We start from the raw sequence: 113,097 nt of genomic DNA, 5'->3' as shown, positions 1-113,097 counted from the left end.
CGGTAATAGCCGTAGACCGGATGGCCGAGGCAGAGGGTCATGTAGCGGTCGAGCCCGATCGGACCCGAGGCCAGGATCTCGTCGCGAATCGCGGCGAAGAGCGGACTCGTCACGCCGCGTCGGCCTTCGCCGGATTGGCGGCGCTGGCGGTGCTCGCGGGGGGCAGGTCCTCCACCGCGACACGCGGGCGGGTGGTGCCGCGCAGCGCCATCACGATGGCGGCGAGCCCGACGAGCGCCATGGGGACACACAGCACCATCCCCATGGTGATACCGCCCGTGGACCAGTTCTCGGTGCCGAACAGGTAGCCGAGCTGGCGGTCCGGCTCGCGGAAGAACTCGCAGAAGGTCCGGGCCAGGGCATAGCCGAGGACGAAGATGCCGCCCATCAGGCCGGGCTTGCGGAAGCCGTAGGCGCGCACCGCCAGCGCCATCACGACGAACATCAGGGCGCCCTCGGTGGCGGCCTCGTAGAGCTGGCTCGGATGCCGGGGCAGGGGGCCGCCGGAGGGAAACACCACCGCGTAGGCGAAGTCCGGGGCGATGCGCCCCCACAATTCGCCGTTCACGAAATTGGCGATGCGGCCGAAGAACAGCCCGATCGGCACCACCACGCCGGCGATGTCGAGGAAGGTGAAGGGCTGGAGCTTGCGGGCGCGGGCGAACAGCAGCATCGCCAGCACGGCGCCCAGGAAACCGCCGTGGAAGGACATGCCGCCGTTGCGGATGGCCAGGATCTCGATGGGGTCGGAGAGGTAGAGCGGCAGGTTGTAGAACAGTACGTAGCCGATGCGCCCGCCGAGCACGACGCCGAGCGCCACCCAGACGATGAGATCGTCGATGTCGGTGAGGGTCGGGCGCCGCACCACGCCCCAGTAGCGGTCCGCCGCCACCAGCCGACGGGCGTAGTACCAGCCGCCGAGCAGGCCCACGATGTAGGCCAGCGCGTACCACTTGATGGTGATCGGCCCGATCGCCACCGCTACGGGATCGATGGCGGGGAAGGGCAGGGCGAGGAGCGGCGGCATGGCGAGGCGTCCCGGTTGACCCGGGGCATTGGAGCCAAGCCCGCCGGGGGGTCAAGGCCGCTGAGGACATGGCTGACGAAGCAGGGCAGGCGAGCACAGCCGGCCCTGGTCGCGTGGGGTCGGGCGCGCGCCTCAGGCGGCCCGCACGGTGGCGAGGAAGGTGCCGACCTCGGTGCGCAGGTGCTCGGACTGGCGCGACAGGTCCGCCGAGGCGCGCTGGACCTGGGCCGCCGTGGCGCCGGCCTCCGCCGCCGCATGCGCCACCGCCTCGATGTCCTGGCTCATCGCCCCGGTGCCGGCCGAGGCCTGGCCCATGTTGCGGACGATCTCCTGGGTGGTGACACCCTGCTCCTCGACCGCCGCAGCGATGCTGCTGGTGACGACGCTCATGCTCTCGATGCGGGTGACGATGCTGCGGATCGCCCCGGTGGCGCCGGTGGTGGCGGAACGGATCGCCTCGACCTGCTCGGCGATCTCGGTGGTGGCGCGGCTGGTCTGCTCGGCGAGGTTCTTCACCTCCGAGGCGACCACGGCGAAGCCGCGCCCGGCCTCGCCGGCCCGGGCCGCCTCGATGGTGGCGTTGAGCGCCAGGAGGTTGGTCTGGCTGGCGATCTGCGAGACGAGGCCGACCACGTCGCCGATCCGGGTCGCGGCCTCGGACAGGGTCTGCATGGTGGCGGCGGTGCGGCCCGCCTCCTCGACGGCCTGACCCGACATGGCGGAGGCCTGCTCCACCTGCCGGCCGATCTCACCGACCGTGGCGCCGAGTTCCTCGGCCGCCACCGCCACCGCGTTGACGTTGCCGGCGGTCTCCTGCGCGGTCGCCGCGACCGAGCTGGAGCGACGGGCGGTGCCGGCCACCGCCTCGGTCATGCCCGAGGCCGCGCCCTGGAGGTCGGACGAAGCTTGTGAAACGGTGCCGACGATGCCGCCGACGGAGTGCTCGAACCGGTCGGCGAGGTCGCGCAGCAGGGCGCGGCGCTCGGTCTCCTGGCGCAGGCGTGCCGCCTCGGTGGTCTGGAGCTGCTGGGCGGCTTCTTCCAGGGAGATGTCCCGGATGGTGACGACCGCGCGGGCGATGTCGCCGATCTCGTCGGCGCGGCGGCTGCCCGGCACCTCGGCCAGGGTCTCGCGGCGGGCAAGCGCCTGCAGGGCGCGGGTCAGGGCGCCGAGGGGACCGACGATGGTGCGGGCGAACAGCAGGCCGAGAATCGCCGTGACAGCCAGCACCGCCAGGGCCGTGAAGGCCAGCGCCCGGGTCAGGGTTCCGACCGCCGCCAGCGTCTCGTCCTCGGACTGCTCGGCCAGGATGGTCCACGGTGCGCCGAGCACCGAGACCTTGGCGGTGGCGACCATGCGGCGCCCGGCGCCGTCCTGGTAGGTGAAGGGGCGCCCGCTCGCCAGGGCATCCTTGTCGAGGCCCAGAGCCGTCACGGGTGTGCCGGCGGTCACGGGCTTGCCGGAGTTGGCCGTGAGCGGCGGGTCGCTGCGCAGGGCGCCGTCGCCGCCCACCGCCATGACCTGACCGGTCTCGCCGAGGCCGCCGCGATCCGCGAGGTTGCGGTCGAACAGGGCCGGCGTCAGGCGCATCACGACGAAGCCGATCCGGGCCGAGTCCTGGCCGGTCCCCATGGCGACGTTGGCGCGGCGCGCGATGGCGCGGCCGATGAAGGCCGACGGCACGGCATCGGCCGGGTAGGCGCCGTAATCCTCGTAGAGGGTCGCGTCGGAACCGGAAGCCTTCAGGCGCTCCACCAGACGGACGAGGCCGGTGCCGGCCAGATCGGGTTCGGCCAGGGCGCGTCCGAAATCCTTGCCCTTGGTCGTGGTGTAGACGATGCGGCCGTCCTCGGAGACGAAGACGAGGTCGGCATAGCCCGGCCGCTCCAGGATCTTGCGGGCGACCTCCTGGACCTTGGCGTGGCGACGTCCGTACATCGTGCCGGCCGCCTCGGCGCCGAGGCGGGCTTCCAGCGTCGCGCCCTCGGTGTAGGTGCGGACGAGACCGGCGAAATCGGCCTTGGCCGGATCGAGGGCTTCGACGAGGTCGCCGAAATTGCCGCCCACCTGCGGGTTGCCCGCGATGGTGACGAGGTCGCCGCCGACCCGCTCGGCCACCAGCTCGATTCCCGCCTTGCGGGCCGAGGCGGCGAATTGCAGGCGCTCCTGGGCAGCATCCACCAGCCCGGCGCGGGCGCTGTACCAGCTCAGCCCGCCCATCACGGTGGCGCTGACGAGGGCGAGCCCGACCGTGATTGCGGGAAGGCGGAAGTTCAGACTGGAGAGACGAGGCATCGAAGGGCACCGATCGGGAAATGCGAAGCCCGATCATGCAACCAAATACTGAAGAATTAGGTTTCAGCCCGCCCGTCGCTCGGCAGCCCAGGCAGTGACTGCCGGTTACGCTCCGCCGACGCGGCATCAATTGCTGCGTTTCGGCCAGCGACGCGGCGGAGACTCTGGTCGACCACACGCCAACTCAAACCGGATGGCCGAAACCCATCCGGCTCAGGCAGCTTCCCGGCCGGATGCTCCGCCGTCGTCGAGAAACATCCGGTAGGCCGGGTTGTCGGTCTCGTCGATGCACGGATAGTCCAGCTTCGCGATGGCGGCATCGAAGCGGGCGCGGTCCGCCGGCGGCACACCGATGCCGGCGAGCACGCGACCGTAATCGGCTCCGTGATTGCGGTAGTGGAACAGGCTGATGTCGAAGTCGTCGCCGAGCGCGTCGAGGAACTTCATCAGCGCGCCCGGGCGCTCCGGGAACTGGAAGCGGTAGAGCCGTTCGTGGGCGAGCCCGGTGGTCCGGCCGCCGACCATGTAGCGGATATGGACCTTGGCCATCTCGTTGTCGCTCATGTCGACGGTCCGGTAGCCGGCGGCGCGCAGCGATTCGATCAGGCCGTGCTTCTCCCGCGCGCCGCCGGCGAGATTGATGCCGACGAAGATCTGCGCATCGGTGCCGGTCGCGTAGCGGTAGTTGAACTCGGTGATCGCCCGCGGCCCGAGGGTCTGGATGAAGGCGCGGTACGCGCCCTGGCGCTCGGGGATGGTGACGCCGAGCAGGACCTCGCGCTCCTCGCCGATCTCGGCCCGCTCGGCGATGTGACGCAGGCGGTCGAAGTTGAGGTTGGCGCCGCTGGAGATCGCCACCAGCGTGCCGGTCCCCGCCCCGGCGCCGTCCCCCTGGCGCGCGGCGTAGGCCTTGGCGCCGGCGAGCGCCAGGGCGCCCGAGGGCTCCGAGATGGCGCGGGTGTCGTCGAAGATGTCCTTGACCGCCGCGCACATCGCATCGGTGTCGACGGTGATGACCTCGTCGAGGAACTCGGCGCAGAGCCGGAAGGTCTCGGCTCCGGCCTCGCGCACGGCGACGCCGTCGGCGAACAGGCCGACGGTGGGCAGCACCACCCGTTTCCCGGCCGCCAGGGCGGCCGCCATGCAGGCGGCATCGTCCGGCTCGACGCCGACGACCTTGGTCTCGGGCCGCAGGTATTTCACGAAGGTGGCGATGCCCGCGGCGAGGCCGCCGCCGCCGACGGGCACGAAGATCGCCTCGATCGGCCCGGAATGCTGGGTCAGGATCTCCATCCCGATGGTGCCCTGGCCGGCGATCACGTCGGGATCGTCGAAGGGGTGCAGGAAGGTCAGCCCATCGCGCGCCTCCAATTCGCGGGCATGGCCCAGCGCCTCGTCGAAGGCATCGCCGAACAGGATGACCTCGGCGCCGCGCGCCCGGCAGGCATCGACCTTGATCGCCGGAGTCGTGCGCGGCATCACGATGACGGCGCGGACGTTGAGCCGTGCGGCGGCGAGCGCCACGCCCTGCGCATGGTTGCCGGCCGAGGCGCAGACGACGCCCTTGGCCAGCAGCTCGGGCGACAGGCCCGACATCTTGTTGTAGGCGCCGCGCAGCTTGAACGAGAAGACCGGCTGCAGGTCCTCGCGCTTCAGGAGCACCGGGCGGCCCAGGCGCGCCGACATGCGCGGCATCGGGTCGAGCGGACTCTCGATGGCGACGTCGTAGACGCGGGCGGTGAGGATCTTGCGGATGTAGTCGGTCAAGGAGACACGGGCTCCGGCGAGGCGGCGATGCGGAAGACGGATGCCCGCACATAGGCGCTCGGCGCGCCAGAAGCGAGCGAGGTCCTGTCGCGGGCGAGGTCCTGTCGCGGGCGAGGTCCTGTCGCGGGCGAGGTCCTGTCGCGGGCGAGGTCCTGTCGCGGGCGAGGTTCTGTCGCGGGCGAGGTTCTGTCCTGGGCGAGGTTCTGTCTTGGGCGAGGTTCTGTCGCGGGAGCCGCCGCGCGATGGCGACGACGCCGTCCGTCGCGGGTTCGGGGCGAGGGCGTCGCCTTGTGATGCGGCGTCAGGGGTGGTCTGACAGGCGCTCGACCAGGGCGGCGATCCAGATCAGCGCGGCGATGCCCTGGGCCGAGAAGGTCCCGGCCGAGGCGAGATCCTTGACGATGCCGATCTTGGGATGGTGCCCGGGATGGAGGTGGTCGCAGAGCTTCTCGATCGCGGTGTTGAGGAACTCGGCGGCCAGCATCAGCAGCAGGCTCGCCAGCAGGGCGACCCGGACCCAGAGCGTGGAGCCGAGCAGCAGCCCCAGCGGCACCCCGAGGACCAGCAGCACGAGTTCGAGGCGCACGGCTCGCTCGGTGCGGGCGCCGTGCACGAGGCCGCGCCAGGAATTGAGGAAGGCGAGATAGAGGGCGTGCATCTCAGCGGGCCGCCGGAGCGCTGCGGGTGATCCACTTGGCCACGACCGGTCCGGTGACCAGCACCACGAACAGCCGCAGGGTCTGGACTGCGAGCACGAAGGACACGTCGACCTTCGAGCCGACCGCGATGATCGCCACCGAATCGAGCCCGCCGGGACTGGTGGCGAGGTAGGCGGTGAGAAAGTCGATGGGCAGCAGGAAGGTCAGACCGTAGGCCCAGCCGCCGCACAGGGCGATCACCCCCAGGGTGGCGATCATGATGCCCGGCAGGGCGCTCACCGTTTCGCGCAGGGTCTCGCGCCGGAAACGCAGGCCGACATACCAGCCGATGGTGGCGTAGGCGAGGTCGAGGACCGGCATGGGCAGTGCCATCGACACGAGGCCGGAGGCGTGGAGCGCCGCGCCGAGCAGCATCGGCCCGATCAGCGCGAAGGCCGGCAGGCGCAGGACCTTCGCCAGAACGGCGCCGGCGGCCGCCACCGCCAGGGTCGCCAGGATCGAGAGCGGCGCCACGCTGAAGGGGTCGGATGCCGGCACCACGTCGGTGACATCGGTGAGCAGGCGGGCCATGACGGAGGCCGACAGCACCACGGCGACCACCCGCACGTATTGCATGAAGGCCACGAGGCGGGGATCGGCGCCGTACTCCTCCGACATCGCCACCATGGCGGCGGCGCCTCCGGGGGACGAGCCCCAGGCCGCGGTGGAGCCCGGCAGGATGCGCAGGCGGGTGAGCGCCCAGCCCACCGCGCCGCCGACCAGCACCGTGACCAGCACCACCGCCAGGATCAGGGCGCCGTCCTCCGACACCGTGCGGACGATCTCGCCGGTCACCGTATGGGCGACGAGGCAACCGATCATCGCCTGGGCCGCCTGGAAGCCGAATTTCGGCACCGACAGGTTCGCGCCGCCGACGCCGAAGGCGATCGCCGCCACCATCGGCCCGAGCAGGAGCGCCGCCGGAAAATGCGCGTGGTCGAGGCCATAGGCCAGGAGGCCGGAGGCGCCGAGGAGAGCCGCCCAACGGCCGAGAAAGCGCAGTGAGAGCACGGAGAGGCCGGAAGGATGCGGAGAGACGCGAAGGCCGGGCCGTACGGCCCGTCGTGCCGGGCGCTACACCGGATCGGCCACGCTGTCACGGCGCGGGATGCGCGGGCGGGGCATGCCGTCGTCGCGGCAGGCGGTGGTGCCGGACGGGGCATGGGCGCGGAAGAAGGCTGCGAGATGGGCGAGGCCGTCGCTGCGCGGATCGCTGGTGCGCCAGGCCAGGGCGATCGTACGGCCGGGGCCGTCGACGTCGAAGCTGCGGGTCACCGTGAGGCCGCTCGGGTCGGGTCCGGTGGGAACCGCCAGCGTGGGCAGCAGGGTGTATCCGGCCCCCGCCGCCACCATCGAGCGCAGGGTCTCCAGGCTGGTGGCGTGGCGCCCGGCGGCGGAGCCGGCGCCGCAGGCCGCCACGGTCTGGTCGCGCAGGCAGTTGCCCTCGTCGAGGAGGAGGAGGTCCGGCCCAGCGATGTCGGTGGCGCGGAGCGCACCGCCCCGGGCGAGGGGGTGCTCGGCCGGGCAGGCGAGTTGGAACGGCTCGACGAAGAGCGGCGACACGGTGAGCCCGGAGGCCGGCACCGGCAGCGAGATCAGGGCCGCGTCGATGCGGCCGTTGCGCAATCCTTCGAGAATCTCGGCGGTGCGGGCCTCGCTCAGGGCCAGGGCCAGCAGCGGAAACTCCTGGCGCAGGGTCCGCAACACCAGGGGGAACAGGTAGGGCCCGAGCGTCTGGATGGCCGCCAGGACGAGGCGGCCGGTGAGCGGGGCGCCGCGCCCCTCGCTGGCCAGGACCAGGAGGCGCTGGGCCTCCGCCATGACGATGCGGGCCTGGCGCACGATGGTCTGGCCGGCCGGGGTCAGCATCACCCGGCGATTGCCGCGCTCGAACAAAGCCAGGCCGAGCAGGTCTTCCAGCTTGCGGACCTGGACACTCAGGGTGGGCTGGCTGACATTGCAGCGCTCGGCGGCCCGGCCGAAATGCATCTCCTCGGCGACGGCGACGACATATTCGAGATCGCGCAGGGACAGGCCCGACATATTCATAGGCTTTGCCTATCATCCCTTTCGCCACGATGCATTAGCCAAATCGCCGGCGCGGGTCCATAAGACCGGCTCGGAATGATTCCAAGATTCGGATGCGGCGGTCGCCGCGACGATCTTATCTGAGCGAGAGAGCACCGCATGAGCGATCAGCGCCCGATCCTGACCACCCGACAGGGCCACCCGGTTCGCGACAACCAGAGCACCCGTACGGTTGGCGAGCGCGGCCCCGCGACCCTCGAGAACTACCAGTTCATCGAGAAGATCACGCATTTCGATCGCGAGCGTATCCCGGAGCGCGTCGTCCACGCCCGCGGCGCCGGCGCTCACGGCTACTTCGAGGCCTATGGCAAGATCGGCAACGAGCCGGCCTCCAAGTACACCCGCGCCCGCGTTCTCAACGAGACCGGCGTCAAGACGCCGATGTTCGTGCGCTTCTCCACCGTGGCCGGCGCCAAGGAGAGCCCCGAGACCGAGCGCGACCCGCGCGGCTTCGCGGTGAAGTTCAAGACCGTCGACGGCAACTGGGATCTGGTCGGCAACAACCTCAAGGTCTTCTTCATCCGCGACGCGATCAAGTTCCCCGACATGATCCACGCGTTCAAGCCCGATCCGGTGACCAACCGGCAGGAGGCGTGGCGCTTCTTCGACTTCGTGGCGCAGCATCCCGAAGCCATCCACATGGTGACCCACCTCAAGTCGCCCTGGGGCATCCCCGCCAACTATCGCGAGATGGAGGGCTCGGGCGTCAACACCTACAAGCTGGTCAATGACCAGGGCGAAGCCGTGCTGTGCAAGTTCCATTGGGAGCCCAAGCAGGGCGTCCGCAACCTGACCTCGGCCCAGGCGTCCGAGATCCAGGCCAAGGATGTCGGCCACGCCACGCGCGACCTCTACGACAACATCAAGGCCGGCAACTTCCCCGAGTGGGAATTCTGCGTGCAGATCATGCCCGACGGTCCGAACGACCACCTGTCGTTCGATCCCCTCGACGACACCAAGCTCTGGCCGGTCGAGGACTTCCCGCTGCTGCCCGTCGGCCGCATGGTGCTCGATCGCGTGCCGGACAACTTCTTCGCCGAGGTCGAGCAGTCGGCCTTCGGCACGGGCGTGCTCGTGGACGGCATCGACTTCTCGGACGACAAGATGCTCCAGGGCCGGACGTTGTCCTACTCGGACACGCAGCGCTACCGCGTCGGCGCCAACTACCTCCAGCTGCCGATCAACGCGCCGCAGCCAGGCGTGAAGGTCTATTCGAATCAGCGCGACGGCCAGATGACCTACGGCGTCGACGGCACCGGCCCGAATGCCCACATCAACTACGAGCCCTCGACCCTGGCCGAGGGTCTGCGCGAGGCGCCGAAGCCGGCCAAGGACTATCACCAGCCGGTGCAGGGCCAGCTCGGCCGCTACCAGACCTCGCGCACCGAGGACGACTACACCCAGGCCGGCGTGCGCTACCGTTCGTTCCAGGATTGGGAGCGTGACGACCTCATCGCCAACCTCGTCGGCGATATGAAGCAGTGCCCGGAGCCGATCCAGCTGCGCATGGTCTGGCACTTCTGGCACGCCGACGAAGATTACGGCCGTCGCGTCGCCGAGGGTGCGGGGATCGATCTGGAGAAGGCCAAGGCTCTGCCGCCGCTTCCGGGCCGCGCCGCGCCGGGCAAGCGGCTCCAGGCCGAGACTTATACCGACGGCAGCCAGGCTCACAGCATCGCCGCCGAGTAAACTCACCGTCTCATCGTGAAGGCTGATCGAGTCCCGCCGGGTCCTAGGACCCGGCGGGACTTTTTCGTTGCTCGATCCTCTGCGCGCCGCAGGCAAAGGTCGGATCGGGAACGACGAGCGACGAGGGGTTCGACGCAATGACATCCATCGAGCGGTGACGGACATCCGTCGTTCGACAGGCACGGACGTTGCGGTGTGATGTGCTGTAAATTTGAAATCTTATGTTGTTGAAGACAAGTTCTTGTTTTTGATGATTCCCCCTATAGGCTGCGTTATTCGAAGGACGCACGATATATTTACCGATTGGTCTGTCAGATAGCCGGCGTGGCAGAATGCCAGGGTGTTCGAGCGCGGGACGAGAGATCAGCCTTGATCAGGAACGAGCTCAGCTCCGTCGAGGCGATCATCGAGCGCGATCGGGCGCGCGAGGTCCTGCGGGGCATGCGCCCGACGCTAATTGCGAACGTGTTCGTCTCGGTGTCCCTCGGCGGGATGATGTGGGAGCTGGTTCCTCGCGCGCTGATCCTCGCCTTCGTCGGCGTCAACGCCCTGCTCAACTTCTCCCGTGCCCTGATTGCCGCCCGATGGCTGAGGCTGAGCCACGCGGACCGGTACCCCGACCGGGTCCTGGCCTTCGCGTGGATCGGCGCCCTGCTCTCGGGCCTGTGCTGGGCCGGTGCCCTGATCGGCCTCGCGCAGAACGGACACACCCAGTCGGTGGCGGTCGCCCTGGCCTTCTGCAGCCTGAATGCCGGGGTCATCCAGAGCAAGGTGTCCCGGGCTCCCGCCATCGCCTTCATGCTTCCGAGCCTCTCGGTCCTCACGGTGCTGTTCCTCGTCGAGGGATCACTCAGCGCGCAGATCATCGCCGTGAACCTGATCATCCTCGCGGTGCTGATGATTCGCGGCGCGACTGACCAGGAGGCGCATTACCTGGAATCGAGCCGCCTCAAGCTGGAAGCCACCGCGCTGGCCGAATCGTTGAAGGCCGCCAATCTCGCCGCCGAGCAGGCCCTGCGCCGCCTCGAATATTCGGCGTCCCACGATCACCTGACCGGCCTGTTCAACCGGGCGGCCTATCAAGCCGCCTTCGAGGCACGCCTGGGGAATGGGGCGGCGGATCGGGAGGAGTTCTGGATCCTGCTGATCGACCTCGATCGCTTCAAGGGCATCAACGACACCTTCGGGCATGCGGTCGGCGACGCGGTCCTGGTCGAATCCGGTGCGCGCCTGAGACGGATTCTCGGCGCGGAGGCCGTGGTCGCGCGTCTCGGAGGCGACGAGTTCGCCGCCCTGGTCCCCGGTCCGCCCGGCCGGGACGACGGGCCGAGGCTGGCGCGGGAGATCGTGGCGCAGCTTGCCGTGCTCGTCACGGCGTCCGGCCAGACCGTCCAGGCGGGGGCCAGCGTCGGCATCGCCCGCTACCCGGGTGACGCCGACACCCTCGTAGACCTGCAATGCCATGCCGACCTGGCCCTCTATGTCGCGAAATCGAAGGGCCGTGGCGCTTGGTGCCGGTACGAGGAGGCCATGTACCGGGTGGCGCGGATCAAGCGGGAGATCGAGCGCGACCTCGCCGGCGCCCTGGAGAGCCGGGCGATCCGGGCCTGGTTCCAGCCCCAGGTCGAGAGTCGGACCGGCGCGGTGGTCGGGGTCGAGGCGCTGCTGCGCTGGAACCATCCGAAGCTGGGGTGGGTGTCGCCCCCGGACGTGATCGCGGCTGCCCTGGCGACGCGCCAGTCGCGCGCCGTGATGCAGGTCATCCTGCGCGACGGCTGTCGTATGGCGCAGCAGCTCGATGCCGCCGGCCATTCCCACGTCCGTGTCTCGATCAACATGTCGCCGAGTGAATTCGGCAGCTATCCCCTCGCCGCGATGGTCGCCGCCGAACTGGCGGCCCACCAGGTCGCGCCGGCGCGCCTCGCGATCGAGATCACCGAGGAGGCGGTCTATTCGAGCGAGCGGGGCGGGGCGGACGTCGAGGCGCTGATCGGGATGGGAGTCGGCATCATCGTCGATGATTTCGGCGTCGCGTACTCGTCGATCGGAGCCCTGCGCAACCTGCGCTTCGACTGCCTGAAGATCGATCGGAGCTTCATCAAGAACCTCGTCGACGAGGAACGGGACCGCCTGCTGATGAAGGCCATCCTGGCCTTCGCCCGGACCCTCGGGGTGACGGTGGTGGCCGAAGGCGTCGAGACCCGCGCCCAGTTCGACATCCTGAAGCAGCTCGGATGCCCGATCCTTCAGGGCTTCCACTTCGCCGGCGCCATGCCGGAGCCTGCCGCGCTGGACTGGGTCGCCCACAACGCCGCCCTGCGATTCGGATTATCCCGGGACGAGGGCTGGTTCGTCACGGGCCGCCGACGCCTCGCCGTGCAGGCCTGATCACCGATCGTCCGGTCGGTGGCGCGGATTCTGCTCCGAAAACGACGGAAGGCCCGCGCGATATCCCGCGCAGGCCTTCTCGTATCCGGCTGACGCGCGCGCGATGCGCCCGTCAGATGTTCATCGGATCCTGCTGCGATCTTACTCGGCAGCGTTCTTGGCCGCGCTCTTGGCGGCCTTCTCGGCCTTGCGGGCGTCCTTGTTCGCCTTCGAGGCATCGGCCTTGGCGGCCTTCTCGGCGGGGCGATCGGCGCGCTCGACGATACGGGCGGACTTACCGCGACGGTCGCGCAGGTAGTACAGCTTGGCGCGACGCACCTTGCCGCGACGGACGACGGCGATCGAATCGATCAGCGGCGAGTAGAGCGGGAACACGCGCTCGACGCCTTCGCCGTAGGAGATCTTGCGGACGGTGAAGCTCTCGTTGAGGCCGCCACCGGAGCGCGCGATGCAGACGCCCTCATAGGCCTGCACGCGGGTGCGCTCGCCTTCCTTCACCTTCACGTTCACCGTCACGGTGTCACCGGGCTGGAAGTCGGGAATGGTCTTGCCGAGCGAAGCGATCTGCTCCTGCTCGAGCTGCTGGATGATGTTCATCGATGATATCCTGCCGGTGCGCGCCCGTGATCCCCGGATGGGACCGCGTGCGTCAGGATTTCGGCATCCTGTTTTGAATTGAGGCGGGCCATACACGAGGTGCGGCCTCTTGTCCAACCCGGTCCCGGCGGTTTCGGGGCGGGCTCTGCGCAGCCCGCACGGTTGAGAAAATCGCCGCTCCGGTCCACATGGAGAGGGCGGCGGAGCCTTCCGGCGTCATTCCCGGCCGGCCTTGAACCGGCGCAGCGGACGAGGATCTTTCTGAGCCATGTTCATCCAGACCGAAGCCACTCCGAATCCCGCCACCCTGAAGTTCCTGCCCGGCCGCGTGGTCCTGACCGAGGGCACCTTCGAGGCGCGCGACGCCGAGGCCGCGGCCCGCTCGCCCCTGGCGACCCGCCTGTTCGACGTGCCCGGCGTCTCGGGCGTCTATCTCGGGCACGATTTCATCTCGGTCACCAAGGCCGAGGACGACAATCTCTGGCCGCAGGTGAAGCCGGCCGTGCTCGGCGCGATCATGGAGCATTTCCAGTCCGGTGCGCCGACCCTGGCCGAGGGCCACGTCGTCGGCAGCGAGGATGCCGAGGAGTTCTTCGATCCGGCCGACCTCGAGACGGTCGAGACGATCAAGGACCTGCTGGAGACCCGCGTTCGTCCGGCCGTGGCCGGCGACGGCGGCGACATCACCTTCCGGGGCTACAAGGAAGGCGTGGTCTACCTCGAGATGAAGGGCGCCTGCTCGGGCTGCCCGTCCTCCACCGCCACCCTGCGCAACGGCGTGCAGAACCTGTTCCGGCACTTCCTGCCGGAAATCCGCGAGGTGCAAGCGATCTAAGGTCGGCGATCCCAAATCGGCGATCCGAGGTCGAGAAACCGCCCGTTCGGCGCAAAGCCGCAACAGGTTTGCGCGAATGTGTCCCTGACGGCCGCTCCGCTCTGCCGGAGCGGCCGTTTTTGTCTTAACGTCAGGCCGTCCCGGGACGCAGGCGCGCTCCGGGGCCGCGGCACGATCGGGAGTGAGTTTGCGTATCCTCGCCATCGACACGGCGCTCGACGCCTGTTCCGTCTGCATCGCCTCGGATGCCACCGACGATCTCCTCGCCCACGAGTCGATGGTCCTAGGTCGCGGCCATGCCGAGGCCCTGCTGCCGATGATCGAGCGCGTGGTCGCCCGGGTCGAGGGCGGTTTCGAGGCGCTGGACCGCGTCGCCGTGACGGTCGGGCCGGGCAGCTACACCGGCCTGCGGGTGGGGCTTTCGGCCGCCCGCGCCATCGGTCTCGCCACCGGCATTCCGGTGGTCGGCGTCACCACCCTGTCGGCCCTGCTGGCGCCGCTGCTGGCGCTCAACGGCGAGGGCCTGATCGTCGCCGCCATCGACGCGCGTCACGGCTCGGTCTACCTCCAGGCGATGAGCATGACGGACGGCATCGTGGTGCCGCCGAGCCACGTTCCGGTCGCGGAGGCGGCGGCGATGCTCGATGGCGTCGTGACGCTGGTTGGCTCCGGTGCGCCCCTGATCGCCGCCGCCGCCAAGGCCCGCGGATTCGCCGTCGAGGTCGCCGGCACCGGGGCCGCCGAGATCGGCTGGATCGCCTCGCTCGGCATGCTCGCCGATCCGGCCCAGGCCCTGGCCCGGCCGCTCTACCTGCGTGGCCCCGACGCCCAGCCGCAGGATCATGCGAGGCTTGCGCGCCGATGACCCGACCCCTGACTCCCTTCTGGCCCTTCGAGGTCTGGTCCGCCTGGTGGGAAGCCTGGGGCACGGCGCCCTACGTGACCGTTCTGCGTGATTCCGGTCAGGCCCGGGCGCTGGCCCGCATCCACGCCACCGCCTTCGCCCGCCCCTGGGACGCGCACGAGTTCGAGCGCATGCTGTGCGAGCGTTCCACCGAGGCGCATGCCCTGTGGAAGAACGGTGCGATCCAGGGCTTCGTCCTGTCGCGCCGCGCCGCAGACGAGGCCGAGATCCTCACGGTGGTGCTGGCGCCGGGCGTGCGCGGCGGCGGCCTCTCGCATAAGCTGGTGAGCGCGCATCTCCAACACCTGGCCCAGACCGGCATCCGCACCGTCCATCTGGAGGTCGACGAGGGCAACGCCCCGGCGCTGAAGCTCTACGCCCGCCACGGCTTCCGGCAGGTCGGCGAGCGGACGGGCTACTACACCCGCGCCGACGGCCAGCGCGCGACCGCGCTGACCATGACGGCGGTGCTGGCGTGATCCGGCGTCACGGCGCCTGAGCGCGCGATGACCCGCGTCGGCACGGCGATCCGGCTCCTCCTCTGCGCGCTCCTCTTCGGCGCGATCGTTGGCCCCCACCTTCTCAGCCTGCGCTTCGGGCGCGGACGGATCGCGGCCTGGATGCCGGTGCTGTTCCACCGCGCCTTCCGGATGCTGTTCGACCTGCGGGTGACCCAGAGCGGCACCCCGCCCAAGCCGGGCGAGCCGGCCCTGGTGCTCGCCAACCACGTGTCCTGGCTCGACATCCTCGTCCTCGGCTCCCTGCGGCCGCTCTCCTTCGTGGCCAAATCCGAGATCGCCGGCTGGCCGGTGGTCGGCACCCTGGCGCGGCTCCAGCGCACGGTCTTCATCGACCGGACCCGCCGCGCCGACACCGCCAGCGTCAACGCCACGGTGGCGCGCCGTCTGGCGGGGGGCGATCTCATCGTGCTGTTCGCCGAGGGCACCACGGGCGACGGGACCCGGCTGCTGCCGTTCCGCTCCTCGCTCGTGGGCGCCGCCCGCGCGGCCGTCGCCGGAGAGGGCCCGGCCCGCATCCGCCTGCAGCCGCTGGCGCTCACCTATCCGCGCCGGAACGGCCTGCCGGTGGTGCGTGCCGAGCGCCCCGAGATCGCCTGGTACGGCGACATGGACCTCGCGCCCCACCTCGCCAGCTTCCTGGCCGGCGGTCCCCTCGACATCCACGTCACCTGGGGCGCGCCGATCGCCTTCGAAGCCGGCACCGACCGCAAGCGCGCCACCGCCCTGGCGGAAGCCTCCGTGCGCGAGGCGGTCCAGCGCGGCACGACCGGACGCCCGCCCCTCGGGCCGGTCTGGTGTGGGCGCCGCCCCGCCGGAACGCGCTCCAGCACGAGCCTGCCGGGGAGGGAGTTGCCGATCCACCAGGGCATCGCGACGGCGGCGCCGATCCGTGCTATGGGCGGCCGCACATCCTCATCCTCGGAATCGGACTGTTGAAGAAAGCCTACGTCAAATCCTACGGCTGCCAGATGAACGCCTACGACGCCGCCCGCATGGCGGACGTGCTGGGCGCCGAGGGCTATGCGGCCACCGACGTGGTGGAGGACGCGGATGTCGTCATCCTCAACACCTGCCACATCCGCGAGAAGGCCGCCGACAAAGTCTATTCGGAGCTTGGGCGCCTGCGTGTGCTGAAGGGTGAGCGGGCGCAGGCCGGACGCGACACCAAGATCGTGGTGGCGGGCTGCGTCGCCCAGGCCGAGGGGGCCGAGATCCTGGCCCGCGCCGCGACCGTCGACGTGGTGGTGGGGCCGCAGAACTACCATCGCCTGCCGGATCTGCTGGCGCGCTCCGCCACCGGGCGCGTGGTCGACACCGAGTTTCCGGTCGAGGACAAGTTCGACCATCTGCCGGCCCGCCGGACCCACGGCGTCACCGCCTTCCTCACGGTGCAGGAGGGCTGCGACAAGTTCTGCGCCTTCTGCGTGGTGCCCTATACCCGCGGCGCCGAGGTCTCGCGTTCCGTGGCAGCGATCCTGGCGGAGGCCGAGAAGCTGGTGCGCGGCGGGGTGCGCGAGATCACGCTGATCGGTCAGAACGTCAACGCCTATCACGGCCTCGGGCCGGACGGCGAAAGCGCGACCCTGCCGGTTCTGCTGCGGGCGCTGGAGCGTCTGCCCGGCCTCCTGCGCCTGCGCTACACCACGAGCCACCCCAACGACATGGACGACGATCTGATCGCCGCCCACGGGACGATCCCGGCGCTGATGCCGTACCTGCACCTGCCGGTGCAGTCCGGCTCCGACCGGGTGCTACGGGCGATGAACCGCAAGCACAGCGGCGACGCCTATCGGCGGATCATCGAGCGGGTGCGAGCGGCCCGGCCCGACATCGCCCTGTCGTCGGACTTCATCGTCGGCTTTCCCGGCGAGACCGATGCGGAGTTCGAGGAGACGATGCGGCTGGTGCGCGATATCGGCTTCGCCAGCGCCTTCTCGTTCAAGTACAGCCCGCGTCCCGGCACCCCGGCCGCCGACAGCGTCGATGCGGTGCCGGAGGCGGTGAAGTCCGAGCGTCTGGCCGCGCTCCAGGCTTTGCTCGACGCGCAGCGGCACGCCTTCAACGCCTCGGCCGTCGGCCATGTGGTCGAGGTCCTGGTCGAGAAGGTCGGGCGCCACCCTGGCCAGGTCGCCGGCAAGACGCCCCATCTGCTGCCGGTGCAATTCGATGCGCCGGCGTCGACCATCGGCACGGTGGTGCCGGTGCGGGTGGTGCGGGCCGGCTCCAACAGCCTGTTCGGCGAGACGGTCGGCGACACGGCGGCGGCCGCTTGAGCGCTCGGAGCGCAGCGGCGACGCGTCCGGTCTCCGGTCGGGCGATACGCCGCGCCGGGGAAGCGCTGGACGTGGCGCAACGAATTCCGATGTCAGGGGCTTCTCCGGACACGCGGTGCGAAACGGCTTCGCAGCCTGCGATCCGTCCCGGACGGCAATGAAGGACAACGGCGTGCCAGGAACTGAAGGGTCGGGCGGACGTGGCGGCGCCCTGCGGGGGCGCGGCCCGGCGGCGCGGATCGGGGGGCCGGTCGAAACCGAGGAGGTCGCGCTGACCTTCGACGACAACCGCCTCGCGAGCCTTGTCTTCGGCCAGTACGACCAGAACGTCGCCCATATCGAGCGCCGTCTCGGCGTCACCGCCACGGCGCTCGGCAATCATCTCGTGCTGAAGGGCAGCGTCGAGGCGGCCGAGAAGGGCCGCAAGGTGTTCGAGCGGCTCTATGCCCGGGTCAAGACCAACGGGCTGCCGCTGACCCTCGGCGACGTCGATGGGGCGATCCAGGAAACGACGCAGCAGGGCAACCTCTTTCCCGCCGCCGAGGTCAGCGCCGAGCCCGACCGGGCCGTGTTCGACCAGATCGCCACGCGCAAGCGCGGTGCCGTGCGCGCCCGCAACCGCGCGCAGGACGCCTACATCAAGGCCCTGCGCAGCCACGAACTCGTCTTCGCCGAGGGACCGGCCGGGACGGGCAAGACCTGGCTCGCCGTGGGCCATGCGGTCTCCCTGCTGGAGCAGGGCCATGTCGAGCGCCTGATCCTGTCGCGCCCCGCCGTCGAGGCCGGCGAGCGCCTGGGCTTCCTGCCGGGCGACATGCGCGACAAGGTCGATCCCTACCTGCGGCCGATCTACGACGCGCTCTACGATTTCATGGAGGCGCGCCACGTCGATCGCGGTCTGCAGACCGGCATCATCGAGATCGCGCCGCTGGCTTTCATGCGCGGACGCACCCTGACCAACGCCGTGGTGCTCCTCGACGAGGCGCAGAACACCACCTCGATGCAGATGAAGATGTTTCTGACCCGGCTCGGTGAGAATTCCCGCATGATCATCACCGGCGATCCGAGCCAGATCGATTTGCCGCCGGGCCAGAAATCCGGCCTGGTCGAGGCCGTGCGCGTGCTCGACGGCGTCGAGGGCATCGGCCGCATCACCTTCCGCGACGTCGACGTGGTGCGCCACGACCTCGTCCGCCGCATCGTCACCGCCTACGAGGCGGCGTCGCACGGGGAGGGCGATGCCGACCGGGCGCCCCTGTCGCGCCGGAGGCCCCTGTCGTGAGCGCTGCCGTTTCGGCCGAGATCGACGTCGCGGTCGAGGACGCGCGCTGGACGAGCGTGGCGCCGGATCTCGAAGCGTTCGTGATCCGGGCCGTGGAAGCCGGGCTCGCCGCCGCCCCCGAGGCGCCGGAGGGCGAGTTCGAGATCAGCGTGCTGCTCACCAACGATGCGGCGGTGCAGGACCTGAACCGGACTTGGCGCGGCAAGGACAAGCCGACCAACGTGCTGTCTTTCCCGGCTGCGCCCCAGCCCACTCATCCGGGCGTGCCGCGTCCGCTCGGCGACGTCGTTCTTGCGTATGACACGATGCTGCGCGAGAGTGCCGAGCAGTCGAAGCCGCTCAGCGACCATCTGGCCCATCTCCTCGTCCATGGCACCCTTCACCTCCTCGGTCAGGACCACGAGACCGGCGAGGCGGATGCCGAGGCGATGGAAGCCCTCGAGGTGGCGGCGCTTCGGACCCTTGGCGTGCCCGACCCCTATGCTGCAGAGACCTGCACGGAGTGAGCGGCGATCCCGCCCGACATCCCAGATCAGAGAGACATGACGAACGATCGAAGTCGCGGCGCGGCCCAGGCCGCGCCCAGTTCCGGCGATGGTGAGAACCAGGCCCGCGAGCCCTGGTACGACCGCCTCCTCCACGTGTTCCATCTTCGCCCGCGCGATTCGCTGCGCGACGACATCGAGGGCGCGCTGGCCGAGCCCGACACTGGCGAGAATGCGTTCTCGCCCCTCGAACGCGCCATGCTGAAGAACGTGCTCGGCCTGCACAAGGTGCGGGTCGACGACGTCATGATTCCCCGGGCCGACATCGTCGCGGTCTCGATGGACACCAGCCTCGGCGACCTGCTGAAGCTGTTCCGCACGGCCGGGCATTCCCGGCTTCCGGTCTACGGGGAAACCCTCGACGACCCGCGCGGCATGGTCCACATCCGCGACTTCGTCGACCACATCGCTGCCCGGGCCGAGGCCGGCAGCCGCCGTGCGGCGCCGACGCAGCCGGAGGGCGAGGCCGCCCCGGTCCTGCCGCCGCGGGCCCGCCGGGGCGCCCGCGCTCTGCGCAGCCTCAACCTCGCCCAGGTCGACCTCTCGGCGACGCTGGCGGCGACCCGTATCCAGCGCCCGGTGCTGTTCGTGCCGCCCTCGATGCCGGCCATCGATCTGCTGGTCCGGATGCAGGCGACGCGCACCCACATGGCCCTCGTGATCGACGAGTATGGCGGCACCGACGGCCTGATCTCGATCGAGGATCTGGTCGAGATGGTGGTGGGCGACATCGAGGACGAGCACGATGTCGCCGAGGGACACCTGATCCAGCGCGTCGATGGGGAGAGCGACGTGTTCGTCGCCGATGCCCGGGCGGGCCTCGCCGAGGTCTCCGCCGCGAGCGGCGTCGACCTCGTGGCGGCGGTCGGCGAGATGGCCGAGGAGATCGACACCATCGGCGGCCTGATCGTGACCCTGGCGGGGCGCGTGCCCTCGCGCGGAGAACTGATCAGCGGTCCTGGGAACCTCGAATTCGAGGTGCTCGACGCCGATCCGCGCCGGGTCAAGCGCCTGCGCCTGCAGCGGGGGGATGCCCGCATCACCGCCGTGGTTCCGCTGGCCCTGCCGGCGCCCACGCCGCCCGGATCGCCGGCCCCGTGACGGGTTTCGCATGACGTCGAGCGTCGTGGGACGCGCCGGTTACGGAGCGGCGACGGGGCCGCTCGCCGCCCTGGCGCAGTGGGTGATGCTGACCGCAGGCTGGCGCCGCATCGCCGTCGCCATGGCGGCCGGCGCCGCCGGCGCCCTGGCGATGCCGCCCTTCGGGCTGTTTCCCGCCCTCGTCGTATCCCTGTGCGTCGCGGTCTGGCTGATCGATGGCGCCGCCACCGGACGCCGGGCCACGCGCGGGGCCGTCCTCGCCAGCGCGGTGATCGGTTGGGCCTGGGGGTTCGGCTATCTCACCGCGGGTCTGTGGTGGCTCGGATCGGCTTTCCTGGTGGAGGCCGAGGAGTTCCTGTGGGCGCTGCCCCTGGGTGTCGTCGGCCTGCCGGCGGTACTGGCCCTGTTCTACGCCCTCGGCTTCGGGCTCGCCCGGCTGCTGTGGTCGCGCCGGGCACTGCGCATCGTCGCCCTCGCGCTCGGCCTGTCCGCCAGCGAGTGGCTGCGCGGGCACCTCTTCACCGGGTTTCCCTGGAATACGCTCGGCATGGCGCTGGGGCAGAACCTGTGGCTGATGCAGGGCGCGTCCCTGGTCGGCCTCTATGGCCTGACCCTTCTGGCGATCCTCATCGCGGCCGCCCCCGCGACCCTGGCGGTGGCGGACAGCGCGCGCGGACGCTTCGGGCCGCTGGTCCTCGCCGGCTTCGCCCTGGCGGCCCTCGCGGGATTCGGCGCCGCGCGGGTTCCGGCCGCCGCCGATCCGATCGTGTCGGGCGTGCGCCTGCGCCTGGTCCAGCCAAATCTCAACCAGGACGCCAAGTTCCGGCCCGAGAACCGTCAGGACATCCTCGACCGCTACCTCGAACTCAGCGACCGCGCCGCCGCGCCCGACCGTACCGGCATCGCCGACGTCACGCACGTGATCTGGCCGGAATCGGCCTTTCCGTTCCTGATCCAGCGCGATCCCGAGGCCCTGGCCCGGATCGCCGCCGCCTTCCCGCCGGGCAAGCAGCTCATCACCGGGGCGGCGCGGGCCGAAGTGCCGGTGGGCGACGCGCGTCCGCGCTTCTTCAACAGCATCCTGACGATGTCGGCCGGGCCGAAGCTCGGCGACATCTACGACAAGGTCCACCTGGTGCCCTTCGGCGAGTACCTGCCCGGACCCCTCGACGCGACCCTGCGCGCCCTGCACATCCGGCAGTTCGTCTCGATCCCGGGCGGCTTCACCGCGGGCGACCGGGCGACCCAGCGGATCATGACCATTCCGGGCCTGCCCCCTGTGGCGGCGACGATCTGCTACGAGGCGATCTTTCCGGGCGCGATCGTGCCGGGCGCCACGCCGAACGGGCCGCCGCCGGTTCCCGGCCTGATCCTCAATCTGACCAACGACGCCTGGTTCGGCGACACGCCGGGGCCACGCCAGCACCTCGCCCAGGCGCGTCTGCGTGCCGTGGAGGAAGGGCTGCCCCTGGTGCGCGACGCCAACACCGGCATTTCGGGCGTGATCGACGCCCATGGCCGCATCACCGCCAGCCTGCCGCTCGGCGTCGAGGGCGTGCTCGATGCCGACCTGCCGACCCGGCTCTCCGGGCGGACGCTCTATGCCCGCCTCGGCGACCTGCCGTTCGGGCTGGTCTGGATCGGGGGTTTCCTCACCACCCTGGCGGTACGGCGGCGCAGCGCGTGAAGACGACATCTCCGACGCGAGCCCGGCCGATCCTTCTCGGTCTCGGCATCCTGCTGGTCGCCTTCAACATGCGCCCCGCCCTGACCACCGTCGGCCCGCTGCTGGAGCGCATCCGCGCCGAGACCGCCCTGAGTGCCGCCGGGGCGGCCCTGCTCACCACGCTTCCGGTGCTGTGCATCGGTCTCGCCTGCACCCTCGGTCCTTTGGTGATGCGACGCTTCGGGGCCGATCGCGGCGTGCTGCTGGCGGTGGCGATCGTGGCGCTGGGTTCGGGCCTGCGCGGCCTCGGGGGGCTCGGGCCGCTCTTCGTTGGCGCCTGCCTCGCCGCCTTCGGGATCGGCCTCTCGGGTGTGCTCCTGCCGGGGCTGGTCAAGCGCGACTTCCCGGGACTGACCGGATTCGTCACCGGCCTCTACACCATGGTGCTCTGCCTCGGTGCGGCGGCGGGGGCGGGCCTCGCGGTGCCCCTGGCCAACCAGCTCGGAAGCTGGCCCGTGGCCCTCGGGGTGTGGGCGCTCCCGGCCATCCTGGCAACCGTCGCCTGGGCGCCATTCGCGACGGGCGCCGATGCGCAGGCCGGACACGCGCGCCGGATCTCCCTGTGGCGCGACCGGATCGCCTGGCAGGTCACCGGGTTCATGGGCCTGCAATCGTCGCTGGCCTACATCATGTTCGGCTGGTTGCCCCTGGTGTTGCACGACCGGGGGCTCAGCGCGGTCGAGGCCGGGTTCGTGTCCTCACTGATGAGCATCGGGCAGGCCCCGGCGGCGCTGCTGGTGCCATCCTTCGCGGCACGGGTGCGCGACCAGCGCGGCTTCGCCGCCGGGCTTCTCGGCCTGTGCATCGTCTCGCTCGTGACGCTGGTCTACGGGCCGCTGTCCTGGGCACTTCCGGTGGGCATGCTGCTCGGAGCGGGCCTCGGCGGGCTGTTCGGCCTCGGCCTCACCATCATCGTCCTGCGTGCCCGCGATCCGGCCGCCGCCGGCAGTCTCGCGGCGATGTCGCAGAGCGTCGGCTACACCCTGGCCTCGCTCGGCCCCCTGAGCTTCGGTCTGGCCCACGACCTGACCGGCACCTGGGCCGCCTCGACGGCCCTGTTCTGCGCCATCGCGATCGCGGCGTTTCTGTGCAGCCTGGGCGCGGGACGCGACCGCTATGTCGGGCGGGGCTGAGCGGCCCCGAGACCTCAAGATTACGGGCTGGCGCATCGACCAACGGGCCAGACCGTCAGGGCCGATCGGCTGCCCGGAGGGGCCAAAAACCCTCCGGGCGGGCTTGGCTCAGAACACCTTCTCGGCGGTGTCGCCGCGCGGGGTCGCCCCCGCGACGCCGGCCTTGGCGTCGGCCTGCTCGGCGGCGCGCTTGTCGAGGGCGCGTTCCACCACCTTGGCGATGCCCACCATGATGGTGTCGAGGACGTAGTCCTTCGGGGTGTAGACCGCCGTCACGCCCATGTTCTTGAGCACCAGTTCGTCGTCCGGCGAGATGATGCCGCCGACCACCAGCGGGATGTGATCGAGCCCGGCCTCGCGCATCTTGGCCCGGACGTCGCGCACCAGCGGCACGTGGCTGCCCGAGAGGATCGACAGCCCGACCACATGAGCGCCCGTGGACTTCGCCTTGGCGACGATCTCGGCCGGGGTCTGGCGGATGCCATCATAGGTCACGTCGAAACCGACGTCGCGGGCGCGCAGCGCGATCTGCTCGGCGCCGTTCGAGTGGCCGTCGAGGCCCGGCTTGCCGACCACGAGCCTGGGGGTCTCGCCCAGGCGCTCGCCGAGATCCGCGATGAGCAGTTTGGCATCGGCGGCGGCGCCCGACGAGATGGTCTCGAGGGTGACGCCGGTCGGGGCGCGATACTCGCCGAAGACCTGGCGCAGGCGCTCGCCCCATTCACCGGTGGTGACGCCGGCTTTCGCCGCCGCGATCGACACCGGCATGATGTTGGCGCCGGAACGGGCGGCCGCTTCGAGGTCGTCCAGGGCCTTGTCGACGGCCCGGCCGTCGCGTTTGGCGCGCCACTCGCGGATGCGCTGTTCGGCCTCCATCTCGACCGTCTCGGAGACGGTGAAGATCGCCCCCTCGCCGGCGGTGAGGGGCGAGGGCTCGCCGGCCTGGAACTTGTTGACGCCGACCACGACCTGATCGCCGGCCTCGATGGCGGAGATGCGCTTGGCGTTGGACTCCACCAGCGCCCGCTTGAGGGCGCCGGTCTCGACGGCCGCCACGGCGCCGCCGATGCCGCCGATCTCCTCCAACGCCTTGCGGGTCTCGGCCTTCAGGGCCTCGACCTTGGCATCGATGACCTTCGAACCGTCGAAGATGTCGTCGTATTCGAGCAGGTCGGTCTCGAAGGCCAGAATCTGCTGCATCCGCATCGACCATTGCTGGTCCCAGGGGCGCGGCAGGCCCAGCGCCTCGTTCCAGGCCGGAAGCTGCACGGCGCGGGCGCGCGCCCGCTTCGACAGGGTGACGGCCAGCATTTCGATCAGGATGCGGTGGACGTTGTTTTCCGGCTGCTGCTCGGTGAGGCCGAGGGAATTGACCTGGACGCCGTAGCGGAAGATCCGCTTCTTCGGATCGGTGATGCCGTAGCGCTCCTGGGCGATCTCATCCCAGAGTTCCGAGAACGCCCGCATCTTGCAGATCTCGGTGACGAACCGCATGCCGGCATTGACGAAGAACGAGATGCGGCTGAACACGTCGGCGAAGCTGGCTTCGTCGAAATCCGGGTCGTCGCGCACCGTGTCCAGCACCGCGATGGCGATGGCGAGCGCGTAGGACAGTTCCTGCACCGGCGTCGCCCCGGCCTCCTGCAGATGGTAGGAGCAGACGTTCATCGGGTTCCACTTCGGCACTTCCTTGGTCGTGAACAGGATCACGTCCTTGGTCAGGCGAAGGGAGGGTGCGGGCGGAAACACGTAGGTGCCGCGCGACAGGTATTCCTTGATGATGTCGTTCTGCGTGGTGCCCTGGAGCCCGGCGAACGGCGCGCCTTGCTCCTCGGCCACCGCGAGGTAGAGCGACAGCAGCCACGGTGCCGTGGCGTTGATCGTCATCGAGGTGTTCATCTGCTGCAGCGGAATCTGGTCGAACAGGGTCCGCATGTCGCCGAGATGAGCGATCGAGACGCCGACCTTGCCGACCTCGCCGCGCGCCAGCTCGTGGTCGGGATCATAACCGGTCTGGGTCGGCAGATCGAAAGCAACCGAAAGACCGGTCTGCCCCTTGGCGAGGTTGCCCTTGTAGAGCGCGTTCGATTCCTTCGCGTTGGAATGGCCCGCATAGGTGCGGATGATCCATGGCTTGTCGCGCTTGATCTCCGCAACGCCTGCCTGTCCGCTCATCCCCGAAGACTCCCTGAGACTGAATTTGATGTGATCTAAAATTGAATTTGATTGTTCTCGATCACTTGCCGCGCACCCTAGCGAAGCGCGTGGGCGGCGTCATCAGGACGAACGGCCCGGATGCTCACGGTTGCGCGCCTGCAACGATCGCCCGTTCTCGGCCTGCCATTCACGGCGCAGTGGTCGGCTGCCCGATCCGGGCGCGGAGCTGATTGCGGTTGGGACGGCAGACCGACGGTGATCGCCGCGGACCTGTCGAACGCGATCGCGCAGGGCGATGGCGGCCGCGATTCCAGGCCCGACGCCGGCGGCCGTCAGCGCCTCATCCAAACCATCGTCAGCGCGATGGGCGACAGCTCGCGCGGCATCCGGGAGCGGCTGATTGGACATTGGTACAAGGTGCACCCCGACTTCGGTCGCGGCGTCGCCGAGGGCCTGGGCATCGCCGCCCGTCAGGAGATCGCCGAAGAAACCTGTGGGCAGCGAGCCTTAAAGGTCCGTGGCAAAAGCATAATATTGAATACAGGAAGGCGTCGGTCCGGCCGGCGCCTTCTGCTTGTGGATCGCAAGGTTTCTTGCGCGCCAACGAAAAGATTCTTGGCCGTTGGGGCTCTTGGACGGCTTCGGGTTCGCCGATATAGCGGACAGCACAAGAAGTCACGGGGAGAGCCAAGATGGCCGCGAGCGTTGCGTCGAGCACGACTGAAATCAAGGACCTGTACGAGATGGGCGAGGTCCCGCCCCTCGGTCACGTGCCGGCGAAGATGTATGCCTGGGCGATCCGGCGCGAGCGCCATGGACCGCCGGAGCAGTCGCATCTGCTCGAAGTCCTCCCGGTCTGGGAGATCGGCGACGACGAAGTGCTCGTCTACGTCATGGCCGCCGGCATCAACTACAACGGCGTCTGGGCCGGCCTCGGCGAGCCGATCTCGCCCTTCGACGTGCACAAGGGCGAGTACCACATCGCCGGTTCGGACGCGTCGGGCATCGTCTGGAAGGTCGGCGCGAAGGTGAAGCGCTGGAAGGTCGGCGACGAGGTCATCATCCACTGCAACCAGGATGACGGCGACGACGAGGAGTGCAACGGCGGCGATCCGATGTTCTCGCCCTCGCAGCGCATCTGGGGCTACGAGACCGGGGACGGCTCGTTCGCGCAGTATTGCCGGGTGCAGTCGCGCCAGCTCATGGCCCGTCCGAAGCATCTGACCTGGGAGGAGGCGGCCTGCTACACGCTGACCCTCGCCACCGCCTACCGCATGCTGTTCGGCCACGCCCCCCACACCGTGCGCCCGGGCCAGAACGTCCTGGTCTGGGGCGCGTCCGGCGGCCTCGGCGTGTTCGCGGTCCAGCTCTGCGCGGCCTCCGGCGCCAACGCCATCGCGGTGATCTCCGACGACACCAAGCGCGACTACGTCATGAGCCTCGGGGCCAAGGGCGTGATCAACCGCAAGGAGTTCGATTGCTGGGGCCAGTTGCCGAAGGTGAACAGCCCTGAATACAACACCTGGCTCAAGGAGGCCCGCAAGTTCGGCAAGGCGATCTGGGAGATCACCGGCAAGGGCAACGACGTCGACATCGTGTTCGAGCATCCGGGTGAATCGACCTTCCCGGTCTCCACCCTGGTGGCCAAGCGCGGCGGCATGATCGTCTTCTGCGCCGGCACCACCGGCTTCAACATCACCTTCGACGCCCGCTACGTCTGGATGCGCCAGAAGCGTATCCAGGGCTCGCACTTCGCCCATCTCAAGCAGGCCTCGGCGGCGAACCAGTTCGTCCTCGACCAGCGCATCGACCCGTGCATGAGCGAGGTCTTCCCCTGGGACAAGATTCCCCAGGCTCACACCAAGATGTGGAAGAACCAGCACGCCCCGGGCAACATGGCCTGCCTCGTCAACGCCCCCCGCGCCGGTCTGCGCACGGTCGAGGACGTGGTCGAGGCCGGAAAGCGCTAAGGTCCGGTACCCGACACCAGACAATCACCTGCCCTTTTCGGAGGGCAGGTGCTTGGCGTATTCCTCGCGCTCTTCCTTCTGCTTGATCAGGTCGGCGTAGGCTTGGCGCATCTCGGGGGAGACCGACACCGTGCGGGCCTTCTCCTTCTTGCGTTTCGGCGCCTTCTTGAACTGGTTCGTGGTCTCGCTCATGGCTGTTCCCCTGGTGTTGCGCACAGCATAGGCCCGATGGGCGACGATCGCGAGACGCGAAGCCCCGTCTTTCGGCCTCGGCGCCCGCCTGATAGAGGTCGGCCCACATGCGGCACCTGCCTTGTCCGGGGATGAGGCCGCCGCCCATCGCGAGACCACGGCGACCGGCATCATGGACAAGTTCACCACCCTGGAGGGCGTCGCGGCGCCCATGCGGATCATCAACGTCGACACCGACCGGATCATCCCCAAGCAGTATCTCAAGACGATCAAGCGCACCGGCCTCGGCAAGGGCCTGTTCTCCGAGATGCGCTACCGGGACGACGGCTCCGAGAACCCGGATTTCGTCCTCAACAAGCCGGCCTATCGCAACGCCCGGATCCTCGTCGTCGGTGACAATTTCGGTTGCGGCTCGTCGCGCGAGCACGCGCCCTGGGCCCTGACCGATTTCGGCATCCGCTGCGTGATCTCGACGAGTTTCGCCGACATCTTTTTCAACAACTGCGCCAAGAACGGCATCCTGGCGATCACGGTCTCGCCGGAAGACCTGGAGAAGCTGTTCGAGGATGCCGAGCGCGGCTCCAACGCCACGCTCTCGGTCGATCTCGAAGCCCAGACCATCAAGGGTCCGGACGGCGGCACCCTGCATTTCGACATCGATTCCGGTCGCAAGGAAAGCCTGCTCAACGGCCTCGACGAGATCGGCCTCACGCTGAAGCGAGCGCCCAAGATCGACGCCTACGAGGAGAAACTGGCGGCGCGCGGGTTCGCCTGAGGAGCTGCGGCAAGACGCCTCCCGGCAAGACCGGGCGATCGAAAGTCCGTGGCGCTCCGTCATTCCGGGGCGCCGCAGGCGAGCCCGGAATCCATAGCCGCCGACAGTGTAAGGCCTGGTACCACCTGAGTTTCTGGATCCCGGGCTCCGCTGCGCGGCCCCGGGATGACGCAGTGCTCCGCGTGGTTTCCGCCATCATATCTGCATTCTACCTGAGGCTGTGTTGGGGGGGCTGCTGTACGCTGCGCGCAGATTCAACAGGGTGAGTTGGCCAAGCGATACCCAACCACTCCAAGAGCACCAGGCCATCACCCCAACGAATCGGTCTCGCCCTCAACCGTTCGTTAACCCTGGTATCGCCTGAATCGCCGCTCACGATCGATGGGTACGTAGTGGCGGAGAACACGATGGCATTCGGCCGACCGGGCAAGACGGCGACCCTCTCCCTCGGGATGGCTGCGGCCCTCCTGTCGATCTCCGCTCCGGCGCGGGCCGATTTTCAGGGCTGCCTCGCCAACCTCCAGGCGCAGGCCGCGGCGCAGGGCATCTCGGCCCAGACCTTCCGGGCGGCCACCGCCGGCATCGCGCATGACGAGAAGGTGCTGGAACTCTCCCAGGCCCAGCCCGAGTTCAAGACTCCGATCTGGGACTACATGGCCGCCCTGGTCGACGAGGAGCGCGTCGACGACGGCAAGGCGGCGATGCGTCAGCACGCGCAGGCGCTCGCCAACGCGGAGGCGCGCTACGGCGTCGACCGCCACACCATCGCGGCGGTCTGGGGCGTCGAGTCGAATTTCGGCAAGAACCTCGGCAAGATGCCGCTGGTCCAGTCCTTCGCCACCCTGATCTGCGCCAATCATCGCCGGAAGGACTTCTTCAAGGGCGAGCTGATGGCCACCCTGAAGATCATCGAGCGCGGTGACATCGACCCCTCGCGCCTCAACGGCTCCTGGGCCGGCGCCTTCGGCCAGACCCAGTTCATGCCCACCACCTACCAGCGCCTCGCCGTCGACGGCGATGGTGACGGGCGCCGCGATCTGGTCGATTCGGTGCCGGACGCCGTCGCCTCCACGGCCAACTTCCTGCGCGTCGCCAAGTGGAACAACGGCCAGCCCTGGGGCTACGAGGTCAAGGTCCCGCGCGGCTTCAACGCCGGCGCCGCCGGGCGCAAGAACAAGAAGCCGGTGGCGCACTGGGCCTCCCTCGGCGTCACCCGCGTCGACGGCCGCCCGCTCTCGGGCGACGGGCCGGCGGGTATCCTGCTGCCGGCGGGCAGCGACGGGCCGGCCTTCCTGGTGACGAAGAACTTCGACGCGCTCTACTCCTACAACGCCGCCGAATCCTATGGTCTGGCCATCGCGGTGCTGTCCGATCGCCTGCGCGGCCGCGCGGGCATCCAGGCGGAGTGGCCGACCGACGATCCGCCCCTGTCCCGGGCCGAACGCCGCGATCTCCAGGCCCGCCTGACCAAGCGCGGCTTCGACGTCGGCGAGCCGGACGGCAAGGTCGGGTCGAAGACCCGCGACGCGATCAAGGAGGTCGAACGTAGCCTCGGCATGCCGGCGACCGGCCGTCCCGGTGCCAAGGTGCTGGAGGCGCTGCGGCGCGGATGAGTGCGCGCCGCCTGATCAGCTCGGGGTCGCCCTACGAGACCGCCTACGGCTATTCCCGTGCCGTGGTGCAGGATGGCTTCGTGTTCGTGGCCGGAACCACCGGCTACGATTACGCCACGATGACGATGCCGGAATCGGCGGAGGATCAGGCCGAGGCCTGCTGGCGCACGATTGACGCCACGCTGGTGGACGCGGGGTCGTCGCTGGTAGGGATCGTGCGGGCGACCTATTACGTCACCGATCGCGCGGATGCCGAGGCGGTGCTCGGAATCTGTGGGCGGGTGTTGGCCGATGTCCGGCCGGCCGCCACCATCGCCATCGTGGCGGGCCTGCTGCGCCCCGAGATGAAGGTCGAGATCGAGGTCACCGCGAGACTGCCCTAGGGAGAACCCGATCGTGGTCGCACGGCTGATCGCATTGACGGGCGCCACCGGATTCATCGGGCGCCACCTGCTCCACAGTCTGTCGCAGCGGGGCTATCGCGTGCGGGTCCTGCTGCGCCGGCCGGTCGCGATGCCGGAGGGCGCCAGCAGCGCCGTGGTCGGGGACCTGACGCGGCCGATGAACATGGCGGCAGCGCTCGCCGGCGTCGACGCGATCGTGCATTCGGCCGGGCTTGCCCATGCGATGTCGGGAACGCCGGAGGACGACTTCCGCGCCTCGAACACCGAAGCCACGCTGCGCCTCGCCGAAGCCGCCGCCCGCGCCCGCGTGAACCGCTTCGTCTTCCTCTCGTCGATCCGGGCCCAGGTCGGCTTCGCGGCGTCCGGCATCGTGACGGACACAGACCTGCCGGCGCCGACCGACCCGTACGGACGCTCGAAGCGCGATGCCGAGGCAGCCCTGGCGGGGACCGATCTCGACTGGGTCGCCCTGCGACCCGTCCTGGTCTACGGAGCCGGCGCGAAAGGCAATGTCGCCCGCCTGATGCAACTGGCCCGCTCGGCGGCGCCTCTGCCGTTCGCGCGCCTCGACGGTCGGCGCTCGCTGGTCTCGGTCGAGAGCCTGGGCGCCGCGGTAGCGGCGGTTCTCGAAGCGCCCGGCCCGCTGCGCCGGCCCCTGATCGTCGCCGAACCCGATGCCCTGACCCTGCCGGACATGATCACGGCGTTGCGGGCCGGTCTCGGGCGTGGGCCGGGTCTGGTGCCGGTGCCGAGGAGCCTGCTCGGCCTCGCCTGCCGCCTCACCGGTCGGGAGGCCCTCTACGCCCGGCTGGCCGGCGATCTGGTGGCGCGGCCCGATGGGCTGATGGACCTCGGCTGGACTCCGGCCATCGCCGCCCGGGACGGGCTGGTGCGGCTCGCCCGGGAGAGCCTGGCCGGCCACGGACCGAACGGAAACCAGACATAAAAAAGCCCGGCACCGCGCCGGGCTCTGTCGCGAGATAAGCTGTCGATCAGCGGCGGACGTCGAGCACGTCGCCGGAGCGACTGTCGATGACCACGGTCAGGTCGTCGCCGCGACGGTCGGAGCCGCGGACGATCATCCGGGGACCGCGCCGGTCAACGCCGTCGACATCGACGAGGCCTTCGCGCCGGGCGATCCGCGCCGCCTCGCCTCGGGACAGCTCACTGCGCGGCGGACCGCGATCATCGTAGCCGCGACGGTAGCCGGGATCGACCTGGACGCCGCCGGGGCCGATGGAGATCCCCTGCGCGGAGGCGGGCGCGGCGGTCAGGCCGAGGCCGAGCGCCATGAGGCTGCCGGCGAGAATGGTCGAACGAATGGACAACTGGGCTTCCCCCTCTTGCGCGCATCGGGGCGGCACCATCGGCCTCAATACCTGGACGCACGAACTGCGCCTCAATCGACCGATGCGCGCGTTGGTTCCGTGGGCGCGACTCAGCGGACCGCCTTGAGGGCGGCCGCGACGGCGTCGTCCGTTTGGTCGATATCGGGCGCATCGATGTGGCGGAACCGCGCCTGGATCAGGCCGAAAGCTCCGAAGGCGAAATGTCCGGCCGCCACGATGGCGAGCAGGACCCAGCCGTAGGGCTGGGCGCGCAGGGCCGCGAAGGCACCGGCAAGCCCCTTCACTTCGGACGAGGCCTGATACCAGGCCGCCGCGATGAAGAACCCGCCGATGATCAGGAACGCGATGCCGCGCGCGGCATAGCCGAACTGCCCGATCGGCTTGGCCCAGCGGCAATGGTCGGCGTCGAGCTTCAGGCGGTCGGTCACGTCGCCCTTGAAGGCCTTCACCAGGAAGGCGACCCCGCCGCCCATCACGCCGAGGCCGATCAGGCCGACGAGCCACAGTCCGAACGGCTTGGCGAGGAGCCAAGCGGTCCAGTCCTGCGCCTTGTCGCCGCCGCCTCGGCTCAGACCGAGGGCGAGACTCGCGGCGGTGATCGCGAGACCGGTGTAGATCACCGCACTGAGGAGATGGGCGAGGCGCACGATGCTGCCCTTGAGCGACGTGCCGCGGCGGTCGGCGTCGGTGACGCCCTCGACCAGGCGCCAGATCGCGAATCCCAGGAGCCCTACGGCGATCAGGCCGACCAGCACGGCACCGAACGGCCCGGCCAGGACCCAGCGGATGGCGCTCTCGCTGTCGCCCGCGCGTCCCCCCCGGCCGATCGCCGCCAACAGGGCAAGGCCGCCGACCAGACAGTAAACGACGCCGCGCGCGCCGTATCCGAACCGAGCCAGACGCTCGATTGTGTTGAGTCCAAGTGAAAACACGGCGCTTCCTGGTATTCCACGACTGGTTCAGTCGGAGGAACGCGCAGCCTTGCCAGATAGTGCCACGTAGAAGCCGAGGCCGTCGCCAGCCGGCAGGGTCTGCAGGCGATCGACCAAACCCTTGCGCTTGGCGTCGAGCAGAAGCCGTCCGATCGGTTGGAACAGGGTTTCGCCGCCGCCCTCCGGCGGAGGATCGAGACGGAGCGCCACCGTCTTGCCCTTCCCGAACCGGCTGCGCTCCAGCATGTCGGCAAGCGACGCTTCCGCCGTCGGTCGGTTCACCCCGCGCAGGTCGAGCACCGATTCGGCGTCGGTGACGCCGAGCGAGCCACGCAGCTTCGCGGCATAGAAATCTTCGAAGTGAGGCACCGGGCAATGCAGTCCTGGCTGGAGACGAAGACGGATCTGCGCGTCAGAGCGCGATGCCATCGTAGACGCCTGTCAGTCCAGCGCACAACGGGGTCGGGGTGCGTCGTGTCGGGTTCAGTCCCCGGCACCAACGGTGCGCCGGGAACCGATCAGGCGAGTCGCAGGCCGATCAGCCGTGAACGAGCACGTTCCGGAACTGCCACGGATCGCTGGTGTCGATGTCCTCGGGGAACAGGCCCGGGCGACCGGTCAGCGGGGTCCAGTCGGTATAGACGCCGACGACGGGGCCGAGATACGGGGTCTGCACCTCGAGGCAGCGGCGGAAATCCATCTCGTCGGCCTCGACGATGCCGGCCTCCGGGTTCTCAAGGGCCCAGACCATGCCGGCGAGCACGGCCGAGGTCACCTGCAGGCCGGTGGCATTCTGGTAGGGGGCGATGCGGCGGGTCTCTTCGATGGAGAGCTGCGAACCGTACCAGTAGGCGTTCTTGGCGTGGCCGTAGAGGAGAACGCCGAGCTCGTCGATGCCGTCCACGATCTCGGTCTCGTCGAGGATGTGGTGCTTCTCCTGAACCTTGCCGCCATTGCCGAACATCTCGTGCAGCGACAGGACGGCGTCGTTGGCCGGGTGGTAGGCGTAGTGGCAGGTCGGGCGGTAGGCGGCGCGCTCACCCTCCAGCACGGTGTAGTAGTCGGAGATCGAGACGGCCTCGTTGTGCGTCACCAGGAACCCGAACTGCGACTGGGCGGTCGGGGTCCAGGAGCGCACGCGGGTGTCGGCGCCGGGCTGAAGCAGGTAGATCGCGCAGCGCGACCCTTTCTCCTGCTCGCGGGCGTTGTCGGGCTTCCAGGTCTCGTGGGTGCCCCAGCCGAGTTCGGCCGGCTGGTTGCCTTCGGAGACGAAGCCTTCCACCGACCAGGTGTTGACGAACACGCCCATGGGCTTGGCCGACTTGGCGCGCTGGGTGTCGCGCTCGGCGATGTGCACGCCCTTGACGCCGACCTCGCGCATGAGCGCGGCCCAGCCGGCGCGGTCCTTCGGCTCGGGGGTCTTCAGCCCGAGATCGCCGGCGACGTTGAGGAGCGCCTGCTTGACGAACCACGAGACCATGCCGGGATTGGCGCCGCAGCACGAGACGGCGGTGATGCCGCCCGGGCTCGCCGCGCGGGCGTCGAGGATGTCCTGGCGCAGGGCGTAGTTGGTGCGGTCGCCCTGGCTCTTGTTCTTGTCGAAGTAGAAGCCCGGCCAGGGCTCGGCCACGGTGTCGATGTAGAAGGCGCCGAGTTCGCGGCACAGTTCCATGATGGCGCGCGACGAGGTGTCGACCGAGAGGTTGACGCAGAAGCCCTGGCCGCCGCCCTCGGTGAGGAGGGGCGTCAGGATTTCGCGGTAGTTCTCCTTGGTGAGCGCCACCTGCTCGAAGCGCAGGCCATGCTTGTCGGCCAGCGGCTTGTGCGCGTCGGACGGCTCGACGACGGTGAAGCGGGCCTTGTCGTACTCGAAGTGGCGCTCGATCAGCGGAAGGGTGCCGCGCCCGATGGAGCCGAAGCCGATCATCACGATGGGGCCGGTGATGCGGCCGTGGACGGGCCAGGAGGTTGCGGCTTCGGTCATCAGCACTCGATCCTTCTCATACTCAATTCGTCGTCATCGCTCGGCGAGCGCCGTGCTTAGGCGCCGCAAATGACGAACAAGCGACGGGCTCAGTGACGTTTGCGGCCCGCAGGGTCAACTCCCCGACCGGATCGGCGTCCACCCGCGCGACGGGCCGGGCTCGACGCAAGGGTTACGGAACCCTAAATCGTCCCATGTGTCGGACGCGGGTCGCCGTCCCACCGCAACGGATTGCAGACCGCCTCGGACGCTCCGATATTGCACTGCAACAGAACAACGCCGATCCCCGTCTTCAGAGGGGTCGACAGCGAGGAAGCGTCCGTCCCTCGACGCCACGGACCGCCGCTATGCTTTCCCTGATCACCGCACGCCTTTCCGCCCCCGTCGACGAGCCGATCGATCGCGATCCCGGCATCATTACGCTGGCCGCCTCCATCCTGCGCATGATGGGCCGTCGCCACGACGCCGCCTTTCAGCGTCGCTGCGAACTCGCCGCCAAGGCCGAGCATCACTCCGCGATCTGAGGTGCGGCGTCGGGCCGACCGTCAGGCCACTCGTCGTCGCGAGGCCGCACCGGCCTCGGCGAATGGCCGCTCGCCGATGTTCGGTTCGGCGATCGGCAAGGCCACCACGTCCGCTGTGTTCGTGCGATCGGGTGCCGAATCATCCCAGGCTCCGGTGGCTCGCACGATGCCGCGCGCGCCCGATAGAGTCTCCGGCCGCAATTCGAGCCCGAGCAGGCGATCGCGCTCGAACGGACCAGGCATGAACAGCCCCTCCGCCAGCGCCGGCGAGAAGCCGAAGCGCGCATAGTACGGCGCGTCACCCATCAGCAGCACGGCGCCGTGACCGAGGATCGTCGCCCGGCGCAGGGACGCGTGCATCAGCATCGTGCCGAGACCGATCCCCTGAAGGGATGGATCGACAGCGAGCGGGCCGAGCAGCAGGGCGGACCGGCCGAGGCCGGCTTCCACGTGCCAGAGGCGGACGGTGCCGATCACCCGGTCGTCCCGCTCGGCCACCAGGGCCAGCCCCTCGGCCGGAAGACGCCCCTCGCGCAGGCGCTCGGAGGTCTTCAGGCGTCGCGCCTCGCCGAAGCAGGCGTCGAGCAGGCGTTCCCGGGCGACGAGGTCGGCGGGTTTCTCATCACGGATCTGGACCAAGGCCGCACCCTTCCCGAACGTTGGGCAGGCGACGAAACGATCCGGGCGCTATCGCGGAGGATGCGCACGGGGCGAGCATGTGGGGAGCCACCGCCGGGCACCCTCCAGCGAGGGTGCCCGGCCTGTGCGTCACGACCGTAGAGCGGTTCAGATGACGTATTGCTGAAGGGGCGGGAAGCCGTTGAACGCCACCGCCGCGTAGGTGGTGGTGTAGGCACCCGCGCCCTCGATCAGCACTTTGTCGCCAATCGAGAGCGAGACCGGCAGCGGATACGGCACCTTCTCGTAGAGCACATCGGCCGAATCGCAGGTCGGGCCGGCGAGGACGCAGGGGGTCATGCGGTCCTCGTCGTGCTCGGTGCGGATCGCGTAGCGGATCGACTCGTCCATGGTCTCGGCCAGACCGCCGAACTTGCCGATGTCGAGATAGACCCAGCGCACCTCGTCCTCGGCCTCCGACTTCTTCGAGACCAGCACGACCTCGGCCTCGATCATGCCGGCATTGCCGACCATGCCACGGCCCGGCTCGATGATGGTCTCGGGCATGTGGTTGCCGAAGTGCTTGGTCAGCGCGCGGAAGATCGCGTCGCCGTAGGATTCCACGCCCGGCACTGCCTTGAGGTACTTGGTCGGGAAGCCGCCGCCGAGGTTGACCATCGACAGGCTGATGCCGCGCTGGGCGCATTCCTCGAAGATCATGGCGGCGGAGGCCAGTGCCCCGTCCCAGGCCCCGGTGTTGCCCTGCTGCGAACCGACATGGAAGGAGACGCCGTAGGCGGTGAGGCCCTGGCGGTGGGCATGCTCCAGCACGTCGACCGCCATCTCCGGCACGCAGCCGAATTTGCGCGAGAGCGGCCACTCGGCCCCGGCCCCGTCGCACAGGATGCGGCAGAACACCTGCACGTCGGCGCCGTCGATCCCTGACGCGTCGGCGGCGCGGGCGATCTTCTCGACCTCGGCCTGGCAATCGACGGCGAAGAGGCGCACGCCGAGCTTGAGCGCACGGGCGATGCAGCGCTCCTTCTTGATGGTGTTGCCGAACGAGACCCGGTCGGCGGTGGCGCCGGCGGCGAGCGCCATCTCGACCTCGACCACCGAGGCCGTATCGAAGCAGGAGCCCATCTCGGCGAGCAGGCGCAGCACCTCGGGAGCCGGGTTCGCCTTGACGGCATAGAACACGCGGGTGTCCGGCAGGGCGCGCGCGAACGCGGTGTAGTTGTCGCGCACGACCTCGAGGTCGAGCACCATCACGGGGCCTTCGTCCTGGCCCATGTCGCGGCGGGCGCGGAGGAAATCGCGGATACGATCGGTCATGGTCGTTCCAACCCACAGGTTCGCGGCCGCCCTCACGGGGCGCGCTGTCGAATGTCAGGACGACGCGAGTCGTCCGGCGTCTGGGGGCGCTGCGTCGCGACGCATCGCGTGCTTTGGAGACACGCGAAGCGCAGCGGGCGCGAGAGCACCCGGAAGCTGCCTTGGATTGGAAGGGAGGACCCCCACCGCACGCCGGGCAAAGAGAAACAAGCCTCTTCGGTGCCGGCCTTTGGAGGGCCGACGAGACCAAAAAAGCCCGTTCGTCGTTGCTTTAAGCTGCGTCCCCCGTGGAGAGCGGGGTTCGCCGGTTTCGCCTCCGGCTGCCGGTTGTTGTCGGGGTCCGGTGTTGCCACCTGGATGCCGGCCGGAGGGAATCCACCCTGTCGACCATCGATCCTTTAAGACCCCTGGCGGCTGTCCGGCAGTTGGCCGGATGCCCACCAACCGACACGCGGCCACAGGCACGTGCGAAATTGGGCAAGGCGCATATACGGTCAGGGCGTTCCGGCCACAAGGGAAAGCCGTGTTTTTCACCAACCTTCTGCTGTGAGCAGCCAGGGCTGTTGCATAAACGCCGCGCCGGTTTTCTTGACCGCGCCGATGGGCTCTTCCCAAGGGGCCGCGGACGGGCCATCAAGCGCACGGTTTTCACGCGTGGACGCACCGGGTCGCAGGCCAATGACAGAACTCAACCGGCGCTCCGTCGTCCAGGGTCTGGCGGCGACCGCGGCCTTCGTCGCGGGTACCGCGGAGGGGCAGGCGCAGCCGCCGGACCGGCGGCCCGAAACCCCGTTCGGCTTCGCCGATGTGGAGCGCCGCGCCAGCGACCTCGCCAAACTTCCCTACGACGCCCGGATTCCGGCGCTGCCGGCGCCGATCGCCAAGCTCGACTACGATGCCTGGCGCGATATCCGCTTCAAGCCCGACAAGGCGTTTCTGGGGGAGGGGAGCCCGTTCCGGCTCCAGCTCTTCCACCTCGGCTTCCTCTACAACCGCCCCGTGACGGTAAACCTCGTGCGCGGCGGGGTGGCGACGCCGATCCCCTATCAGGCCAGCCTCTACGACCTGGGCCGGACCAAGCTCGACCGGGCGCTGCCGCTCGATCTCGGTTTCGCGGGAATCCGCATCCATTCCCCCCTGAACAAGCCGAACCTGCTCGACGAACTGATCAGCTTCCTGGGGGCGAGCTACTTCCGCTTCCTCGGGCGCGACCAGCTCTACGGACTGTCGGCGCGCGGCATCGCGGTCAATGTCGAGGGCGTCGGCGGACCCGAGGAGTTCCCGGTGTTCCGCGAATTCTGGGTCGCCCAGCCCGAGACCAATGCCGATGCGCTGGTCATCGACGCGCTCCTCGACGGTCCCTCGCTGACGGGCGCATTCCGCTTCACCGTGCGGCCGGGCGACGAGACCAGCGTCGGCGTGACGGCGACGCTGAACCCGCGGGTCGATCTCGCCACGGTCGGTCTCGCGCCGCTGACCTCGATGTATTTCATCGGCGAGAACGACCACAGCCACACCGACGATTACCGGCCGGAACTCCATGATTCCGACGGGTTGCAGATCGCGGCGGGCAGCGGCGAGTGGCTGTGGCGCCCGCTGGAGAACCCGGCCGCGCGCCGCATCTCGACCTTCGCCGACCGCGACCCCAAAGGCTTCGGGCTGCTACAGCGTGACCGCCACTTCAAGGCCTATCAGGACCTGGAGGCCTCCTATAGCCGACGCCCCGGCTACTTCGTCGAGCCCGAGGGCGCCTGGGGCGAGGGCGCCGTGATGCTGATGGAACTGCCCACGGATACGGAGGTGAACGACAACATCGTCGCCTGCTGGCGGCCGGCTCAAGCCTATCCGGCCGGGACGCCGGTGCGGCTCGCCTACCGGGTGCGGACGGTCGGCGGCGAGACCCTGCATCCCGGCGGGCAGGTGGTGAACACCTTCAGCGTAGCGCCGGTGGCGAGCGGAACCGCGAAGGCCGCCGAGATCAAGGGCGGTCTCGTACGCCGCTTCCTCATCGATTTCGCCGGCGGCGAACTCGGCTATTACCGTCCCGATCCGGCCAAGGTCGAAATCGTGGCCGGGACCTCGGCGGGCCGGATCACCGCCACCTCCCTGGTGCCGAATCCGCATATCGACGGCTTTCGCGCCGCCGTGGATGTGGCTCTCGAATCGACCGGGCAATCGACCGATCTGCGGGCCTTCCTCAAGGCGGGCGGCCGCGCGCTGACGGAAACCTGGACCTGTCCCTGGACCGCCACGTGAGCGCGCCTTCGCCGAAGGCGGAGCCGCCCCCCATCGTCACGCTGCGGGTCGCCACGCCGGCCGACCTCGACGCGCTGGTCGCCCTCGAACATGCGGCCTTCGCCGGTGACCGGGCCGAGCGCCGCTCCATCCGGCACGCCATCCGGTCGCCGAGCATGACCGTGCTGGTGGCGATCATGGATGACGGGGCGGAGCAGGACATTCTGGTGGGCGCGGCCACCCTGGAGCGGCGGCGCGGCAGCCGCAACGCGCGGCTCTCGTCGATCGCGGTCTCGCCGCTGCGGTCGGGTCTGGGCCTCGGCAGCCGGATACTCGACGGCGCCGAGGACGATGCCAGGGCTCATGGCTGCACCCGGCTGCGCCTCGAGGTCCGGGCCGACAACGGCGCCGGCATCCGCCTCTATGAGCGCCGCGGCTACGTGCGGTTCGCGGTCATTCCGGATTATTACGAGGATGGCATGGAAGCCTGGCGCTACACCAAGGACCTCTGAACGGACATGACCCGCCCCGGCCAAGGCCGGAACGGGTCATGGATCGAGCCGGACTAAAGCGACGATATCAGTCGCAGCTTTCCTTCGTGACCGTCTTGCGGTCGCCGAGGTCGTTCTCCTTGGTCACCGTCTTGGTGGAGCAGCCGTCGCTCGACTCGCGGCGCTCGACCGTGCGGCTCTCGGAGGCGGGGCGATCGACGACCACGGTGTCGGGCGCATCACGGCGGATCACCGTGGTTTCGGCCTGGGCGGCGGAGGCACCGAACAGCGTTGCCAGGGTCAGGGCGGCGAGAACGGGGTGGCGCATGGATAACTCCCAAGTTGAAACTGCCGCCACAACGGAGATCGCCTTCAAACCGTTCCGCTTAACGCGGAGACATCTTGATCAATGGTTACGAATACGCGCCGAGCGTTGACGTTGCCCTGGTTGCGTCGGCGCGCATTCTGACAATCGACTCAACCAAGGGCAGCAGCGAGCGTCGTAGCAAGGGGAGTCGTTGGCCGTCCGATCAGGGCACGCAACGCATGGCCCGCGTCGAACAGGGCGTCTTTGGCGGCGCCGGCATCGGAATCCGCGAGCAGACTCGCCAGCCCCTCGGGGAGCCCCGCGGTCAGGAGGGCCGAGCGGTAATCCGCCGCCGTCAGATCCTGATAGCGCAGCGGTCGGCCGGAAATGCGGGCGGCTTCGGCGGCGAAGTCCGCCAGGGTGTAGGCCGCGTCGCCCGCCAGTTCGTAGGTCCGGCTCTCGGACGATCCGGCGGTCAGCACGGCAGCCGCAGCCTCGGCGTAGTCGACTCGCGCCGCGCTGGCGATCCGTCCCGCGCCGGCGCTTCCGAACATGACGCCCCGTGCCAGGGCAGCCGGGAGGGCGGCGGCGTAGTTCTCGGTGTACCAGCCATTGCGCAGGAGGACGGTCGGCACACCCGACTCCGCCAGGGCCGCCTCGGTGGCCCGATGTTCCTCGGCAAGCGCGAGGGGCGAGGTGTCGGCCCGCAGCAGGCTGGTATAGGCGATCACTTTCACGCCCGCATCGACGGCCGCCGCGATGACGTTGCGGTGCTGAACGACGCGCGACCCGACTTCGCTCGACGAGATCAACAGCAGGCGATCGATGCCCGCGAAGGCGATGCCGAGGGTATCCGGCGCCGAGTAGTCGGCGACCCGGACCTCGACGCCACGCGCCGCCAGGTCCTGCGCGGCGGGCGTGTCGCGGTTGCGGACGCCGGCGACGATCGTACCGGCTGGCACTGCGCGCAGCAGCGCCGCGATGACAAGACGTCCGAGTTGACCGGTGGCTCCGGTGACGAACAGGCGCGGGGACGGGGTCTGCGACATGGCTGGGCTCCTGGTGGTTTCTTTCCGACACAAGGTCTATAAAAGAGACCGCCCAGGCCCGTAAGACGGCAGGTTTTTGTGTCCAGGTTACCGTGGAGGAACCACCATGGCCGAAGGGCCGGACCTCGCCCGCAAGTTCGCGTCCTGGCAGGATCTCGGCTTCGACCCGGACCATTGCCCGGTCCGCGACGTGCTGAGCCATCTCGGCGACAAGTGGACGACGCTGATCATCGCCGCGCTGGCCGGTGGCACGCAGCGGTTCGGGGCGATCCATCGGGTGATTCCCGACATCTCGAAGCGGATGCTGACGCAGACCCTGCGCGACCTGGAGCGGGACGGGCTGGTGAGCCGTCGCGTGTTCCCGACCAGCCCGCCGAGCGTCGCATACAGCCTCACGCCGCTGGGCGGCTCGCTGCTCGATCCGCTCGGTGTGCTGGTCGAGTGGGCGGAGCGGAACCACCCCGCCATCCGCGCGGCCCGGACGCGCTTCCGGGCCGATCCTTGAGCGGCGGGGCGCTCAGCCCTCAATGCGGGAGAAATCCGCCACTTCGCGCGTCGCCGCCCGCAGAGCATTGAGCAGGGCGAGGCGGTTCCGGCGCAGGTCCGCATCGTCGGCATTCACCGTGACGCGCTCGAAGAACGCGTCCACCGGCGCGCGCAGGGTCGAGAGCGCCTGCATGGCCCCGGCAAAATCCTCAGCCGCCACCGCCGCCGAGGCCTTTTCGCGGGCTACCGCCAGAGCCTCCGCCAGGGCGCGCTCCTCCGGCTCACCCGTGGCAGCCAGCGCCGCATCCGGGGCGGCGTCGTAGGTGCGACCGTCCTTCTTCTCCTCGATGCGGAGAATGTTGGCGGCGCGCTTGTAGCCGGCGAGCAGATTCTTGCCGTCATCGGTCTCCAGGAACGAGCCCAGCGCCTCGACGCGGCGCACCACCATCAGGAGGTCGTCCTGCCCGGGCAAGGCGAACACCGCATCGATCAGGTCGTGGCGGGCGCCCTTGTCGCGCAGGTAGACTTTGAGGCGGTCGGCGAAGAAGGCGAGCAGACTGGCAGCGTCCGCGTCGCTCTCGCTCAAGGCAGCGTCCGCCTCAATCCGCGGCGTACCGCCGTAGTTTCGCAAGCCATCGGCTGCCGCCTGGTATCCGTCGCGTGACAGGGACAGCTTGACGGTGTTCTCGATCAGCAGCCGGATCACGCCGAGCGCCGCGCGCCGGAGGGCATACGGGTCCTTACTGCCGGTCGGCTTCTCGTCGATCGACCAGAATCCCACCAGGGTGTCGAGTTTGTCCGCGAGCGCCACCGCGACCGCGACCGGATCGGTCGGAACCCGATCGGAAGGGCCAACCGGCTTGTAATGATCTTCGACCGCCGCCGCGACGCTCGGCGCTTCGCTCTGGAGTGCCGCGTATTTGCGCCCCATCAAGCCCTGCAGCTCGGGAAACTCGCCGACCATCTCGGTGACGAGGTCGGCCTTGGCGAGCGTCGCCGCGCGCTCGGCCAGATCCGGGTCGGCCCCGACCAGGGGCGCCAGTTCACGCGCCAGGGCGGCGATGCGCTGCACCCGCTCGCCCTGCGTGCCGAGCTTCTCGTGGAACACGATGCTGTCGAGCTTGGGCAGGCGGTCTTCCAGCCGGATCGCCTTGTCGGTCTCCCAGAAGAACTTGGCGTCCGACAGGCGCGCCCGCACCACGCGCTCGTTGCCGGCCGTGATGGCGAGGCCGCCATCGCTGGCGACGAGGTTCGATATCAGGATGAAGGCGGGCGCGAGGGTGTCGGTGCCGGCCAGGCGCAGGACGAAGCACTTCTGGTTGGCCCGGATGGTGGCCCGGATCGCCTCGGCCGGGATGTCCAGGAAGGTCTCGTCGAACGAGCCCATCAGCACCACGGGCCATTCCACCAGACCGGCGACCTCCTCCAACAGGCCCTCGTCCTCCACGAGTTCGAGGCCGCGCGCGAAGGCGAGGTCGCGGGCATCGTGCAGGATGATGTCCTTGCGGCGCTCCACGTCGAGCACGACCTTGGCGCGCTCCAGGGCCTGGACGTAGTCGTTGAAGCGCCGGACTTCGATCGCCTCGGGCGCGAGGAAGCGGTGGCCGTAGGTGGTGGTGCCGGCGACGATGCCGTCGACCGCGAACGGCACCACGTCCGGGGTCTCGGTCTCCGGCCCGAAAGTGGCCACGATGGATTGCAGTGGCCGCACCCAGCGCAGGGCGCCCGGCTGCGCCGAGGCCTTGCCCCAGCGCATGGATTTCGGCCACGGGAAGCTGCGGATGATCTGCGGCAGGATCTCGGCCAGGACGTCGAGGGTCTCGCGGCCCGGCCGCTCGATCACCGCCACGTAGAACTCGCCCTTCTTGGGGTCGGTCACGATGGTGGCCTGGTCGAGGCTCGCCAGCCCCGCGCTCTTGAGGAAGCCCTGGACCGCTCCCTCCGGCGCGCCGACCCGGGGGCCCTTGCGCTCCTCGCGCACGTCCTGCCCGCGCGGCGGCAGGCCGGCCACGTGCAGCGCCAGCCGGCGCGGCGTCGCGAAGGCCTTGGCGCCCTCGTAGAGGAAGCCGCGCTCGATCAGAGCGTCGGTGACGAGCTTCCGCAGATCGTCGGCCGCGCGCCGCTGCATGCGGGCGGGAATCTCTTCGGAGCGGAGTTCGAGGAGGAGGTCGGGCATGGGCGGGGCGTCCGGGAAGATGTTCGAGAAGGCGAGGAGCGTTGGCAGCGCGATGGGTCAGGCCGCCCCGCCGCCCGCCGTGCGCAGGTACGCCGCCCCGCAGGCCTTCGCGAGTTCGCGCACCCGGAGGATGTAGCTCTGACGCTCGGTCACCGAGATGACGCCGCGGGCGTCGAGCAGGTTGAAGACGTGGCTCGCCTTGATGCACTGGTCGTAAGCCGGCTGAGCCATCCGATGCCGATCGGACTCGCCCGTGGGTGCTCCCGCGTCGAGGTAGGTCCGGCAGGCTTTTTCCGCGTCGGTGAACTGGCGGAACAGCATCGCGGTGTCGGCAGCCTCGAAGTTGTGGCGCGAATATTCCTGCTCGGATTGCAGGAAGACGTCGCCATAGGAGACTCGCTCGTCGCCCGTGCCGCCGTTGAAATTCAGGTCGTAGACGTTCTCGACGCCCTGGACGTACATCGCCAGGCGCTCGAGCCCGTAGGTCAACTCGCCGGCGACCGGCGCGCATTCGATGCCGGCGACCTGCTGGAAGTAGGTGAACTGGCTCACCTCCATTCCGTCGCACCAGCACTCCCACCCGAGCCCCCAGGCGCCCAGCGTCGGGCTCTCCCAATCGTCCTCGACGAAGCGGATGTCGTGGAGCTTCATGTCGACGCCGATGGCATCGAGGGAGGCGAGGTAGAGTTCCTGCAGGTTCGGCGGATTGGGCTTCAGGATGACCTGGAACTGGTAATAGTGCTGCAGCCGGTTGGGGTTCTCGCCGTAGCGCCCGTCCTTGGGCCGGCGCGAGGGCTGCACGTAGGCGGCCTTCCACGGCTTCGGTCCCAGTGCCCGTAAGGTGGTGGCCGGATGGAAGGTGCCGGCGCCCACCTCCATGTCGTAGGGCTGCAGGATGACGCAGCCCTGCGCCGCCCAGAACCGCTGAAGCGTCAGGATCAGGCCCTGGAACGAAGTCTTGGGCGCGAGATCGACGGCGCTCGACAGGGGATTGGCGCTCGACATGGGTCTTCCGGTCCGTGGAGGGACGGCCAGCGTTTAAGAGGCCGGTCCGGGGTGTCAAGCGACGGCGCCGCGCAGGCCCGTTTACCACGCGGGTGTGGCGGCACACACATTTCGGCCACGATTCGACATAGCGGTGGAACGGTCTCGCTTGCTGCCAAGTTTATCCGGCAATCAAGGGGTTTTCGCCGCCTCCCGGGCGGACGACAATTTGGATCTTCGCGCCATGCGCTCGTCTTTCACAGTGTTCGCCGCCCTCGTTGCAGCTTCCCTCGTTGCGACCCCGCTGGTCATCACGGCGTCGAACGCGCTCGCGACCGCCGAATATTCGGATGCGGTGACGATGCCGGCTGCCGTGACTCCGATCGAGGTGGCGGCCGTACCGGCACCGGTCCTGGCCGAGACCTGCGCCCGGAAGGTTCGGGTCGTCTATGCCGGCTACGGCAACGACGCCTGCAAGCGCTGAACCGCGGCGTCTCGCAGCGACACGCTACAAGCCATAGCGGGCGAAGGCGGCGCGATCCTCGATCGCCGCCATCACCTCGCCCGCGACGCTGCTACCCGGTGCCGAGCGGCGCAGCAGCCGCGCAATCAGCGAGCCCTTCTTGTCGGCGATGAAAACCAGTTCGACCGTATCGCCGTAGCGCGCCCGAAGCGTCGAGCGGGCATCGCCGAGCCCATCCACCAATCCGAGCGGCACGGCCTGCTGGCCGGTCCAGACCGCGCCGGTGAAGAGATTCTCGCCCTGCGCCGCCAATTTCGGGCGCCGTGCGCTCACCAGCGCGGTGAAGAGCGCCTGCACGTCGGCCTGGATGACCTTGAGGCGCGCGACGTCGGCGGGGTCTTCCGGGCGGAACGGGTCGAGCATCCCCTTGGCTTCGCCCTGCGTGTGCACACGGCGGTCGACGCCGATGCGCTCGATCAGGCGGTCGAACCCGAACCCCGCCGAGACGACGCCGATCGATCCGACGAGGGACATCGGATCGGCGATGATCTCGTCGGCGGCACAGGCGATCATGTAGCCGCCCGAGGCCGCCACATCCTCCACGAAGGCGAGAACGGGAAGCTTCTTCTCGGTCGCCAGAGCGCGGATGCGCTGGTGGATCAGGTGGGACTGGGCCGGTGCGCCGCCGGGCGAATTGATGACGAGGGCGACCGCCGAGATGCCGGGTGTCGTGAAGGCGCGCTCCAGGCTGCTGGCCAGACCGCCGATCGAGAGCCCGGCCCGGAACGGCGACACGGCTCCGATCGCTCCGCTGAGCCGCAGGACGGCAACGCGCGGGACGTTTCGGCGCCAACGGCGCGGCAGGAGCGCGCGCAGGGGACCCGGCAGGGAAATCGGCATGGTGCAGCGACTCGATGTTGCTTGAAACACGGACCGGCGCGACCGCGCTGCCCCGGGGGAGGGCGACTGGGCCGTCCCGGAGCCTGAACTGGGGCGAGCCGAACCGTTTTGCCAGCCTCGCTGTCGTCGCCCCCGGTTCAGGGCGCTTCAGAGGTCTGGCCGATCCAGCCTCGGCCGGCATTGAGCCCCTCGGCCACCTCCGTGAACCGACCGGCTTCGTCCTGCAGGATGAGCGCCGGCAGGAGCCCGAAGGACCCCCGGCTGCCCTTGACGGCACTGACGAGGATGCGGATCGCCGGGCGGTCGGGTCTTGCCTGCACCGGCCGGACGGTCACGGCGCCGAAACGCCCCTTCAGGGCGTCGAGGCAGGCGGGCAGGGCGTCGGCCCGGTGGATCAGGCCGAGACGCCCGTGCGGGCTCAGCAGGTCGGCACAGGTGCGGAGCCAGCCGTCGAGTCCGCCTTCGGGGCCGGCCATGCCATAGCCATGCGCGCTGGCCTTGGCCGTCACCGGCGAGGCGCGGTAACGGCCGGGCTCGAAGAACGGAGGGTTGGTCAGGACGAGGCCGGCGACGCCGGAGGCGAGCCCGGCGGCGCGGCGCTGGGCGCCCGTTGCCAGGACATCCGCAACGATCACCGTGGTCCGGTCGCCGAGTCCATTCGCGTTCGCGTTGATCCGGGCCAGCCCGGCGAGTTCGGGCTCGCGCTCGACCAGGACCACCCGGGCGTCGGGATGGCGCAGGGCGACGGCGAGGCCGACCGCCCCGGTGGAGGCCCCGACATCGCAGACGATGGTGCCCGGTTCCGGCACCATCAGGCTCGCCAGCAGCACCGCATCGGTGCCGGCCCGGTGTCCGCCGCGCGGAGGCTGATGCAGCCGGAGGCGGCCGCCGAGCCAGAGATCGGGCGGGGCAAGCGTCAGGGGATCAGGCATCCCGAAGCTCATGGGCGAGACCCGCATCGGTGAGCAGGCGCCGCGCCTGGCGGGCATGGTCGTGCGGCACCAGGAGCCGCCGGGCGAAAGCGCCGATCGAGCCTTCCAGCAGGCTCATATGCTGGTCGGCCACGAGGACCGGGATCGACGCGCCCTCCAGAAGCGACTGGGCGAAGCCGATGAGAACGATGTCGTTGCTGCGGATCAGTTCGGTCATGCATCGTCATCCGGGGCGACATCATGGGCGCAGCTTGTCGCTGTAGCTTGCGGCATGGTGCGTGTTGCAGCGCCATCGGGCGCATGCGATGGGGTGTCACAGACGCGATCGATTGGATCGCGCCGCGTTGGCGTAGGGAAGCGGGAGGTCTCGAGGTCTTGGGCGTCGTAGTTCCGATCGATGAGAGCAGCCCCGACCCGGAGGCGAGCCTGGCCGACCTGGTCTCCCTGGTGTCCAGCGGCATGGAGCGCGTCAACGCGACCATCCTGTCACGGACCGGGTCCGACGTGCAGATGATTCCGGAAGTTGCCAACCACCTCATTTCGTCGGGCGGCAAGCGTCTGCGTCCGATCCTCACCCTGGCGACCGCCGACCTCTGCCACTATGCCGGGGACGGCGCCGTGAAGCTCGCGGCCAGCGTCGAGTTCATGCACACCGCCACGCTGCTGCATGACGACGTGGTCGACGGCAGCGACATGCGGCGCGGCAAGGTCGCGGCCCGCATCAAGTGGGGCAACGAGGCGAGCGTCCTCGTCGGCGATTTCCTTCTGGGACAGGCCTTCCGCATGATGGTCGAGGTCGGCTCCCTCAAGGCCCTCGACATCCTGTCGGCAGCAGCCACCATCATCGCCGAGGGCGAGGTGATGCAGCTGACCGCCGCGAAGAATACCGAGACGAGTGAGGACGAGTACCTCGCCGTGATCAGCGCCAAGACGGCCGAACTGTTCGCCGCCGCCTGCGAGGTCGGTCCGGTCCTCGCCTCCCGCGCCGAAGCGGAGCAGGCGGCCTGCCGCGCCTACGGCATGAATCTCGGCATCGCCTTCCAGCTCATCGACGACGTGCTCGATTACGGCGGCACCAGCGACACCCTCGGCAAGAACGTCGGTGACGATTTTCGCGAGGGCAAGATCACCCTGCCGATCGTGCTGGCGGTGCGGCGCGCCACCGGCTCCGAGCGCAGCTTCTGGAAGCGCACGCTGGAACTCGGCGAGGTGGCCGATGCCGACCTGGAGACCGCCCGCACCATCCTCAGGCGACACGGCGCCCTGGAGGAGACGATGGCGCGCGCGCGCCTTTACGGGGATCGGGCGCGCGATGCCCTGAAGCCGTTCCCGCCGAGCCCGATGAAGCACGCGCTCCTGCAGGTCGTGGATTTCTGCATCGCGCGGGCTCACTGAGCCTTCGCGGTGGGCGCAGGCCCCTGGGCTCTCAGGCCGCGGCGTGATCCGGGACGGCAGGCGCGCTGAGGATCGGATTGCTGCCGCTCCGGCTCTCCGTGGTTTCCATCGGGGACGGGGCGATCACGATCCGACCGGCAGCGTCGGTCCATTGGACCAGCAGTTCGTCCGTGATGCCCTTGTCCTGCGGTTTCCCGAACAGATAGCCCTGTCCGTAGGTGCAGCCCTGGCCGGCGAGCCAGTCGACGCTCGACCCGGTCTCGATGCCCTCGGCGGTGGTCAGGAGACCGAGGCTGGAGCCGAGGGCGATGATCGCGTCGACGAGCTTCGCCCGCTCGCTGCTGAGCCGCATCGCCTCGACGTAACTGCGGTCGATCTTGAGCTTGTCGAAGCGCAGCTCGCGCAGATGATAGAGGCTGGAATAGCCGGTCCCGAAATCATCGAGGGCGACGCGGATTCCGAAGGCCTGGAGTGACGTCAAAGCAGTCCGCGCCGCCTCCAGGTCGTTGACCAGGGCGGTCTCGGTGATTTCGATTTCGAGGCGGTACGGAGCGAAACCGGTCTCGGTCAGGATCGCCAGGATGCGCTCGGGCAGGCGTGGGTCCCGCAGCTGGATCGGCGAGATATTGACCGCGAGCTGCAGGTGAGCGGGCCATTGGCGCGCATCCGCGCAGGCCTTGCGCATCAGCCCCCAGGTCAGTTCGGCGATCTGGTCGGTCTCCTCGGCCAGGGTGATGAAGGCGTCGGGTCCGAGAATTCCGTGCTGCGGGTGGTTCCAGCGCGCCAACACCTCGAAGCCGATCAGGTCCCGGCCGGGCAGCGAGACCACCGGCTGGTAGAACGGCTCGATTTCCCCGCGTTCGATTCCGACCCGCAACTCGCCCTCCAGGCGTGCCCGCGCCTTGAGGGCGTGACCCATGTCGAGGTGGAAGAACCGGAAGGTGGCGCGGCCGTCGCGTTTGCCCTGATCCATCGCGACGTCGGCGGAATGCAGCAGAGCTTCCGCGCTTCGGCATTCCTCCGTCGCCGTCGTGATCCCGACGGTGGCGCCGATCTCCAGATGCCCCTGTTCCCAGGCGATCGATTGCGAGATCGAGGCGATGATCCCTTGCGCCAGGCGCGCCAGAACCTCCAGATCGTCACCGGGATCGACCAGGAGGGCGAATTCGTCGCCGCCGAGACGGGCGAGGAAACCCTGGGCGGGCCGCAGAAGGCGGAGCCGGTCGGCCACCACGCACAGGGCGGCATCGCCGGCGGCATGGCCGTGGAGGTCGTTGACCGGCTTGAAGCGATCGAGGTCGATCATCATCACGGCGATGCGCGGAACGCCCGCCGCATCCGAGCTGCCCTGAATGCGGGCCTCGAGGGTTTCGCGGAACAGGCGCCGGTTGGCGAGCCCGGTCAGCGCGTCATGGCGCGCCACCGATTCGGCCTGCGCCTCGGCGCCGTCGCGATCCCGCATGGCCCGGCGTAGTTTCAGCGATTTGCGCACGCTCGCCGCGACAAGGCCCAGGCTCATGCACAGCGACAGCATCAGGAGGTCCTGAAGCTCGTAGGTCCGGGTCGCCTCGCCGAGGAAAGTGAAGAAACCGAGTCGCGTTCCGAGAAGCCAGACACAGGTTCCGATCATCATGAGACAGAGGAGCTCGCGAAGCTCCCCTTCCCCCCATGACTTATGACCGTGATCGGGCATCGACCGCTCCTTGCGCGCGGCGATCCTGCGGAGACAAGTCTTGCTTGGGCGTAAAGTTTACAGAGGAAGTCCGCCGAAACGGACGCAAATACGCTGGCTCACGCCGATGCCTGGGGCCTTATCGCAGAAAGGCCGCGCTGACCCACCAGTTCGGTTGTGCCGCCGACAGGTGCCGGGCCGCCCGCGCCGCGTCGGAGCGATGATCGAACAGCGCGAAGACCGTGGCGCCCGACCCCGACATGCGGGCGAGCCGGCATCCGGGTTCCTGGCGCAAGGCGGCCAACGCCACGTCGATGACGGGAGCGAGGGTCCGGGCCGGTGCCTCCAAGTCGTTGCGGGCGGGGCCGATTGCCTCGAGCAGGCCCGAGCGGGACAGGCGAGCCGCGATGACCGGATGTGCATCGGTGCCGTAGCGCTCGCCCACCGCGAGGCCGAGCGCCCGGAAGATCGGTGCGGTCTCGACCGGAACGCCCGGATTGACCAGCACTGCGGGAATGGGGGTGAGGTCGAGGGCCGGGCCGATCGATTCGCCCGCCCCTCGCATCATCCGGGCGCGCGGCATCAGGCAGACGGGAACGTCGGCACCGGTGGTGCGCGCGGCGGCGATCAGGTCGGGATGATCGGGCGCGAGATCGTTCCAGCGGCCGAGGAGGCGCAGGGCCGCCGCCGCGTCGGAGGAGCCGCCGCCGATGCCGGCGGCCACCGGAAGGCGCTTGACCAGGTGGAAGGCCCCGTGGCGAAGGCCGGGGCGCAGGCGCGCCAGATTGCGGGTCGCCTTGATGACGAGGTTGTCGTCGAGAGGGCCGGCAGGGCCAGCGGTCGGCCCGGTGACCGTCAGGGTCAGGTCGGGGCCGGGCTCCAGGGTCAGGGTGTCGCCGGCGCCCGTGAAGGCCACCAGGCTCTCCAGCTCGTGATAGCCGTCGCCGGCCCTCCGGCCGAGGACGTGGAGCGTCAGGTTGATCTTCGCCGGAGCGCGGGTGACGAGGAGGGACACGGCGCCTCGGAGCTTGAGCGTGGAACGGGTGCGGGGCCGGTCTGGCCTCGCAACCCGCGCCGCGTCAAGCGTCCCGTGTCAGCCGCCGCTCTTCTTGTCGGCAGCGCCCGGAGGCTCGCTCGGGGCCGGGGCGCCCTTCGGCAGTTCCGGGTTCACCTTGCCCTCGGGCGGGTTCTCGGCCGTGGCCGCCGGCTTCTCCAGTTCGGGCAGCCCGTCCTTGAGCTTCGCGTTGATCTTCTCGAGTTCGTCCGGCTCGGGGTTCAGGTCCTTGGCATGCTGCCACTGGAACTTGCCCTCCAGGCGGCGGCCGGCACGCCAATAGGCGTCGCCCAGGTGGTCGTTGATGGTGGGATCACCGGGCTTCAGCTCGATCGCCTTCTCCAGCTCGCGCACGGCATCGTCCCAACGGCCGAGGCGGAAATAGGCCCAGCCCAGGCTGTCGATGATCATGCCGTCGCGCGGAGCCGCATCGACGGCCTGCTTCAGCATCGTGAAGGCCTCGTCGATGTTCATGTTCTGGTCGACCCAGGAATAGGCCAGATAGTTCAGCACCTGCGCCCGGGCGCCGGGCTGGCTGGCCGGCACGAGTTCCAGCGCCTTCTTCAGGTCGGCCTCGGCCTTCGGCCATTTCTTGGCCCGTTCGTAGGCGGTGCCGCGGAAGTAGAAGGTCGTCCAGTAATTCGAGGCCGGGCGGTCGCCGATCAGCGCGATGGCGCGGCTGTAGGTCTCCGCGGCCTCCTCGTACTTCTTGCGCGAGCGCTGGACATTGCCGAGGGCCGTGATGACCTCGATGTCGTCCGGATGCGCCTTCATGGCGGCATCGAGGTGGGCGATGGCCTCCTCGCCCTTGCCCATCTGCTCGAGGTTCAGGCCGACCTGCACGTCGGCATTGAGGCGGAGCGGCGAAGTAGTGGGGATCTGGGCGTAGGCCTCGTTCGCCCGGTCGGTCTGCTTCATGCGGTCGAGAAGGTCGGCCAGGGTCAGGCGGGCCAGCGCGTGCTCCGGGGCGAGGTAGAGGGCGAGGCGCAGGTAGACCACCGCCGGCAGCTCGTCGCCCTGCGTCGAACCCGCCGAACCGAGCCCGTACAGCACCTCGCCGGCGCCCTCCTGCGCGGTGTTGACGAGGCGGGTAAGGGGCTTGCCCTCCTTCAGCTTGGTCAGGGCATCGCGCACGATCGGGTGGCGCGGCAGCAGCTTGTCGAACTCGGTATAGGCCTGGATCGCCAGATCGGTGCGGCCGGCCTGCGCCTCGAAGCGCGCATAGGCATCGACGATGCGCAGGGTGTTGCGGTCGGCATCGTAGGCGGCCTTGAGGCGGCGCTCGGCCTCGGCCTGATCCCCCACGAGGCTGGCGATCAGCCCGGCGTGGAAGTCCCGGAAGGTGTTGTAGTAGCGCTCGCCCTTGAGCTTGTTGATGGTGTCCAGCGCGCGCTTGCCGTCATTGGCCCCGGCATAGGCCCAGGCGGTCAGCAGCGTGCCGGTCAGGTCGGCGGCGGCACCCCGGCCGCTACGGGCGAAGTTCTGGCGGGCCTGGGCGAACTGCCCGGCCTTGATCTGACGGACACCGAGGGCGAGCTGGGCGAGGCCGTTCGAGCCGTCGCGGCTGGTCATGCGTTCGGCTGCCCGGAACGCGTCCGGCAGGGACCCGTCGGCGAGCAGGGACACGAAGGCGCGCTCCAGCAGCTCGGCGTTGCGCGGGTCGGCCTTCACCGCCTCGCGATAGTAGCTCGCGGCGGCGGCCGTGTCCTTGGAAGCGCCGGCGATGTAGGCCGAGAGGAAGTTGCCTTCGAGCGATTCGGCGGGCTCGTACTCGGAGATCGGCGCCGATTCGCGCGGTTGGGCCGCGTAGGCGGCGGGCGAGACCGCGAGGCCGATCGCGAGAGCCGAGAGAACCCGGCGACCCGTCCGGGTGGTTTTGGCGTTTCCGTTCATGGGCACCGATCACGGCTCCTGCGCACCGGCCGCGTCGGCGGCCGGGCTCGATTGCGGCGGGACACTGGACTCTTAGCGCCATCCTCGCAAGGCGTGAGCAAGGCAGTAGGATGTCGCGCGGCGGGATCGGGCCCCGCCGCGCGAAGCCGTGACGGGGTCGGTTTCCGCAGGGCGGACGCGCGATCACATGTTCGGATAGTTCGGTCCGCCCGGTCCCTCCGGCGTCTCCCAGTTGATGTTCTGGTTGGGATCCTTGATGTCGCACGTCTTGCAGTGGACGCAGTTCTGGGCGTTGATCTGGTAGCGGACGCCGTCGCTGGCTCCCGCATCCGCGACCCACTCGTAGACGCCGGCCGGGCAATAGCGCGCCGACGGACCGCCATAGACGTCGTGCTCCGACGCCTTCTGCAATTCGAGGTTGCGAACCTTGAGGTGGGCCGGCTGGTCCTCCTCGTGGTTGGTGTTCGACAGGTAGACCGAAGACAGGCGGTCGAAGGTCAGCTTGCCGTCGGGCTTCGGGTAGACGATCGGCTTGACCTCACTGAGAGGCTTCAGCGTGGCGTGATCCGGCTTGCCGTGCTTGAGCGTCCCGAAGGGCGAGGCATCCAGGATGGTGTTCGACCACATGTCGAGACCGCCGAGGCCGACGCCGATCAGAGTGCCGTATTTCGACCAGAGCGGCTTGACGTTGCGCACGCGCTTCAAGTCCTGGCCGATGGCGCTGTCGCGCCACCCGTGCTCGTAGGTGCTGAGCTCGTCGCCCTGGCGCCCGGATTCCAGCGCTTGGGCCAGAGCTTCGGCCGCCTGCATGCCGGACAGGACCGCGTTGTGCGAGCCCTTGATGCGCGGCACGTTGACGAAGCCGGCGGAGTCGCCGACGAGGCAGCCGCCCGGGAAGACGAGCTTCGGCACCGATTGCCAGCCGCCCTCCATGATGGCGCGGGCGCCGTAGCCGATGCGCTTGGCCCCCTCGAAGGTCTCGCGGATCATCGGGTGGGTCTTGAAGCGCTGGAACTCGTCGAACGGCGACAGGGTCGGGTTTTCGTAGTTCAGGTGCGTGACGAAGCCCACCGAGAGCAGACCGTCGTCGAAATGATAGAGCCAGGAGCCGCCGCCGGCCTTGTTCGGCAGGGGCCAGCCCATGGTGTGCTGGACGAGGCCGGACTGGAACCTGTCGGGCGCCAGCTGCCACAGTTCCTTGACGCCCAGACCGTATTTCTGGTGGTCGCTGTGGGCGTTCAGCTTGAAGCGGTCGATGACGGTCTTGGTCAGGGAGCCGCGGGCCCCCTCGCCGAAGACCGTGTATTTGGCCCGCAATTCCATGCCGCGGGTATAGTCGTCGCGCGGTTCGCCGGACTTGCCGATGCCGAGGTCGCCGGTGGCGACACCCACCACGATTCCGGAATCGTCGTACAGAACCTCGGAGGCGGGAAAGCCCGGGTAGATCTCGACGCCGAGTTCCTCGGCCTTGGCACCGAGATACTTCGTCACGTTGGACAGCGACCCGACGAAGTTGCCGTGGTTCGACATCAGCTTGGGGAAGAACAGGTTCGGCATGGTGACGCCGCTGTTCTTGGTCAGGAACATGAACTCGTCACGCTCCACGGCCGTCTTCAGCGGGCGCGCGTCATCCGTGCGCCAGTCGGGCAGCAGGCTGTCGAGCCCGGAGGGATCGATCACCGCGCCCGACAGGATATGGGCGCCGACCTCGGACCCCTTCTCCACCACCACGATGCTGGCATCGGCGGAAAGCTGCTTGAGGCGGATGGCGGTCGCGAGTCCGGCCGGGCCGGCTCCCACGATCACCACGTCGAACTCCATCGCCTCGCGTTCGGGCAGCGCCATCCGTCATCCTCCTGTGAGGCCCTGCTGTGCCGCCGGGCCTTCGTATTGCGTCTCGCACGTCCGACCGTAGGAACGGACGCTCACGTGTCTGGCGATCACTCTCAACCCATTCCAACCTGAGAACGCAAGCGCCGCCAAGGTCCAGAAGGCGCCCGGTGACGATGTCGCGCGGGGCAAATGCCGGTGCGCAGCGTCGCATGCGCGGTTGTCCACAGCCGCGTGAGGCGCCACATCGGATGGATGAGCCAGAGCGACGACCGACAGCGGGATCTCATCGCCAGCCTCGATTTCCATGTCGAGGCCGGACTCGACCTGTTCCTCGACGAGGCGCCCCACGACCGCTTCTCGGAAGCGGAAGTGCCCGAACCGGTGCCGGCGGCGCCTGCGCGGCTCGCCCCGACGCGCGACGGTCCGGCCCCGCAGCGCCCCCCGTTGCGCGGTGCCGACATGGTCCTGGCGGACCTGCCCGAGCGCGGTGCGGCCCCGCCTCCGCCTCCGCCGGCCCGGACCTTCGGCCAGTCGGCCTCGGCCAAGCCCGGAGAGGCGGCCGGCGATGCCCGGGCGCGGGCACGCGAGGTGCAGACCCTGGAGGAACTGGAAGCGCTGCTCGCCGGCTTCGACGGCTGTCCGCTCAAGTTCACCGCCAAGAACCTCGTCTTCGCCGATGGCAATCCGGCGGCCAAGCTGATGTTCATCGGCGAGGCGCCGGGCGCCGACGAGGATCGTGTCGGCAAGCCGTTCATGGGCCGCTCGGGCAAGCTCCTCGACCGGATGATGGCCGCCATCGGCCTCGACCGGACGGCGGCCTACGTCACCAACATCGTGCCGTGGCGCCCGCCGGGCAATCGCAACCCGACCCCGCAGGAGGTCGCGATCTGCCGGCCGTTCATCGAGCGACAGATCGAACTGGCTGATCCCGACCTGATCGTGTGCCTGGGAAGCCCGGCGACCCAGACCATCACGGGCACCAAGGACGGCATCCTCAAAGCGCGGGGCCGGTTCTATCCCTACCGGGTCGGGACGCGCGAGATCCGCGCGCTGGCGACCCTGCATCCGGCCTATCTGCTGCGGCAGCCCCTGCAGAAGCGCCTCGCTTGGCGGGACTTCCGCACCCTGCGGGCCGCCCTCGACGGCAAGGCCTGAGCCCGCTACGGCGTCTGCACAAGCGGAACCGTATTTGCGGGCTGCGACTTAACTCACGCGGTCGTGTTCCTTGCCGCGCGTCCGAACAGGGTGTCACGAGATCATGCGCTGGGAAGATTTCCGTTCTTCGGACAACGTCGAGGACCGGCGCGGTGAAGGTGGCGGCGGTGGTGGATTCGGATTCCCCGGCGGTGGTGCAGGCGGCCTCGGCATCGGCGCCATCGTGATCCTGACCCTCATCGGATGGGTCACGGGCATCAACCCCGCGATCCTGATCGGCGGGGCCGAGCAGATGTCGGGCGGCGGGCGTCCGCGCCAGGAGCAGGTCGATCCGCAGATCCAAGCCCAGCGCAAGACCAAGCCCACGGATGAGAGCGGCCGCTTCGCCGCGGCGATCCTCGGCAACACCGAGGACGTGTGGAAAGAGATCATGCCGAACCAGACGGGACGCCAGTACCGGCCGACCGCGATGGTGCTCTACACCGGGGGCACCCGCAGCGGCTGCGGTTCGGCCCAGGCCGCCATGGGTCCGTTCTACTGCCCGCTCGACAAGAAGGTCTATCTCGACACCTCCTTCTTCAAGGAGATGGAGCAGAAGTTCGGCGTGAAGGGCGACTTCGCCTACGCCTACGTCATCGCCCACGAGGTCGGTCACCACGTCCAGGACGAACTCGGCATCCTCGGCAAGGTCCAGAGCCGCCAGCAGAGCGCATCGAGCAAGACCGAGGCGAATCAGCTTTCCGTGCGCGTCGAGCTGATGGCCGACTGCCTTGCCGGCGTCTGGGCCAAGAACTCGAACGACAAGTACAATGCCCTGGAGCCGGGCGATATCGAGGAGGCCATGCGGGCCGCGAGCGCTATCGGCGACGACAAGCTGCAGAAGCAGTCGCAGGGCTATGCGGTGCCGGACTCGTTCACCCACGGCTCGTCCGAGCAGCGGATGCGCTGGTTCATGACCGGCTATCGCAGCGGCCAGACCAAGTCCTGCGACACGTTTCGCGCGGCGCGTAACTGAACCGCGTTCGCCGCGCTGTCGGGAGGAAGGCGGTTCGGCTAGACTCGTGGCCGTTCCACACCCATCCGATTGAAGGCACATCACGATGGTCGCATCGGACAAGACCCGCAGCTTCATCCCGCTGACCATCGCGGTCCTGACCGTGTCCGACACCCGCGTCGCCGAGGATGACCGCTCCGGCGACACCCTCGTCGAGCGTCTCAAGGCGGCGGGTCACGAATTGGCGGCCCGGGCCATCGTGCCGGACGAAGTCGAGGCGATCCGGAACCAGGTCGAATCCTGGTGCCGCGACCCTGCGGTGGACGTGGTCATCACCACCGGCGGGACCGGCTTCACCGGTCGCGATGTGACTCCGGAGGCGATCGAGCCGCTGTTCGAGAAGCGCATGGACGGCTTCTCGGCCGTGTTCCACCGCATCTCCTACGACAAGATCGGGACCTCGACGCTGCAATCGCGCGCCACTGCCGGCGTCGCCAAGGCCACCTACATCTTCGTGCTGCCGGGCTCGCCGGGCGCCTGCCGCGATGCCTGGGACGGAATCCTCGCCGCCCAGCTCGATTACCGGCACCGCCCCTGCAACTTCGTCGAGATCATGCCGCGCCTCGACGAGCATCTGCGGCGCGGCGCGTCGATCACGGTCTAGCCGATCGTCCGGCTTCGGGCGGGCTGGTGTATTTCGGCTTTCGAACGCGTCGTTAACCGTACCGCAAGCGCCGCGCCGTCTCATGCGGAAGCATCGTCACCGTTCGGTTCTGCAGGGACATCATGGTCGCAAAGCACGCGTCGAACCTGGATCAGTTTCGCAGCCGCCGAAAATTCGAGCGGGTGGAGATGGCCGAGCAGGCGACGGCTGTCTTCGATGACGGAACCCGTCTCACCTGCCTGATCCACGACATGTCGAATGGCGCCGATGCGCGAATCGGGATGCGCATCGAACTGTTCGACTGTCCCGCCTCCGGCGTGCCGAAAAGCTTTCTGGTAATCATGAAATCCGGACGGGTGATCCGCTACACGCCGGGCTGGAACGAGCGCCTTTAGGCGCCCTCGCTCACCTCATGATCGCTCGAGACGGGCCGGCACCCGGCGGACCTTGAGCCGCCGCGCGAATTTCGGCCCCGACAGCAGCCGGTCCCGGCGTACGAGATCGCCCGGTCGCGGCGCGGTCACGCCGATGACGCTCTCGCCCCGCGCGGCGAGCCGGGAGGGCAGGCCGGTATGCGGACGGCGCAGGCGCGCCAGGGACACCTCCGGTCGGGCGGTGCCGATGAAGCGGTCGAGCAGGCGGATCCAGCCCTCCGCCGGGACATCGCCGGCTTCGAGGCAGAGCACCCAGTCCCGCCGCGCCGCTCTGGCACCGGCCGACCACGGCGACGCGCCGCGTCCGCGCAGGACCACCTTGGCGCCCGTCGCCTCCGCGACCGTCTCGATCGCCGGGTTCGCACCGGCCACGATGATCACCGCATCGCCGACGAGCCCCGCCGCCACACCCGCCACCAGAGCGCCGAGGGTGTCGGCCAGCAGATCGATCGCTTCCGGGTCGTTGGGCCGCGTGACGGAGATCAGTGCCGAAATCATGCGCGCGCATACCGCATTTTTGCGTGGGGCCAAATTTCCACGTCTCTGATGGCCCATCTCACACTACGGAGGCGCGTGCAGGGGGGGATGAATGCTGGCCTCGGACCAGACGGCCTCGCGACTTCCCTGGGACGCGCCTGTTCGTTCGTGTTATGTTCTCGTCCGGGCAACGGGAATGCTGGAGCGGATGCGGAACACGCGAACGGCCGATCTCACGGTGACGGAGAGCGCGCCCCGGCGCCTTGCCGAGACCACGCCCCTGCCGTCGGGCCGCCGCGGCCGGGGCGCCACGGCCAATCCGGGCAGCCGCTTCGAGCCGACGGGGCGGGAGGCCTTCGCGGATGGCTGGCCGGATCGCGATGCACCGGCGCCTTTGCGCACCGAAGTCCTGCCGGAGCAGGCGCGCACCCTGATCACCCGCAACACCTCGCCCGATATCTCGTTCGATCGCTCGATCAACCCCTATCGGGGCTGCGAACACGGCTGCGTCTACTGCTTCGCCCGTCCGAACCACGCCTATGTCGGGCTCTCGCCCGGCCTCGATTTCGAGACCAAGCTGTTTCACAAGGCGAATGCGGCCGTCCTGCTGGAGCGGGAGCTGTCGGCTGCAAACTATCGCCCGGCCACCATCGCCCTCGGGACCGCCACCGATCCCTATCAGCCGATCGAGCGCGAGCATCGCCTGACCCGCTCGGTGCTCGAAATTCTGGCCCGTTTCCGCCACCCGGTCGGTATCGTCACGAAGTCGAACCTCGTCCTGCGCGACATCGACCTCCTGGCCGAGATGGCGCGGGACGGGCTCGTGAAGGTCGCGGTGTCGGTCACCACCCTGGATCCGGAGCTGGCGCGCCGCCTGGAACCGCGCGCGCCGCATCCGGAGAAGCGCCTGGAAGCGATCGGCCGGCTGAGCGAAGCCGGCATTGCCGTGATGGTGATTGCGGCACCGATCATCCCGTCGCTGAACGATCACGAGGTCGAGGCGATCCTGACCCGGGCGCGCGCCCTCGGGGCCATCGAGGCGAGCCATGTCCTGCTGCGGCTGCCCCTCGAACTCGATGCCCTGGTCGACGACTGGTTCGCCGAGCATTACCCGGGGCGGCGCCGGCACGTGATGTCGCTCGTCCGGCAGGCCCGGGGCGGCAAGGCCTACGACGCCGCCTTCGGCACCCGCATGACCGGCACCGGCGCCTATGCCGACCTGATCCGCGACCGCATGCGCCTCGCCCGCCAGCGTCTCGGTTATCCCGAAGAGCGCCGCCGCCTGCGCACCGACCTGTTCAGGGTGCCGACCGACCAGCTGTCCCTGTTCTGACATCGTAGGCGCGGGTGAAGCTGGCGCGGTGATGCGGCGAGCGGCCGAGAGCCGCCAGCCCCGCCAGGTGCGTGCGGGTGCCGTAGCCGACATTGCTGGCCCAGCCGTAATCCGGATAGCGCCCGGCGAGGCGCCGCATCAGCGCGTCGCGCAGGGTCTTGGCGACGATCGAGGCGGCGGCGATCTGCGGCACGAGCCGGTCGCCTCCAACGACGGCGCGGCAGGGCAAGGCGCGGCAGGGCAAGGCGAGGCCCGGAACCGGGTCGCGGCCGTCGACCCAGACCGGCGCATCGAGTTGCAGGGCCAGGACGGCCCGCCGCATGGCGTCGAGGGTGGCGCCGCGGACATTGATGCGATCCACGAGGGCGCGGGAGCCCGCGGCCACGGCGACGCGGGCATGGCGGCGGATCAGCGGCGTCAACGCCTCCCGTTCGGCCGCCTTCAGGCGCTTGCTGTCGTCGAGGCGTGCCAGGAAGTCGGGGGGGAGGGCGTCGGGCCGAAACCACACGGCCGCGACCACGACGGGGCCGCACAAGGCCCCGCGCCCCACCTCGTCGCATCCGATCACGGCTGGATAGGTCGCCGCCAGAAGCGGGTCGAACGGCGGCATCGCGGCAAGATCCGTGCACAGGGGGCCTGTTGGCCCGTCCCTAGCCCGGCCACGGCAACCCGTCCATGCCTCAACCGAGATGGATCGCCGCTTCCGCCTGAGTTTCCAGGGCTGGCCGGCGCGCCGGTACGGTGCCGTGCGCGACGGCGATGTTGTCGTAGAACTGGCGCGCGCTCTCCGCCCACGTATAGCGCAGGGCCTCCGCGCGGCACCGCGCCCGCGGCAGGTCCAGGGCCGCCATAGCCGCTGCCCGCAGATCGTGGTCGAGGATGCCGGCGCCGGAACCGCCGATGACGTCGAGGGGCCCCGTCACCGGATAGGCGGCCACCGGCACCCCGCAGGCCAGGGCTTCGAGGAGCACGATGCCGAAGGTGTCGGTCAGGCTCGGGAAGACGAAGACGTCGGCGCCGGCATAGAGGGCGGCGAGGTCGGCGCCGGTCCGGGTCCCGAGGAAGCGCGCGCCCGGATCGATGGCGGCGAGGCGCGCCCGATCCGGACCGTCCCCGATCACGACCTTGGTGCCGGGCAGGTCGAGGCGCAGGAAGGCCTCCAGGTTCTTCTCGACCGCGAGGCGACCGACCGAGAGGAAGATCGGTCGGGGCAGCCCGGCGAGATCGGCCGGTTCCGGCGCATTCGTCGGCCGGGGCTGGAACAGGTCGGTGTCGACGCCGCGCGTCCAGCGCATCAGCTTGGTGAAGCCGCGCGCGTCGAGGTCGCGTTCCAGGGAGGGGGTCGACACCATCGTGCCGTTCGAGGCTCCGTGGAACCGGCGCAGCCAGGCGTAGCTCCAGGCCTCCGGCACGGGCGCGCGCGCGGAGAGGTATTCGGGGAAGCGGGTGTGATAGCTCGTGGTGAACGGCCGGCAATGGGCGAGGCAGTAGCGGCGGGTGGCGTAGCCGACCGTGCCCTCGGTCGAGATATGCACATGGGTCGGGCGCAGATCGTCCCACAGCCGCGCGACGTGGCGCTTGGTGGCGTAGGCCAGCCGGATCTCCCGATATCCGGGCAGCGGCACGGAGGCGAAGTCCTGATGCGTCAGGAACACGGTCTCGAAGCCGAAAGCCGCGCCGGCCGCCGCCATGTTCTCCAGGGAGCGGACGACGCCATTGACCTGCGGGTGCCAGGCATCCGTGGCGATGAGGAGTCTCACGCGACGGCCCGGGCTCCGTCGGGGCGGGGATGCCCGACCAGATCGGCGCGGGCGGCGCGGGCGCGCAGCAGGCTCGGGTAGTGCAGCACCTCCATGGTGCCGTCGTAATGCTCGACGATGGCGGTGCAGGATTCGACCCAGTCGCCGGTGTTCAGGTAGGTCAGCCCGTTGATCTGGCGGTTGGCGGCGTGATGGATGTGGCCGCAGATGACCCCGTCAGCCCCGGCGCGCCGGGCTTCGGCGCTCAGCAATTCCTCGAACTTGCCGATGAAGTTGACCGCATTCTTCACCTTGAGCTTGGCCCAGGCCGAGAGCGACCAGTAGGCGAGTCCGAGGCGCCGGCGCGCGGTGTTGACGTAGGTGTTGATGAACAGCGCGAAGGTGTAGGCGCCGTCGCCCAGGAAGGCGAGCCACTTGGCGTGGCGCACCACCATGTCGAACTGGTCGCCGTGGATGACGAGGTAGCGCTTGCCGTCGGCGGCCACATGCAGGCGCTGGTCGGCGACCTCGATGCCCCCGAAGGTCATGCCGATGTAGTCGCGCAGGAATTCGTCGTGGTTGCCCGGCACGTAGACCAGGGTGGAGCCCTTGCGCACCTTGCGCATCAGCTTCTGCACCACGTCGTTGTGGCTCTGGGGCCAGTACCAGCCCGACTTGAGCTGCCAGCCGTCGACGATGTCCCCAACAAGATAGATCTCGTCCGCATCGTAATCGCGCAGGAATTCGAGCAACAGATCGGCCTGACAGCCCTTGGTGCCGAGATGCATGTCCGACAGAAACAAGGTCCGGACGCGGGTCGTCTCGGTATCTTCGCCCACGCTCGCCTCCGGGACAGCCTCAGATGTGGCGAGCCAAACCGGATTCCCGTATCAGTTTGATGACGCCGACCCGTGCGTCGGCGAGGGTACCGCAACGCGACGTAAGCCCTTCTTCCACGAAAAAAATTTTGATTTGGAAGTAAGTATTTCGGGTTTTCCTTTCCCCGCGAAGGCGGGCATAGTCCTCCGCAAGGTGCCCCACCGGGCGGCGTTCGAAAACGCATGGCCGGAGCCCATCGAGGCAAATCAAGGGTGCCGTTCCCGGGGACGACGACGCTGAAACGGCCCAGCGGCGCGCGCATATCCAGCGTGCGACCCGGCCCATGGAGAAGAGGCGTGAGGCATTCGGTGGCGCGCGGGACGGAGGATGTCGGAGGTCGAACTCCGGCCGGCTCATCCGTCCGCACGGCGCGCGACCGGGTCCCGAACGCCGGCGGGCTCGTCCCACAATCCGGCACATCGGCGGCCGCGTCGGCCTAGTCCCGGACGTCTCGGGACAGAGCCGCGCGGTTCGTTCAAACCATCCAGAATCTTGCATGCCGCAGGTGAATGCCTGCGGAGACGAAGAGAAAGCGGAGAAACATCATGGCGGCAACGCGACGTCCCGGCCGGAACCACCTGTTCGTCCCGGGCCCGACGAACATCCCGGATCGCGTGATGCGCGCGATGATGGTGCAGTCCGAGGATCACCGTTCGGTGGACTTCCCCTCGCTGACCAAGCCGCTCTTCCAGGACACGAAGGCCGTCTACGGTTCGACCGAGGGCACCATCTTCCTGTTCCCGGCCTCCGGCACCGGCATCTGGGAATCCGCCCTGTCGAACACCCTGTCGCGCGGCGACAAGGTCCTGGCCGCCCGCTTCGGCCAGTTCAGCCACCTCTGGATCGACATGGCCCAGCGCCTCGGCCTGGAAGTCATCGTCCAGGATGAGGAGTGGGGCACGGGTGCGAGCCCGGAGCGGATCGGCGAGGCCCTGCGCGCCGACAAGAACCACGAGATCAAGGCCGTCATGGTCGTCCATAACGAGACGGCGACCGGCGTCACCAGCGATATCGGCGCCGTGCGCAAGGCGATCGACGCCGCCGGCCACCCGGCCCTGCTGTTCGTCGACGGCGTCTCCTCGATCGGCTCGCTCCCCTTCAAGATGGACGAGTGGAAGGTCGATTGCGCCATCGCCGGCTCGCAGAAGGGCCTGATGCTCCCCGCCGGCCTCGGCGTGATCTGCGTCAGCCAGAAGGCGCTCAAGGCCGCCGACACCTCGTCGGGCCAGAACGACCGCCTCGCGCACGTGTACTTCGACTGGGCCGACCACCAGAAGCAGAACCCGTCGGGCTACTTCCCCTACACCCCGTCGCTGCCGCTGCTTTACGGCCTGCGCGAGGCCCTGGCCTGCCTCAACGAGGAAGGCCTGGAGAACGTCTATCACCGCCACCACGTGCTCGGTGAGGCGACCCGCCAGGCCGTGGCGGCCTGGGGCCTGAAGACCTGCGCCAAGGAGCCCAAGTGGAACTCCGACACGGTCACCGCCATCCTGGTGCCGGAGGGCGTCGACGCCGCCGCGATCATCAAGCACGCCTACGTGCGCTACAACCTGGCGCTCGGCGCCGGTCTGAGCCAGGTGGCTGGCAAGGTGTTCCGCATCGGCCACGTTGGTGACATGAACGAGCTGTCGCTGCTGGGTGCCATCGCGGGTGCCGAGATGTCGATGCTCGACCATGGCATGAAGGTCCAGCCCGGCTCCGGCGTCGCCGCCGCGTCGAGCTACCTGCGCGAGAACCCGCTCCACAAGGCCTGAGCTTCTCGAAGCCCGACACGCGACCGGGATGGGTTCGCCCATCCCGGTCACACCCGCGACCCTATCGGTGACGTGCCCAAGCGGTGACGCGCCTATCCGAGACTTGGCCGGATCGGCCAGAGGATTCCATGACGAAGAAGATCGTGTTCCTCGACCGCGAGTCCCTGGACGCCAAGGTCCGTGAATTCAACTTCCCGCACGAGTACGTCGAGTACGAGTCGACCTGGACGCCGGAAGAGATCGTCGAGCGCCTGAAGGGCGCCCAGATCGCCCTGATCAACAAGGTCCCGATGCGGGCCGACACCCTGAAGCAGCTTCCCGACCTCAAGCTGATCGCGGTCGCCGCCACCGGAACCGACGTGGTCGACAAGGAGGCCGCCAAGGCCCAGGGCATCACCGTCGTCAACATCCGCGGCTATGCCTTCAACACTGTGCCCGAGCACGTCATCGGCCTGATGTTCGCGCTGCGCCGGGCCATCGTGCCCTATGCCAATTCGGTGCGCCGGGGCGATTGGGCGAAGTCGACCCAGTTCTGCTACTTCGACTACCCGATCCACGACATCGCCGGCTCGACGCTGGGCATCGTCGGCTACGGCGCTCTCGGCAAGTCCATCGCCAAGCGGGCCGAAGCCCTCGGCATGACGGTCATCGCCTACGACGTGTTCCCCCAGGAGGGCCTCGTCGATTTCGAGACGATCCTGCGCGAATCCGACGTCATTACGCTGCACGCGCCGCTGACGCCCGAGACCCGCAACATGATCGGGCGCGAACAGCTTGCGAAGATGAAGAAGCATGCGCTTCTCATCAACACCGCGCGCGGCGGCCTCGTCGACGAAGAGGCTCTGGCCGAGGCCCTGAAGGCGGGCACCATCGGCGGCGCCGGGTTCGACGTGGTGATGACCGAGCCGCCCAAGAACGGCAACATCCTGTGCGAGCTCGACCTGCCCAACCTCATCGTCACGCCGCACGTGGCCTGGGCCAGCAAGGAAGCCATGCAGATCCTCGCCGACCAGCTCGTCGACAATGTCGAGGCTTTCGTGGCGGGCAAGCCGCAGAACGTGGTCTAACCTGACCTCGACGTGGTCGAGGACCGAACTGCGCATCGATAAGAACCGATCGTCATTCCGGGGCCGCGAAGTGGAACCCGGAATCCCAGAACACACGTGGTATTCCAGTCGGTGACCTCGGCGACTCTGCATTCCGGGCTCGACGTCGGCGCCCTGGATTGACAGCGCGGGTCGTGCCGCCGAACGGACATACCAACACGAACGCCAGCCGCGCCGAGACGCGGGCGAGAGGACGCCAAATGAAGAAGCTTCTGTTCCAATTCGATACCGACGCCGTTCCGAGCGTGTTCGACGTGGTGGTGGGCTACGATGGCGGCGCCGACCACATCACCGGCTACGGCAACGTCACCCCGGATAATGTCGGCGCCCTGGTCGACGGCACGATCTACACCCGCGGCGGCTCCGAGAAGAAGTCGACGGCGATCTTCGTCGGCGGCGGCAGCATGGCGGCCGGCGAGGCCGTGTTCGAGGCGGTGAAGAAGCGCTTCTTCGGCCCCTTCCGCGTGTCGATCATGCTCGATTCCAACGGCTCCAACACCACCGCCGCCGCCGGCGTTGCGTTGGTCCAGAAGGCCGCCGGTTCGCTCCAGGGCAAGAAGGCCGTCGTGCTCGCCGGCACCGGCCCGGTCGGCATGCGCTCGGCCGCGCTCCTCGCCCAGGAAGGCGCCGAGGTCATCCTGTGCGGTCGGTCGCTCGACAAGGCTCAGGCCGCCGCCGACCAGATCAACACCCGCTTCAAGGTGAGCATCAAGGCCGCCGAGACGCCCGACGCCGCCTCGCGCGCCCAGATCGTCAAGGGCCAGAACCTCGTGTTCTCCGCCGGCGCCATCGGCCTCGAGCTGCTGCCCGAGGATGCCTGGAAGGACGAGGCCAGCATCGAGTTCGTGGCCGATTACAACGCTCAGCCACCCCTCGGCTTCGGCGGCATCGAGGCCATGGACAAGGGCAAGGACCGGCACGGCAAGAAGGTGTTCGGCGCCCTCGGCATCGGCGGCCTGAAGCTCAAGCTGCACCGCGCCTGCGTCGGCCAGCTCTTCGACAACACCGAGCAGGTGCTGGACGCCGAGGCGATCTACGCCCTCGCCAAGAAGATGGCCTGATCGCCATGGCCGAGAAGGAAAATCCCGCGCACGAGACGATCCAGACCTTCCTGGACGGTCTCGCGAGTTCGGCGCCCACCCCCGGCGGGGGTGGTGCCGCCGCCATCTCGGGCGCCATGGGCGCCGCCCTCCTCAGCATGGTGTGCAACCTCACCATCGGGAAGAAGAAGTACGTCGAGGTGGAGGGTGAGCTGAAGGAGATCCTCGGGAAGTCCGAGGCCCTGCGCGCCGAACTCACCGGCATGATCGCCGACGATGTCGCCGCCTTCGACGCGGTGATGGGCGCCTACGGGCTTCCCAAGACCACCGACGAAGAAAAGGCCGCGCGGGCGGACAAGATCCAGGCCGCCCTCAAGGTCGCCACCGACGTGCCGCTCGAATGCTGCCGCGCCTGCCGCAAGGTCATCGACCTCGCCCAGATCGTGGCCGACAAGGGCAACCTCAACGTCATCTCGGATGCCGGCGTGGCGGTGCTCTCCGCCCATGCGGGCCTGCGCAGTGCCGCCCTCAACGTCTACGTCAACGCCAAGGGCCTCGACGACCGGGCCTTCGCCGACGAGCGCCTGCGCGAGCTGGAAACCCTGATGGGCTCGGCTGGTCCGCTGAACGAGTCCATCTACGAAATCGTCAAGGCCAAGGTGAACTGACGCCTCGGGTCAACTGGGGCGGTTAAACCCCCAGGCTAAGCCGCGAGGCATCGGGCCAAGACAAACCGGACGATCGGCGATATCAAGAGCTGCTCCCGACGCCATCGGGGCAGCTCTTGTGCAAACTGAATACAGTTCACCGCCCCTCAAGGCAGAGTGAACGCCAATGTAAAAAAATATAAACGGCCAAGCACTTTCCGTGAAGTGAAATTTACGAGACAGTCGTGCCAACGAAGAAACGCCGAGGAGAACGCTGATGGACGTGCACGAGTACCAGGCCAAGGAACTGCTTGCCGGCTTCGGTGTCGCCGTTCCAAAGGGCGCCGTCGCCTTCAGCGCCGATCAGGCGGTCTATGCCGCCACCGAGCTCGGCGGATCGTTCTGGGCCGTCAAGGCGCAGATCCATGCCGGCGCCCGCGGCAAGGCCGGCGGCATCAAGCTGTGCCGGACCTACAACGAGGTTCGCGACGCCGCCAAGGACCTCCTCGGTAAGCGCCTGGTGACGCTCCAGACGGGGCCCGAGGGCAAGCCCGTCCAGCGCGTCTATGTCGAGACCGCCGACCCGTTCGAGCGCGAACTCTACCTCGGCTACGTCCTCGACCGGAAGGCCGAGCGCGTCCGGGTCATCGCCTCCCAGCGCGGCGGCATGGACATCGAGGAGATCGCCGCCAACGAACCGGAGGCGCTGATCCAGGTGGTGGTCGAGCCCGCCGTCGGCCTGCAGCAGTTCCAGGCCCGCGAGATCGCCTTCCAGCTCGGTCTCAACATCAAGCAGGTCTCGGCCGCCGTGAAGACGATCATGAACGCCTACCGGGCGTTCCGCGATTGCGACGGCACCATGCTGGAGATCAACCCCCTCGTCGTCACCAAGGACGACCGGGTGCTGGCCCTCGACGCCAAGATGTCCTTCGACGACAACGCCATGTTCCGCCGGCGCAACATTGCCGACATGCACGATCCCTCGCAGGGCGACCCGCGCGAGGCCCAGGCCGCCGAGCACAACCTCTCCTATATCGGCCTTGAGGGTGAAATCGGCTGCATCGTCAACGGTGCCGGTCTGGCCATGGCCACCATGGACATGATCAAGCATGCCGGCGGCGAGCCCGCGAACTTCCTCGATGTCGGCGGCGGCGCCTCGCCGGACCGGGTCGCCACGGCCTTCCGCCTCGTCCTGTCGGATCGCAACGTGAAGGCGATCCTCGTCAACATCTTCGCCGGCATCAACCGCTGCGACTGGGTCGCCCAGGGTGTCATCCAGGCGGCGCGCGAGGTGAAGATCGACGTGCCTCTGATCGTCCGGCTCGCCGGCACCAATGTCGAGGCCGGCCAGAAGATCCTGGCCGAGAGCGGCCTCGATCTCATCACCGCCAACAGCCTGTCCGACGCCGCCGCCAAGGCCGTCGAGGCCTGCGCCGCCGCCAAGAACAACCGCTAAGAGAGGGGAGGATACGTCATGAGCATTCTGATCGACGAGAAGACCCCGATCCTCATCCAGGGCATCACGGGCGACAAGGGCACCTTCCACGCCAAGGAGATGATGGAGTACGGCTCCAACGTCGTCGGCGGCGTCACCCCGGGCAAGGGTGGCAAGACCCATCTGGGCGTGCCGGTGTTCAACACCGTCAAGGAGGCCGTCGAGGCCACCGGCGCCACCACCTCCATCACCTTCGTGGCCCCGCCCTTCGCGGCCGACGCCATCATGGAAGGCGCCGATGCCGGCCTCGCGCTGATCTGCTCAATCACCGACGGCATCCCGGCCCAGGACATGATGCGGGTGAAGCGGTATCTGCGCCGCTACCCCAAGGATCGGCGCACCATGGTGGTCGGCCCGAACTGTGCCGGCATCATCTCGCCCGGCAAGTCGATGCTCGGCATCATGCCCGGCCACATCTACCTCAAGGGCAATGTCGGGGTGATTTCGCGCTCGGGCACCCTCGGGTACGAGGCGGCCGCCCAGATGATGGAAGAGGGCATCGGCATCACCACCTCGGTGGGCATCGGCGGCGACCCGATCAACGGCTCGTCCTTCCTCGACCATCTCGCCCTGTTCGAGCAGGACCCGGAGACCAAGGCGGTTCTGATGATCGGTGAGATCGGCGGCCCGCAGGAAGCCGAGGCCTCGGCCTGGATCAAGGAGAACATGACGAAGCCGGTCATCGGCTTCGTCGCCGGCCTCACCGCCCCGAAGGGCCGCCGCATGGGCCATGCCGGCGCGATCATCTCGGCGACCGGCGATTCCGCCGCCGAGAAGGCCGAGATCATGCGCTCCTACGGACTGACCGTTGCCCCGAGCCCCGGCGAGTTCGGTTCCACGGTGGCGCAGGTGATGCGCAAGCTGGCCGCGTGAGATCGAAAACCCTCTCCCATCCGTGGGGGAGGGTGGTCGCGGAGCGACCGGGAGAGCGGTAGACCATCCGCGAAGCGGTCGCCTCCTCTCCCGCCTGCTCCGCAGGCACCCTCTCCCGCAGAGGGGGAGGGGGTCCGTCGCGCTTCCAGGCCCGAAGCTTGATCGTCCTGATCGCCGATCGCATGAGCCCGGCGGCTGCAACACACCAATCCATTGCCCGCCTCCGTCGCGGTCAATCGGCTGATACTCCCCTCGAGGTGGCCTTCGATGACGGATACCCTTCACGCCCCGGTCGGAGCCGTCGACCTCACCTTCGCGCCGCCCGTGATCACGGGCACCTCGTCGAAGGAAGCGCTCGACATCCTGTTCCATGCTCTCCTGGCTGTGGCGCGCCGCCATGAGCCCGAGCTTGAGGACGTGCTGCACGGCCGCGCCAACATCTCGGAATTCTCGCCCGAACTGCTGGCCCGCGCGCTGCAGGTGCAGGGCATCTGGTTTCAGCTTCTCTCGATCGCCGAGCAGAACGCCGCCATGCGCCGGCGCCGGCAGGTTGAGCGCACCAAGGGCCGCGAGGCGCTGGGCGGCAGCTTCAGCGCCGTCCTGGCCGACGCGGCGGCGAACGGCATCAAGGCGCCGGAGATCCACGCGCTGCTCAAGGACCTGCGCATCCGCCCGACGATCACCGCGCATCCCACCGAGGGCAAGCGCGTCACCGTGCTGGAGAAGTTCCGCCGCATCTACCTGGTGCTGCGTGAGCTGGAACTGCCGCGCTGGACCGAGCGCGAGCGCAACGGCCTGATGAACGAGCTGCGGGACCAGATCGAACTCGTCTGGATGACTGGCGAACTCCATCTGGAGAAGGCCACCGTCGAGCGTGAGGTCGCCTGGGGCCTGCACTTCTTCGATGAGACGCTGTTCGAGATGCTGCCCGAAGTGCTCTACTCCCTGGAGGAGAGCCTGGCGCAGTATTACCCGGACGAGAAGTTCGAGGTGCCGGCCTTCTTCCAGTTCGGCTCCTGGATCGGCGGCGACCGCGACGGCAATCCCTACGTCACCTCCTCGGTCACCCGCACCACCCTGCAGCGCAACGCGCTCGCCTCCCTGCGGCGCTACCGTGACGGCGTCACCGCGCTCGGACGGACGCTGTCCCTCACCGAACGCTCGCTGCCGGTGCCGCCGACCTTCAAGGCCGAGCTGGCGCAGATGCTCGCCGAGAGCGGTGACGGCCGCGCCATCGCCAACCGCAACCCGGGCGAGGCCTATCGCCAGTTCCTCACCTGCATCCTGCGCAAGCTCGAGGCGACGATCCTGCGCAACAAGGGCCAGCGCTCGACCGGACCCGATTATCCGAGCGCCGACGGCCTCATCAACGACCTGCGCATTCTGGAACAGGGCCTCGCCGACGCGAAATGCGCGTCGCTGGCGGTCGACCTGGTGCGCCCGGTGCGCCGCATGGTCGAGATCTTCCGATTCTCCACCGTCCGCCTCGACCTGCGCGAGAACACCACCCGCACCACGAAGACCCTGCAGGCCCTGTGGGTTCAGTCGAACGGGCAGAACCGCACCCCGCCCGACGTCGATTCCCCCGAGTGGAAGAAGTGGCTCATCGACGAGCTGGCCAAGCCGCGCACGGGCGAGCGCAGCTTCGAAGACCTGCCGGACGACGCCCGCGAGACCCTGGAGACCTTCGCGCTGGTCGGCGAGATGCGCGAGCAGCTCGACCGCGAGGCCTTCGGCTCGTTCATCCTGTCGATGACCCGCTCGGTGCAGGACATCCTCGGCGCCTATCTGCTGGCCAAGGAGGCCGGCAACTTCCTCGACGCCGCCGGCACCGAGATCTGCTGCCTGCCGGTGGTGCCCCTGTTCGAGACCATCGACGATCTGCGCGCCGCGCCGGCGATCATGAAGGAGCTGTTCTCGATCCCGGTCGTGCGCCGCTCCACCCGCTGGCAGGGCGGCGTGCAGGAGGTCATGATCGGCTACTCGGATTCGAACAAGGACGGCGGCTTCGTCGCCTCGAACTGGGAGCTGTACAAGGCGCAGGACAAGCTGACCCAGCTCGGCAAGGCCTCCGGCGTGCCGATCGCGTTCTTCCACGGCCGCGGTGGCTCGGTCAGCCGTGGCGGCGCCCCGACCGCGCGGGCCATCGCGGCCCAGCCGCCCGGCTCGATCAACGGCCGCTTCCGCACCACCGAGCAGGGCGAGGTGGTCTCGTTCAAATACGCCAACCGGGGCACCGCCGCCTACCAGATGGAGCTTCTGGCCTCCTCGGTGTTCGAGCACGCTTTGAAGTCGGAGCGCGAGGCCGCCAAGATCCCCCGCAATGAATTCGACGACTGCCTGGAGGCGCTGTCCGGCGCCTCGCGCGCGGCCTACGTCAACCTGATCCAGCACCCCGATCTGGTGACCTATTTCGGTGCCGCGAGCCCCCTCGACGAGATCGCGCTTCTCAACATCGGCTCGCGCCCGGCCCGCCGCTTCGGCGCCCGCTCGCTCTCCGATCTGCGCGCCATCCCGTGGGTGTTCGCCTGGTCGCAGAACCGCCACGTCATCACGGGCTGGTACGGCGTCGGTTCGGGCCTGAAAAGCTTCCTCGACGTGCGCGGTCAGCAGGGCGAGGCTCAGCTGAAGCGCCTGTTCGCGGAATCGAAGCCGTTCCGGCTCATCCTCGACGAGGTCGAGAAGACTCTGCTGATGGTCGATCTGGAGATCGCCCGCGATTACGCGAGCCTCGTCCCCGACGAGGGGGCGCGCAACAGCATCTTCCCGCTGATCGAGGCCGAATACGCCCTGACCCGCGAGATGGCCCTGCGGGTCAGCGGCGGCAGCGAACTGGCGGAGCGCTTCCCCCTGTTCCGCGATCGCCTCAACGGGCGCCTGCCGACGATCAACCAGGTCAGCCGCGAGCAGGTGGAACTCCTCCGCCGCTTCCGCTCGGAAGAGGACGAGGACCAGCGCGAGGCGGTGAAATCCGCCTTGCTGCTCTCGATCAACTGCATCGCCGTCGGCTTCGGCGCGACGGGGTGAGGATGCTGTCAGGAAACCGAGGGCCGCCCCAGGCCCTCGGGCTTGCGCTCAGGCGCATCCGGACCGGTATGGTGGCCCGACCGTCGGGTCTCATGAACGACCAGAACACTCCCAACAGGAAGGAATCCCAATGAGCTTCACCCTGATCCAGCAGGCCACCCCGCGCCTTCACCGTTCGGAGCTCGCCGTTCCGGGCTCCAACCCGACCTTCATGGAAAAGTCCGCCACCTCGAAGGCCGACGTGATCTTCCTCGATCTCGAGGACGCGGTCGCTCCGGACGACAAGGAGCAGGCCCGCAAGAACATCATCCAGGCGCTCAACGAGATCGACTGGGGCAACAAGACCATGATGATCCGCATCAACGGTCTCGACACCCACTACATGTACCGCGACGTGGTCGACATCGTTGAGGCCTGCCCGCGCCTCGACATGATCCTGATCCCCAAGGTCGGCGTGCCGGCCGACGTCTACGCCATCGACGTGATGGTGACGCAGATCGAGCAGGCCAAGAAGCGCGAGAAGAAGATCGGCTTCGAGGTCCTGATCGAGACCGCGCTCGGCATGGCCAACGTCGAGGCGATCGCGACCTCGTCGAAGCGCCTCGAAGCCATGTCGTTCGGCGTCGCCGATTACGCCGCTTCGACCCGCGCCCGCTCGACCGTCATCGGCGGCGTTAACAAGGACTACTCGGTCCTGACCGACAAGGATGAGTCCGGCAACCGCGAGACCCATTGGCAGGACCCGTGGCTGTTCGCCCAGGCCCGCATGATGGTCGCCTGCCGCGCCTACGGCCTGCGTCCCATCGACGGCCCCTTCGGCGACTTCTCCGATCCGGACGGCTACACCTCCGCCGCCCGCCGCTGCGCCGCGCTCGGCTTCGAGGGCAAGTGGGCGATCCACCCCTCGCAGATCGATCTCGCCAACGAGGTGTTCACCCCGTCGGCCGCCGAAGTCGACAAGGCCCGCCGCATCCTGGCGGCCATGGAAGACGCCGCCAAGGCCGGCAAGGGCGCCGTGTCCCTCGACGGCCGCCTGATCGACATCGCCTCCATCCGCATGGCCGAGGCACTGATCGAGAAGGCCAACGCGATGTCGGCGAGCTGACACGCGAGCGACCAGACGAACTAACCCGCACCTTGGCCGCCTCTTCGGGGGCGGCCCTTTTGTTTGGCGAGGGTTCTGGGGATGCCAGGGCACCGAATCGGGCCCTCGTCCGTTAGCAGACCGCCGTCATCGGCAAGCGTTGCTGAAAATCTACAAGATCAGCGTGTCACGCTCTCGCATGACACGATACCACGACCAGGTATTCAGGGAGATCCGATCATGCACGTGACCATCGAAGACGCGCACAAGGCCATCGAGGCGGCGCGCGCCAAGGCCGTCGAGCTCGGCACGCAGATGTGCATCGCCGTGGTTGATTCGGGTGGAAACCTGAAGGCGTTCTACCGGATGGACGGCGCCTGGGTCGGCTCCATCGACATTTCGCACAAGAAGGCCAAGACCTCCGTGTTCTTCGGCATGATGACCGGCCAGATCGGCCAGCTCTCGCAGCCGGGCGGGCCGCTTTACGGCATCGAGCACTCGAACGACGGGCTCATCACCTTCCCGGGCGGCATCCCGATCGTCGACAAGGACGGTGAGATGTCCGGCGCCATCGGCGTCAGCGGCTCCACCGTCGAGAACGACCACGCGGTGGCGCTGGCCGGTGCCAGCTCGATCGGATCGACGGAACTGCCTGCCCACCCCTGGCGGACCTGACCCGACCCCGTCACCGACGCGGGCGATCCGGCACCGAACAGCAAAAAGCCCCGCTCGCAAGAGCGGGGCTTTTCTCGTCCGGGACGTCCCGGTCCGGCAACCCTGCAGGGCCGCCGGACCAAATGATCCTAGTACGAGCCGAACTTGTAGTTGAAGCCGGCCTTGATGAGGTTGCCCTCGGTGTTGAAGCGCGAGGTGTACGAGCCGGTGGCGGGCGCACCCAGACCGGTGTTGTTCACCAGCACGTTGCGGCTGCCGAGGTCGTAGCGCAGGTACTCGGCCTTCAGCGTGATGGCGCTGGCGCCGATGAGACCGCCGATGAAGTTGAAGCGGTTCAGGAAGCTGTCGGTGGGGATCGCGTACTCGACGCCGCCGCCGTAGACGTAGCCCGTCTCCATGCCCTTGTAGCGGCCGAAATAGGCGAGCTGGCCGGCCGTGTTGAAGAAGTCGGCCTGATACTTGACCTCGCCGTAGGCGAAGCCGCCGGTCCCGTAGACCAGGAACCGGTCGAAGGCGTAGCCGAGGCGGCCCTGCACGGTGCCGAGGTAGTTCAGGCGGTTCCGGTAGCTGCTCGGATCCGGGATGAAGTTGTTCTGCGCGATGGCCGGGCCGAGATAGTCGCGGCGCTTGCCGATATCCGTCCAGGTCACGTCGGCCTCGGCGCCGATGACGAAGCCGGAGCCCGGGGTGAGCTGATAGTTGTAGCCGATGCCACCGCCGATATTGCCGATGCCGTCCTGCTCGGCCTTGAAGTTCGGCGCGCGGCGGCCGAGAGCGACGTTCCTGGCAGTGTTGTCGTTGTTGCCCAGCGTCCGGATGTTCTGGCTGTCGCTGAAGGTGTAGGAGCTGTGCGTTCCCACGTAGATGCCGGTCCAGGTAAAGACCGGGATCGGGGTGAAGACCGGCGCCACTTCGCGGCGCGGAAGGTCAGCAGCGTTGGCCGCGCCGAGGGCGACGAGCGAAGCAACGCCAGCCAGGAGGAATTTTGAGATCATCGGGGTGTCTGTCCCAGGGTCGGAGAGTTGTTGGCCAAGCTATCCTCGGTTGTTCATCTCGACTATGCCCCGCAAGACACACCCCCCTCGGAAGCGTCTCAGGCCGTACCGAATTTCTACGCCCGGACTTCGCGGATCGGAGAATGTGGGACGATGCGCGAGGCGGTGCGATGCCGGATCCGACAACGGCCGGTTAAGCACGTTGCGCTAGATCGATCCGGCACCCCTCCAGCCGTGACAGGAGCGACGATGACACGGGACCAGCTCGCCGCCGAACTGAAGCGCATCGCCACCGACCAGGTGAGCGACATCGAGCGCGCGGTGAAGGACGGCCACAAGACGATCGCGCTGAACGAGATCGCCGATCTCAACCGCAACCTCAAAGCCCTCGCGGCGGCCGTTAAAGGAAAGGGGCTCGTGCGAGCCTGAAACCGCCTCGTGCAAGCCTGAAACCGGCTTGTGCGCGCCTAAGAATCAACGCGTGCGCGCTGCGGAAAGCGCGTGCGTTTCTTAACGATCCCGCGCCGACACATCGTTCTGTGGCGGCGCCTTTCGAACCGACCTCGGGGAAAACCTGCGAATCCCGGTTGACCCACCCTGGCGGGTCAGACCATGTTCCTGATCTGTTCTCAATCAGGATCCGCGATGCAGCCTCGTCCCAACACCCTGTCCGAGTGGGCGGCTCCGGCGGAGGCCATCGTGTCCGCTTACCTGGAGGAGGCTGGCGGCGATGCGATCCTGGCCCTGCACCGCGCCGTGGCCGATGCCCTGACGGATCTGTGCGAGGCCGAGCGGCGAACCCTGCGGCGGGACCGCCTGATCTCGCACGGCTACGTCCGGGGCCGGGCGGATTCCGCGGGCTGAGCCCAGCTCACGCCTCGCCGTCCGATTCCTTCTGGGCCTCGACCTCCGGAGCGACCTGGCCGAAATTGAGCACCGCCACCAGGGCCGTGCCGCCGAAGACGTTGCCGATCAGCGTCGGCAGGAAGAAGCGCCAAACATAGTCGACCATCGAGGCCTCGCCGGTGAAGACGAGGTAGAACGTATCCACCGATCCGGCGACGATGTGGCTGAGGCCGCACATCGAGACCAGCCACGTGATCAGGATGATGACGAACACCGCCGCCGAACCGGTCGCGGGCAGCATCCAGACCATCAGGGCGATGAGCCACCCGGCGAACACCGCCTTGATCACCGTGGTGGCGAAGGCCGAGGCCAGCGCGTGATGGCTGATCTGCGTGAAGGCGGCATGGAGGCCGGGTTCGAAGGCGTCCGAGAAGGCGAGCACCGCCGCGATCGCCGCCGTGCCGACGATGTTGCCGAAGAGCACGATGCCCCACAGGCGCAGCACCCGCCACAGGGTCGTCCGGTTTCGATCGTGCAGGAGCGGAAGGATCGGCGTCAGCGTGTTCTCGGTGAAGAGCTGCTGGCGCCCGAGCACCACGATGAGGAAGCCTGTGGCGTAGCCGAGACTCGTGATCAGGCTGGCCCAGGGAGCCTCCGGCAGATGTGCCTGGAGCACCCCGGGCACGATCAACGAAAAGCCCATCGAGAGGCCGGCCGCGAGGGCCGAGATCAGCAGCGCGCCGCCACGCCGCCGCAACTCCTCGTCGCCCTCGCGGCGGATGACCTCGTGCAAGACGAAGGCGTCCGGCCGGCCGCTCTCGGCCACGCTCTCCGCTTGTTCGGCATCCTCGTTCTCCGTCTGCTCCGCCATCGTGTCCGCTCCACAGGTCGCATTGATGCAAGCGGGTCACGGCGGCCCGGGTTCGGGCGGTCGCGTCAAATCCGCAAGGTGGCGAGCAGCGCCACGATCTCGGCCTTCGCCCGCGCGACGGCCTCGGCGTCCTTGCCCCGCACCACGATGCGGTTGGCGAACCCGGTCTGCGTCATCGACGGATACGACCCGATGGAGACAGCCCCGTGCGCCTTGGCGATAGCGGCGAGGCCGCCCGCATAGGTGCCCTCGGGCATGTTGCCGGCCTCGATGGTTTCCGACAGCACCCTGGCGCCGGTGTCGAGGGTCGGGCCGATCGTATCGAGCATCGCCTGCATGATCGCCGGCACGCCCGCCATGACGAAGACGTTGCCGATGCGGAAGCCCGGCGCTTTCGAGATCGGATTGGCGATCAGGTCGGCGCCGGCCGGGATGCGGGCCATGCGCAGACGCGCCTCGTTGAGGTCTTCCGGCTTGTGGCGCTCCAGCAGCATCGCCTTGGCGCGCGGGTCTATGTCGATCGTCACCCCGAAGGCGGCGGCCACGCAATCGGCGGTGATGTCGTCGTGGGTCGGGCCGATGCCGCCGGTGGTGAAGACGTAGGTGTAGGCGTGCCGGAGAGCGTCGAGGGCGGCGACGATGCGGTCGGCCTCGTCGGGAACGATCCGCACCTCCTTCAGGTCGATGCCGATGGCCGTGCAGTAATCGGCGATGGTGCCGATGTTCTTGTCCTTGGTCCGCCCGGACAGGATCTCGTCCCCGATGACCAGGATTGCGGCCGTGATGACATTGCGAGCAGCGGGTTCGGGGGCAGCGGCTTCGGCGGTAACCGCTTCGGGGAGGACGGTTCGGGTTTCGGTGGAATCGGTCACGGCATGTCCGGGGCAGGCGGCTGAGATCCTGCCACCTAGCGCGGCGGGGCCTCGCTGACCATGTCGGGCGGCGCCGGGTCAGCGCGCCCCGCGCTGGCGGTCCCCGTCGAGTCAGCGCGCCCCGCGCTGGAGGTCGCCGTCGATCAGGAGCGCGCTCTTGCCGTCGAGGCGGTTGCGATAGACCTGCAGGTTCTCCATCACCCGCTGGACGTAGTTGCGGGTCTCGGTGAAGGGGATGCGCTCGACCCAGTCGATGGGGTCGACGCCGCCCTTTCGCGGGTCGCCGTAGGCGTCGATCCACTTCTTCACGTTGCCGCCGCCGGCATTGTAGGAGGCGAAGGCCAGGATGTACGAGCCGCGCCAATCCTCCATCAACTCGCCGAGATGGGCCTGGCCGAGTCGGGCGTTGTAGGCCGGGTCGCTGGTCAGGCGGTCCTGGTCGAAGCTGGCGCTGACGCGGCGCGCCGTGCGCTGGGCGGTCGCCGGCATCATCTGCATCAGGCCGCGGGCGCCGACGCTCGATTGCGCCTGCGGGTCGAACTGGCTCTCCTGGCGGGCGATGGCGAAGACCATCGCCTTCTCCACCAGGGGCACGGCGGCGGAGGCCTCGTAGTTCGGAATGCCGATGGTCGGATAGGCGTGGGCGTCGAGGGGCAGGCCGCGTTGAACTGCGGCCTTGCCGATGGCCACGAGGGCGCGGGAGTTGCGCTGCTCGGCCGCGATGTTGCCCAGCGCTTCGAGTTCGGCGGCATCGGTCAGGCGATTGGCCGCGTCGATGTAGAGGGGCAGCGCGAGATCGCGGATCGCCGCGGCTTCCAGCATCTTCAGGGCGCGCACGTAGAGGCGCTGGTCGAAGGCGCCCTGCTGCTTGGCGTCGAGGCTGGGAATGCTGCGCAGCGACAGGCTGGAACGCCCGAGCTTGGTGCGCGCCAACTGCCCGTAATAGGCGATCGGCTGCAGGGCGGCCCGCTCGTAGAAGGTCTTGGCGGCGTCGGCCTGTCCCAGGGCCTCGGCCGCGCGACCCTGCCAATAGGCGACGCGGGCGAGCGAGATCGGGGTCTCGGCGATCTCGGCCGCTTCGGCGAAGTGCCCGGCCGCCTTGGCGGCGTCGTCTTGGAACCGCAGGGCGATCCAGCCGGCGTGGAACGCGGCCTCGATGCGCTTCTCCACCGTGCGGGCGCAGGGAGCGCGGGCGACCGCGTAGGCACCCGCGGGGTCGTTGGTATCGATCAGCTTGCGGGCCACGATCCGGCGCTCGACCCACCACTCGTCGCCGTCGACCAGGACATCCCCGTTGGTCGGCGCGGTCGCCAGCATCGCGGCCGCCTCCGCGAACTTGTCATGGCGGCGCAGGTACTGGGCCCGTGACAGGATGTAGGATGAATCGCTGCGCAGCGACGGCGGCACCGCGTTGAGGGCGGCGGGCGCGGACGTGCTCTTGTCCTCCACCGCGCGGCGGGCGCGCACCAGGGTGGCGTAGCTGGCGCCGGCCAAAGCCGCGGCGCGCCCGGCGGTGTCGTAATCCTCCTTGAGGAGCGCACGCTCCATCCGGTAGCGGTGATCGATTCGGGTCAGCACCGTCGGAAAGGCGTCGACCACCTTGGTCTCGAGGTTCCGGCCGAAGGTCTCGGACCGCCACAGGTCGCGCACCAGCGCGGCCGCGTCCTCGTCGAGCCCATCGGCCTTGAAGGCGAGCGCCAGGGCGAACTTGCCCGGCGCACTCGCGGGCTTCGCGGCGGCAAAGAACGCCCGCACGGTCGCGGCATTGCGGCGCTCGGTCAGCAGGGCCTCCTCGGCCCGGCGCCGGAGCAGCGGGCCGGCCGGCCAGTCGGGATGGAGGCGGGTGAACGACACCGTGCGCTCGAATCCGATGCCGGCTCCTGCCCGGATCGCCACCCATTCGAGGAGCGCGCGGGCGGCCGGGTCCTTGAAGCCGTCGCGCAGGCGGTCGCCCTCGGAGACGCGGCCCTTGCGGTAGGCATCGATGGCCTGCCGCAGGGCCGGCAGGTCGATATCCGGCGCCACCTGGGCGGCGCGGGCCGGGTCCGGCACCTCGGGGATCGGGGCGACGGGGGAGACCGCCGCATCGGGGAGCGGAAATGCGATGCCGGCCTCGGGGTCGGCCGACGCGTAGGCCTTGGCGGCGGCCGGGAGGGCCTGGCTCGGGGCGGCCTCCGGCGCCTTCGCGTCGATCTTGAGAGCGTCGGCCGCGACCGGATCGGGGATCTTGGCGTCCGGCAGGGCGGCGGAGGGCGCCACCGCATCGCTCGCCGGTCGCAGGCTCGGCTCCCCGTCCGGCCCCGCAGAAGCCGCGAGGGCGCCGGCCGAAGCCAGGCTGAGGGCCAGCATCAGGGCTGCGCGCTGCGTCGAGAACACCATGGTTCTTCCAGTCCCATCACCGTGGACAGACCATCAAGCTCACCCAAAGGGCATTAAGAAGGCATTAACCCCGGCAAAGCAGCGTTTGCGCCGGTGCGGGCGAGCGCCTATGTCTGCCCGTCCGCGACACGCGGTGCCGCTGCCGGAACACCGGCCATGACAAGACCGACGGCTGGGAACGCCAGGATGACCGAGACCTCCACCCGACGCCTCCGGGGCGCGATGACCGCGCTCGTGACCCCGTTCAAGGACGGGGCCTTCGACGAGGCCGCTTTCCGCAAGTTCGTGAACTGGCAGATCGCGGAGGGCATCCACGGGCTCGTTCCCACCGGCACCACCGGCGAGAGCCCGACCCTGAGCCATGCCGAGCACGACCGCGTGGTCGAGATCTGCATCGAGGAAGCGGCCGGCCGCGTGCCCGTGATCGCCGGTGCCGGCTCCAATTCCACCGCCGAGGCGGTGTCCCGCGCCCGCCACGCCGAGAAGGCCGGGGCCGACGCGGTGCTGGTGGTGACGCCCTATTACAACAAGCCGACCCAGGCCGGGCTCTACGCGCATTTCAAGGCCGTCAACGATGCCATCGGCATCCCGATCATCCTCTACAACATTCCCGGGCGCTCCATCGTCGACATGAGCGTCGAGACGATGGCGCGCCTGTACGAACTCAAGAACATCGCCGGCGTGAAGGATGCCACGGCCAAGCTCGACCGGGTCAGCCTGCAGCGCCAGGCCATGGGCGAGGATTTCATCCAGCTGTCCGGCGAAGATGCGACGGCGCTCGGCTTCAACGCCCAGGGCGGCTGCGGCTGCATCTCGGTGGTGTCCAACGTGGCGCCCCGGCTCTGCGCCGACCTCCAGGACGCGACGCTCGGCGGCGATTACGCCAAGGCGCTGCAGATCCAGGACCGTCTGATGCCGCTCCATGCCAGCATGTTCGTCGAGCCGAACCCGTCGCCGGCGAAGTACGCCCTGGCGCGCCTCGGCCTGATGACCGACGAGGTGCGGTTGCCGCTCCTCCCGGTCGGCGACGAGACGAAGGCGCTCGTGGATGCCGCCCTGCGCCATGCGGGCCTGCTCGACGCCTGAACCATCTGGCAAATCGGCGACGACGAACCATATTCCTCGGCCCGGTCGCGACTCTGCGACCGGCCTGACCCGACGTTGTGATGGCTCCCAAACCCGAATCGAACCGCCGCGTCGTCGCCGACAACCGCGCCGCCCGCTACCATTACGAGATCACCGATACCCTGGAGGCCGGGCTCGCGCTGACGGGCACCGAGGTCAAATCCCTGCGCAAGGGCAAGGCGACGATCGGCGAGGCCTATGCCGGTCCGTCCGGCACTGACCTGATGCTGTTCAACGCCTACATCCCCGAATACGTCGAGGCGAACCGCTTCAACCACGAGACCAAGCGTCCGCGCCGGCTGTTGCTGCATCGCAAGCAGATCAACAAGCTGATCGGTGCGACCCAGCGCGAGGGCTTCACCGTGGTGCCGCTGAAGATCTACTTCAACGAGCAGGGACGGGCGAAGATCGAACTCGGGCTCGGCCGAGGCAAGAAGCTGCACGACAAGCGCGAGGCCTCGAAGGAGCGCGACTGGCAGCGCGACCGCGCCCGCATCATGCGCGACAAGGGCTAGGATCTCCGGGGCGAGGCTTGCGTCCACCCGAATCGATGAAAGATGCGAAAAGGCCGGGCGTCGCGAGACGCCCGGCCTTTCGTCTTTCGCACGATGGCTCGGCCTGAGGCTCTACGACTCCACCGGTTCGTCGCTCTGCCGAATGCCGTAGCGGCTTTCCAGGGCCGCAGCCGGGACCGGGCGCGCCGAGCGCTCCGGGGTTTCGCCGCGCGAGCGGGTGCCGGTATCGCCCGATCCACGATTGTCCTGGCTTCGGCTATCCTGGCTTCGGGTATCCTGACTTCTGATGTCGGGATTGCGGCTGTCCGGCGCGCGCCCCCCGGTGCGTTCGCCGGGATCGCGGCCGATCCGCGGAATGAGCTGGGCGAGGTCCACGAACTCGTCGGCCTGCCGGCGCAGGTCGTCGGCGATCATGGCCGGCTGCGTCTGGATGGTGCTGACCACCGTCACGCGCACGCCGCGCCGCTGCATGGCTTCCACCAGGGAGCGGAAATCGCCGTCGCCGGAGAACAGCACCATGTGGTCGATTCGGGGGGCGAGCTCGAGGGCATCGATCGCCAGCTCGATATCCATATTGCCCTTCACCTTGCGCCGACCCATCGAGTCGACGAATTCCTTCGCGGGCTTGGTGACGACCCGGAAACCGTTATAGTCGAGCCAATCGATCAGCGGGCGGATCGACGAGTATTCCTGGTCTTCGACGATCGCCGTGTAGTAGAAAGCCCGAAGGAGATTATCGCGGGACTGGAATTCCTTCAGCAACCGGCGATAATCGATATCGAAACCCAGAGCCTTGGTCGCCGCGTAGAGGTTTGCGCCATCGATGAATAGCGCGCTGCGCTGTTGTGCGCTCATGAACGGATCCATTTAATAGAGAAATATTGCAAGAAATAAGTTAGAAAAGTCCGGTGGATATTCGCAGGCTATGGAATTCTTGCACAGACTTGATCTTGGGTGCCGGCAGACCAAAACAGGGCGAAAAACGCCAAACGGCCTCTCAGCTCAGATATAACGCCTGAAATACCTATGTTTGTTTAAATCCTGCGACGACAAAAAGTCAAATCTTCCTGTCGAACGCCACTTCGGCATACAACTGCAAATATCAATTGATCTTAGCCCCTGGCATTTGGGGGCGCTGTGCGGCGCCCCGTCACGACCCCGAGGCCCAGGCTGATCCGTCCTGAATCACCGAACGGATACAGTACCATGGCCGACGGGGCCGGCGCGGGGCACGCCGTCAGCCGTTCACCCGTTCGACCTTGTTCACCGTGCGCTTGCCGCGCAGTTCGGCGATGATCGCGTTGAGGTGCTTCAGGTCCCAGACCGACAGGTCGATGATGATCTGCGTGAAATCCTGGGTCTTCCGCTTCATCGAGACATTGTCGATGTTGCCGTCGTGGTCGGCGATGACCTGGGCGATCTGGGCGAGAACGCCGGGCTCGTTGATCGATTGCAGGGCGAGGCGCGCCGGGAAGCGCTCGCTGGCCCCCGCCTCCACATCCCAGCGCACGTCGAGCCAGCGGTCGGGCTCGTTGTCGAAATCGGCCAGGGCGGCGGACTGGATCGGGTAGATCGTCACCCCGATGCCGGGCGTGAGAATGCCGACGATGCGGTCGCCCGGCACGGCGCCGCCATTGGGCGCGAAGCTCACCGGCAGGTCGCCGTCGAGGCCGCGGATCGGGATGCCGTCCGCGCGTCCGTGCTCGGCGGCGCGACCCTCCGGGAAGGTCAGCCGCATGGTCTGGTCCTTGGCGAGACTCAGGCGGCCGGCGCCGTCGCCGGAGGTCGGCTGCGGCAGGGGCGCGGGCGCCCCGCGGCGCTCGTCCTTGTGGTCGGGATAGACCGCGCGCACCACGTCGCCGGAGAACATCTCGCCCCGGCCGACGGCGGCGAACACGTCCTCCAGGCTCTGCCGGGCGAGGCGCGGCAGCGCCCCTCGCAGCTTGTCCTCGGAGAAGCTCTTGGCGGCGCGCTCGAAGGCCCGGTCGAGAATCTGGCGGCCGAGGCCCGCATATTGGCGCCGCACCGCCGAGCGCGTGGCCCGGCGGATGGCCGAGCGCGCCTTGCCGGTGACCACCAGGGATTCCCAGGCCGCCGGCGGCGCGGCACCGTCCGAGCGCGCGATCTCGACCTCGTCGCCGTTGACCAGTTCGTGCAGCAGCGGCGCCATCCTGCCGTTGATCTTCACCCCGACCGCCGAATTGCCGACATCGGTGTGGACCGCATAGGCGAAGTCGATCGGGGTCGCGCCCCGGGGGAGGGCGATGAGCCGGCCCTTCGGGGTGAAGCAGAAGACCTGGTCCTGGAAGAGTTCGAGCTTGGTGTGCTCCAGAAACTCCTCCGGGCTGTCGCCCTCGGCCAGCAGCTCGATGGTCCGGCGCAACCATTGGTAGGCGCCGCTCTCGGTGGCGAGGCGGGGATGACCTCCGCCGATCTCGTCCTTGCCGCCGCTCTCCTTGTAATGGGCATGGGCGGCGATGCCGTATTCGGCGATCTCGTCCATGGCGGCGGTGCGGATCTGCAGCTCGACGCGCTGACTCTTCGGGCCGATCACCGTGGTGTGGATCGAGCGGTAATCGTTCTGCTTCGGCGTCGAGATGTAATCCTTGTACCGGCCCGGCACCATCGGCCAGCTGGTGTGGACGACGCCGAGCGCCCCGTAGCAATCGGCCAGGGTCTCGACCACGACCCGGAAGCCGAAGATGTCGGACAATTGCTCGAAGGCGACCGATTTGCGCTCCATCTTGGCCGAGATCGAGTAGGGCCGCTTCTGCCGGCCGGTGACCACCGCCTTGATGCCCTGGGCCGCGAGCTTCGCCGTCAGATCGTGCTCGATGCTCTCGACCAGCCGTTCCGATTTGGCCGAGAGGTCGGCGAGGCGCTGCGCGATGGTGGCGTAGATCTCCGGCTTCAGATTGCGAAGCGCCAGATCCTCGAGTTCCTCGCGCAGCTCCTGCATGCCCATGCGGCCGGCGAGCGGGGCGTAGATGTCGAGGGTCTCCTGGGCGATGCGCTCGCGCTTGTCGACGCGCATGTGGTGCAGCGTGCGCATGTTGTGCAGGCGGTCGGCGAGCTTGACCAGAAGCACGCGCACATCGGCCGCGACCGCCAGCAGCAGCTTGCGGAAGTTCTCACCCTGCGCCGCCCGCTTGGAGACGAGGTCGAGGCGCTTCAGCTTGGTCAGGCCATCGACCAGGGCGCCGATTTCCGGGCTGAAGATCTCGCGGATCTCGTCCAGGGTCGCGGCGGTGTCCTCGACGGTGTCGTGCAGCACCGCCGCCACGATGGTGGCGTCGTCGAGCCGGAGGTCGGTCAGGATGGCGGCGACTTCGAGGGGATGGGCGAAGAAGGGATCGCCGGAGGCGCGCTTCTGGGTTCCGTGCGCGCGCATGGCATAGACGTAGGCGCGGTTGAGCAGGGCCTCGTTCGCGGCGGGATTGTAGCGCTTGACCCGCTCGACAAGCTCGTATTGGCGCATCATCCGCCGGGAGACCCTTCCGCAACGCAACGCAACGCATCCGGCAGCGGATGCCGCTTCCCGATGTGTCCCGCATCGCACGCGTCCACGCCAGCCCCACGGCGTCGCATCCGCGGAAATTCCGGGACCCACCGCAGGAAAAGCGATTCTCCCGCCCCGATCGCGGCATGAAAAAACCCGGCGCGAAGGCCGGGTTCTCGTCGCGTCGTCCCGAAGATGGGAGGCCTACTCGGCCTCTTCGTCCGTCTCGGTGGGCGGCGCCAGGTTCTCGAGGCCGCGCAGCAGGTCTTCCTCGCTCATGCGATCGAACTGCACCGCGCCGTCGTCGCTGGACGAGGGCGGGGCGACGGCAGCGGCGGCCGGCGAGCTCGACAGCAGCGGCACGGTCTCGGCTTCCGGCTCGTCGACCTCGACATATTTCTGCATCGAGTGGATGAGCTGTTCCTTCAGGTCATCCGCCGTGATCGTCTCGTCGCCGATCTCGCGCAGGGCGCAGACGGGATTCTTGTCGCGGTCGCGGTCGATGGTCAGCGGGGCGCCGGCAGCGAGCAGGCGCGCCCGGTGGCTGGCCAGCAGAACCAGCTCGAAGCGGTTCTCGACCTTGTCGATGCAGTCTTCAACGGTGACGCGAGCCATGGCGGACGGCTCCTTCCTCGGACGGAATTTCTGGGCTGAGCCCGATGCATACACCCCTTGGCGCCGGGCAACAAGCGGTGGCGAAATCCATTCGCCTATCCCCGGGACCGGCACTATCGTCGGCGGGCGATCCTCCTCTCACCGGCGAACGGAATCCCGACGCTTTTCGAAGGCCCGCTTGGAACGCGCGTTGGTCCGGTCGCCGAGGACAAGTTCATAACAACCGGAGGAGGGACTGTTTTGAATCGCGACGGACGTCCACGCTGCGCGTCCTCTGCTAACGATATTTAAAAGTCGGAAACATTCCCAACGGCGCCAATCTCAGCAGCACGTTGCGATTCAAGCCAACCACGACAAGAGAATAGACTCTTTCTGGACATCAAGACTCCAGCTCTATGAATCCTTGATAGGAATCATCATGGAATAGATATCAGTAATAAATTAAATTAATATTTGAATGATTGAAACGTAATATTCGTTGATCAAATTTATATACGTATTAAAACATATAAGATCGATTACCTAAATTACAATTACCCATAAATAGTTAGATAATTCAATCACAATAAGTGGCGTCGACGTCTGTACGGTGGCGATTTTTGGTCGAATTGAACCGATCAATCAACTTTTTGGGTTGCCGCGATAGACAGGTCAAGTCTATTGAAGAACGACACTGAATAAGTTTTTGGGTTATTTTCGGAGCAGCCCTCGAGCGATAAGCAATAAAGGCGTGCTAGTTTAAGCGAACGCTACGGAGATCGTCAATGAGGCAGGGTAACCTTGGATTGCTGCTACTTCTGATGGCCGCACCGTCATTTTGCATGGCCTTCATTACTGCACTTGTCTTGTCGAATGAAATTAGAACCTTATTTTACTTTGTGATTTTAGCGACTGCGCTTCTTTTGATAATGCTTATATATTTCTATGTGTATTACTACCTATCAATTGAGACGGTCATTATTCTAACGATTGGTGTCCCACTGACGGCAGGATCTATTCTTGGATCCATCTCGAGGATAGGTTTTCTCTTTGTGCGCGACTGGTTCAGAAAGACCCGGATCTGAAAGGCATCCACGCGATAGATTTCGTAACGTAAAGACGTTTTGAAGAACAGGGCGGATCACAGTACACCGGATATCCCACCCTGTTCCATCCCATGGCCCACGTTCATCGATCCCCGGCAATCCCATCGCCATCTCCCGCATAACGCCTCAGGGACCCTCCGCGTGGACCGGTTATAAAGGAGACGAGTCGCGGCGAAGAACCGGCGCGGCCGGGGGACGAACCGACCATGACTGCACATCTCACCCGCCGCGGCCTTCTCGGCTGCGGCTGCGCTCTCGGGGCCGCGTGCTTTGCCGCGACGGCGCTGCCGAATCTCAGTCTCGCGGCGGTCCCGTCCTCGAAGAAGACGACCCTGACCGCCGATCAGGCGCTGGAGGCCCTGAAGGAGGGCAACCGGCTCTACCAAACCGACAGTCCGGTCCGGTCGGTGCAGGGCCGCGAGCGCCGGATCGAGATCGCGCTGGGGCAGACGCCGTTCGTGGTGCTGGTGAGCTGCTCCGATTCGCGCGTCTCACCCGAAATCCTGTTCGGGCGCGGCCTCGGCGAGCTGTTCATCGTGCGCAATGCCGGCAACTGCGTCGACACCGCGGCCCTCGGCTCGATCGAGTACGGCGTCTCGCAACTCGGCGTGCCGCTGGTGCTGGTGATGGGCCACAGCCGCTGCGGCGCCGTCGAGGCCGCCATCGACGTCGTCAAGAACAACACCGTCTTCCCGGGCTCCATCGGCCGGATGATCGAGCCGATCGTGCCGGCGGTGCTGTCGCAGCGCGACGTGCCGGGCGATTTCACCGAGAACTGCGTGCGGGCCAACGTCAACCGGGTGGTGGAGCGCCTGCGCAGCGCCTCCGAGCCGTCGCTGCTCGATCCGCTGAGGGCCGGCAAGCTGCGCATCGTCGGGGCGTCCTACAGCCTCGATTCCGGCACGGTCGACTTCTTCAATCAGGGCTGACACCCGCCCGCCTCGCTGCGGTGCCATGTTGACACAGGTGGCGGGCGGTGCGACTGCGCCGCCCTTCCGGTTTGGGCTATCTGGGCCGGGCAATTCCGGCCCGACGACGAGGAGATCACATGGCGCGCGCTTGCATCTTCCCCGGCCAGGGCAGTCAGGCCGTCGGCATGGGGCGAGCGCTGGCCGAGCACTTCCACCAGGCCCGCGACGTGTTCGCGGAGGTCGACGAAGCCCTGAACCAGCCGCTCTCGCGCCTGATGTTCGAGGGGCCGGTGGAGGACCTCACCCTCACGGCCAATGCCCAGCCGGCCCTGATGGCCGCCAGCTTGGCGACGCTGCGCGTGCTGGAGGCCGAGCGCGGCCTGGACCTGAAGCGCGACGTCGCCTGCGTCGCCGGGCATTCGCTGGGCGAATACACGGCCTTGTGCGCTGCCGGTACCTTCTCCATCGCCGACACCGCCCGGCTCCTGCGCATCCGCGGCACCGCCATGCAGGGCGCCGTGGCTCCGGGGGAGGGCGCCATGGCGGCGCTGATCGGCGCCGATGCCGACATCGCCCAGGCGATCGCCGCCGAGGCGGCCGAGGGCGCGGTCTGCGAGGTCGCCAACGACAATGGCGGTGGGCAGGTGGTGCTCTCCGGCGCAAAGGCGGCGGTCGAGCGGGCCGTCGCCCTGGCGCAGGCGCGCGGGATCAAGCGCGCGGTCATGCTCAACGTCTCGGCCCCGTTCCACTGCTCGCTGATGGCCCCCGCCGCCGAGGCCATGCGGCAGGCGTTGGCCGAGGTCGCGATGCACAGCCCGATGGTGCCGGTCTACGCCAATGTGCGGGCCGCCCCCCTGTCCGATCCGGCCGCGATCCGCGAGGCCCTGGTGGCCCAGGTCACCGGCACCGTGCGCTGGCGCGAATGCGTCGCCGCGATGGCGGCCGCCGGCATCGACCAGTTCAGCGAGATCGGCACCGGCAAGGTGCTCACCGGCCTCGTCAAGCGCATCGCGCCCGGCGCCGTCGCGGGCGCGGTCGGCACGCCCGACGACATCGCTGCCTTTCCCGCCTTCGGCTGAACCTCAAGGAACGCCCATGTTCGACCTGACCGGCCGCAAGGCCCTCGTCACCGGCGCCACCGGCGGCCTCGGCGGCGCCATCGCGCGGGGCCTGCACACGCAGGGCGCCACGCTCGCCATTTCGGGCACCCGCCAGCCGGCCCTGGAAGCCTTCGCGGCCGAACTCGGGGGCGAGCGCGTCCACCTCGTGCCGTGCGATCTCTCCGACAAGGCTTCGGTCGAGGCACTGATCCCGGCCGCCGAAGCGGCCCTCGGCGGCCTCGACATCCTGGTCAACAACGCCGGCATCACCCGCGACAACCTCGTGCTGCGCATGAAGGACGACGAGTGGGATGCGGTCATCGCCGTCAACCTGTCGGCGGCGTTCCGGCTGTCGCGGGCGGCGGTGAAGGGCATGATGAAGCGCCGCCACGGCCGCATCGTGAACATCGGCTCGGTGGTGGGCGCCACCGGCAATCCGGGGCAGGTCAACTACGCCGCCGCCAAGGCCGGCCTCGTCGGCATGACCAAGGCGCTGGCCGCCGAGGTCGCCACCCGCAACCTGACGGTCAACTGCATCGCGCCGGGCTTCATCACCTCGCCGATGACCGACGCGCTGAACGACAAGCAGCGCGACGGCATCCTCACCCGCGTGCCCATGGGGCGCCTCGGCACCGGCACCGACATCGCCGCGGCCGCGATCTACCTCGCCTCCGACGAGGCCGCCTACGTCACCGGCCAGACGCTGCACGTGAACGGCGGCATGGCGATGTATTGAGGGCGGGCGCCTCTCTCCTCTCCTCCACCTTGTGGCGGGCACCGGCGCAGCCCCACCCCTGGCCCCTCCCCATAAGGGGGAGGAGGACTGTTTTTGCTGCACCGCACAGGGGATAATTTCGGGGACCGGCTCGAAAAGGCCACACCGATGAACGGGTTGTGAACCGCCCCTCGCCAGCGTCGGAACCCTGTGTTAACACCCCGGCTGCCGTGCGAGGGGGGTGCCGATTCAGCGTGTTGCGGAGGTTGGAAAATCACGGGTCACCGACTGGACAAGTCCGGTGACTTGACCGAAACGCGCGATCGATCACACCGGCCGCTCCATCCGACAGTCAGTCCCGGGACGGGACGGCGGCCACGGCACCTTCAAAAACAAGACCTCCCAGAACAAGACCTCCACCAGCAAGACTCTTCACACAAAGATCCTTGCACCATCACGACCTTGAAGAGCTAAGGACCAAGACCGATGAGCGATATCGCTGAGCGCGTGAAGAAGATCGTTGTCGAGCACCTCGGCGTGGAGCCGGAGAAGGTGGTCGAGGGCGCGAACTTCATCGATGATCTCGGCGCCGACAGCCTCGACACCGTCGAGCTCGTGATGGCGTTCGAGGAAGAGTTCAACGTCGAGATCCCCGACGATGCCGCCGAGACCATCCAGACGGTCGGCGACGCGGTGAAGTTCCTCGAGAAGAACTCCGCTTAAGGCCACGGATCGCGCGTGCGCGGGGCCGATCCGGGCCCCGCACGCCATTCGTTGTGATGACAGGACCGGTTCGGGATAGCGCGATGCGTCGGGTAGTGGTGACGGGCTTGGGGATGGTGACGCCGCTGGCCAGCGGGGTCGAAGCCACCTGGAGCCGGTTGATCGCCGGCGAGTCGGCGGCCAAGGTCGTGACGGCGTTCCCCGTCGACGATCTGGCCTGCCGCATCGCCTGTTCCGTGCCCTTCGGCGACGGCACCGACGGCAGCTTCAATCCCGACGCCTTCATGGAGGCCAAGGAGCAGCGCAAGGTCGATCCGTTCATCGTCTACGCCATGGCGGCCGCCGGCGAGGCCCTGAACGATGCCGACTGGCACCCGACCACCTACGAGGACCAGTGCGCCACCGGCGTCATGGTCGGCTCCGGCATCGGCGGCATCGGCGGTATCTACGACGCCTCGGTGACCCTGCACGACAAGGGCCCGCGCCGCATCTCGCCCTTCTTCATTCCCGGCCGCATCATCAATCTCGCCTCGGGCCAGATTTCGATCGCGCATGGCCTGAAAGGCCCGAACCACGCGGTGGTGACGGCCTGCTCCACCGGCGCCCACGCCATCGGCGACGCGGCCCGGCTGATCCAGTTCGGCGATGCCGACGTGATGGTGGCGGGCGGCGCCGAATCGCCGGTCAACCGCCTCGCGCTCGCGGGCTTCGCCGCCTGCCGCGCCCTCTCCACCGGCTTCAACGACGACCCGACCCGCGCCTCGCGCCCCTACGACCGGGACCGGGACGGCTTCGTCATGGGCGAGGGCGCCGGTGTCGTCGTGCTCGAGGAATACGAGCACGCCAAGGCCCGCGGCGCCAAGATCTACGCCGAGGTGATCGGCTACGGCCTCACCGGCGACGCCTACCACATCACCTCGCCGGCCCCGGACGGCGACGGCGCCTTCCGCTGCATGAGCGCCGCCGTGAAGCGCGCCGGCATCCAGGCCAGCGACCTCGACTACATCAACGCCCACGGCACCTCGACGCCCATGGGCGACGAGCTGGAGCTGAAGGCCGTGGAACGCCTGCTCGGCGACCACGCCGCCCAGGCCTCGATGTCCTCGACCAAATCCTCGATCGGCCACCTCCTCGGCGCCGCCGGCTCCGTGGAAGCGATTTTTTCGATCCTAGCCATCCGCGACGGCATCCTGCCCCCGACCCTCAACCTCGACAATCCCTCCGTCGAGACCGCCATCGACCTCGTGCCGCACGAGGCCAAGCGCAAGCGGGTGGATACGGTGCTGTCGAATTCGTTTGGGTTCGGTGGGACGAATGCGAGCTTGGTGATGCGGCGGTTGGATTGATATCAAGGCAATCGTTCCAATCTTTGAGAGACATCTCTGCGATACGACGCGTCCGGACAACTAAGAACTTGAGCTGCTTTTTCTTCTACAAGGTTACTTAGAGTTCTATCTATAATTTGACTGTCATGGCTGCCGCGTGGGCGGACGGAAGAAGTCCGCCGTCGCGTGTTGCGAGCGAAGCACCACGTTAGGCAACTGACGCTATAGCCTCGATGACGGAATCTTGGCTGGCAAATAAATATTCTGAGATACGTGTGAATCATCTGCCGCAATTCCTTGAATGGGACGACGGAAGGTCATCGCGTTTTACAGCCCTTGCGAAGCGGATTTGGAAGACAGCCCCGTCATTCCGGGGCGCCGAAGGCGAGCCCGGAATCCAGAGCCGCTTTCAGTAGAAAACCCCGCTGAACCTGTGTTTCTGGATCCCGGGTTCCGCTTACGCGGCCCCGGGATGACCGCGTTCTTGGAAGCAACTGATGAGCCAGGCGCGACGGCGAATTCAATGTTCTCCTCAGGGCCAATACTCCGAGGTGTCTGTCGCACAACCGCTCTGGCGCAAGGGTCGAGCCCAGAACCAACAGGAAGCGCCGATTCCGCTATCGGTGAAGCGACAGGATCGTACTTTGGCCTAACATCGTCGGCGCCAGGAAAACCTTCTGTTTCGGTGCAAACATTTTCAGAACAAGCACCAGAAAAATGAAGATATAAAGCACAAATCGTATTCGTTTCTGGTAGAGCGTTATGAACCTCAAGATCGGCGACAGGATCGGAGAGGCGTCGGCATAGCTCGCAAGCTTTTTTATGTTGCTTATTAAGATATAAAGGAAGCTCGCGAACCAAGCGATACCTCCGAAAGTCAGTCCAACCAACCAAAAGCCTCTTGCTTTTCCGAGCTGATCGAAAGGTATTTTCATGAGAACAGACAAAATGATAAAGAATGGGATTTGAAAGAACAGGGCAATAAGATTTCCGCGCCTCATATGAAAATCCTCGATTCGGCGCATAACATAGCCTCGGAAAGAGGAATGAATAGAAGTCTTGCGGTCGTTCAAGACAAGTGAGTGTGCCTCTGGAGCCGGTACGGGTCGAGCGCCGAGATTCTTCCCCACGGAAAACGGGCGCCCTCCCGCACTCCGCCGGCCAGGCGGCTCGCCCAGGCCGGATCGCTTCGCTGGGTCGGCGCATCCCCATTTCGCCACAAAACCCACGCAGTTCGCGCGCCAAAATGCCCGTCCCGTGCGCCAACCCACTCGACTCGGGCGCAGGGAATCCCCAAAAAATCCGGCGGCGGCCGGGGCGGGGACCTGAGGCCCGAACAGGATGTCCATGTTCTTCCGCAAACGTCAGAATCCGGCGCCAACGCCGATCCCGTCCGACGAGCCGGCCCTGCCCAACCGTTTGTCGCCGCGCAGCCCGAGCGAGGCGATCAAGCCCACCGCCGCGCCGCCGCCGCCCGACCGTCCGGTCCGTGAGCGCGGCGGCTTGCTCGCCCGCATCTCCGGCCTGCTCACCGCCTCCGTGGTGTTGGCCATCGCGGTGATGATCGGCGTGACCCTGTTCGAGCGTCAGACCAAGGAGCCGGGGCCGCTGCCCGCCGACAAGGTGGTGGTCATCCCGCCGCGCAGCGGCACCTCCGAGATCGCCGAGGCGCTGAGCCGCGAAGGCGTCATCACCCACACCGCCCTGTTCGAATGGGCCGCCCGCTTCTCCGGCAAGGCGCTCAAGGCCGGCGAGTACACCTTCAAGGCCCATGCCAGCATCGGCGAGGCCATCGACACCCTGTCCTCCGGCCGTCAGGTGCAGCACGCCATCACGTTCCCGGAGGGGCTGACCTCCGAGCAGATCGTGATGCGGCTCAACGACAACGACATCCTCACGGGCGACATCAACGAGATCCCGCCGGAAGGCTCGCTGCTGCCCGACACCTACAAGTTCGAGCGCGGCGCCACCCGCCAGCAGATCGTCAACCTGATGCGGACCAAACAGCGCGAGGTGCTCAACCAGATCTGGCTGCGCCGCTCGGCCGAGATCCCGGTGAAGACCCCGGCCGAGATGGTGACCCTGGCCTCCATCGTGGAAAAGGAGACCGGCCGGGCCGACGAGCGTCCCCGCGTCGCCGGGGTGTTCGTCAACCGCCTCAACAAGCGCATGAAGCTGCAATCGGACCCCACCATCGTGTACGGGCTGGTGGGCGGGCGCGGCACCCTCGGGCGCGGCATCCAGCGCACCGAGATCGAGCGCGCCACGCCCTACAACACCTACGTGATCGAGGGCCTGCCCCCGGGACCCATCGCCAATCCCGGGCGCGCCGCCCTGGAGGCCGTGGCCAACCCCTCGCGCACCAAGGACCTGTTCTTCGTGGCCGACGGCACCGGCGGCCACGCCTTCGCCGAGACCCTGGAAGGCCATTCGCGCAACGTCGCCCGCTGGCGCCAGGTCGAGAAGGCGCGCCAGACCCCGACCCCGGACGCGGTGGTCGACAAGGCCGACCCGCCCGGCACCCCCGCCGCCACCGTGCCCGGCGCCGCGTCGGCCTACGCCCCCGACGGCACCAACATGGCGGCGACCCCGGAGCCCGGCAGCGTCCGCCCGCGGGCCTTCGACGCCTCCGAGGGCACCCGCCTCGACCCCCTGCGCAACAAGACCTTCGACTTGAACTCGCCCAAGACCGTGCCGGTGCTGAAGCAGCCGTAGGGGTTCGGTACGCTGCTCTTGAGTCTCTTTGCGAGCCAAATAAATCGATGAACCACCCCGTCATTCCGGGGCGCCGCAGGCGAGCCCGGAATCCAGAGCCGCCGACGGTGTAAAGTCTGGCACCCGTTGTGGTTCTGGATCCCGGGCTCCGCTGCGCGGCCCCGGGATGACGAGGTGCCACCCCATGCGATGGCCCTGCCTCGGCACCCGCAGGGTCGCCCAACCACCCCCACCCTCGGTCCCTCCCCACAAGGGGGAGGGAAGGCGGTCGGTCCGACGCGGACACCACGATGATCCTCTCCAGCATGACCGGTTTCGCCCGGGCCGCCGGCACCACCGGGCCGGTGCAATGGGCCTGGGAGGTCCGCAGCGTGAACGGGCGCGGCCTCGATGTGCGCCTGCGGGTGCCGAGCGGCTACGACGCGGTCGGGGAGGTCGCCCGCACCGCCCTGCAGAAGACTTTGGCGCGTGGCCAGTGCCAACTCAACCTGACGCTGACCCGCCCCGATTCCGCCCCGCGCGTGCGCATCAACGAGGCCCTGCTGGGCCAGCTCGCCGCCGCCATCGCCCGCGTGCCGCGCCCCGAGGGGCTGGCCCCGGCCTCCCTCGACGGGCTGCTCGGCATCCGGGGCGTGATCGAATCCGACGAGGAGCCCGGCGCCGACACCGACGCCCTGGCGCACGATCTCGCCGCCGGCGTGGTCCAGCTGGTGGCCGACCTCGTCGAGGCCCGCCGGGCCGAGGGGCGGGCTTTGCGCGCCGTCATCGAGGGCCAGCTGTCCGAGATGGCCCGGCTCACCGCCGCCGCCGAGGCCTGCCCGGCCCGCAAGCCGGAAGCCGTCAAGGCGCGCCTCGCGGCCACCGTGGCGACCCTGCTGGAGGCCGGCAGCCTCGATCCCGACCGCCTGCACCAGGAGGCGGTGCTGATCGCCGCCAAGGCCGATGTCCGCGAAGAGCTCGACCGGCTCCAGGCCCATCTGGCCAGCGCGGCCGAACTCCTCGCCGCCGGCGGCGCCATCGGCCGCAAGCTCGATTTCCTGGCCCAGGAGCTGGGGCGCGAGTCCAATACCCTGTGCGCCAAGGCCAACGACGTCACGCTGTCGCGGATCGGACTCGACTTGAAGGCCGTGGTGGAGCAATTCCGGGAGCAGGTTCAGAACGTCGAGTAGGTTGGTCCCGAAATGCAGGCCTCATCGAAGGAGGGCGCGCCGTCGATCGGGCGGCGCGGGTTCATCCTCATCCTGTCGTCCCCGTCCGGCGCGGGCAAGACCACGCTGACCCGGGCGGTGGCGGCCGATCCGAAATGGGGGCTCGACCTCTCCATCTCGGTGACGACGCGCCAGCGCCGGCCCTCCGAGATCGACGGCAAGCACTACACCTTCATCGACCGCGAGGCCTTCGACGCCTTGCGCGGCGCCGACAACCTGCTCGAATGGGCCGAGGTGCACGGCAATTTCTACGGCACCCCGCGCCGCCCGGTGGAGAAGGTGCTGGGCGCCGGCCGGGACATGATCTTCGACATCGACTACCAGGGCACCCGGCAGGTGCGCTCCAAGCTCGCCGAAGACGTGGTCACGGTGTTCATCCTGCCGCCCTCGCTGGCCGAACTGCGTCACCGCCTGGAGCGCCGGGCCGAGGATTCGCCGGACACCATCGAGAAGCGCCTCGCCAACGCCCGGATGGAGATCCAGCGCTGGAGCGAATACGACTACGTCATCGTCAACGACGACCTCGACGACGCCTTCCGCTCCCTCGAGGGCATCCTCATCGCCGAGCGCCTGAAGCGCGAGCGCCGCGTCGGCCTGACCGCCTTCGTCGAAGGCCTGCTGGCCGAGCCGGACTGACGGAAGGCCGCAGCCGCGCCAGGAACGTTCGCCGCACAGGCGTGTTGGCCCGCCGCCCCGCACCGCCTCGCCCTTGCAGGGCCCAGCGGCGCCAACCTGCGAGACCCCGACGCGATGCGCGAGAGATCCTGTGACATCGCCGTGATCGGCGCCGGCACCGCCGGCCTCGCCGCCTTCCACGCCGCCCGCGCCGGCGGCGCCGACGTCGTGCTGATCGAGGCCGGCCCCGGCGGCACCACCTGCGCCCGCGTCGGCTGCATGCCGTCGAAGCTCCTGATCACCGCCGGCAACGCCGCCCATGCGGCCCGCCGGGCCGGGATTTTCGGCGTCGAGGCCGGTCCCGTCCGCATCGATGGCCCCGCCGTGATGGCCCGGGTCCGGCGCGAGCGCGATCATTTCGTCGCCGGCGTGCTTGACGGCGTCGAGGCCATCGACGCGGAGGCCCGAATCGACGGCCACGCCCGCTTCACCGGCCCCGGCACCCTGATGGTCGACGATCACACCCGCGTCGCCTACCGCGCCGCGGTCGTCGCCACCGGGTCACACCCGGCGATGCCCTCCAACCTGTGTGACCTCGACACGTTGCTGGTGAATACCGACACGGTGTTCGAACTGCCGGATCTGCCCGAATCCCTCGCCGTCCTGGGCGGCGGCGCCGTCGGAATCGAGCTGGCCCAGGCCATGGCCCGCCTCGGCGTCGCCGTCACGCTCTTCGACCCCGGCACCCACCTCGCCGCCCTGCGCGACCCCGGCCTCGCCGCCGAGGCCCGCCGGATCTTCGGCACCGAGATCACCCTGGAACTCGGCTCCGAGGTCACCGGCGGCCGCATCGACGAAGGCCGCGCCTGCCTGACCTGGACCGGCGCGGACGGCGCCGCCCACAGCGGCAGCTTCGCCCGGGTGCTCGCCGCCATCGGCCGTCCCCCGAACCTGCATCACCTCGGACTCGACCGGGCCGGCCTTACCCTCGACGCGGACGGCATGCCGGACGTCGACCCCCGCTCGCTGCTCTGCGCCGGCGCACCCATCTTCCTCGCCGGCGATGCCAACGCCGAGCGGCCGGTGCTGCACGAAGCCTCCCGCCAGGGGCACATCGCCGGCGCCAACGCAGCTCGGCTGATCGTCGACGGGGGCGGCTCCGTCGCGGCGCCCCGGCGCTGGACGAACCTCGCCATGGTGTTCACCGAGCCGCAGGCGGCCAGCGTCGGTGTTCCGTTCGATCCGGAGGACACCAACACCTTGATCGGCAACGTCGATTTCGGCGACCAGGGACGGGCCAGGATCATGGCCGAGAACGCCGGCGGTCTGCGCCTCTACGCCGACAGAACCGGCCGCCTCACGGGCGCCGAGATGCTCGGCCCATCGTGCGAACACCTCGCGCACCTGCTCGCTTTGGCGATCGAGGACGGCCTGTCGGCCCAGACCCTGCTCGACCGGCCGTTCTACCATCCCACCGTCGAAGAGGGGCTGAAGACCGCCTTGGACGATATCGTCTCGCAGACGGCTAAGCCCTGAACCGAAAGCCGGCGGTTCGTCAGACCGGTGAGACCCCGACCGCCACGCCTCTGTTCCGTCGGCGATGCCCCGTGATGGTGTTGCCGATGGAGGCCACCACGATGCACAGGATAGCGATCCATTCCGTGGGGGTGAGGCGCTCACCTAAGATCATGAAGCCTGCAAGCGACCCGACTGCGGGCTCAAGGCTGAGGAGTACGCCGAAGCTCTGCTTCGACAGACGCTGTAGCGCGACTATCTCGAGGGTGTAGGGCAGCGCGCTCGACAGGGCGGCCACCGCGAGTCCGAACCCCAGAATGGCGGGATCGAGCAGCGCCACGCCCGCACTGGCGATGCCGAAGGGCATGACGACCAGGGCCGCCATCGACATCCCGATCGCGACGGCACAGCCCCCGTGGAGATGCCCGACCCGCTGTCCGAAGACGATGTAGAGCGCCCAGCACACGGCCGCACCAAGCGCGCAGGCGACGCCGACCGGATCGAGCCCGCTCGAGAGGCCGCCGAGCGGCAGCAGCAGGCCGAGCCCCAAGATCGCACAGCCGATCCAGGCGAAGTCGATCGGCTTGCGCGAGACCACGAGCGCCAAGGCCAGCGGGCCGGAGAACTCGATGGCGATGGCAAGGCCCAGCGGGATGGTCCGGAGCGACAGGTAGAACAGCAGATTCATCGCGCCCAGCACCGTGCCGTAGAGCACCAGTGACCGGGCATCGGCGAAGCTCAGTCGCAGGCGCCACGGCCGCCACAGGAGAACCAGCATCACCGCCGACAGGCCGACGCGGAGCGTGGTGGTGCCCTCGGCACCGAGCATCGGGAACAGGCGCTTGGCGAAGGACGTGCCCACACTCAGCGAGACGATGCTGCCAAGGAGGGCACCCACCGGCAGCAGGGTCTCGGCGAGAACGCCCTGTGCTGCCATGGGCCCGCGAATGGTCGGGGACATGGCGCGCTTCAAGGCGTCGGCGGCAGGATCAGTGCGCGCCGCGCCTCCAGCGCCTGCCACAGCAGCAGGGCAGGGAGGCCGAGAACCACATCGGGAACGCGCTTGATCAGCGAAAGGGCGAGCGCGGTGCCGGCATCGATGCCGAACAGGCTGCCCAGGAGGACGAAGCCACCCTCCTGCACGCCGAGCCCGCTTGGAATGGGGAAAGCGGCGGACTTGATCGCCTGGCTTAGCGCCTCAATGACCATGACCTCGGCGAAACCGACATTCGGCACGCCGATGCACGCCAAAGCAATCCAGATCTCGACGGCGCCTAGCATCCAGGCCACGAGATGCAGAAGCACGGAGACGGCGAGCCGCCCACTCCGGTTCGCGCCCCAGATCGCATCGAGAGCGTCGTAGACGCTGCCTCCCGTCTGCTTCGTCACGCCATCTTGTCCGCGGAACGTCCTGCGCAGGCGGTCGATGGCCTTTCCTGCCACAGTCCGCGCTGCGGCGCTGCGTTGTACCAGCAGGAAAGCGGTGAGCAGCAGTGCGGTGACGCCCAGCACGCGCAAGACCCAGGTCGCGAGGCCCTGAGCCGAGTCCCCTCCAACCTGCAGCAGAAGCACTACCCCGCCCAAAGCGAAGAGCGCCTGGGTGCCCGCCTGGAACAACATATCGACCAGGATCGATCCAGCCGCGAGGGTCCCCGTCGCGCCCCAGAAGGTGAGCAGGCGGCCACCGACGACATCACCTCCGATCGAGGCGACCGGCAGCAGCACGTTGATACCCTCGCGGACGAATCTCAACAGGACGAAGGCGCCGGTCTTTGCTTGTCCGAGACCGGCGATGCCCCGCAGGATCTGGGCCCAGGCCAGCCCGCACAGGAGGATGATGACCACGCGAACCAGCACGATGCTCACGAGACCCACCGCTCCCACGCGCCCGAAGGCGTCTGTGACGGACCCGAGATCGTTTGTTGCGATCAGCCAGACCCCGAGTCCAAGTCCCAGCAGGGTTCCAACGAGGGGTAGGCGACGCACCACGCTACGGCCGAGACTTGTCATTCGCGAGTCTCCTGCGGGCGAAAGTGCTTCCGCAGATGACGGCTCAGGCATGAGGTCGGTCAAGTGTCGTCCGCTCCAAGCCATACTTCCCCGGGGCCGCAATGCAGGTGACGAAACTCGCCCAACCTGAATCTACCGACCCGAATTCGATCGATCCGCCCCCAGCGCTCGGCGGACTTTGGGGACGAAATCGGGGAACAGTGCATCAACCGATTCAGCTGCCGAGGCGGTTGGATCGAGAAGATTAATCCGCTGTTTTACCAAGCTCCCCGTCGTCGCGACAGCCATCAACCGTTTTGGACAGGGACCAAGGCAGCCGGTTTCGACGATGCGGAGCTTGCCAACCGTGGTTCGACCCTTCAGCTCACGCTTCAGAAGTTTCCGTAACGAACCCTTTTTCAAACTCTGACGCTTGACGCATTTGCTGCAGACCAGAACCAACTCCGAAAATCCGGCCCTGGCCAAGCGTAACCGTACCGGGTGCGCTTCCACCTCATTCTTGCTGTTCATTCACCCACCGGTTTATCGAGCGATCGAGGTCTACTGGTACCGTCACCGAGGGTGCAACGGATGATGGGGCGCCTTAAAAAGGGCCGAAAACCGCAACATGCCAAAACACAACGGCAGAGTGTCGAGAGGGCTCCGAAGGCGTGACCATATGCATCGTCGTCTGGCTTCGTCAGGATGACTGCCCTTGATGGGAAGTCCACAGCTAGCCCGCATCGAGCCGAGTTCCGGGAACCTAGAAGCATGAGCGTCGACGAGGTCAAGCAGAGGGACCGGGTGCGCGGGGTCATCGACGTCGCACTGAATTCGGTACCGGATCTGCGGCGCGACGCAGAAACCGTCGCTCCGGTCACGCCAAGCCGCGTCCCGGCCCTATTGAAACGGGCACAGGAGCAGCTCGACTGGCGGCGCCTGCCTGGGATTCGCCCTCCATCGGCAACGCCGAAGAACCTGATAGGCGGTCTCCTCCGTCAATTCGGTTTTTTCGTTCTTCTGCCGACAGCCATCGCAGGGCTCTATCTTTTCGTTTTCGCCTCGGATCAGTACATCGCCACCGCCCAGTTTGCCGTGCGCGGCAATGTCGAGCCGATGGACGAAAGCCCGGGCGGGCAATTCTCCGACTTGATGATGAAGCATAACAGCCAGGATAGCTTCATCATCCGAGATTACATCGATAGCCAAGCAATCGTTTCAAAGGCGGAGCAGCATCTCAAAGTCTCGGAGATGTTCTCTCGGAGCATTGCAGATTTCTGGGAACGCTACCGGCCGGGGCAACCGATCGAGGAGTTGGTCAAGTACTGGCGCCACCATGTGACGACACGGATCGAGGTGCTATCCGGCATCATCACCTTGAACGTACGTGCCTTCACGCCCGAGGACGCTCTGACCATCAATCGCGAAGTGGTGGCGCGCAGCGAAGCCCTGATCAACGACATATCGCGGCGCGCTCAAGGTGACATGGTCAAGCATGCCGAGATCGAAGCGGCGAAGGCGCAGGAGCGGCTGCGCAACGCCCATCTGGCTCTCCAGGTCTTCCGAAACCGCTGGGGGATTATCGATCCCGCCAAGGCGGCAGAATCGACGCTGACCACGATCGCGTTGCTGCGCAAGGATCGGATCAAGGCCGAGTCCGACCTCGTTGTGCTGCGCGGCTCAAACCTCGACGAGAAATCGCGCAGCATTCAGAATCTGGTTTCCGGCATCAGCGCTTTGGATCAGCAGATCAAGAAACTGACCGACCAACTCACCACCGAGGGGTTGTCCGGCTCGGATCCGAGCACGAACATGACGCGCGCGTTGCTGGAATACGAGGGCCTGCAGGTCGAGCGCACCATCGCGACGAAGCTCAATGAATCTGCGAACCTGATGGTCGATCGGGCCAGAATCGCTGCCGGCAAGCAGCAGATCTACCTAGCGACATTCGTCGAGCCCTCTTTGCCGACCTACTCTGAGTATCCGCAGCGTGGGTACAGCCTGATGGTGGTGTTCTTCGGCTTCCTGGTCGTCTGGAGTTCACTGGCGTTGATCCTGGCCGGTATCAACGACCAACGCCTCTGACGCCGCCCCAGCGGCGTTGGTATGGACCTGCCGCAACCGCCAGTTTTTCCAAGCCATGGGGTTCCTTCAGACCGTATGTCGGACTTCAACGATCTCATTGCCCGGGCGGTCAATCCCGCGATGTCCCGCTCGGAACGCGAGGCAGTCTACAGCGTCGTCAAAGAGGCGGTCGAGCGTCTCCAGGCGCGGGACGGCCTCACTGCGGACGATCCCCGGACTGCCCTTCAGCAGCATCTGGTCCAGGAGACGATCCGCGATGTCGAGGCCGAAATCGCGCGCTTCGTCGCCTTGGAAAAGTTGGAGCGCGCCCATGCCGTCCAGATGGCGTCCGAGCAGGCTTACGGTGATCGCTGAGCGCGACCGTGCGGTAAGCAGTGCATTCCGCTGGAAGATCGATCAGCCGTAGGCGGCGACAGCCCTGACGTTGCCGGGTTCTGCAACCGCCATGCCGGCATCGACGTACTCGTTGAGCTTGTTGCGCAGCGTCCGGATCGAGATACCCAAAATGGTCGCAGCATGCGTCCGGTTGCCGAGACAGTGATCCAGGGTATCGAGAATCAGATCGCGCTCCACCTGGGCCACAGTCTGTCCAACGAGACCGCGGGTCGCAGCCTCGGCCACTCGGGCTGCCCGCTCGGCCGGACCTGCAGAGACCGGCGCGATACTGTCCCCTTCGGGGGTTAGAATCGCATCGTGACCGATCTCGGATCCAGACGCGAGCAGCACGGCTCGATGAAGAGTATTCTCGAGTTCGCGCACGTTGCCGCGCCAAGGATTGGCCCGGACGAGGCTCTGCGCCGCCTGACTGAGCGGGCGCATCGGCAGTCCATTCACGTCGGCGTATTTTCGAGCGAAGTGAGCGGCGAGTTCAAGGATATCGGCCGGGCGTTCCCTTAGGGCCGGTAGGCGGAGATGTACGACGTTCAGCCGGTAGTACAGATCCTCGCGGAATGTGCCCTTGCGGACCTCTTCCACCAAATTGCGATTGGAGGTCGCAAGGACGCGGATGTCGACTTTCACCGGTGCGGTTCCACCGACCCGATCGATCACGCGCTCCTGGAGGGCGCGCAGCAGTTTCGACTGCAGGCGCACATCCATCTCGGAGATTTCGTCGAGCAGCAACGTTCCGCCGTTGGCTTCCTCAAATCGGCCGATTCGACGCGCGATGGCGCCCGTGAACGCCCCTTTCTCGTGGCCGAACAACTCGGATTCGAGCAGTGCTTCCGGAATGGCTGCGCAATTGACGGAGACGAACGGGCGGTTGGCCCGGTTCGACTTTCCGTGGACGTGGCGGGCCAACACCTCCTTGCCGGTGCCGCTTTCGCCGGTGATCAGCACCGACGCTTCGGAGCGAGCCACCTGCTCGGCGAGTTTGACCACCTTCTCCATGGACGCGTCGCGCCACACAAAGGCACGGCCATCTTCGGATACCGCCTGGAGCACTGCCGCGATCATGTCGGGGTCGGGAGGCAGGGGAATGTACTCGCGAGCCCCAGCTTGGATCGCCGCAACGGCGGCCTTGGCATCGGTGGCGACACCGCAGGCGATGACTGGCGTGCGGATACGCTCGTCGGTCAACGCGGTGACAAGATCGCGGATCGCCAAGCCGACATCGATCATGATGAGGTCGGCGCCCTTGGAGCGGAGAACGGCCAGGCCCTGCGTCAGGCTCTCGGCGTTGGTCACGGACGCACCGCGGTTCATGGCGATCTTCGACGCCGTGATCAGTTCGCTGTTCAGGCGTCCGATGATGAGAAGCCGCATGGCCCATGGTCTCCGTCAGATTTGGCTTCGCGCGGGTGCGCGGCGGCCGGAAAGGTGAGAAGGTTCAGTGATCGCTCTTGATAATCTCGGTCATCGTAACGCCAAGTCGGTCTTCGACGAGGACGACCTCACCACGCGCCACGAGGCGATTGTTCACGAAAATGTCGATGGCTTCGCCGACCTTTCGGTCGAGTTCCAGCACGGCGCCGGGTTGGAGTCGGAGCAGATCTCCGATCGGCATGCGGGAGGATCCGAGAACCGCGGAGACGACCACTGGCACGTCGAAGACCTGCTCCAGGTCCGCAGCGCTCTTCGGGGTCGTTGGGGCCTCGCGGATCGACTCGGTCCCGAGCCCGTCGAAGGACGCATCGCCGCTATTGAGTTGGGGAAGGCTGAAATCGTCGGACATGCTGGCTCTTCCTGATCCGGTGTCGGGTTAGGCGGGGATGCCAATGGCGGAGAGCACGGCGGCCTCGATGCGGGCGCGGTCTCTCACCACACCACCATCGGCCCATTCCATGCGCGCGTCGCCCGGTGCGAGATCGGGCTCGCCGAGCACGACGAGACGGCCCTCGAAGCCGCGCTCGCGCGCCAGTCTCTTCACAAGAGCCTCAGAGTCATCGACGAGACTCTCGTGAACCCGGACCACTAGGTGAGGCACGCCGCGCAGGTGCTGGAGCGCGGCGCGGGCGGCGTCGCCGATTGCCGCTAGGGGCTGAGCATCAAGGGCCTCGCCGGCGATCTTGCGGGCAAGGGCGACCGCGAAGTCCATCGCTTCGTCCTCACGCGACAGGTCACGTGCATCCGATTGCCCGATCAGGCCGGCGGCTGCGAGCCCCAGTCGGGTGATCGCGTCCGACAGGCGCGCCTGGATCTGCTGTTCGGCCATGGCCTGCCCTTCGCGAAGTCCGCGCGCATAGCCCTCGGCCTCGGCGCGCGCGACGGTCTCCGCCAGAGCGGCCGCCTCCTTGACGGTGGCAGGGTTGTCCGGGCGGGGACGGAAATCGGTGTCGAAGAGGAAGCGACGTGCGTTCAATAGACCAGTTCCTCCTCACCGCTCGACTTGGCGATCATGATCTCGCCCTTCTCCGCCAATTCCTTGGCGAGTTCGGTCATCTTGGCCTGCGCCTCATCCACGTCCTTAAGCCGGATCGGGCCGAGCGAACCCATCTCGTCGGTGATGTTCTTCGCCGCACGGGTGGACATGTTTTTGAGGAAGAAAGTGCGCACCCGCTCGTCGGCCCCCTTGAGGGCCCGGCACAGCGTCTCGTTATCGACCTTGCGCAGGAGGGTCTGAACGCTTCCGGCATCGAGCTTGAGCAGATCCTCGAAGGTGAACATCAGCTGGCGAATCTTCTTGGCCGACCCGCGATTGGCCTGGTCGAGGGCCGTCAGGAAGCGACCCTCGGTCTGGCGGTCGAACGCGTTGAACACGTCGGCCATCAGCTCGTGCGCGTCTCGACGGGTGGTCTGCGCGATCGTCGAGACAAATTCGACGCGAAGGGTTTCCTCGATGTGCCGCAGCGCCTCCTTCTGCACCGTTTCCATGCGGAGCATCCGGTTGAGAACGTCGATGGCGAATTCCTCGGGCAGAATGGTCAGAACCTTGGCGGCGTAGTCGGAGCGCACCTTCGAAAGGACGACCGCGACGGTCTGCGGGTACTCGTTCCGTAGGAAAGAGGCGAGGATTTCGGGGTCGATCTGCGTGAGGCTTGCCCAGACCCGCTTCCCCGAAGCGCCCTTGATCTCTGCCATGATCGCCGAGACCTGCTCGGTCGGAAAAATCTTCAGAAGCAGCGATTCGGTGCGCTCGAAATTCGACGTGATTCCGCCGCCGGAGGACAGACGCGAGACGAAGTCGACGATGAGCTTCTCGACGGTCTCGGCCTCCAGCGAGCCGAGCTGCACCATGGCGTGCGAGACGAGCTTGACCTCGTCCTCGTCGAGCATCTGCCAGATCGGTGCGCCTTCGCTTTCCCCCAGCAAAAGCAGAAGAGCAGCGGCGCGCTGAGCCCCGGTCATGCCCGGGAAGCCGCCGCCGTTACCGCTGCCGAGCTTGGCGAGTTCCGCCTGAAGGTTCAGTCCCGAGGCCATAGCCTCACCTCCTCACCGGGTGATGCAGGGAATGGTTTCCAGCCGCAATCGACATCAGGTCTCGTGGATCCAGTTGCGGAGCACTTCCACGGTCTCGCTCGGGCTGGCGCGAACCATGTCGACGACACGCTGGACCGTCTCAGCCTGTACCTTGCCGTTCAACTGCGCAAAATCGACGAGCCGCGCAGTGGTATTCTCGGGCGGCACCATCAGAGCTTCGGCGACCGCGGCTCCGGCGCCCGACGCGATCGCGATCTGGATCGGCTCCGAGGCCAGGACCTTCTTCAGCAGGGGGCGCACGACCGCCATCAGGACAATCAGCGTCAGCATGCTGAGAACAGCCAGCTCGACGATCCGCATGATCTCCTCTTTGGACGGGGATAGCAGCGACTGAACCAAGCTTGGCTCGGCGAACTCAACCTGTGTCGGGGTCTCTGCAAACCGAAGGTTCATCACCTCCACCTGATCGCCGCGGGCTTTGTCGTAGCCGATGGCCGACCGGACCAGGGCAGCGATGCGATCGACCTCATCGGCCGGGCGCGGCTGGTAGACCGGCTTGCCATCCGATCCCGGGACGTAGGCTCCGTCGACCACCACCGCAACCGAGAGCCGCTTGACCCTTCCGCCCTCGGCAATCTCGGTTTTGGTGACGCGGGAGATCTCGTAGTTCGTGGTCTCCTCATTCTTGTTCGTAGAATCTTTCGGGGTCGGAGCCGGCCCCGGCTGATTGGCACCGGGAAGCTCGTTGCCCACCGTGACCGCGCCTTCGGAGCCACTCGTGATCGAAATCTCGCTGCGTGTCTGGGTAGAGCGCATCACGCGGCTCTCGGGATCGAAGCTTTCCGAACGACTTTCGATCCGGTTGAGGTCGAGTTCGGCGCTGACCTGGATGCGAGCGCGGCCGGCCCCGACGATTCCGGCGACGATCTCCTCAATCTGCGAGCGCAGGCGGCGCTCGATGCCGACCTGCTTCTCCTCCATGCCGGCACCGGCATCGGCCTCGGTGCCGCGTGCACCGTCGGCCAGAAGACGCCCGCGCTCGTCGACGATGGACACGCGTTCCGGCTTCAGGCCCTCCACCGCAGAGGCCACGAGGTGGCGGATAGCCCGGACTTGGGAGGGGTCGAGATCTCCCATCAGCTTGAGGACGATGGCGGCGCTCGGTGTTTCACGATCGCGCTCAAACAGGCGACGCTCGGGGATCACGAGGTGAACACGGGCGGCCTGGACCCGAGCGATGGCCCGAATAGAGCGGGACAGCTCGCCTTCCAGGGCCCGAAGGTGGTTCACGTTCTGAACGAAGTTGGTGGACGAGAAGGCATCGCCCTTATCGAAGATCTCGTAGCCGACGCCGGCGGCGCCCGGAAGGCCCTTACCGGCGAGGTCCATGCGCAGGCGGGGAAGGTCGGCGCGGGGCGCCAGGATGGTCTGACCGGCGTCGCCGCGGGTTTCGTATTTGATGCCGCGTGCGTCGAGGTCACGGATCACGGCCGAAGAGTCCGACATCGACAGGTCGGCGAAGAGCACGCCCATGTCGGGCTTGGAGACGCGCAGGATCACGAAGGCGAAGAAACCGATCAGCGTCATCGTGACGGCGGCCATGGCGGCGAGACGCGCCGGGCCTAACTTGGTCACGAGGTCGAGGACCGGTTTCACGAAGCGACGTACCCACACGAGACGCGGCACCGGACTCCCGGCACCTACTAGGCAAAATTTGCCTGGGTCGTGGTTACCGCGAAGTTAACGTTCCGTGAGGAAGGACGGGTGGTCCTATGATGGAGGACAGGTAGTCCTATAGAGGTCCCCAGAGACGCGAAAGCCGCGCCCGGATGAGGAGACGCGGCTTCCGGGTTCGGATAAGACAGACGGGATTGACGCAAATCCCGGCAGTCGGCGACTCAGTGACGGTAGTGCTGGATGCGCGTCGTGCGCAGGCCGGCCAAACCGTGTTGATCGATGGAGAATTGCCAGCTCAGGAACTCCTCGGTGGTGAGGGTGTAGCGCTGGCAGGCCTCCTCAAGGCTGAGCAATCCGCCTCTCACGGCGGCGACCACTTCGGCCTTGCGACGGATGACCCATCGCCGCGTGGTGGTCGGCGGAAGGTCCGCAATGGTTAACGGACTTCCATCAGGCCCGATCACGTACTTCACTCTCGGGCGGCTTGGTTCGGTCATGATACGCTCTACAACTCGACTGACCTGTCGAGATTGGAAGCTACTTGTGGCCGCTTAAGATATCTTGAAGCGGATCGCTCGCATTGGATTCGCCTGGTTCGTCATGTGGACAACTTCGCGCCGATGTCCTGAACCGCCGACACCGGGACCTTCGATTTGCCGACGAGAAGCACCGGTTCGGACCCGCTGAGATCGATGCTCGACACCGTTCCCTTGACCTTGGTGTCGACCACGATCTTGGTGCCGGTGACGTCGACCGCATCCACTTTGATCGAGTAGGTTCCGTTCGGCGAGGTGAACCCGCTCGACGAGCGCCCATCCCAGGTGAAGGACTGGGCGCCCTCCGCGAGGGCCTTGGTCTGAGTCGCCACCACGTTGCCCTTGGCGTCGCTGATCGTCATCGTGGCCTGCTTGGCGGCCCGTTGGGGCGTCAGCGTCCATTGGGCGGCACCGTCCTTGAGCGTGGTGGTCTTACCGTCCGCCGTGATCGTCTGGCCGATGAAGCCGGTCGCCGACGCCGCGCTCGATGACTTGGCGTTGGTGAGGATCGCGTCGAGCCGGTCGTTCGACTTCAGCTGCTGCTCGACGCCGGCATATTGCACCAGCTGTTGGGTGAACTGGTTGGTGTCCATCGGGTCGAGGGGGTTCTGGTTCTTGAGCTGCGTCGTCAGCAGCGTCAGGAACTGGGTGAAATTGCCCGCCAGTTCCTGCTGTGAGGTCTTGGTGGTGCCTTTCGCGTTCGCCGCGCTGGCGGCGCCTGTGATGCCTGAAGCCATGGTTCGGTTCCTCAGATACGGATGTCGATGCCGAGGAGGGCGCCGTAGCGGCGCATCGGAACGGCGGTGAGGGATGGGATGACGTCGGAGGCGTGGGAGCCGGCGCGCGCAGAGCCGTGCCGGTCCGAGGCGCCCCCGTCGGCGCCGGAGCCGTTCGACTGTCCGCTGGCGGCTCCATCGCCCCTCAGGGACAGGTTGATGCTTCCGTCGCCCGCGCTGAGACCGGCCTGGGCCAGCGCCTGCTGGAGATTGGCGGCATCGCGCTGGAGCAGCGCCAGGGTTTCCGGCCGATCGACGACAAGGTGGGCCTGAACCGCCCCGGTCGCCTTGTCGATGTCGAGGTTCACGTCGATGCGGCCGAGATCCTTCGGGTCGAGGCGGATTTCGAATTGATTGCTGCCGGCCAGGGATCGCAGGCCGATTGTCATCGGGACTGCGCCGAGAGGCACCGGTGCCGAGGCCTGGGCACTCGCCGGATTCTGGGCCGTCGGCTCCGCGCCTTTGGCAGCGGCGGGAGCGGGGTTCACCACGGAAGAGGGCGCCAAGTCGGTCCGTGCCGTCGCATCCGGAGCGGGGCCCAGAGCCTCGGCAAAGGCGCCCTCGGCCTTGGCGAAAGGCTGGTCGCCAGCCTCCGAGCCGTCATTTCCCGCGGCTACCTTCAGAGCCGGCAATCCGGCGGGGGCTGACGCGTCCGGATTCACCACAGGCGTCGTGCGGGCCTCCACCGAACCGGCAATATCGTCACCGGCCTTCGAAAGATCACTCGGCTTCCCAGACCCGCTCTGGGCTGCACCTGCGCCTAGGGCTGCAGCCACCTGCATTGCAGGCGGAGGAGCAACGGCCGGCGCAAGAACCATCTGCGCCGCGCCCAGCACCGCTTCCTTCGTCTCGTCTTCGGAGGCCCTACCATCCTCGGGGATCGCCTTGCCGTCGTCAGAGGCCGCATCCGCGTTGGATGTTTCGTCCGATGATCCGGCTGCCCCTGGGGGGGGCGTACCCACCGTTTCGGCAGTTTCCTGGCGGTCAGCGGTGGACACCCGGTCCCGAACCTGCGGGGCAGCGGCCCGCTGGCGCGCCTCCGGGGTCGACCGAGCGCTCTTCGCCCTTTCAGCCCTCTCGGCCTTTGCCGCGTCGTCCTGCTTTGCATCATGCCGGTCCTGCGCCGCTCGACGTGCGGCATCGGCGCGGTCCGACGCCACTCGGTCATTCCGAGTCGCCGCCGCCGCGTAGTCGACCCGGGGTCGCGGTGCCGCCGAACGCAGGTTGGACGAAGCGTCGCGGGACGCCGCGTCCGATGCCTCGATGCGGAAGCTGGCAAGGTTTGCCCCCGGCGACGGAACCGTTCCGGTCGGGGCTGGCCGCCGCGCCAGGGAACTCCGGTCGATTGGCGAGACAGGCATGGGTCGCTTACTCCTCGGCTCCGACAGAGCAAGGCGCAGGCCAGGAAATTTTTGATCTAAGAGACTGTGATTGATTGGGAATTTTGATCGACTGTCGAGCTGATGGAAACGCGGGTCGGCAATTTCTGCCTGAGGGCCGGCAGCTTTCACCCCTCTGAGGGCCTACCCTTGCCTTGTCCCGCTTGACCTATCTCCCTGGAACTCCCGGGCGAGGATCGCTATAGACTCACGCGCGGGACCGGACCGGTCCTCACCGGCAAACCCTGGCGCGATGAATTCCCTCGATCTTCCCAAGGCTCCGCACGAGACGCGCGTCGTCGTCGCCATGTCCGGCGGCGTCGATTCCTCCGTCGTGGCCGGTCTCCTGAAGCGGCAGGGCTACGACGTCGTCGGCATCACGCTTCAGCTCTACGATCATGGCGCCGCCACCCATCGGAAAGGCGCCTGCTGCGCCGGCCAGGACATCCATGATGCCCGCCGCGTGGCAGAGGCTCTTGAGATCCCGCATTATGTTCTCGACTACGAGGACCGTTTCCGCGAATCCGTGATCGATCGCTTTGCCGAAAGCTACCTCGCCGGGGAGACGCCGATCCCCTGCGTCGAGTGCAATCGCTCGATCAAGTTCCGCGATTTGTTACGCACTGCCCGCGACCTGGAAGCCGATTGCCTCGCGACCGGGCATTACGTGGCGAGCCGCCCGGAGGCTTCCGGTGGCCGCGGCCTCTACCGCGCCCTCGATCCGGCGCGGGACCAGAGCTACTTCCTCTACGCCACCACGGCGGAGCAACTCGACTTCCTCCGTTTCCCCCTGGGGGAACTGCCGAAGGACGAGACCCGGCGCCTCGCCCGTGACCTTGGCCTTGCGGTCGCCGAAAAAGCTGACAGTCAGGACATCTGCTTCGTTCCGCAGGGACGCTACGCCGATGTGATCGCCCGGCTGCGGCCGGACGCGGCCCGCGCCGGCGAGATCGTCGATCTCGGAGGGCAGGTGCTCGGCCGGCACGAGGGCATCATCCACTACACCGTCGGCCAGCGACGGGGCCTGCGCCTCGCGGTCGGCGAACCGCTCTACGTCATTCGCCTCGAGCCCGACAGCGCCCGTGTTGTGGTCGGTCCACGCTCGGCCCTGGCCACCAGCCGAATTCGGATCACCGACCTGAACTGGCTCGGCGGCGACGAAGCTTTCGAGGGCCTGCCCGTGGCGGTGCGGGTGCGCTCCACCCGCGAACCCCGCCCGGCGCTTCTCACCCGTGATCCCACCGACCATTCGGCCGAGATCGTCCTGGCGACGCCCGAGGACGGCGTCTCGCCCGGACAGGCCTGCGTGATCTACGCCGACGACGGCCCACGCGCCCGCGTCCTCGGCGGTGGCACCATTCGGCGTATCGACGCGTTGGCGACCGGCACGGCCCAAGCCGCCTGAGCGAGAGCCGCGTGATCATAAGCCCCGCCATCGGCGCGGGCGAACCCCGATCCCCTAACAGGACGACGAGACTGACATGCTGAGCGAGCCGCGGGAGGCTGGTCCGAGCACCGCCCTGATGCGCAAGGCCTATGCCCGCTGGGCACCGGTCTACGATGTCATCTACGACAAGCTGACGGAGCCGGCGGCGCGCGACGCGGTGAACGCGGCGGTGGCTTGCGGTCCACGCATCCTGGAGGCGGGCGTCGGTACCGGCCTGTCCCTCGGCTATTACCCGCCCACCAGCTTCGTCTGCGGCGTCGACCTGTCCGAGGACATGCTGAAGCGGGCGCGCGCCAAGGTGCTGCGTCGCAGCCTGCGCCACGTGCACGGGCTCCAGGTGATGGATGTGTGCCGCCTCGGCTACGCCGACAAATCCTTCGACGCGGTGGTGGCGCAATTCCTCATCACCCTCGTGCCGGACCCTGAGGCGGCGCTTTCCGAGTTTCTGCGCGTGGTCCGGCCCGGTGGCGAGATCGTGCTGGCCAACCATTTCGGCCAGACCGCCGGTCCGGTGGCCAAGGTCGAGGAGATCGTGGCCCCGCTCTGCACCAAGATCGGCTGGTCCTCGGCGTTCAAATCGACTCGGATCGAAGCCTGGGCTCGAGCCAATGGCGTCGAATTCATCGGTGTCTCGCCGACCTTCCCCGGCGGATTTTTCAAGATCCTCCGGATGCGCAAGCCCGGGTGAGCGAGCCGCTCGCCCGCCCACCGGCATCGACGCGGACGAAACGTCTCTTCCGCTGGATACCGTTGCTGCTCCTCGTCGGTGCCTCTCTCGCCGTTCTTGTCTCGGGTGCTTCGCATCTCCTCAGCCTCGATCGGCTGCTCGCCTCGCGCGCCTGGCTCAACGCGTGGGTGGCGGAAGATCCATTCCGCGCGATGGTGGCGGCCTACTGCGTCTATGTCGGCGCGGTCGTGGTCTCCGTGCCCGCCTCGCTGTTCCTGACGATGCTGTGCGGATTTCTCTTCGGCATCGTGCCGGGCGCGCTCATCGCCCTGGCCGCCGCCACCACCGGGGCCGCCATCGTCTTTACCATCGGGCGCGGACCCGCTTCCGATCTGCTACTACGGCGGGCCGGCCCACGTCTCGCCAGCTTGGCGGCGGGATTTCGCGAGGACGCTTTCGGCTACATCGCCTTCTTGCGGCTGCTGCCGATCTTTCCGTTCTGGATGACCAATCTGGCACCGGCCGCCTTCGGCGTGAAGCGCAGCACCTTCGTGCTGGCGACCCTTGTGGGCCTGCTGCCCGGCGCCTTCATCTATGCCTCGACCGGAGCGGCCATCGAGGATGTCGTCGCCGTCCATGAGACGGCGAAGACCGCCTGCCTCGCGGCGCAGGGGCTTGATTGCGACAATGCCCTCACGCTGCGAGCCCTTGTCACTCCCAAGATGGTCGCCGGTCTGGCCGCCTTGGCCGCCTTCGCCCTCGTCTCGGTAGTCCTACGACGCCGACTGACCCGTCGTCAGCCTTAATTTCTGATCGAATTTAGCCATGTACCTGATCTAAAGAGTTCGGGAGCTGGACGCAGCCTTCGACGATTCGGAGCGTTGGCACGGCAATCACGCGCCGAGCCTTCGCCCTGAAAACGCCGCTGGATGGTCCTCCAGATCGAATTCACGCCGTTGCACGTCGCGCCACAGGACACCGGAAACGCAAAGTGCCGAGATGGGTGTGACGTCGCGCGTCGAATTCCAGCAGCAGGTCACATCCGTCGAGCCGACGTCGTCGCGCGGGCTCGGGCGTCACCTTGGG

Annotated in this window: 106 protein-coding genes and 1 pseudogene (2 of these 107 only partly in view); 57 read left to right on the top strand and 50 right to left on the bottom strand. The window is 67.9% G+C overall.

The genetic code is table 11. The features are described 5' to 3' along the window. The 7 genes from ASF60_RS20605 to ASF60_RS20575 form a co-directional block, all read right to left on the bottom strand. On the bottom strand, positions 1–113 hold the 5' portion of the coding sequence (locus ASF60_RS20605) for a class I SAM-dependent methyltransferase (protein ID WP_056189552.1). It extends 970 nt beyond the left edge of the window; the window shows 113 of its 1,083 coding nt (coding positions 1–113); its start codon is at positions 111–113; its stop codon lies beyond the left edge, outside the window. Then, positions 110–1,027 (bottom strand): prolipoprotein diacylglyceryl transferase, encoded by a 918-nt coding sequence (lgt, locus tag ASF60_RS20600; protein WP_056189550.1) that lies wholly within the window; start codon positions 1,025–1,027, stop codon positions 110–112. The genes ASF60_RS20605 and lgt overlap by 4 nt, the downstream gene beginning before the upstream one ends. A gap of 132 nt (positions 1,028–1,159) precedes the next feature. Next, on the bottom strand, positions 1,160–3,322 hold the full coding sequence (locus ASF60_RS20595) for a methyl-accepting chemotaxis protein (RefSeq protein ID WP_056189547.1): 2,163 nt from the start codon (positions 3,320–3,322) through the stop codon (positions 1,160–1,162). A 213-nt stretch (positions 3,323–3,535) separates the two neighbouring features. Then, positions 3,536–5,089 (bottom strand): threonine ammonia-lyase, biosynthetic, encoded by a 1,554-nt coding sequence (ilvA, locus tag ASF60_RS20590; RefSeq protein WP_056189544.1) that lies wholly within the window; start codon positions 5,087–5,089, stop codon positions 3,536–3,538. Positions 5,090–5,390: 301 nt separating this feature from the next. Next, positions 5,391–5,747: a diacylglycerol kinase gene (locus ASF60_RS20585; RefSeq protein WP_056189539.1), complete on the bottom strand. Its 357-nt coding sequence runs from the start codon at positions 5,745–5,747 to the stop codon at positions 5,391–5,393. A gap of 1 nt (position 5,748) precedes the next feature. After that, complete coding sequence (locus ASF60_RS20580) at positions 5,749–6,798, bottom strand: AbrB family transcriptional regulator (protein WP_056189537.1); 1,050 nt, start codon at positions 6,796–6,798, stop codon at positions 5,749–5,751. A 63-nt stretch (positions 6,799–6,861) separates the two neighbouring features. Continuing rightward, positions 6,862–7,836 (bottom strand): LysR substrate-binding domain-containing protein, encoded by a 975-nt coding sequence (locus tag ASF60_RS20575; protein WP_056189535.1) that lies wholly within the window; start codon positions 7,834–7,836, stop codon positions 6,862–6,864. Positions 7,837–7,974: 138 nt separating this feature from the next. Here ASF60_RS20575 and ASF60_RS20570 point away from each other — a divergent pair, with 138 nt between their 5' ends. Further along, positions 7,975–9,564 carry a catalase gene (locus tag ASF60_RS20570; protein WP_056189532.1) on the top strand — a complete coding sequence of 530 codons (1,590 nt, stop codon included), beginning with the start codon at positions 7,975–7,977 and terminating at the stop codon, positions 9,562–9,564. 369 nt (positions 9,565–9,933) lie between these two features. Further along, entirely contained in the window at positions 9,934–11,952 is a 2,019-nt protein-coding gene (locus ASF60_RS20565; protein WP_056189530.1) for a putative bifunctional diguanylate cyclase/phosphodiesterase, read from the top strand. Positions 11,953–12,093: 141 nt separating this feature from the next. Here ASF60_RS20565 and rplS read toward each other — a convergent pair whose 3' ends face one another. Next, a complete protein-coding gene (gene rplS, locus ASF60_RS20560; protein ID WP_056189527.1) occupies positions 12,094–12,549 on the bottom strand; it encodes a 50S ribosomal protein L19 in 456 nt (151 codons plus the stop codon). Between the two features lie 268 nt (positions 12,550–12,817). On the opposite strand from rplS, the gene ASF60_RS20555 reads away from it, so the two are divergent. From ASF60_RS20555 to ASF60_RS20510, 10 genes are all read left to right on the top strand, one after another. After that, positions 12,818–13,384 (top strand): NifU family protein, encoded by a 567-nt coding sequence (locus ASF60_RS20555; RefSeq protein WP_056189523.1) that lies wholly within the window; start codon positions 12,818–12,820, stop codon positions 13,382–13,384. A gap of 187 nt (positions 13,385–13,571) precedes the next feature. Further along, positions 13,572–14,249 (top strand): tRNA (adenosine(37)-N6)-threonylcarbamoyltransferase complex dimerization subunit type 1 TsaB, encoded by a 678-nt coding sequence (gene tsaB, locus ASF60_RS20550; RefSeq protein ID WP_056189520.1) that lies wholly within the window; start codon positions 13,572–13,574, stop codon positions 14,247–14,249. Next, a complete protein-coding gene (locus tag ASF60_RS20545) occupies positions 14,246–14,767 on the top strand; it encodes a GNAT family N-acetyltransferase (protein WP_056189516.1) in 522 nt (173 codons plus the stop codon). The genes tsaB and ASF60_RS20545 overlap by 4 nt, the downstream gene beginning before the upstream one ends. A 27-nt stretch (positions 14,768–14,794) precedes the next feature. Further along, on the top strand, positions 14,795–15,745 hold the full coding sequence (locus ASF60_RS20540) for a lysophospholipid acyltransferase family protein (RefSeq protein ID WP_082508104.1): 951 nt from the start codon (positions 14,795–14,797) through the stop codon (positions 15,743–15,745). Then, positions 15,742–17,082, top strand: a complete 1,341-nt coding sequence (miaB, locus tag ASF60_RS20535; protein WP_056189513.1) for a tRNA (N6-isopentenyl adenosine(37)-C2)-methylthiotransferase MiaB — start codon at positions 15,742–15,744, stop codon at positions 17,080–17,082. Before ASF60_RS20540 ends, miaB begins: the two co-directional genes overlap by 4 nt. A gap of 157 nt (positions 17,083–17,239) precedes the next feature. Continuing rightward, positions 17,240–18,364: a PhoH family protein gene (locus tag ASF60_RS20530; RefSeq protein ID WP_056189510.1), complete on the top strand. Its 1,125-nt coding sequence runs from the start codon at positions 17,240–17,242 to the stop codon at positions 18,362–18,364. Beyond that, positions 18,361–18,870, top strand: a complete 510-nt coding sequence (gene ybeY / locus ASF60_RS20525; RefSeq protein WP_056189507.1) for an rRNA maturation RNase YbeY — start codon at positions 18,361–18,363, stop codon at positions 18,868–18,870. Before ASF60_RS20530 ends, ybeY begins: the two co-directional genes overlap by 4 nt. Before the next feature lie 36 nt (positions 18,871–18,906). Continuing rightward, positions 18,907–20,010 (top strand): hemolysin family protein, encoded by a 1,104-nt coding sequence (locus tag ASF60_RS20520; RefSeq protein ID WP_056189503.1) that lies wholly within the window; start codon positions 18,907–18,909, stop codon positions 20,008–20,010. Positions 20,011–20,020: 10 nt separating this feature from the next. Next, positions 20,021–21,697, top strand: a complete 1,677-nt coding sequence (gene lnt / locus ASF60_RS20515; protein ID WP_056189500.1) for an apolipoprotein N-acyltransferase — start codon at positions 20,021–20,023, stop codon at positions 21,695–21,697. Next, entirely contained in the window at positions 21,694–22,869 is a 1,176-nt protein-coding gene (locus ASF60_RS20510; RefSeq protein WP_244478524.1) for an MFS transporter, read from the top strand. The genes lnt and ASF60_RS20510 overlap by 4 nt, the downstream gene beginning before the upstream one ends. Positions 22,870–22,977: 108 nt before the next feature. On the opposite strand, the gene ASF60_RS20505 is transcribed toward ASF60_RS20510, so the two are convergent. After that, positions 22,978–25,044, bottom strand: coding sequence for a protein meaA (locus tag ASF60_RS20505; RefSeq protein ID WP_056189496.1), 2,067 nt, complete (start codon positions 25,042–25,044; stop codon positions 22,978–22,980). A gap of 120 nt (positions 25,045–25,164) precedes the next feature. On the opposite strand from ASF60_RS20505, the pseudogene ASF60_RS26060 reads away from it, so the two are divergent. Continuing rightward, a pseudogene (locus tag ASF60_RS26060) lies at positions 25,165–25,470 on the top strand (catalase-related domain-containing protein); the annotation flags it as partial. A gap of 248 nt (positions 25,471–25,718) precedes the next feature. Next, a complete protein-coding gene (ccrA, locus tag ASF60_RS20500; RefSeq protein WP_056189493.1) occupies positions 25,719–26,996 on the top strand; it encodes a crotonyl-CoA carboxylase/reductase in 1,278 nt (425 codons plus the stop codon). Between the two features lie 24 nt (positions 26,997–27,020). On the opposite strand, the gene ASF60_RS25240 is transcribed toward ccrA, so the two are convergent. After that, positions 27,021–27,188, bottom strand: a complete 168-nt coding sequence (locus ASF60_RS25240) for a hypothetical protein (protein ID WP_200935790.1) — start codon at positions 27,186–27,188, stop codon at positions 27,021–27,023. A gap of 172 nt (positions 27,189–27,360) precedes the next feature. Between ASF60_RS25240 and leuD the strand changes: the two genes are divergently transcribed. The 4 genes from leuD (at position 27,361) to ASF60_RS20480 (ending at position 30,926) form a co-directional block, all read left to right on the top strand. Further along, on the top strand, positions 27,361–27,963 hold the full coding sequence (gene leuD, locus ASF60_RS20495; protein ID WP_056189704.1) for a 3-isopropylmalate dehydratase small subunit: 603 nt from the start codon (positions 27,361–27,363) through the stop codon (positions 27,961–27,963). Between the two features lie 452 nt (positions 27,964–28,415). After that, positions 28,416–29,576 (top strand): lytic murein transglycosylase, encoded by a 1,161-nt coding sequence (locus ASF60_RS20490; protein WP_244478529.1) that lies wholly within the window; start codon positions 28,416–28,418, stop codon positions 29,574–29,576. After that, on the top strand, positions 29,573–29,959 hold the full coding sequence (locus tag ASF60_RS20485) for a RidA family protein (protein WP_056189487.1): 387 nt from the start codon (positions 29,573–29,575) through the stop codon (positions 29,957–29,959). Before ASF60_RS20490 ends, ASF60_RS20485 begins: the two co-directional genes overlap by 4 nt. 13 nt (positions 29,960–29,972) lie before the next feature. After that, complete coding sequence (locus ASF60_RS20480) at positions 29,973–30,926, top strand: NAD-dependent epimerase/dehydratase family protein (RefSeq protein WP_056189484.1); 954 nt, start codon at positions 29,973–29,975, stop codon at positions 30,924–30,926. Between the two features lie 46 nt (positions 30,927–30,972). On the opposite strand, the gene ASF60_RS20475 is transcribed toward ASF60_RS20480, so the two are convergent. The 4 genes from ASF60_RS20475 to ASF60_RS20460 all read right to left on the bottom strand — a co-directional run bounded on the left by ASF60_RS20475 (position 30,973) and on the right by ASF60_RS20460 (position 34,245). Beyond that, positions 30,973–31,308, bottom strand: a complete 336-nt coding sequence (locus tag ASF60_RS20475) for a PepSY domain-containing protein (protein WP_244476759.1) — start codon at positions 31,306–31,308, stop codon at positions 30,973–30,975. Positions 31,309–31,418: 110 nt separating this feature from the next. Then, entirely contained in the window at positions 31,419–32,261 is an 843-nt protein-coding gene (locus tag ASF60_RS20470) for a DUF1206 domain-containing protein (RefSeq protein WP_056189480.1), read from the bottom strand. A gap of 27 nt (positions 32,262–32,288) precedes the next feature. Beyond that, positions 32,289–32,630, bottom strand: coding sequence for a hypothetical protein (locus ASF60_RS20465; protein ID WP_056189478.1), 342 nt, complete (start codon positions 32,628–32,630; stop codon positions 32,289–32,291). Between the two features lie 169 nt (positions 32,631–32,799). Then, the gene (locus ASF60_RS20460; protein ID WP_056189476.1) at positions 32,800–34,245 is read right to left on the bottom strand and encodes a homospermidine synthase; all 1,446 of its coding nucleotides are present in this window, start codon (positions 34,243–34,245) and stop codon (positions 32,800–32,802) included. A 347-nt stretch (positions 34,246–34,592) separates the two neighbouring features. On the opposite strand from ASF60_RS20460, the gene ASF60_RS25235 reads away from it, so the two are divergent. Continuing rightward, complete coding sequence (locus tag ASF60_RS25235; protein ID WP_200941009.1) at positions 34,593–34,769, top strand: hypothetical protein; 177 nt, start codon at positions 34,593–34,595, stop codon at positions 34,767–34,769. 21 nt (positions 34,770–34,790) lie between these two features. Here the strand turns inward: ASF60_RS25235 and ASF60_RS20455 are convergent, their stop codons facing one another. Beyond that, a complete protein-coding gene (locus ASF60_RS20455) occupies positions 34,791–35,408 on the bottom strand; it encodes a GNAT family N-acetyltransferase (RefSeq protein WP_082508103.1) in 618 nt (205 codons plus the stop codon). Positions 35,409–35,555: 147 nt separating this feature from the next. Further along, positions 35,556–36,722 (bottom strand): type III PLP-dependent enzyme, encoded by a 1,167-nt coding sequence (locus tag ASF60_RS20450; protein WP_056189473.1) that lies wholly within the window; start codon positions 36,720–36,722, stop codon positions 35,556–35,558. 678 nt (positions 36,723–37,400) lie between these two features. Between ASF60_RS20450 and ASF60_RS20445 the strand changes: the two genes are divergently transcribed. Together ASF60_RS20445 and ASF60_RS20440 are read left to right on the top strand one after the other, a co-directional pair. Beyond that, entirely contained in the window at positions 37,401–38,978 is a 1,578-nt protein-coding gene (locus ASF60_RS20445; protein ID WP_056189470.1) for a glucan biosynthesis protein, read from the top strand. Beyond that, on the top strand, positions 38,975–39,469 hold the full coding sequence (locus ASF60_RS20440) for a GNAT family N-acetyltransferase (protein WP_156375912.1): 495 nt from the start codon (positions 38,975–38,977) through the stop codon (positions 39,467–39,469). The genes ASF60_RS20445 and ASF60_RS20440 overlap by 4 nt, the downstream gene beginning before the upstream one ends. A gap of 67 nt (positions 39,470–39,536) precedes the next feature. On the opposite strand, the gene ASF60_RS20435 is transcribed toward ASF60_RS20440, so the two are convergent. Both ASF60_RS20435 and ASF60_RS20430 read right to left on the bottom strand, forming a co-directional pair. Further along, positions 39,537–39,776, bottom strand: a complete 240-nt coding sequence (locus ASF60_RS20435) for a hypothetical protein (protein ID WP_056189468.1) — start codon at positions 39,774–39,776, stop codon at positions 39,537–39,539. A 149-nt stretch (positions 39,777–39,925) separates the two neighbouring features. Beyond that, complete coding sequence (locus tag ASF60_RS20430) at positions 39,926–40,804, bottom strand: SDR family oxidoreductase (RefSeq protein WP_056189464.1); 879 nt, start codon at positions 40,802–40,804, stop codon at positions 39,926–39,928. 106 nt (positions 40,805–40,910) lie between these two features. On the opposite strand from ASF60_RS20430, the gene ASF60_RS20425 reads away from it, so the two are divergent. Next, positions 40,911–41,309 (top strand): winged helix-turn-helix transcriptional regulator, encoded by a 399-nt coding sequence (locus tag ASF60_RS20425; RefSeq protein ID WP_056189461.1) that lies wholly within the window; start codon positions 40,911–40,913, stop codon positions 41,307–41,309. Positions 41,310–41,321: 12 nt separating this feature from the next. Here the strand turns inward: ASF60_RS20425 and glyS are convergent, their stop codons facing one another. Next, the gene (glyS, locus tag ASF60_RS20420; RefSeq protein ID WP_443136786.1) at positions 41,322–43,418 is read right to left on the bottom strand and encodes a glycine--tRNA ligase subunit beta; all 2,097 of its coding nucleotides are present in this window, start codon (positions 43,416–43,418) and stop codon (positions 41,322–41,324) included. A 105-nt stretch (positions 43,419–43,523) separates the two neighbouring features. After that, a complete protein-coding gene (locus ASF60_RS20415; RefSeq protein ID WP_056189455.1) occupies positions 43,524–44,471 on the bottom strand; it encodes a glycine--tRNA ligase subunit alpha in 948 nt (315 codons plus the stop codon). Positions 44,472–44,694: 223 nt separating this feature from the next. Here ASF60_RS20415 and ASF60_RS20410 point away from each other — a divergent pair, with 223 nt between their 5' ends. Next, on the top strand, positions 44,695–44,934 hold the full coding sequence (locus ASF60_RS20410; RefSeq protein ID WP_056189452.1) for a hypothetical protein: 240 nt from the start codon (positions 44,695–44,697) through the stop codon (positions 44,932–44,934). A gap of 24 nt (positions 44,935–44,958) precedes the next feature. Here ASF60_RS20410 and ASF60_RS20405 read toward each other — a convergent pair whose 3' ends face one another. The 3 genes from ASF60_RS20405 to ASF60_RS20395 form a co-directional block, all read right to left on the bottom strand. Further along, the gene (locus ASF60_RS20405; protein WP_056189449.1) at positions 44,959–45,813 is read right to left on the bottom strand and encodes a S49 family peptidase; all 855 of its coding nucleotides are present in this window, start codon (positions 45,811–45,813) and stop codon (positions 44,959–44,961) included. Positions 45,814–45,950: 137 nt separating this feature from the next. Next, on the bottom strand, positions 45,951–46,745 hold the full coding sequence (locus ASF60_RS20400; protein ID WP_056189447.1) for a tRNA1(Val) (adenine(37)-N6)-methyltransferase: 795 nt from the start codon (positions 46,743–46,745) through the stop codon (positions 45,951–45,953). After that, the gene (locus ASF60_RS20395) at positions 46,738–46,962 is read right to left on the bottom strand and encodes a putative signal transducing protein (protein ID WP_056189444.1); all 225 of its coding nucleotides are present in this window, start codon (positions 46,960–46,962) and stop codon (positions 46,738–46,740) included. Before ASF60_RS20395 ends, ASF60_RS20400 begins: the two co-directional genes overlap by 8 nt. Positions 46,963–47,120: 158 nt before the next feature. Between ASF60_RS20395 and ASF60_RS20390 the strand changes: the two genes are divergently transcribed. Beyond that, positions 47,121–48,140: a polyprenyl synthetase family protein gene (locus tag ASF60_RS20390; RefSeq protein WP_056189441.1), complete on the top strand. Its 1,020-nt coding sequence runs from the start codon at positions 47,121–47,123 to the stop codon at positions 48,138–48,140. Positions 48,141–48,171: 31 nt separating this feature from the next. On the opposite strand, the gene ASF60_RS20385 is transcribed toward ASF60_RS20390, so the two are convergent. From ASF60_RS20385 to ASF60_RS20370, 4 genes are all read right to left on the bottom strand, one after another. Next, on the bottom strand, positions 48,172–49,773 hold the full coding sequence (locus ASF60_RS20385) for a putative bifunctional diguanylate cyclase/phosphodiesterase (RefSeq protein WP_244478523.1): 1,602 nt from the start codon (positions 49,771–49,773) through the stop codon (positions 48,172–48,174). A gap of 178 nt (positions 49,774–49,951) precedes the next feature. Beyond that, entirely contained in the window at positions 49,952–50,827 is an 876-nt protein-coding gene (locus tag ASF60_RS20380) for a 4-(cytidine 5'-diphospho)-2-C-methyl-D-erythritol kinase (RefSeq protein WP_056189435.1), read from the bottom strand. 78 nt (positions 50,828–50,905) lie between these two features. Beyond that, on the bottom strand, positions 50,906–52,759 hold the full coding sequence (locus ASF60_RS20375; RefSeq protein WP_056189432.1) for a tetratricopeptide repeat protein: 1,854 nt from the start codon (positions 52,757–52,759) through the stop codon (positions 50,906–50,908). A 183-nt stretch (positions 52,760–52,942) separates the two neighbouring features. Next, a complete protein-coding gene (locus tag ASF60_RS20370) occupies positions 52,943–54,604 on the bottom strand; it encodes an electron transfer flavoprotein-ubiquinone oxidoreductase (protein WP_056189428.1) in 1,662 nt (553 codons plus the stop codon). A gap of 240 nt (positions 54,605–54,844) precedes the next feature. On the opposite strand from ASF60_RS20370, the gene ASF60_RS20365 reads away from it, so the two are divergent. The 4 genes from ASF60_RS20365 to ASF60_RS20350 all read left to right on the top strand — a co-directional run bounded on the left by ASF60_RS20365 (position 54,845) and on the right by ASF60_RS20350 (position 57,800). Then, positions 54,845–55,747 (top strand): uracil-DNA glycosylase, encoded by a 903-nt coding sequence (locus ASF60_RS20365; RefSeq protein WP_056189425.1) that lies wholly within the window; start codon positions 54,845–54,847, stop codon positions 55,745–55,747. Positions 55,748–55,850: 103 nt separating this feature from the next. Then, positions 55,851–56,762 (top strand): KPN_02809 family neutral zinc metallopeptidase, encoded by a 912-nt coding sequence (gene ypfJ / locus ASF60_RS20360; RefSeq protein WP_056189424.1) that lies wholly within the window; start codon positions 55,851–55,853, stop codon positions 56,760–56,762. An 85-nt stretch (positions 56,763–56,847) separates the two neighbouring features. Continuing rightward, positions 56,848–57,405 (top strand): molybdenum cofactor biosynthesis protein B, encoded by a 558-nt coding sequence (gene moaB / locus ASF60_RS20355; protein WP_056189421.1) that lies wholly within the window; start codon positions 56,848–56,850, stop codon positions 57,403–57,405. Between the two features lie 188 nt (positions 57,406–57,593). Next, positions 57,594–57,800 (top strand): hypothetical protein, encoded by a 207-nt coding sequence (locus ASF60_RS20350; RefSeq protein WP_156634329.1) that lies wholly within the window; start codon positions 57,594–57,596, stop codon positions 57,798–57,800. Between the two features lie 15 nt (positions 57,801–57,815). Here ASF60_RS20350 and ASF60_RS20345 read toward each other — a convergent pair whose 3' ends face one another. Continuing rightward, on the bottom strand, positions 57,816–58,337 hold the full coding sequence (locus ASF60_RS20345) for a hypothetical protein (RefSeq protein WP_056189415.1): 522 nt from the start codon (positions 58,335–58,337) through the stop codon (positions 57,816–57,818). A gap of 187 nt (positions 58,338–58,524) precedes the next feature. Here ASF60_RS20345 and ASF60_RS20340 point away from each other — a divergent pair, with 187 nt between their 5' ends. Continuing rightward, on the top strand, positions 58,525–59,649 hold the full coding sequence (locus ASF60_RS20340; RefSeq protein ID WP_056189413.1) for a PA0069 family radical SAM protein: 1,125 nt from the start codon (positions 58,525–58,527) through the stop codon (positions 59,647–59,649). Here the strand turns inward: ASF60_RS20340 and ASF60_RS20335 are convergent. The 3 genes from ASF60_RS20335 to ASF60_RS20325 all read right to left on the bottom strand — a co-directional run bounded on the left by ASF60_RS20335 (position 59,615) and on the right by ASF60_RS20325 (position 62,227). Continuing rightward, positions 59,615–60,259, bottom strand: a complete 645-nt coding sequence (locus ASF60_RS20335) for a ribonuclease HII (RefSeq protein WP_056189410.1) — start codon at positions 60,257–60,259, stop codon at positions 59,615–59,617. The genes ASF60_RS20340 and ASF60_RS20335 overlap by 35 nt on opposite strands. Positions 60,260–60,329: 70 nt before the next feature. After that, positions 60,330–61,409 carry a glycosyltransferase family 4 protein gene (locus ASF60_RS20330; protein ID WP_056189407.1) on the bottom strand — a complete coding sequence of 360 codons (1,080 nt, stop codon included), beginning with the start codon at positions 61,407–61,409 and terminating at the stop codon, positions 60,330–60,332. Continuing rightward, positions 61,406–62,227 carry a UDP-2,3-diacylglucosamine diphosphatase gene (locus ASF60_RS20325; RefSeq protein ID WP_056189403.1) on the bottom strand — a complete coding sequence of 274 codons (822 nt, stop codon included), beginning with the start codon at positions 62,225–62,227 and terminating at the stop codon, positions 61,406–61,408. Before ASF60_RS20325 ends, ASF60_RS20330 begins: the two co-directional genes overlap by 4 nt. 585 nt (positions 62,228–62,812) lie before the next feature. Here ASF60_RS20325 and ASF60_RS20320 point away from each other — a divergent pair. The 9 genes from ASF60_RS20320 to ASF60_RS20280 all read left to right on the top strand — a co-directional run bounded on the left by ASF60_RS20320 (position 62,813) and on the right by ASF60_RS20280 (position 73,968). Beyond that, complete coding sequence (locus ASF60_RS20320; protein ID WP_056189401.1) at positions 62,813–64,021, top strand: aminotransferase class V-fold PLP-dependent enzyme; 1,209 nt, start codon at positions 62,813–62,815, stop codon at positions 64,019–64,021. Between the two features lie 128 nt (positions 64,022–64,149). After that, positions 64,150–65,088, top strand: coding sequence for a D-2-hydroxyacid dehydrogenase (locus tag ASF60_RS20315; protein ID WP_056189398.1), 939 nt, complete (start codon positions 64,150–64,152; stop codon positions 65,086–65,088). 239 nt (positions 65,089–65,327) lie between these two features. Further along, positions 65,328–66,188, top strand: a complete 861-nt coding sequence (locus ASF60_RS20310; RefSeq protein WP_056189395.1) for an NADP-dependent methylenetetrahydromethanopterin/methylenetetrahydrofolate dehydrogenase — start codon at positions 65,328–65,330, stop codon at positions 66,186–66,188. 5 nt (positions 66,189–66,193) lie between these two features. After that, positions 66,194–66,835 carry a methenyltetrahydrofolate cyclohydrolase gene (gene fchA / locus ASF60_RS20305; protein WP_056189392.1) on the top strand — a complete coding sequence of 214 codons (642 nt, stop codon included), beginning with the start codon at positions 66,194–66,196 and terminating at the stop codon, positions 66,833–66,835. Between the two features lie 256 nt (positions 66,836–67,091). Beyond that, positions 67,092–68,270, top strand: a complete 1,179-nt coding sequence (locus ASF60_RS20300; RefSeq protein ID WP_056189389.1) for a malate--CoA ligase subunit beta — start codon at positions 67,092–67,094, stop codon at positions 68,268–68,270. 18 nt (positions 68,271–68,288) lie between these two features. Next, positions 68,289–69,182, top strand: a complete 894-nt coding sequence (gene sucD / locus ASF60_RS20295; RefSeq protein ID WP_056189386.1) for a succinate--CoA ligase subunit alpha — start codon at positions 68,289–68,291, stop codon at positions 69,180–69,182. Positions 69,183–69,449: 267 nt separating this feature from the next. Further along, the gene (locus ASF60_RS20290) at positions 69,450–72,209 is read left to right on the top strand and encodes a phosphoenolpyruvate carboxylase (RefSeq protein ID WP_056189385.1); all 2,760 of its coding nucleotides are present in this window, start codon (positions 69,450–69,452) and stop codon (positions 72,207–72,209) included. Between the two features lie 130 nt (positions 72,210–72,339). Beyond that, complete coding sequence (locus tag ASF60_RS20285) at positions 72,340–73,314, top strand: HpcH/HpaI aldolase/citrate lyase family protein (RefSeq protein ID WP_056189381.1); 975 nt, start codon at positions 72,340–72,342, stop codon at positions 73,312–73,314. Between the two features lie 219 nt (positions 73,315–73,533). Next, on the top strand, positions 73,534–73,968 hold the full coding sequence (locus ASF60_RS20280) for a GlcG/HbpS family heme-binding protein (RefSeq protein ID WP_056189378.1): 435 nt from the start codon (positions 73,534–73,536) through the stop codon (positions 73,966–73,968). Between the two features lie 128 nt (positions 73,969–74,096). On the opposite strand, the gene ASF60_RS20275 is transcribed toward ASF60_RS20280, so the two are convergent. Then, positions 74,097–74,963 (bottom strand): outer membrane protein, encoded by an 867-nt coding sequence (locus tag ASF60_RS20275; protein WP_056189375.1) that lies wholly within the window; start codon positions 74,961–74,963, stop codon positions 74,097–74,099. A gap of 249 nt (positions 74,964–75,212) precedes the next feature. Here ASF60_RS20275 and ASF60_RS20270 point away from each other — a divergent pair, with 249 nt between their 5' ends. Further along, a complete protein-coding gene (locus ASF60_RS20270; protein WP_056189372.1) occupies positions 75,213–75,392 on the top strand; it encodes a hypothetical protein in 180 nt (59 codons plus the stop codon). A gap of 216 nt (positions 75,393–75,608) precedes the next feature. Continuing rightward, the gene (locus ASF60_RS20265) at positions 75,609–75,827 is read left to right on the top strand and encodes a hypothetical protein (RefSeq protein WP_056189369.1); all 219 of its coding nucleotides are present in this window, start codon (positions 75,609–75,611) and stop codon (positions 75,825–75,827) included. 7 nt (positions 75,828–75,834) lie between these two features. Here the strand turns inward: ASF60_RS20265 and ASF60_RS20260 are convergent, their stop codons facing one another. The 3 genes from ASF60_RS20260 to ASF60_RS20250 form a co-directional block, all read right to left on the bottom strand. Then, entirely contained in the window at positions 75,835–76,680 is an 846-nt protein-coding gene (locus ASF60_RS20260) for a formate/nitrite transporter family protein (protein WP_056189366.1), read from the bottom strand. A gap of 65 nt (positions 76,681–76,745) precedes the next feature. Beyond that, positions 76,746–77,465: a competence/damage-inducible protein A gene (locus ASF60_RS20255; protein WP_056189694.1), complete on the bottom strand. Its 720-nt coding sequence runs from the start codon at positions 77,463–77,465 to the stop codon at positions 76,746–76,748. Positions 77,466–77,663: 198 nt separating this feature from the next. Continuing rightward, complete coding sequence (locus tag ASF60_RS20250) at positions 77,664–79,931, bottom strand: lytic transglycosylase domain-containing protein (RefSeq protein ID WP_056189364.1); 2,268 nt, start codon at positions 79,929–79,931, stop codon at positions 77,664–77,666. 186 nt (positions 79,932–80,117) lie between these two features. Here ASF60_RS20250 and dapA point away from each other — a divergent pair, with 186 nt between their 5' ends. Together dapA and smpB are read left to right on the top strand one after the other, a co-directional pair. After that, positions 80,118–81,017, top strand: a complete 900-nt coding sequence (gene dapA, locus ASF60_RS20245) for a 4-hydroxy-tetrahydrodipicolinate synthase (RefSeq protein WP_056189361.1) — start codon at positions 80,118–80,120, stop codon at positions 81,015–81,017. Positions 81,018–81,097: 80 nt separating this feature from the next. Further along, on the top strand, positions 81,098–81,571 hold the full coding sequence (smpB, locus tag ASF60_RS20240) for an SsrA-binding protein SmpB (RefSeq protein ID WP_056189358.1): 474 nt from the start codon (positions 81,098–81,100) through the stop codon (positions 81,569–81,571). A 111-nt stretch (positions 81,572–81,682) separates the two neighbouring features. Here smpB and ASF60_RS20235 read toward each other — a convergent pair whose 3' ends face one another. The 3 genes from ASF60_RS20235 to rpoZ form a co-directional block, all read right to left on the bottom strand. After that, positions 81,683–82,426 (bottom strand): LabA-like NYN domain-containing protein, encoded by a 744-nt coding sequence (locus ASF60_RS20235; RefSeq protein WP_056189355.1) that lies wholly within the window; start codon positions 82,424–82,426, stop codon positions 81,683–81,685. A 382-nt stretch (positions 82,427–82,808) separates the two neighbouring features. After that, entirely contained in the window at positions 82,809–85,052 is a 2,244-nt protein-coding gene (locus ASF60_RS20230; RefSeq protein ID WP_056189352.1) for a RelA/SpoT family protein, read from the bottom strand. A gap of 222 nt (positions 85,053–85,274) precedes the next feature. Continuing rightward, positions 85,275–85,685 (bottom strand): DNA-directed RNA polymerase subunit omega, encoded by a 411-nt coding sequence (gene rpoZ, locus ASF60_RS20225; protein WP_056189348.1) that lies wholly within the window; start codon positions 85,683–85,685, stop codon positions 85,275–85,277. Positions 85,686–86,976: 1,291 nt separating this feature from the next. Between rpoZ and ASF60_RS20215 the strand changes: the two genes are divergently transcribed. The 5 genes from ASF60_RS20215 to fabF all read left to right on the top strand — a co-directional run bounded on the left by ASF60_RS20215 (position 86,977) and on the right by fabF (position 91,565). After that, the gene (locus ASF60_RS20215) at positions 86,977–87,699 is read left to right on the top strand and encodes a carbonic anhydrase (protein WP_056189341.1); all 723 of its coding nucleotides are present in this window, start codon (positions 86,977–86,979) and stop codon (positions 87,697–87,699) included. Between the two features lie 119 nt (positions 87,700–87,818). After that, the gene (gene fabD / locus ASF60_RS20210; RefSeq protein ID WP_056189337.1) at positions 87,819–88,760 is read left to right on the top strand and encodes an ACP S-malonyltransferase; all 942 of its coding nucleotides are present in this window, start codon (positions 87,819–87,821) and stop codon (positions 88,758–88,760) included. A gap of 16 nt (positions 88,761–88,776) precedes the next feature. After that, a complete protein-coding gene (gene fabG / locus ASF60_RS20205; RefSeq protein ID WP_056189334.1) occupies positions 88,777–89,517 on the top strand; it encodes a 3-oxoacyl-[acyl-carrier-protein] reductase in 741 nt (246 codons plus the stop codon). Positions 89,518–89,982: 465 nt separating this feature from the next. Further along, positions 89,983–90,219: an acyl carrier protein gene (locus tag ASF60_RS20200; RefSeq protein WP_018044468.1), complete on the top strand. Its 237-nt coding sequence runs from the start codon at positions 89,983–89,985 to the stop codon at positions 90,217–90,219. 83 nt (positions 90,220–90,302) lie between these two features. Continuing rightward, entirely contained in the window at positions 90,303–91,565 is a 1,263-nt protein-coding gene (gene fabF, locus ASF60_RS20195) for a beta-ketoacyl-ACP synthase II (protein ID WP_056189331.1), read from the top strand. Between the two features lie 596 nt (positions 91,566–92,161). Here fabF and ASF60_RS24815 read toward each other — a convergent pair. Continuing rightward, on the bottom strand, positions 92,162–92,893 hold the full coding sequence (locus ASF60_RS24815; protein WP_156634327.1) for a hypothetical protein: 732 nt from the start codon (positions 92,891–92,893) through the stop codon (positions 92,162–92,164). Here ASF60_RS24815 and mltG point away from each other — a divergent pair. The 4 genes from mltG to ASF60_RS20170 all read left to right on the top strand — a co-directional run bounded on the left by mltG (position 92,892) and on the right by ASF60_RS20170 (position 97,618). Continuing rightward, positions 92,892–94,259, top strand: coding sequence for an endolytic transglycosylase MltG (mltG, locus tag ASF60_RS20185; RefSeq protein ID WP_056189326.1), 1,368 nt, complete (start codon positions 92,892–92,894; stop codon positions 94,257–94,259). The genes ASF60_RS24815 and mltG overlap by 2 nt on opposite strands. Before the next feature lie 290 nt (positions 94,260–94,549). Beyond that, positions 94,550–95,428, top strand: a complete 879-nt coding sequence (locus ASF60_RS20180; RefSeq protein ID WP_056189323.1) for a YicC/YloC family endoribonuclease — start codon at positions 94,550–94,552, stop codon at positions 95,426–95,428. A gap of 12 nt (positions 95,429–95,440) precedes the next feature. After that, a complete protein-coding gene (gene gmk / locus ASF60_RS20175; RefSeq protein WP_056189318.1) occupies positions 95,441–96,103 on the top strand; it encodes a guanylate kinase in 663 nt (220 codons plus the stop codon). Between the two features lie 114 nt (positions 96,104–96,217). After that, entirely contained in the window at positions 96,218–97,618 is a 1,401-nt protein-coding gene (locus ASF60_RS20170; RefSeq protein WP_056189314.1) for a dihydrolipoyl dehydrogenase, read from the top strand. A gap of 19 nt (positions 97,619–97,637) precedes the next feature. On the opposite strand, the gene ASF60_RS20165 is transcribed toward ASF60_RS20170, so the two are convergent. The 3 genes from ASF60_RS20165 to ASF60_RS24070 form a co-directional block, all read right to left on the bottom strand. Beyond that, positions 97,638–98,558 carry an EamA family transporter gene (locus ASF60_RS20165; RefSeq protein ID WP_056189311.1) on the bottom strand — a complete coding sequence of 307 codons (921 nt, stop codon included), beginning with the start codon at positions 98,556–98,558 and terminating at the stop codon, positions 97,638–97,640. Positions 98,559–98,566: 8 nt separating this feature from the next. Beyond that, positions 98,567–99,607 (bottom strand): lysylphosphatidylglycerol synthase domain-containing protein, encoded by a 1,041-nt coding sequence (locus ASF60_RS20160; RefSeq protein WP_056189308.1) that lies wholly within the window; start codon positions 99,605–99,607, stop codon positions 98,567–98,569. Positions 99,608–99,739: 132 nt separating this feature from the next. After that, a complete protein-coding gene (locus ASF60_RS24070) occupies positions 99,740–100,117 on the bottom strand; it encodes a (2Fe-2S) ferredoxin domain-containing protein (protein ID WP_082508100.1) in 378 nt (125 codons plus the stop codon). 240 nt (positions 100,118–100,357) lie between these two features. On the opposite strand from ASF60_RS24070, the gene ASF60_RS20155 reads away from it, so the two are divergent. Together ASF60_RS20155 and ASF60_RS20150 are read left to right on the top strand one after the other, a co-directional pair. Next, the gene (locus ASF60_RS20155; protein WP_056189305.1) at positions 100,358–101,671 is read left to right on the top strand and encodes a capsule biosynthesis protein; all 1,314 of its coding nucleotides are present in this window, start codon (positions 100,358–100,360) and stop codon (positions 101,669–101,671) included. 75 nt (positions 101,672–101,746) lie between these two features. Beyond that, a complete protein-coding gene (locus ASF60_RS20150) occupies positions 101,747–102,025 on the top strand; it encodes a hypothetical protein (protein WP_056189303.1) in 279 nt (92 codons plus the stop codon). 42 nt (positions 102,026–102,067) lie between these two features. On the opposite strand, the gene flbD is transcribed toward ASF60_RS20150, so the two are convergent. The 8 genes from flbD to ASF60_RS24995 all read right to left on the bottom strand — a co-directional run bounded on the left by flbD (position 102,068) and on the right by ASF60_RS24995 (position 109,204). Next, the gene (gene flbD / locus ASF60_RS20145; protein WP_056189300.1) at positions 102,068–103,435 is read right to left on the bottom strand and encodes a sigma-54-dependent transcriptional regulator FlbD; all 1,368 of its coding nucleotides are present in this window, start codon (positions 103,433–103,435) and stop codon (positions 102,068–102,070) included. Between the two features lie 64 nt (positions 103,436–103,499). Continuing rightward, a complete protein-coding gene (gene fliN, locus ASF60_RS20140; RefSeq protein ID WP_056189298.1) occupies positions 103,500–103,844 on the bottom strand; it encodes a flagellar motor switch protein FliN in 345 nt (114 codons plus the stop codon). Between the two features lie 27 nt (positions 103,845–103,871). Continuing rightward, on the bottom strand, positions 103,872–104,471 hold the full coding sequence (locus ASF60_RS20135) for a FliH/SctL family protein (RefSeq protein ID WP_056189296.1): 600 nt from the start codon (positions 104,469–104,471) through the stop codon (positions 103,872–103,874). Beyond that, a complete protein-coding gene (gene fliG / locus ASF60_RS20130) occupies positions 104,468–105,529 on the bottom strand; it encodes a flagellar motor switch protein FliG (protein ID WP_056189294.1) in 1,062 nt (353 codons plus the stop codon). Before fliG ends, ASF60_RS20135 begins: the two co-directional genes overlap by 4 nt. A gap of 54 nt (positions 105,530–105,583) precedes the next feature. Then, positions 105,584–107,185, bottom strand: a complete 1,602-nt coding sequence (gene fliF / locus ASF60_RS20125; protein ID WP_056189692.1) for a flagellar basal-body MS-ring/collar protein FliF — start codon at positions 107,183–107,185, stop codon at positions 105,584–105,586. Between the two features lie 242 nt (positions 107,186–107,427). Next, a complete protein-coding gene (gene sciP, locus ASF60_RS20120) occupies positions 107,428–107,703 on the bottom strand; it encodes a CtrA inhibitor SciP (RefSeq protein WP_018044452.1) in 276 nt (91 codons plus the stop codon). 101 nt (positions 107,704–107,804) lie between these two features. Further along, the gene (locus ASF60_RS20115) at positions 107,805–108,479 is read right to left on the bottom strand and encodes a flagellar hook assembly protein FlgD (RefSeq protein WP_056189291.1); all 675 of its coding nucleotides are present in this window, start codon (positions 108,477–108,479) and stop codon (positions 107,805–107,807) included. 11 nt (positions 108,480–108,490) lie between these two features. After that, positions 108,491–109,204 (bottom strand): flagellar hook-length control protein FliK, encoded by a 714-nt coding sequence (locus ASF60_RS24995; RefSeq protein ID WP_162241339.1) that lies wholly within the window; start codon positions 109,202–109,204, stop codon positions 108,491–108,493. Positions 109,205–110,150: 946 nt separating this feature from the next. Here ASF60_RS24995 and mnmA point away from each other — a divergent pair. From mnmA to ASF60_RS20090, 4 genes are all read left to right on the top strand, one after another. Next, a complete protein-coding gene (gene mnmA / locus ASF60_RS20105) occupies positions 110,151–111,302 on the top strand; it encodes a tRNA 2-thiouridine(34) synthase MnmA (RefSeq protein ID WP_056189287.1) in 1,152 nt (383 codons plus the stop codon). A gap of 76 nt (positions 111,303–111,378) precedes the next feature. Then, positions 111,379–112,032: a class I SAM-dependent methyltransferase gene (locus ASF60_RS20100; RefSeq protein ID WP_056189284.1), complete on the top strand. Its 654-nt coding sequence runs from the start codon at positions 111,379–111,381 to the stop codon at positions 112,030–112,032. After that, the gene (locus ASF60_RS20095) at positions 112,029–112,817 is read left to right on the top strand and encodes a TVP38/TMEM64 family protein (RefSeq protein WP_056189281.1); all 789 of its coding nucleotides are present in this window, start codon (positions 112,029–112,031) and stop codon (positions 112,815–112,817) included. The genes ASF60_RS20100 and ASF60_RS20095 overlap by 4 nt, the downstream gene beginning before the upstream one ends. A gap of 193 nt (positions 112,818–113,010) precedes the next feature. Beyond that, on the top strand, positions 113,011–113,097 hold the start of the coding sequence (locus ASF60_RS20090; protein WP_056189279.1) for a sensor histidine kinase. 1,404 nt of this gene lie beyond the right edge of the window; the window shows 87 of its 1,491 coding nt (coding positions 1–87); its start codon is at positions 113,011–113,013; the stop codon falls past the right edge of the window.

Source organism: Methylobacterium sp. Leaf113 (assembly GCF_001423325.1).
Classification (GTDB): Bacteria; Pseudomonadota; Alphaproteobacteria; order Rhizobiales; family Beijerinckiaceae; genus Methylobacterium.
The sequence above is the reverse complement of the archived record's forward strand: the minus strand, read 5'-3'. Positions and strand labels throughout refer to the sequence as shown.

Bases quoted from the DNA above. Each gene is read 5' to 3' on its own strand.
- lgt (WP_056189550.1), bottom strand. From the start codon at position 1,027: ATGCCGCCGCTCCTCGCCCTGCCCTTCCCCGCCATCGATCCCGTAGCG.
- ASF60_RS20595 (WP_056189547.1), bottom strand. From the start codon at position 3,322: ATGCCTCGTCTCTCCAGTCTGAACTTCCGCCTTCCCGCAATCACGGTC.
- ASF60_RS20585 (WP_056189539.1), bottom strand. From the start codon at position 5,747: ATGCACGCCCTCTATCTCGCCTTCCTCAATTCCTGGCGCGGCCTCGTG.
- ASF60_RS20575 (WP_056189535.1), bottom strand. From the start codon at position 7,836: ATGAATATGTCGGGCCTGTCCCTGCGCGATCTCGAATATGTCGTCGCC.
- ASF60_RS20570 (WP_056189532.1), top strand. From the start codon at position 7,975: ATGAGCGATCAGCGCCCGATCCTGACCACCCGACAGGGCCACCCGGTT.
- rplS (WP_056189527.1), bottom strand. From the start codon at position 12,549: ATGAACATCATCCAGCAGCTCGAGCAGGAGCAGATCGCTTCGCTCGGC.
- ASF60_RS20555 (WP_056189523.1), top strand. From the start codon at position 12,818: ATGTTCATCCAGACCGAAGCCACTCCGAATCCCGCCACCCTGAAGTTC.
- ASF60_RS20545 (WP_056189516.1), top strand. From the start codon at position 14,246: ATGACCCGACCCCTGACTCCCTTCTGGCCCTTCGAGGTCTGGTCCGCC.
- ASF60_RS20540 (WP_082508104.1), top strand. From the start codon at position 14,795: ATGACCCGCGTCGGCACGGCGATCCGGCTCCTCCTCTGCGCGCTCCTC.
- ASF60_RS20530 (WP_056189510.1), top strand. From the start codon at position 17,240: ATGAAGGACAACGGCGTGCCAGGAACTGAAGGGTCGGGCGGACGTGGC.
- ASF60_RS20520 (WP_056189503.1), top strand. From the start codon at position 18,907: ATGACGAACGATCGAAGTCGCGGCGCGGCCCAGGCCGCGCCCAGTTCC.
- lnt (WP_056189500.1), top strand. From the start codon at position 20,021: ATGACGTCGAGCGTCGTGGGACGCGCCGGTTACGGAGCGGCGACGGGG.
- ASF60_RS20505 (WP_056189496.1), bottom strand. From the start codon at position 25,044: ATGAGCGGACAGGCAGGCGTTGCGGAGATCAAGCGCGACAAGCCATGG.
- ccrA (WP_056189493.1), top strand. From the start codon at position 25,719: ATGGCCGCGAGCGTTGCGTCGAGCACGACTGAAATCAAGGACCTGTAC.
- ASF60_RS25240 (WP_200935790.1), bottom strand. From the start codon at position 27,188: ATGAGCGAGACCACGAACCAGTTCAAGAAGGCGCCGAAACGCAAGAAG.
- leuD (WP_056189704.1), top strand. From the start codon at position 27,361: ATGGACAAGTTCACCACCCTGGAGGGCGTCGCGGCGCCCATGCGGATC.
- ASF60_RS20490 (WP_244478529.1), top strand. From the start codon at position 28,416: ATGGCTGCGGCCCTCCTGTCGATCTCCGCTCCGGCGCGGGCCGATTTT.
- ASF60_RS20485 (WP_056189487.1), top strand. From the start codon at position 29,573: ATGAGTGCGCGCCGCCTGATCAGCTCGGGGTCGCCCTACGAGACCGCC.
- ASF60_RS20460 (WP_056189476.1), bottom strand. From the start codon at position 34,245: ATGACCGAAGCCGCAACCTCCTGGCCCGTCCACGGCCGCATCACCGGC.
- ASF60_RS25235 (WP_200941009.1), top strand. From the start codon at position 34,593: ATGCTTTCCCTGATCACCGCACGCCTTTCCGCCCCCGTCGACGAGCCG.
- ASF60_RS20450 (WP_056189473.1), bottom strand. From the start codon at position 36,722: ATGACCGATCGTATCCGCGATTTCCTCCGCGCCCGCCGCGACATGGGC.
- ASF60_RS20445 (WP_056189470.1), top strand. From the start codon at position 37,401: ATGACAGAACTCAACCGGCGCTCCGTCGTCCAGGGTCTGGCGGCGACC.
- ASF60_RS20435 (WP_056189468.1), bottom strand. From the start codon at position 39,776: ATGCGCCACCCCGTTCTCGCCGCCCTGACCCTGGCAACGCTGTTCGGT.
- ASF60_RS20430 (WP_056189464.1), bottom strand. From the start codon at position 40,804: ATGTCGCAGACCCCGTCCCCGCGCCTGTTCGTCACCGGAGCCACCGGT.
- ASF60_RS20425 (WP_056189461.1), top strand. From the start codon at position 40,911: ATGGCCGAAGGGCCGGACCTCGCCCGCAAGTTCGCGTCCTGGCAGGAT.
- glyS (WP_443136786.1), bottom strand. From the start codon at position 43,418: ATGCAGCGGCGCGCGGCCGACGATCTGCGGAAGCTCGTCACCGACGCT.
- ASF60_RS20415 (WP_056189455.1), bottom strand. From the start codon at position 44,471: ATGTCGAGCGCCAATCCCCTGTCGAGCGCCGTCGATCTCGCGCCCAAG.
- ASF60_RS20410 (WP_056189452.1), top strand. From the start codon at position 44,695: ATGCGCTCGTCTTTCACAGTGTTCGCCGCCCTCGTTGCAGCTTCCCTC.
- ASF60_RS20405 (WP_056189449.1), bottom strand. From the start codon at position 45,813: ATGCCGATTTCCCTGCCGGGTCCCCTGCGCGCGCTCCTGCCGCGCCGT.
- ASF60_RS20400 (WP_056189447.1), bottom strand. From the start codon at position 46,745: ATGCCTGATCCCCTGACGCTTGCCCCGCCCGATCTCTGGCTCGGCGGC.
- ASF60_RS20395 (WP_056189444.1), bottom strand. From the start codon at position 46,962: ATGACCGAACTGATCCGCAGCAACGACATCGTTCTCATCGGCTTCGCC.
- ASF60_RS20385 (WP_244478523.1), bottom strand. From the start codon at position 49,773: ATGATGATCGGAACCTGTGTCTGGCTTCTCGGAACGCGACTCGGTTTC.
- ASF60_RS20375 (WP_056189432.1), bottom strand. From the start codon at position 52,759: ATGAACGGAAACGCCAAAACCACCCGGACGGGTCGCCGGGTTCTCTCG.
- ASF60_RS20370 (WP_056189428.1), bottom strand. From the start codon at position 54,604: ATGGCGCTGCCCGAACGCGAGGCGATGGAGTTCGACGTGGTGATCGTG.
- ASF60_RS20365 (WP_056189425.1), top strand. From the start codon at position 54,845: ATGAGCCAGAGCGACGACCGACAGCGGGATCTCATCGCCAGCCTCGAT.
- ypfJ (WP_056189424.1), top strand. From the start codon at position 55,851: ATGCGCTGGGAAGATTTCCGTTCTTCGGACAACGTCGAGGACCGGCGC.
- moaB (WP_056189421.1), top strand. From the start codon at position 56,848: ATGGTCGCATCGGACAAGACCCGCAGCTTCATCCCGCTGACCATCGCG.
- ASF60_RS20350 (WP_156634329.1), top strand. From the start codon at position 57,594: ATGGCCGAGCAGGCGACGGCTGTCTTCGATGACGGAACCCGTCTCACC.
- ASF60_RS20345 (WP_056189415.1), bottom strand. From the start codon at position 58,337: ATGATTTCGGCACTGATCTCCGTCACGCGGCCCAACGACCCGGAAGCG.
- ASF60_RS20340 (WP_056189413.1), top strand. From the start codon at position 58,525: ATGCGGAACACGCGAACGGCCGATCTCACGGTGACGGAGAGCGCGCCC.
- ASF60_RS20335 (WP_056189410.1), bottom strand. From the start codon at position 60,259: ATGCCGCCGTTCGACCCGCTTCTGGCGGCGACCTATCCAGCCGTGATC.
- ASF60_RS20320 (WP_056189401.1), top strand. From the start codon at position 62,813: ATGGCGGCAACGCGACGTCCCGGCCGGAACCACCTGTTCGTCCCGGGC.
- ASF60_RS20315 (WP_056189398.1), top strand. From the start codon at position 64,150: ATGACGAAGAAGATCGTGTTCCTCGACCGCGAGTCCCTGGACGCCAAG.
- ASF60_RS20310 (WP_056189395.1), top strand. From the start codon at position 65,328: ATGAAGAAGCTTCTGTTCCAATTCGATACCGACGCCGTTCCGAGCGTG.
- fchA (WP_056189392.1), top strand. From the start codon at position 66,194: ATGGCCGAGAAGGAAAATCCCGCGCACGAGACGATCCAGACCTTCCTG.
- ASF60_RS20300 (WP_056189389.1), top strand. From the start codon at position 67,092: ATGGACGTGCACGAGTACCAGGCCAAGGAACTGCTTGCCGGCTTCGGT.
- sucD (WP_056189386.1), top strand. From the start codon at position 68,289: ATGAGCATTCTGATCGACGAGAAGACCCCGATCCTCATCCAGGGCATC.
- ASF60_RS20290 (WP_056189385.1), top strand. From the start codon at position 69,450: ATGACGGATACCCTTCACGCCCCGGTCGGAGCCGTCGACCTCACCTTC.
- ASF60_RS20285 (WP_056189381.1), top strand. From the start codon at position 72,340: ATGAGCTTCACCCTGATCCAGCAGGCCACCCCGCGCCTTCACCGTTCG.
- ASF60_RS20280 (WP_056189378.1), top strand. From the start codon at position 73,534: ATGCACGTGACCATCGAAGACGCGCACAAGGCCATCGAGGCGGCGCGC.
- ASF60_RS20275 (WP_056189375.1), bottom strand. From the start codon at position 74,963: ATGATCTCAAAATTCCTCCTGGCTGGCGTTGCTTCGCTCGTCGCCCTC.
- ASF60_RS20270 (WP_056189372.1), top strand. From the start codon at position 75,213: ATGACACGGGACCAGCTCGCCGCCGAACTGAAGCGCATCGCCACCGAC.
- ASF60_RS20265 (WP_056189369.1), top strand. From the start codon at position 75,609: ATGCAGCCTCGTCCCAACACCCTGTCCGAGTGGGCGGCTCCGGCGGAG.
- ASF60_RS20260 (WP_056189366.1), bottom strand. From the start codon at position 76,680: ATGGCGGAGCAGACGGAGAACGAGGATGCCGAACAAGCGGAGAGCGTG.
- ASF60_RS20250 (WP_056189364.1), bottom strand. From the start codon at position 79,931: ATGGTGTTCTCGACGCAGCGCGCAGCCCTGATGCTGGCCCTCAGCCTG.
- dapA (WP_056189361.1), top strand. From the start codon at position 80,118: ATGACCGAGACCTCCACCCGACGCCTCCGGGGCGCGATGACCGCGCTC.
- smpB (WP_056189358.1), top strand. From the start codon at position 81,098: ATGGCTCCCAAACCCGAATCGAACCGCCGCGTCGTCGCCGACAACCGC.
- ASF60_RS20235 (WP_056189355.1), bottom strand. From the start codon at position 82,426: ATGAGCGCACAACAGCGCAGCGCGCTATTCATCGATGGCGCAAACCTC.
- ASF60_RS20230 (WP_056189352.1), bottom strand. From the start codon at position 85,052: ATGATGCGCCAATACGAGCTTGTCGAGCGGGTCAAGCGCTACAATCCC.
- rpoZ (WP_056189348.1), bottom strand. From the start codon at position 85,685: ATGGCTCGCGTCACCGTTGAAGACTGCATCGACAAGGTCGAGAACCGC.
- ASF60_RS20215 (WP_056189341.1), top strand. From the start codon at position 86,977: ATGACTGCACATCTCACCCGCCGCGGCCTTCTCGGCTGCGGCTGCGCT.
- fabD (WP_056189337.1), top strand. From the start codon at position 87,819: ATGGCGCGCGCTTGCATCTTCCCCGGCCAGGGCAGTCAGGCCGTCGGC.
- fabG (WP_056189334.1), top strand. From the start codon at position 88,777: ATGTTCGACCTGACCGGCCGCAAGGCCCTCGTCACCGGCGCCACCGGC.
- ASF60_RS20200 (WP_018044468.1), top strand. From the start codon at position 89,983: ATGAGCGATATCGCTGAGCGCGTGAAGAAGATCGTTGTCGAGCACCTC.
- fabF (WP_056189331.1), top strand. From the start codon at position 90,303: ATGCGTCGGGTAGTGGTGACGGGCTTGGGGATGGTGACGCCGCTGGCC.
- mltG (WP_056189326.1), top strand. From the start codon at position 92,892: ATGTTCTTCCGCAAACGTCAGAATCCGGCGCCAACGCCGATCCCGTCC.
- ASF60_RS24815 (WP_156634327.1), bottom strand. From the start codon at position 92,893: ATGGACATCCTGTTCGGGCCTCAGGTCCCCGCCCCGGCCGCCGCCGGA.
- ASF60_RS20180 (WP_056189323.1), top strand. From the start codon at position 94,550: ATGATCCTCTCCAGCATGACCGGTTTCGCCCGGGCCGCCGGCACCACC.
- gmk (WP_056189318.1), top strand. From the start codon at position 95,441: ATGCAGGCCTCATCGAAGGAGGGCGCGCCGTCGATCGGGCGGCGCGGG.
- ASF60_RS20170 (WP_056189314.1), top strand. From the start codon at position 96,218: ATGCGCGAGAGATCCTGTGACATCGCCGTGATCGGCGCCGGCACCGCC.
- ASF60_RS20165 (WP_056189311.1), bottom strand. From the start codon at position 98,558: ATGTCCCCGACCATTCGCGGGCCCATGGCAGCACAGGGCGTTCTCGCC.
- ASF60_RS20160 (WP_056189308.1), bottom strand. From the start codon at position 99,607: ATGACAAGTCTCGGCCGTAGCGTGGTGCGTCGCCTACCCCTCGTTGGA.
- ASF60_RS24070 (WP_082508100.1), bottom strand. From the start codon at position 100,117: ATGAACAGCAAGAATGAGGTGGAAGCGCACCCGGTACGGTTACGCTTG.
- ASF60_RS20155 (WP_056189305.1), top strand. From the start codon at position 100,358: ATGAGCGTCGACGAGGTCAAGCAGAGGGACCGGGTGCGCGGGGTCATC.
- ASF60_RS20150 (WP_056189303.1), top strand. From the start codon at position 101,747: ATGTCGGACTTCAACGATCTCATTGCCCGGGCGGTCAATCCCGCGATG.
- flbD (WP_056189300.1), bottom strand. From the start codon at position 103,435: ATGCGGCTTCTCATCATCGGACGCCTGAACAGCGAACTGATCACGGCG.
- fliN (WP_056189298.1), bottom strand. From the start codon at position 103,844: ATGTCCGACGATTTCAGCCTTCCCCAACTCAATAGCGGCGATGCGTCC.
- fliG (WP_056189294.1), bottom strand. From the start codon at position 105,529: ATGGCCTCGGGACTGAACCTTCAGGCGGAACTCGCCAAGCTCGGCAGC.
- sciP (WP_018044452.1), bottom strand. From the start codon at position 107,703: ATGACCGAACCAAGCCGCCCGAGAGTGAAGTACGTGATCGGGCCTGAT.
- ASF60_RS20115 (WP_056189291.1), bottom strand. From the start codon at position 108,479: ATGGCTTCAGGCATCACAGGCGCCGCCAGCGCGGCGAACGCGAAAGGC.
- mnmA (WP_056189287.1), top strand. From the start codon at position 110,151: ATGAATTCCCTCGATCTTCCCAAGGCTCCGCACGAGACGCGCGTCGTC.
- ASF60_RS20100 (WP_056189284.1), top strand. From the start codon at position 111,379: ATGCTGAGCGAGCCGCGGGAGGCTGGTCCGAGCACCGCCCTGATGCGC.